Origin of the sequence: Streptomyces bauhiniae, assembly GCF_004784475.1 — a bacterium.
GTDB lineage: Bacteria > Actinomycetota > Actinomycetes > Streptomycetales > Streptomycetaceae > Streptomyces > Streptomyces seoulensis.
Map to the genome: position 1 here is coordinate 1 of NZ_SRRT01000001.1, position 113,670 is coordinate 113,670.

105 protein-coding genes, 2 rRNA genes, 2 pseudogenes and 1 riboswitch (1 of these 110 only partly in view) are annotated in these 113,670 nt (G+C 71.1%); of the genes and pseudogenes, 74 read left to right on the plus strand and 35 right to left on the minus strand.

The features are described from left to right. The 11 genes from E5083_RS00005 to E5083_RS00055 all read left to right on the plus strand — a co-directional run. Window positions 1–106 (plus strand): 23S ribosomal RNA (locus tag E5083_RS00005); the annotation flags it as partial. 87 nt (window positions 107–193) lie between these two features. Continuing rightward, window positions 194–310 (plus strand): 5S ribosomal RNA (rrf, locus tag E5083_RS00010). Between the two features lie 73 nt (window positions 311–383). Next, window positions 384–1,028, plus strand: a complete 645-nt coding sequence (locus E5083_RS00015; protein WP_135783555.1) for an HAD family hydrolase — start codon at window positions 384–386, stop codon at window positions 1,026–1,028. A gap of 92 nt (window positions 1,029–1,120) precedes the next feature. Further along, a complete protein-coding gene (locus E5083_RS00020) occupies window positions 1,121–1,879 on the plus strand; it encodes a VC0807 family protein (protein WP_135783556.1) in 759 nt (252 codons plus the stop codon). Continuing rightward, window positions 1,795–3,183 (plus strand): MFS transporter, encoded by a 1,389-nt coding sequence (locus E5083_RS00025; protein WP_279632426.1) that lies wholly within the window; start codon window positions 1,795–1,797, stop codon window positions 3,181–3,183. The genes E5083_RS00020 and E5083_RS00025 overlap by 85 nt, the downstream gene beginning before the upstream one ends. Further along, entirely contained in the window at window positions 3,134–4,306 is a 1,173-nt protein-coding gene (locus tag E5083_RS00030; protein WP_135783558.1) for an acetoin utilization protein AcuC, read from the plus strand. Before E5083_RS00025 ends, E5083_RS00030 begins: the two co-directional genes overlap by 50 nt. Window positions 4,307–4,401: 95 nt before the next feature. After that, on the plus strand, window positions 4,402–5,217 hold the full coding sequence (locus E5083_RS00035) for a phosphatase (protein ID WP_135783559.1): 816 nt from the start codon (window positions 4,402–4,404) through the stop codon (window positions 5,215–5,217). Between the two features lie 129 nt (window positions 5,218–5,346). Continuing rightward, window positions 5,347–5,559: a helix-turn-helix domain-containing protein gene (locus E5083_RS00040; RefSeq protein ID WP_051781202.1), complete on the plus strand. Its 213-nt coding sequence runs from the start codon at window positions 5,347–5,349 to the stop codon at window positions 5,557–5,559. A 133-nt stretch (window positions 5,560–5,692) separates the two neighbouring features. Beyond that, window positions 5,693–5,791, plus strand: coding sequence for a 30S ribosomal protein bS22 (locus tag E5083_RS00045; RefSeq protein ID WP_003948845.1), 99 nt, complete (start codon window positions 5,693–5,695; stop codon window positions 5,789–5,791). Window positions 5,792–5,944: 153 nt separating this feature from the next. Further along, window positions 5,945–7,006 carry an NAD-dependent epimerase/dehydratase family protein gene (locus tag E5083_RS00050; protein ID WP_135783560.1) on the plus strand — a complete coding sequence of 354 codons (1,062 nt, stop codon included), beginning with the start codon at window positions 5,945–5,947 and terminating at the stop codon, window positions 7,004–7,006. Window positions 7,007–7,020: 14 nt separating this feature from the next. Next, window positions 7,021–8,037 (plus strand): lysophospholipid acyltransferase family protein, encoded by a 1,017-nt coding sequence (locus tag E5083_RS00055; protein ID WP_135783561.1) that lies wholly within the window; start codon window positions 7,021–7,023, stop codon window positions 8,035–8,037. Between the two features lie 82 nt (window positions 8,038–8,119). Here E5083_RS00055 and E5083_RS00060 read toward each other — a convergent pair whose 3' ends face one another. The 3 genes from E5083_RS00060 to E5083_RS00070 form a co-directional block, all read right to left on the minus strand. Further along, window positions 8,120–9,367 carry a DUF5667 domain-containing protein gene (locus E5083_RS00060; protein WP_135783562.1) on the minus strand — a complete coding sequence of 416 codons (1,248 nt, stop codon included), beginning with the start codon at window positions 9,365–9,367 and terminating at the stop codon, window positions 8,120–8,122. A gap of 166 nt (window positions 9,368–9,533) precedes the next feature. Next, window positions 9,534–10,319, minus strand: coding sequence for an ECF subfamily RNA polymerase sigma factor, BldN family (locus tag E5083_RS00065; RefSeq protein ID WP_130331175.1), 786 nt, complete (start codon window positions 10,317–10,319; stop codon window positions 9,534–9,536). Window positions 10,320–10,621: 302 nt separating this feature from the next. After that, the gene (locus E5083_RS00070) at window positions 10,622–11,548 is read right to left on the minus strand and encodes an HAD family hydrolase (protein WP_135783563.1); all 927 of its coding nucleotides are present in this window, start codon (window positions 11,546–11,548) and stop codon (window positions 10,622–10,624) included. A 117-nt stretch (window positions 11,549–11,665) separates the two neighbouring features. Here E5083_RS00070 and E5083_RS00075 point away from each other — a divergent pair, with 117 nt between their 5' ends. The 9 genes and pseudogenes from E5083_RS00075 to E5083_RS00115 all read left to right on the plus strand — a co-directional run bounded on the left by E5083_RS00075 (window position 11,666) and on the right by E5083_RS00115 (window position 23,288). After that, window positions 11,666–11,947, plus strand: coding sequence for a glutaredoxin family protein (locus E5083_RS00075; protein ID WP_244317338.1), 282 nt, complete (start codon window positions 11,666–11,668; stop codon window positions 11,945–11,947). Between the two features lie 221 nt (window positions 11,948–12,168). After that, entirely contained in the window at window positions 12,169–12,927 is a 759-nt protein-coding gene (locus E5083_RS00080; RefSeq protein WP_135783565.1) for a redox-sensing transcriptional repressor Rex, read from the plus strand. After that, entirely contained in the window at window positions 12,924–14,633 is a 1,710-nt protein-coding gene (locus tag E5083_RS00085) for a glutamyl-tRNA reductase (protein WP_135783566.1), read from the plus strand. Before E5083_RS00080 ends, E5083_RS00085 begins: the two co-directional genes overlap by 4 nt. After that, entirely contained in the window at window positions 14,630–15,589 is a 960-nt protein-coding gene (hemC, locus tag E5083_RS00090; RefSeq protein ID WP_135783567.1) for a hydroxymethylbilane synthase, read from the plus strand. The genes E5083_RS00085 and hemC overlap by 4 nt, the downstream gene beginning before the upstream one ends. Further along, complete coding sequence (locus tag E5083_RS00095; RefSeq protein WP_135783568.1) at window positions 15,586–17,289, plus strand: bifunctional uroporphyrinogen-III C-methyltransferase/uroporphyrinogen-III synthase; 1,704 nt, start codon at window positions 15,586–15,588, stop codon at window positions 17,287–17,289. Before hemC ends, E5083_RS00095 begins: the two co-directional genes overlap by 4 nt. Window positions 17,290–17,411: 122 nt before the next feature. Next, window positions 17,412–18,404: a porphobilinogen synthase gene (hemB, locus tag E5083_RS00100; protein ID WP_135783569.1), complete on the plus strand. Its 993-nt coding sequence runs from the start codon at window positions 17,412–17,414 to the stop codon at window positions 18,402–18,404. Window positions 18,405–18,624: 220 nt separating this feature from the next. Continuing rightward, window positions 18,625–19,173 (plus strand): annotated as a pseudogene (locus tag E5083_RS32180) (hypothetical protein); the annotation flags it as partial. After that, window positions 19,172–22,701 (plus strand): annotated as a pseudogene (locus E5083_RS00110) (ricin-type beta-trefoil lectin domain protein); the annotation flags it as partial. The pseudogenes E5083_RS32180 and E5083_RS00110, both read left to right, overlap by 2 nt. 20 nt (window positions 22,702–22,721) lie before the next feature. Continuing rightward, window positions 22,722–23,288: a hypothetical protein gene (locus tag E5083_RS00115; RefSeq protein WP_135783572.1), complete on the plus strand. Its 567-nt coding sequence runs from the start codon at window positions 22,722–22,724 to the stop codon at window positions 23,286–23,288. Between the two features lie 158 nt (window positions 23,289–23,446). Here E5083_RS00115 and E5083_RS00120 read toward each other — a convergent pair whose 3' ends face one another. The 3 genes from E5083_RS00120 to argS form a co-directional block, all read right to left on the minus strand. Next, on the minus strand, window positions 23,447–24,625 hold the full coding sequence (locus E5083_RS00120) for a flotillin family protein (RefSeq protein WP_135783573.1): 1,179 nt from the start codon (window positions 24,623–24,625) through the stop codon (window positions 23,447–23,449). A 13-nt stretch (window positions 24,626–24,638) separates the two neighbouring features. Beyond that, window positions 24,639–24,890, minus strand: coding sequence for a hypothetical protein (locus E5083_RS00125; RefSeq protein WP_031183183.1), 252 nt, complete (start codon window positions 24,888–24,890; stop codon window positions 24,639–24,641). A gap of 159 nt (window positions 24,891–25,049) precedes the next feature. Continuing rightward, the gene (gene argS / locus E5083_RS00130; protein ID WP_135783574.1) at window positions 25,050–26,819 is read right to left on the minus strand and encodes an arginine--tRNA ligase; all 1,770 of its coding nucleotides are present in this window, start codon (window positions 26,817–26,819) and stop codon (window positions 25,050–25,052) included. Between the two features lie 206 nt (window positions 26,820–27,025). Between argS and E5083_RS00135 the strand changes: the two genes are divergently transcribed. Further along, complete coding sequence (locus E5083_RS00135; RefSeq protein ID WP_135783575.1) at window positions 27,026–28,702, plus strand: IS200/IS605 family accessory protein TnpB-related protein; 1,677 nt, start codon at window positions 27,026–27,028, stop codon at window positions 28,700–28,702. Window positions 28,703–28,758: 56 nt separating this feature from the next. Further along, on the plus strand, window positions 28,759–30,501 hold the full coding sequence (lysS, locus tag E5083_RS00140) for a lysine--tRNA ligase (RefSeq protein ID WP_135783576.1): 1,743 nt from the start codon (window positions 28,759–28,761) through the stop codon (window positions 30,499–30,501). A 64-nt stretch (window positions 30,502–30,565) separates the two neighbouring features. Here the strand turns inward: lysS and E5083_RS00145 are convergent, their stop codons facing one another. The 3 genes from E5083_RS00145 to E5083_RS00155 form a co-directional block, all read right to left on the minus strand. Then, window positions 30,566–31,798: a DUF2637 domain-containing protein gene (locus E5083_RS00145; RefSeq protein WP_135783577.1), complete on the minus strand. Its 1,233-nt coding sequence runs from the start codon at window positions 31,796–31,798 to the stop codon at window positions 30,566–30,568. A gap of 98 nt (window positions 31,799–31,896) precedes the next feature. Beyond that, window positions 31,897–32,769, minus strand: a complete 873-nt coding sequence (locus E5083_RS00150; protein WP_208753890.1) for a DUF3558 family protein — start codon at window positions 32,767–32,769, stop codon at window positions 31,897–31,899. 126 nt (window positions 32,770–32,895) lie between these two features. Next, window positions 32,896–33,714 (minus strand): DUF3558 domain-containing protein, encoded by an 819-nt coding sequence (locus E5083_RS00155; protein ID WP_135783578.1) that lies wholly within the window; start codon window positions 33,712–33,714, stop codon window positions 32,896–32,898. Window positions 33,715–33,970: 256 nt separating this feature from the next. Between E5083_RS00155 and E5083_RS00160 the strand changes: the two genes are divergently transcribed. Then, entirely contained in the window at window positions 33,971–35,164 is a 1,194-nt protein-coding gene (locus E5083_RS00160) for an RtcB family protein (protein WP_135783579.1), read from the plus strand. Between the two features lie 3 nt (window positions 35,165–35,167). On the opposite strand, the gene E5083_RS00165 is transcribed toward E5083_RS00160, so the two are convergent. The 3 genes from E5083_RS00165 to E5083_RS00175 all read right to left on the minus strand — a co-directional run bounded on the left by E5083_RS00165 (window position 35,168) and on the right by E5083_RS00175 (window position 37,277). After that, the gene (locus tag E5083_RS00165) at window positions 35,168–35,980 is read right to left on the minus strand and encodes an LAGLIDADG family homing endonuclease (protein WP_244317339.1); all 813 of its coding nucleotides are present in this window, start codon (window positions 35,978–35,980) and stop codon (window positions 35,168–35,170) included. A gap of 133 nt (window positions 35,981–36,113) precedes the next feature. After that, window positions 36,114–36,887, minus strand: a complete 774-nt coding sequence (locus tag E5083_RS00170) for an SDR family NAD(P)-dependent oxidoreductase (protein WP_135783580.1) — start codon at window positions 36,885–36,887, stop codon at window positions 36,114–36,116. Window positions 36,888–36,938: 51 nt separating this feature from the next. Then, window positions 36,939–37,277 carry a YnfA family protein gene (locus E5083_RS00175; protein WP_135783581.1) on the minus strand — a complete coding sequence of 113 codons (339 nt, stop codon included), beginning with the start codon at window positions 37,275–37,277 and terminating at the stop codon, window positions 36,939–36,941. Between the two features lie 111 nt (window positions 37,278–37,388). On the opposite strand from E5083_RS00175, the gene E5083_RS31580 reads away from it, so the two are divergent. The 4 genes from E5083_RS31580 to E5083_RS00195 all read left to right on the plus strand — a co-directional run bounded on the left by E5083_RS31580 (window position 37,389) and on the right by E5083_RS00195 (window position 40,717). Continuing rightward, window positions 37,389–37,958: a hypothetical protein gene (locus E5083_RS31580; RefSeq protein ID WP_244317340.1), complete on the plus strand. Its 570-nt coding sequence runs from the start codon at window positions 37,389–37,391 to the stop codon at window positions 37,956–37,958. Window positions 37,959–37,980: 22 nt separating this feature from the next. Continuing rightward, window positions 37,981–38,475: a MarR family winged helix-turn-helix transcriptional regulator gene (locus E5083_RS00185; protein WP_135783582.1), complete on the plus strand. Its 495-nt coding sequence runs from the start codon at window positions 37,981–37,983 to the stop codon at window positions 38,473–38,475. Window positions 38,476–38,585: 110 nt separating this feature from the next. Then, on the plus strand, window positions 38,586–39,290 hold the full coding sequence (locus E5083_RS00190) for a response regulator transcription factor (RefSeq protein ID WP_135784364.1): 705 nt from the start codon (window positions 38,586–38,588) through the stop codon (window positions 39,288–39,290). After that, a complete protein-coding gene (locus E5083_RS00195) occupies window positions 39,290–40,717 on the plus strand; it encodes a sensor histidine kinase (RefSeq protein WP_135783583.1) in 1,428 nt (475 codons plus the stop codon). Before E5083_RS00190 ends, E5083_RS00195 begins: the two co-directional genes overlap by 1 nt. Here the strand turns inward: E5083_RS00195 and E5083_RS00200 are convergent. Then, the gene (locus E5083_RS00200; protein WP_135783584.1) at window positions 40,714–41,013 is read right to left on the minus strand and encodes a hypothetical protein; all 300 of its coding nucleotides are present in this window, start codon (window positions 41,011–41,013) and stop codon (window positions 40,714–40,716) included. The genes E5083_RS00195 and E5083_RS00200 overlap by 4 nt on opposite strands. A 196-nt stretch (window positions 41,014–41,209) precedes the next feature. Continuing rightward, window positions 41,210–41,692 (minus strand): hypothetical protein, encoded by a 483-nt coding sequence (locus tag E5083_RS00205; protein ID WP_135783585.1) that lies wholly within the window; start codon window positions 41,690–41,692, stop codon window positions 41,210–41,212. Window positions 41,693–41,861: 169 nt separating this feature from the next. Here E5083_RS00205 and E5083_RS00210 point away from each other — a divergent pair, with 169 nt between their 5' ends. Beyond that, window positions 41,862–43,109: a hypothetical protein gene (locus E5083_RS00210; protein WP_135783586.1), complete on the plus strand. Its 1,248-nt coding sequence runs from the start codon at window positions 41,862–41,864 to the stop codon at window positions 43,107–43,109. A 4-nt stretch (window positions 43,110–43,113) separates the two neighbouring features. Here E5083_RS00210 and E5083_RS00215 read toward each other — a convergent pair whose 3' ends face one another. Further along, entirely contained in the window at window positions 43,114–43,851 is a 738-nt protein-coding gene (locus E5083_RS00215; RefSeq protein WP_135783587.1) for an SDR family NAD(P)-dependent oxidoreductase, read from the minus strand. Window positions 43,852–43,980: 129 nt separating this feature from the next. On the opposite strand from E5083_RS00215, the gene E5083_RS00220 reads away from it, so the two are divergent. Together E5083_RS00220 and E5083_RS00225 are read left to right on the plus strand one after the other, a co-directional pair. Then, window positions 43,981–44,583, plus strand: a complete 603-nt coding sequence (locus E5083_RS00220) for a TetR/AcrR family transcriptional regulator (RefSeq protein WP_167513423.1) — start codon at window positions 43,981–43,983, stop codon at window positions 44,581–44,583. Window positions 44,584–44,602: 19 nt separating this feature from the next. Beyond that, on the plus strand, window positions 44,603–47,863 hold the full coding sequence (locus E5083_RS00225; RefSeq protein ID WP_244317341.1) for a PDDEXK family nuclease: 3,261 nt from the start codon (window positions 44,603–44,605) through the stop codon (window positions 47,861–47,863). A 16-nt stretch (window positions 47,864–47,879) separates the two neighbouring features. Here E5083_RS00225 and E5083_RS00230 read toward each other — a convergent pair whose 3' ends face one another. After that, on the minus strand, window positions 47,880–48,317 hold the full coding sequence (locus E5083_RS00230) for a hypothetical protein (RefSeq protein WP_010353923.1): 438 nt from the start codon (window positions 48,315–48,317) through the stop codon (window positions 47,880–47,882). Window positions 48,318–48,855: 538 nt separating this feature from the next. On the opposite strand from E5083_RS00230, the gene hemL reads away from it, so the two are divergent. From hemL to E5083_RS00275, 8 genes are all read left to right on the plus strand, one after another. Further along, the gene (gene hemL / locus E5083_RS00240; protein ID WP_135783589.1) at window positions 48,856–50,172 is read left to right on the plus strand and encodes a glutamate-1-semialdehyde 2,1-aminomutase; all 1,317 of its coding nucleotides are present in this window, start codon (window positions 48,856–48,858) and stop codon (window positions 50,170–50,172) included. 50 nt (window positions 50,173–50,222) lie between these two features. Next, on the plus strand, window positions 50,223–50,879 hold the full coding sequence (locus E5083_RS00245; protein ID WP_135784367.1) for a histidine phosphatase family protein: 657 nt from the start codon (window positions 50,223–50,225) through the stop codon (window positions 50,877–50,879). 81 nt (window positions 50,880–50,960) lie between these two features. Beyond that, window positions 50,961–52,232, plus strand: a complete 1,272-nt coding sequence (locus E5083_RS00250; protein WP_135783590.1) for a polysaccharide deacetylase family protein — start codon at window positions 50,961–50,963, stop codon at window positions 52,230–52,232. 103 nt (window positions 52,233–52,335) lie between these two features. Then, window positions 52,336–52,926, plus strand: a complete 591-nt coding sequence (locus tag E5083_RS00255) for a TlpA family protein disulfide reductase (protein ID WP_167513424.1) — start codon at window positions 52,336–52,338, stop codon at window positions 52,924–52,926. A 1-nt stretch (window position 52,927) separates the two neighbouring features. Next, the gene (locus E5083_RS00260; protein ID WP_208753893.1) at window positions 52,928–53,701 is read left to right on the plus strand and encodes a cytochrome c biogenesis CcdA family protein; all 774 of its coding nucleotides are present in this window, start codon (window positions 52,928–52,930) and stop codon (window positions 53,699–53,701) included. Between the two features lie 3 nt (window positions 53,702–53,704). Beyond that, window positions 53,705–55,396 carry a cytochrome c biogenesis protein ResB gene (resB, locus tag E5083_RS00265; RefSeq protein WP_135783591.1) on the plus strand — a complete coding sequence of 564 codons (1,692 nt, stop codon included), beginning with the start codon at window positions 53,705–53,707 and terminating at the stop codon, window positions 55,394–55,396. Further along, window positions 55,393–56,493 carry a c-type cytochrome biogenesis protein CcsB gene (gene ccsB, locus E5083_RS00270; protein WP_135783592.1) on the plus strand — a complete coding sequence of 367 codons (1,101 nt, stop codon included), beginning with the start codon at window positions 55,393–55,395 and terminating at the stop codon, window positions 56,491–56,493. The genes resB and ccsB overlap by 4 nt, the downstream gene beginning before the upstream one ends. A 25-nt stretch (window positions 56,494–56,518) precedes the next feature. Further along, window positions 56,519–56,914, plus strand: a complete 396-nt coding sequence (locus E5083_RS00275) for an SRPBCC family protein (RefSeq protein WP_135783593.1) — start codon at window positions 56,519–56,521, stop codon at window positions 56,912–56,914. Here the strand turns inward: E5083_RS00275 and E5083_RS00280 are convergent. The 5 genes from E5083_RS00280 to E5083_RS00300 all read right to left on the minus strand — a co-directional run bounded on the left by E5083_RS00280 (window position 56,911) and on the right by E5083_RS00300 (window position 61,432). After that, the gene (locus tag E5083_RS00280) at window positions 56,911–57,288 is read right to left on the minus strand and encodes a MerR family transcriptional regulator (RefSeq protein WP_135783594.1); all 378 of its coding nucleotides are present in this window, start codon (window positions 57,286–57,288) and stop codon (window positions 56,911–56,913) included. The genes E5083_RS00275 and E5083_RS00280 overlap by 4 nt on opposite strands. A gap of 20 nt (window positions 57,289–57,308) precedes the next feature. Beyond that, entirely contained in the window at window positions 57,309–58,343 is a 1,035-nt protein-coding gene (locus E5083_RS00285; RefSeq protein ID WP_135783595.1) for an MDR family NADP-dependent oxidoreductase, read from the minus strand. Between the two features lie 76 nt (window positions 58,344–58,419). Further along, on the minus strand, window positions 58,420–59,814 hold the full coding sequence (locus E5083_RS00290; protein WP_135783596.1) for a condensation domain-containing protein: 1,395 nt from the start codon (window positions 59,812–59,814) through the stop codon (window positions 58,420–58,422). 150 nt (window positions 59,815–59,964) lie between these two features. Beyond that, window positions 59,965–60,423, minus strand: a complete 459-nt coding sequence (locus tag E5083_RS00295) for a nucleoside deaminase (protein ID WP_135783597.1) — start codon at window positions 60,421–60,423, stop codon at window positions 59,965–59,967. Between the two features lie 40 nt (window positions 60,424–60,463). Next, window positions 60,464–61,432, minus strand: a complete 969-nt coding sequence (locus tag E5083_RS00300) for a quinone oxidoreductase family protein (RefSeq protein ID WP_135783598.1) — start codon at window positions 61,430–61,432, stop codon at window positions 60,464–60,466. Between the two features lie 128 nt (window positions 61,433–61,560). Between E5083_RS00300 and E5083_RS00305 the strand changes: the two genes are divergently transcribed. Further along, window positions 61,561–61,884, plus strand: a complete 324-nt coding sequence (locus E5083_RS00305; protein WP_135784370.1) for an ArsR/SmtB family transcription factor — start codon at window positions 61,561–61,563, stop codon at window positions 61,882–61,884. 18 nt (window positions 61,885–61,902) lie between these two features. Here the strand turns inward: E5083_RS00305 and E5083_RS00310 are convergent, their stop codons facing one another. Beyond that, window positions 61,903–62,178 carry a PLD nuclease N-terminal domain-containing protein gene (locus tag E5083_RS00310; protein WP_135783599.1) on the minus strand — a complete coding sequence of 92 codons (276 nt, stop codon included), beginning with the start codon at window positions 62,176–62,178 and terminating at the stop codon, window positions 61,903–61,905. A 76-nt stretch (window positions 62,179–62,254) separates the two neighbouring features. Here E5083_RS00310 and E5083_RS00315 point away from each other — a divergent pair, with 76 nt between their 5' ends. The 8 genes from E5083_RS00315 to E5083_RS00350 all read left to right on the plus strand — a co-directional run bounded on the left by E5083_RS00315 (window position 62,255) and on the right by E5083_RS00350 (window position 70,273). Then, window positions 62,255–63,712, plus strand: a complete 1,458-nt coding sequence (locus tag E5083_RS00315) for a menaquinone biosynthesis decarboxylase (protein ID WP_135783600.1) — start codon at window positions 62,255–62,257, stop codon at window positions 63,710–63,712. After that, window positions 63,709–64,608 carry a menaquinone biosynthesis prenyltransferase MqnP gene (gene mqnP, locus E5083_RS00320; protein ID WP_135783601.1) on the plus strand — a complete coding sequence of 300 codons (900 nt, stop codon included), beginning with the start codon at window positions 63,709–63,711 and terminating at the stop codon, window positions 64,606–64,608. Before E5083_RS00315 ends, mqnP begins: the two co-directional genes overlap by 4 nt. 101 nt (window positions 64,609–64,709) lie before the next feature. Continuing rightward, window positions 64,710–65,360 (plus strand): UbiX family flavin prenyltransferase, encoded by a 651-nt coding sequence (locus E5083_RS00325; RefSeq protein WP_135783602.1) that lies wholly within the window; start codon window positions 64,710–64,712, stop codon window positions 65,358–65,360. A 67-nt stretch (window positions 65,361–65,427) separates the two neighbouring features. After that, window positions 65,428–65,883 (plus strand): Lrp/AsnC family transcriptional regulator, encoded by a 456-nt coding sequence (locus E5083_RS00330; protein ID WP_018543802.1) that lies wholly within the window; start codon window positions 65,428–65,430, stop codon window positions 65,881–65,883. A gap of 60 nt (window positions 65,884–65,943) precedes the next feature. Further along, the gene (gene mqnE, locus E5083_RS00335) at window positions 65,944–67,107 is read left to right on the plus strand and encodes an aminofutalosine synthase MqnE (protein ID WP_135783603.1); all 1,164 of its coding nucleotides are present in this window, start codon (window positions 65,944–65,946) and stop codon (window positions 67,105–67,107) included. 51 nt (window positions 67,108–67,158) lie between these two features. Then, window positions 67,159–67,683, plus strand: coding sequence for a GNAT family N-acetyltransferase (locus tag E5083_RS00340; protein ID WP_135783604.1), 525 nt, complete (start codon window positions 67,159–67,161; stop codon window positions 67,681–67,683). Window positions 67,684–67,777: 94 nt separating this feature from the next. Beyond that, the gene (locus E5083_RS00345; protein WP_135783605.1) at window positions 67,778–68,065 is read left to right on the plus strand and encodes a DUF4229 domain-containing protein; all 288 of its coding nucleotides are present in this window, start codon (window positions 67,778–67,780) and stop codon (window positions 68,063–68,065) included. A gap of 201 nt (window positions 68,066–68,266) precedes the next feature. Beyond that, complete coding sequence (locus tag E5083_RS00350) at window positions 68,267–70,273, plus strand: AMP-dependent synthetase/ligase (protein ID WP_135783606.1); 2,007 nt, start codon at window positions 68,267–68,269, stop codon at window positions 70,271–70,273. Here the strand turns inward: E5083_RS00350 and E5083_RS00355 are convergent. Both E5083_RS00355 and E5083_RS00360 read right to left on the minus strand, forming a co-directional pair. Continuing rightward, on the minus strand, window positions 70,260–70,922 hold the full coding sequence (locus E5083_RS00355) for a class I SAM-dependent methyltransferase (RefSeq protein ID WP_135783607.1): 663 nt from the start codon (window positions 70,920–70,922) through the stop codon (window positions 70,260–70,262). The genes E5083_RS00350 and E5083_RS00355 overlap by 14 nt on opposite strands. Window positions 70,923–71,141: 219 nt before the next feature. Beyond that, window positions 71,142–71,345 carry a cold-shock protein gene (locus E5083_RS00360; RefSeq protein ID WP_030813734.1) on the minus strand — a complete coding sequence of 68 codons (204 nt, stop codon included), beginning with the start codon at window positions 71,343–71,345 and terminating at the stop codon, window positions 71,142–71,144. A 285-nt stretch (window positions 71,346–71,630) separates the two neighbouring features. Between E5083_RS00360 and E5083_RS00365 the strand changes: the two genes are divergently transcribed. The 6 genes from E5083_RS00365 (at window position 71,631) to E5083_RS00390 (ending at window position 77,621) form a co-directional block, all read left to right on the plus strand. Next, window positions 71,631–72,479: a menaquinone biosynthetic enzyme MqnA/MqnD family protein gene (locus E5083_RS00365; RefSeq protein ID WP_135783608.1), complete on the plus strand. Its 849-nt coding sequence runs from the start codon at window positions 71,631–71,633 to the stop codon at window positions 72,477–72,479. Between the two features lie 55 nt (window positions 72,480–72,534). Next, window positions 72,535–74,100, plus strand: a complete 1,566-nt coding sequence (locus tag E5083_RS00370) for a serine/threonine-protein kinase (protein ID WP_135783609.1) — start codon at window positions 72,535–72,537, stop codon at window positions 74,098–74,100. After that, window positions 74,093–74,809 (plus strand): prepilin peptidase, encoded by a 717-nt coding sequence (locus E5083_RS00375; protein ID WP_135783610.1) that lies wholly within the window; start codon window positions 74,093–74,095, stop codon window positions 74,807–74,809. The genes E5083_RS00370 and E5083_RS00375 overlap by 8 nt, the downstream gene beginning before the upstream one ends. A 92-nt stretch (window positions 74,810–74,901) precedes the next feature. Continuing rightward, complete coding sequence (gene mqnC, locus E5083_RS00380; protein WP_135783611.1) at window positions 74,902–76,116, plus strand: cyclic dehypoxanthinyl futalosine synthase; 1,215 nt, start codon at window positions 74,902–74,904, stop codon at window positions 76,114–76,116. 7 nt (window positions 76,117–76,123) lie between these two features. Beyond that, the gene (locus E5083_RS00385; RefSeq protein ID WP_135783612.1) at window positions 76,124–76,723 is read left to right on the plus strand and encodes a hypothetical protein; all 600 of its coding nucleotides are present in this window, start codon (window positions 76,124–76,126) and stop codon (window positions 76,721–76,723) included. A 205-nt stretch (window positions 76,724–76,928) separates the two neighbouring features. Continuing rightward, window positions 76,929–77,621: a demethylmenaquinone methyltransferase gene (locus E5083_RS00390; RefSeq protein WP_031183143.1), complete on the plus strand. Its 693-nt coding sequence runs from the start codon at window positions 76,929–76,931 to the stop codon at window positions 77,619–77,621. A gap of 40 nt (window positions 77,622–77,661) precedes the next feature. Here the strand turns inward: E5083_RS00390 and E5083_RS00395 are convergent, their stop codons facing one another. Next, window positions 77,662–77,970 (minus strand): PASTA domain-containing protein, encoded by a 309-nt coding sequence (locus tag E5083_RS00395; RefSeq protein ID WP_135784371.1) that lies wholly within the window; start codon window positions 77,968–77,970, stop codon window positions 77,662–77,664. A gap of 119 nt (window positions 77,971–78,089) precedes the next feature. Then, complete coding sequence (locus E5083_RS00400) at window positions 78,090–78,596, minus strand: GNAT family N-acetyltransferase (protein WP_135783613.1); 507 nt, start codon at window positions 78,594–78,596, stop codon at window positions 78,090–78,092. Window positions 78,597–78,643: 47 nt separating this feature from the next. Between E5083_RS00400 and E5083_RS00405 the strand changes: the two genes are divergently transcribed. Continuing rightward, window positions 78,644–79,978 carry a geranylgeranyl reductase family protein gene (locus tag E5083_RS00405; RefSeq protein WP_135783614.1) on the plus strand — a complete coding sequence of 445 codons (1,335 nt, stop codon included), beginning with the start codon at window positions 78,644–78,646 and terminating at the stop codon, window positions 79,976–79,978. 13 nt (window positions 79,979–79,991) lie between these two features. Here E5083_RS00405 and def read toward each other — a convergent pair whose 3' ends face one another. Next, window positions 79,992–80,612 carry a peptide deformylase gene (gene def, locus E5083_RS00410; protein ID WP_135783615.1) on the minus strand — a complete coding sequence of 207 codons (621 nt, stop codon included), beginning with the start codon at window positions 80,610–80,612 and terminating at the stop codon, window positions 79,992–79,994. A 126-nt stretch (window positions 80,613–80,738) separates the two neighbouring features. After that, entirely contained in the window at window positions 80,739–81,563 is an 825-nt protein-coding gene (locus E5083_RS00415; RefSeq protein ID WP_135783616.1) for a C40 family peptidase, read from the minus strand. A gap of 722 nt (window positions 81,564–82,285) precedes the next feature. Between E5083_RS00415 and E5083_RS00420 the strand changes: the two genes are divergently transcribed. The 14 genes from E5083_RS00420 to nuoN are packed head-to-tail and all read left to right on the plus strand — an operon-like array spanning window position 82,286 to window position 98,250. Beyond that, window positions 82,286–82,645, plus strand: a complete 360-nt coding sequence (locus tag E5083_RS00420; RefSeq protein ID WP_030813697.1) for an NADH-quinone oxidoreductase subunit A — start codon at window positions 82,286–82,288, stop codon at window positions 82,643–82,645. A gap of 14 nt (window positions 82,646–82,659) precedes the next feature. Then, on the plus strand, window positions 82,660–83,214 hold the full coding sequence (locus E5083_RS00425; RefSeq protein ID WP_135783617.1) for a NuoB/complex I 20 kDa subunit family protein: 555 nt from the start codon (window positions 82,660–82,662) through the stop codon (window positions 83,212–83,214). Beyond that, window positions 83,211–83,954, plus strand: coding sequence for an NADH-quinone oxidoreductase subunit C (locus E5083_RS00430; protein WP_135783618.1), 744 nt, complete (start codon window positions 83,211–83,213; stop codon window positions 83,952–83,954). The genes E5083_RS00425 and E5083_RS00430 overlap by 4 nt, the downstream gene beginning before the upstream one ends. Beyond that, window positions 83,951–85,273 (plus strand): NADH-quinone oxidoreductase subunit D, encoded by a 1,323-nt coding sequence (locus E5083_RS00435; RefSeq protein ID WP_135783619.1) that lies wholly within the window; start codon window positions 83,951–83,953, stop codon window positions 85,271–85,273. The genes E5083_RS00430 and E5083_RS00435 overlap by 4 nt, the downstream gene beginning before the upstream one ends. Beyond that, the gene (gene nuoE / locus E5083_RS00440; protein ID WP_135783620.1) at window positions 85,270–86,127 is read left to right on the plus strand and encodes an NADH-quinone oxidoreductase subunit NuoE; all 858 of its coding nucleotides are present in this window, start codon (window positions 85,270–85,272) and stop codon (window positions 86,125–86,127) included. Before E5083_RS00435 ends, nuoE begins: the two co-directional genes overlap by 4 nt. Then, window positions 86,127–87,476 (plus strand): NADH-quinone oxidoreductase subunit NuoF, encoded by a 1,350-nt coding sequence (gene nuoF / locus E5083_RS00445; RefSeq protein WP_135783621.1) that lies wholly within the window; start codon window positions 86,127–86,129, stop codon window positions 87,474–87,476. Before nuoE ends, nuoF begins: the two co-directional genes overlap by 1 nt. Then, complete coding sequence (locus E5083_RS00450; RefSeq protein WP_135783622.1) at window positions 87,473–89,977, plus strand: NADH-quinone oxidoreductase subunit G; 2,505 nt, start codon at window positions 87,473–87,475, stop codon at window positions 89,975–89,977. Before nuoF ends, E5083_RS00450 begins: the two co-directional genes overlap by 4 nt. Further along, window positions 89,974–91,335 carry an NADH-quinone oxidoreductase subunit NuoH gene (gene nuoH, locus E5083_RS00455; RefSeq protein WP_135783623.1) on the plus strand — a complete coding sequence of 454 codons (1,362 nt, stop codon included), beginning with the start codon at window positions 89,974–89,976 and terminating at the stop codon, window positions 91,333–91,335. The genes E5083_RS00450 and nuoH overlap by 4 nt, the downstream gene beginning before the upstream one ends. Further along, entirely contained in the window at window positions 91,328–91,930 is a 603-nt protein-coding gene (nuoI, locus tag E5083_RS00460) for an NADH-quinone oxidoreductase subunit NuoI (RefSeq protein WP_135783624.1), read from the plus strand. The genes nuoH and nuoI overlap by 8 nt, the downstream gene beginning before the upstream one ends. Next, entirely contained in the window at window positions 91,927–92,769 is an 843-nt protein-coding gene (locus E5083_RS00465; protein WP_135783625.1) for an NADH-quinone oxidoreductase subunit J, read from the plus strand. Before nuoI ends, E5083_RS00465 begins: the two co-directional genes overlap by 4 nt. After that, a complete protein-coding gene (gene nuoK, locus E5083_RS00470; protein ID WP_030742982.1) occupies window positions 92,766–93,065 on the plus strand; it encodes an NADH-quinone oxidoreductase subunit NuoK in 300 nt (99 codons plus the stop codon). The genes E5083_RS00465 and nuoK overlap by 4 nt, the downstream gene beginning before the upstream one ends. Before the next feature lie 15 nt (window positions 93,066–93,080). Continuing rightward, window positions 93,081–95,027 (plus strand): NADH-quinone oxidoreductase subunit L, encoded by a 1,947-nt coding sequence (nuoL, locus tag E5083_RS00475; protein WP_135783626.1) that lies wholly within the window; start codon window positions 93,081–93,083, stop codon window positions 95,025–95,027. Between the two features lie 5 nt (window positions 95,028–95,032). Beyond that, window positions 95,033–96,604, plus strand: a complete 1,572-nt coding sequence (locus E5083_RS00480) for an NADH-quinone oxidoreductase subunit M (RefSeq protein WP_135783627.1) — start codon at window positions 95,033–95,035, stop codon at window positions 96,602–96,604. After that, window positions 96,601–98,250, plus strand: a complete 1,650-nt coding sequence (gene nuoN / locus E5083_RS00485) for an NADH-quinone oxidoreductase subunit NuoN (RefSeq protein ID WP_135783628.1) — start codon at window positions 96,601–96,603, stop codon at window positions 98,248–98,250. Before E5083_RS00480 ends, nuoN begins: the two co-directional genes overlap by 4 nt. 60 nt (window positions 98,251–98,310) lie before the next feature. On the opposite strand, the gene E5083_RS00490 is transcribed toward nuoN, so the two are convergent. Genes E5083_RS00490 through E5083_RS00505 form a run of 4 tightly spaced genes read right to left on the minus strand, consistent with a single transcriptional unit; the run spans window position 98,311 to window position 101,931 of the window. Next, the gene (locus E5083_RS00490; RefSeq protein WP_135783629.1) at window positions 98,311–99,159 is read right to left on the minus strand and encodes a hypothetical protein; all 849 of its coding nucleotides are present in this window, start codon (window positions 99,157–99,159) and stop codon (window positions 98,311–98,313) included. Window positions 99,160–99,172: 13 nt separating this feature from the next. Continuing rightward, window positions 99,173–100,168, minus strand: coding sequence for an SCO2521 family protein (locus E5083_RS00495; RefSeq protein ID WP_244317343.1), 996 nt, complete (start codon window positions 100,166–100,168; stop codon window positions 99,173–99,175). 1 nt (window position 100,169) lies between these two features. Next, window positions 100,170–101,117, minus strand: a complete 948-nt coding sequence (locus E5083_RS00500; RefSeq protein ID WP_135783630.1) for an SCO2522 family protein — start codon at window positions 101,115–101,117, stop codon at window positions 100,170–100,172. A gap of 22 nt (window positions 101,118–101,139) precedes the next feature. Further along, window positions 101,140–101,931, minus strand: a complete 792-nt coding sequence (locus E5083_RS00505) for an SCO2525 family SAM-dependent methyltransferase (protein ID WP_135783631.1) — start codon at window positions 101,929–101,931, stop codon at window positions 101,140–101,142. A gap of 222 nt (window positions 101,932–102,153) precedes the next feature. Here E5083_RS00505 and recQ point away from each other — a divergent pair, with 222 nt between their 5' ends. Then, window positions 102,154–104,142 (plus strand): DNA helicase RecQ, encoded by a 1,989-nt coding sequence (recQ, locus tag E5083_RS00510; RefSeq protein WP_135783632.1) that lies wholly within the window; start codon window positions 102,154–102,156, stop codon window positions 104,140–104,142. Between the two features lie 10 nt (window positions 104,143–104,152). Here recQ and E5083_RS00515 read toward each other — a convergent pair whose 3' ends face one another. Both E5083_RS00515 and fahA read right to left on the minus strand, forming a co-directional pair. After that, the gene (locus tag E5083_RS00515; protein WP_135783633.1) at window positions 104,153–105,091 is read right to left on the minus strand and encodes a M56 family metallopeptidase; all 939 of its coding nucleotides are present in this window, start codon (window positions 105,089–105,091) and stop codon (window positions 104,153–104,155) included. Window positions 105,092–105,288: 197 nt separating this feature from the next. After that, entirely contained in the window at window positions 105,289–106,506 is a 1,218-nt protein-coding gene (gene fahA / locus E5083_RS00520; RefSeq protein WP_135784372.1) for a fumarylacetoacetase, read from the minus strand. Between the two features lie 246 nt (window positions 106,507–106,752). Here fahA and E5083_RS00525 point away from each other — a divergent pair, with 246 nt between their 5' ends. From E5083_RS00525 to E5083_RS00535, 3 genes are all read left to right on the plus strand, one after another. Continuing rightward, on the plus strand, window positions 106,753–108,024 hold the full coding sequence (locus tag E5083_RS00525) for a carboxylate--amine ligase (protein WP_135783634.1): 1,272 nt from the start codon (window positions 106,753–106,755) through the stop codon (window positions 108,022–108,024). A gap of 44 nt (window positions 108,025–108,068) precedes the next feature. Then, window positions 108,069–109,271, plus strand: coding sequence for an FAD-dependent oxidoreductase (locus tag E5083_RS00530; RefSeq protein WP_135783635.1), 1,203 nt, complete (start codon window positions 108,069–108,071; stop codon window positions 109,269–109,271). A 65-nt stretch (window positions 109,272–109,336) separates the two neighbouring features. Beyond that, window positions 109,337–110,164: an HAD family hydrolase gene (locus E5083_RS00535; RefSeq protein WP_135783636.1), complete on the plus strand. Its 828-nt coding sequence runs from the start codon at window positions 109,337–109,339 to the stop codon at window positions 110,162–110,164. 94 nt (window positions 110,165–110,258) lie between these two features. Here E5083_RS00535 and E5083_RS00540 read toward each other — a convergent pair whose 3' ends face one another. Next, window positions 110,259–110,738: a transglycosylase SLT domain-containing protein gene (locus tag E5083_RS00540; RefSeq protein WP_135783637.1), complete on the minus strand. Its 480-nt coding sequence runs from the start codon at window positions 110,736–110,738 to the stop codon at window positions 110,259–110,261. Window positions 110,739–110,742: 4 nt separating this feature from the next. Then, a riboswitch (cyclic di-AMP (ydaO/yuaA leader) is annotated at window positions 110,743–110,942 on the minus strand. A 583-nt stretch (window positions 110,943–111,525) separates the two neighbouring features. Between E5083_RS00540 and E5083_RS00545 the strand changes: the two genes are divergently transcribed. Then, a complete protein-coding gene (locus tag E5083_RS00545) occupies window positions 111,526–112,536 on the plus strand; it encodes a polyprenyl synthetase family protein (protein ID WP_135783638.1) in 1,011 nt (336 codons plus the stop codon). A 227-nt stretch (window positions 112,537–112,763) separates the two neighbouring features. Continuing rightward, window positions 112,764–113,670, plus strand: the 5' portion of a protein-coding gene (locus tag E5083_RS00550; protein WP_135783639.1) for a LolA family protein. 272 nt of this gene lie beyond the right edge of the window; the window shows 907 of its 1,179 coding nt (coding positions 1–907); it begins with the start codon at window positions 112,764–112,766; the stop codon falls past the right edge of the window.

A 113,670-nucleotide genomic window follows, 5' to 3' on the forward strand; every position in this document is an offset into this window, starting at 1 on the left:
CTTGAGAGGGTAAGGCTCCCAGTAGACGACTGGGTTGATAGGCCAGATATGGAAGCCTGGTAACGGGTGGAGTTGACTGGTACTAATAGGCCGAGGGCTTGTCCTCAGTTGCTCGCGTCCACTGTGTTGGTTCTGAAACCACGAACAGCAGTCATGTGCCACACATGGCTCGGCTGAAACAGTTTCATAGTGTTTCGGTGGTCATAGCGTGAGGGAAACGCCCGGTTACATTCCGAACCCGGAAGCTAAGCCTCACAGCGCCGATGGTACTGCAGGGGGGACCCTGTGGGAGAGTAGGACGCCGCCGAACTAATTTTAAGGGAAACCCCCGCACCATACGGTGCGGGGGTTTTCTGCGTTCAGGGTCAATTAGAGTCGGGGATATGCGCTACGACCTCATCCTCTTCGACAATGACGGCGTCCTGGTGGACAGCGAACCCATCTCCAATCGCCATCTCGCCGCCTATCTGACCGAGCTGGGGCACCCGACCACGTACGACGAGTCCCTCCGGGACTACATGGGCGCCGCCATGCACCGCGTGCACGACACCGTGCTGGAGCGGACCGGGGAGAAGCTGCCCGGGGACTTCGACGACGTCTTCCACGCGAGGGTGTTCGCGGCCTTCGAGCAGGAGCTGCGGCCCGTGGCCGGCGTCGAAGGGGTGCTGGAGAAGCTGACCGCCGACGGAGTGCCGTACTGCGTGGCCTCTTCCGGGAGCCATGAGCGGATTCGGGTCGGGCACCGGGTGACCGGGCTGGACCGGTGGTTCGACGACGACCGTATCTTCAGCTCGCAGGACGTCGGCCGGGGCAAGCCCGCTCCCGATCTGTTCCTGTACGCGGCCGAGCGGATGGGAGTCGCCCCCGAGCGGTGTCTCGTCGTGGAGGACTCCCCGCTGGGCGTACAGGCGGCCGTCGCGGCCGGCATGGACGTGTACGGGTTCACCGCGATGACCCCGCCGGAGAAGCTCGCGGGGGCCACTCAACTCTTCTCCAGCATGGGCGAGTTGGCTGACCTGCTGGTGTGACCGTGGCCATCGGGCGGGCCTGACGGATGTCATGCCGACCTCTGGACGTTCGTTTCTGTCGGCGGCGCCCCCTCGGCCGCGAAGCTGAGGGCATGACGAAGAACACGGGGAACCAGGGCCAGGACAAGGAGCGCCAGGACCAGCACCGCCCGCCGAGCGCGCTGGAGAACTTCAAGCCGCTCCTCATCGACGTGGCGCTGCCGCTCGGCTCGTACTACGTCTTCAAGGAAGCCCTCGGGATGAGCACCTTCGCTGCTGTCGCCTGGAGCAGTGTCGGGCCAGCGCTGCGGACCGTGTGGAGCCTGGTGCGGAAGCGGTCGGCCAACGGGCTCGCGCTGCTCATCCTGACCGTGAACGTGGTCGGGCTGGCGCTCAGCTTCGTCTCCGGGGACCCGCGGCTGATGCTCGCCAAGGACGGGGCGGTCAGCAGCACGGTCGCCCTCGGCATCCTGGTCTCCGTGGCGCTCGGGCGGCCGATGATGACCGAGGGGATGAAGCCGTTTCTGGTGAAGGGGGACCCCGCCAAGGAGGGGGCCTGGCAGCGGCTCACGTCCGGGGCCGCGCACGGGTCTACTGACTTCCGGCGTAAGGAGCGGGCGTTCTCCCTCGTGTGGGGGGTGGCGTTGCTTCTCGAGTGCGTGGCGCGTGTGGTGGGCGCGTACACCATTCCCGTGGACACCATGGTGTGGCTCGGTGGGGTGCTGATGGCCGTGGTGATGGTGGTGACCTTCGTGGTCAGCGGCGCGGTCGCGGTCGTCCCGATGGAGTGCCTGCTGAGCGAGGAGGCCGCCGCGAAACACAGCGACCCCGCAGAGCCCACCGAGCAGGCCCAGCTCGCCACCGCGGCCTGACTCGTCCCGAAGCCGACCCCGTACCAACCGAAGATGAACACAACTCATCTTTGGCCGGATCTGTTCAGCGCACCGCCCGGGGCCCTACGCTCGCCGCCATGACTGACGTGCTGCGGCGGGGCAGGGCCTCGCTGGCGTTCGGTTTCTTCGTGCAGGGCGTCGCGTTCGCCCTGCTGGTGACGCGCATCCCGGCCATGCAGGACCGGTACGGGGTGTCCGACGGGCTGCTGCCGGTGTTCCTGGCGGCCGTGCCGATCCTGGCCGGGGTCGGGAGCGTGACGACCGAGCGGCTGGTGCGCCGGATACGGCCCAGCCGGCTGCTGCGGTGGTCCCAGCCGGTGGTGCTGCTGGCGCTGCTCGGTGTCGGTGCCGGGGATCAGGTGGCCGAACTGGCCGTGGTGCTGGGGGTGTTCGGGCTGTCCGTGGGGATGCTGGACGCCTCCATGAACATGCTCGGGGTGAGCCTCCAGCGGGCGTACGGTCGCAGCATCATGCTCAGTTTCCACGCGGCGTACAGCCTGGGCGGCATCCTCGGGGCGTCGCTCGCCTGGGTGGGCGCGCACGAGGAGTTGACGCTGTGGATGTCGTATCTCCCGGTCGTGGTGGTGCTGTTGCCGGCCGTGCTGGTGGGGAGCCGGTGGTACGTCGACGGCGAGGTGGAGCGGGAAGAAGCGGGCGAGACCAAGGGCGTCGCCTTCCGGCTGCTGTTGCCGCTGTGTCTGGTGATGACGTTCGCGTACATCGGGGACTCGACGGTCTCCAACTGGAGCGCGAAGTACGTCAAGGACGTGCTGGGCGGGTCGGAGCAGTTGGCGACCGTTCCCTACAACGTGTACATGGTGACCACGCTGGTGGGGCGGGCCGTCGGGGATCTCGGGGTGCGGCGGTTCGGGGCCGTGGCGGTGGTGCGGCTGGGGGCGCTGGTGGCGGCCGGCGGGTTCGTGGTGGTGGCGGTGGCGCCCGGGGCCTGGGTGGGGATGCTCGGGTTCACCCTGCTGGGGATCGGGCTGTGCGTGCTGGTGCCGCAGACGTTCGCTGCGGCGGGCAGATTGTTCCCCGGGGCGTCGGACGCGGCGGTGGCGCGGCTCAACATCTTCAACTACGTCGGTTTCCTGGTCGGTTCGCCGTTGGTGGGGGCGCTCGGGGAGACGTGGAGCTACCGGGGCGCGATGCTCGTACCGATGGCACTCGTGCTGGTGACGACGGTGTACGCCCGGTCGTTCGCGTCCGGGGGCGACCGATACGGTGGCGGGCATGAGCGGCCGCGCACAGTTGATGTGGGACGAGGCAGTAACGGGCTATGACTTCGGCCCGGACCATCCGATGGCTCCGGTGCGGCTGGAGCTGACCCGGAAGCTGGTGGCGGCCCTCGGCCTGGACCGGGAGCTGGAGATCGTCGCGGCCAAGCCGGCCGGGGAGTCGACGCTGCGGCTGGTGCACCGGGAGGACTACATCGATGCGGTGCGGACCGCGTCGGCGGACCCGCGCGCGGCGGACGGGTCGTACGGGCTCGGGACGGTGGACGATCCGGCGTTCGTCGGGATGCACGAGGTGTCCGCGCTGATCGCGGGGCAGTCGGTGGCGGCGGCCGAGGCGGTGTGGCGGGGGGACGCGGACCATGCGGTGAACTTCGCGGGCGGGCTGCATCACGCGATGCCGGGCGGGGCGTCCGGGTTCTGTGTGTACAACGACGCGGCGCTGGCCATCGCCCGGCTGCTGGAGCTGGGCGTGGAGCGGGTCGCCTATGTGGACGTGGACGTGCATCACGGGGACGGGGTGCAGGCGGCGTTCTGGGAGGACCCCCGGGTGCTGACGGTCTCGCTGCACGAGCATCCCCGCACCCTGTTCCCGGCGACCGGGTGGCCGCAGGAGACGGGCGCCGGTGCGGGGGAGGGGTCGGCGGTGAACGTGGCGCTGCCCGCCGGGACCGGGGACGCCGGGTGGCTGCGGGCGTTCCACGCGGTGGTGCCGGAGCTGCTGGCGGAGTTCCGGCCGCAGGTGCTGGTGTCGCAGCACGGGGCGGACACGCACTTCGAGGACCCGCTCGCGCATCTCGCGGTCTCGCTGGACGCGCAGCGGGCGGTGCAGGTGGCCTGCCATGAGCTGGCGCACACCCACGCGGACGGCAAGTGGCTGGCGCTGGGCGGCGGCGGGTACGCGGTGGTCGACGTGGTGCCGCGATCGTGGACGCATCTGGTGGGCATCGCGGCCGGGCGGGAGATCGCGCCGGAGACGGTGATCCCCGAGGGCTGGCGGCAGGAAGTGTACGCGCGGACCCGGCAGTTGGGGCCGCAGCGGATGACGGACGGCCGCTGGCCGGTGAGTTGGGCGTCCTGGGAGTCGGGGTACGACCCGGCCGACCGGCTCGACCAGGCGGTACTGGCCACCCGGCGCGCGGCGTTCCCGCTGCGGGGGCTGCTGGCCTGAGCGGGGCGGGGCGTGGCGAGTAATCGTTACGCCAACCGTGCGGTCTTTGCCCGTTCCGCCTCCGGCCGCCCGCCCGATGGGCCACGATCGCACCCGTGTTGGACACCGGTGCCCTGCGCGCGCACCTGCTCGCCGCCCATCTCGCCGGGGAGGTCGCGACCACGCGGGAGGACAGTCTCCGCAACTACCGGCTGTTCGCTGCGCGCGACCCCCGCGCGCTGATCGGGATCGATCCCGAACGGTCCTGGGGGCAGCGGGAACTGCTCGGTCTGATGGCGGAGCGGTGCGGGGTCTCGGCCGATCCGCTGCATACTTCGGGCCGGGACGTGATCGACCCGGAGCGGACGCTGGCCGCGCTGGACGCCTTCGCGCTGGCGATCGCCGGCGCGGCCCGGCGGGGGGTGCCGGTGCTGTTCGGCACCGGGCACCCGCGGCAGCTCCTGGGGTTCTACGCCGCCCTCGCGGACGCGGTGTCGGCGGCGGGATGTGAGATTCTCACCCCCGCGCAGGGTCGCTGTGTCGACATATTGACCCGGTTCGGTCTACGCACGCACCACCTCGACTACGTACGAGGGGTTGCCCTGGTGCGGGAACCGGCGAGCGGGCGCCGGGGTGGTGAGCCGGGTGCGCACAGCCATTCCCCGCTCCCGGTTCGGCTCGCGCTGGCGGCCGCGGCGGAGTCCGGCGGGCCCCTGCCCGGACTGGTCGTCGGAGATCACGGATGGGTCTGCGGCGCAGGTCAGTTGGGGTTCGAGGCGATCGGCCTGGCCGACTCCGACGACCCCGCGCCGTTCGTCGGGGAGGCGGAGGGAACGGTGTCCGTGGTCGTTCCGCTTGACGACGCCGTACGGTCTGGTCACTACCGCCCGCTCACCCGCTACGTACTCAAACGAGCGTGTCTGTCACAGTAGGCCGCCGATGGGGACACCTCTTCCCCATTCGCATCACCCGCCCCTAGTCTGGGGAGTGAGCACGCAACGACGAAGAGTCACCGGAAGGGGAAGCCGGTGGCCGTCGAGTGCGGAAGGTTCAGGTGTGTCATGGCTGGTGCAGGCGAGAGGCCGTTGAACGAGGTCCAGTTCCTCACCGTGGCGGAGGTCGCCTCGGTGATGCGAGTGTCGAAGATGACCGTGTACCGCTTGGTGCACAGTGGTCATCTGCCCGCGATCCGGGTGGGGCGGTCCTTCCGCGTCCCCGAGCAAGCGGTTCACGAGTACCTCCGGGAGAGCTACGTGGGGGTGGAAACGGCCTGACGGCGGTCCGGTAGATCCCGGAGCAAGCCCTCGATTACGACCACGGCGCTCGGGCGGGTAGGCTGACCCCTCGTAGGTCGTATGGGCCCATGGCGCCCAGCAACCGAGTCATGAGAAGTGAGCGAGGGTAGTCGTGGGCTCTGTTATCAAGAAGCGGCGTAAGCGGATGGCCAAGAAGAAGCACCGCAAGCTGCTCAAGCGCACGCGCGTTCAGCGCCGCAACAAGAAGTAAGCGGCACCGCGCGACGACGCGTTCCGTGTGGCCCCCCGTCCGACAAGGGCGGGGGGCCACCGGCATGTCCGGGTCACCCTCTGGTGACATCGACCCGATAGGTTGGCCGCACACGGGGAACGCGGACGTGGACGCGGAAGAGAGGCGCTGGTCTTGGGAAAGGTCGTGCTCGTCACCGGAGCCGCCCGGCAGCTCGGCGGCCGGTTCGTACGGCGCGTCCAGCGGGACCCGGAGGTCGACCGGGTGATCGCCCTGGACGCCGTACCGCCCGCGCACGACCTCGGCGGGGCGGAGTTCATCCAGGCCGACATCCGGCAGCCGACCGTCGCCCGCGTGCTCGCGGAGACCGGCGCCGACACGGTCGTCCACATGGACGTGACCGGCACCGCGCTCGGCGGCGGCAGCCGGGCCACGGTCAAGGAGACCAATGTCATCGGCACCATGCAACTGCTCGGGGCGTGCCAGAAGTCGCCCTCGGTCAAGCGGCTGGTGGTGAAGTCCAGCACCAACGTGTACGGCTCCGCCCCGCGCGACCCGGCCGTGTTCACCGAGACCACCCCCGCCAAGTCGCTGCCCAGCGGCGGCTTCGCCAAGGACGCCGTCGAGGTCGAGGGGTACGTACGCGGGTTCGCCCGGCGCCGCCCCGATGTCGCGGTGTGCGTGCTGCGGTTCGCCAACATCCTCGGCCCCACCCCGGACACCCCGCTCGCCTCCTACTTCGCGCTGCCCGTGCTGCCGACGGTGCTGGGCTACGACCCCCGGCTGCAGTTCGTGCACGAGGACGACGTGATCGAGGTGCTGCGGATCGCCTCGCACGAGCCGCGCCGGGGCACCCTCAACAGCGGCACCTTCAACATCGCCGGTGACGGGGTGCTGCTGCTCTCGCAAGTCTCGCGCCGGCTCGGCCGGCCCACTGTGCCGCTGTTGTTGCCCGCGGTCACCTGGGCCGGGTCGCTGGTGCGTACGCTCGGTATGACGGACTTCTCACCCGAGCAGATCCGGCTGCTCACCCACGGCCGGGTGGTCGACACCGGCCAGATGCGCGACACCCTCGGGTTCGTGCCCACGTACACGACGGCGGAGACGTTCGCGGACTTCGCGCGCGGACAGGGTCCCGGGCTGCTGCCGCCCGGGACGCTCGCGGAGGCCGTCGACCGGGTCGCCGTGCTGACCGCCGGGAGCGGCGCCCGTGTCCCGCAGCCCGGCGCCAACTGAGGAGAGCGGCAACGATGGCGGACGCCAAGGTCATTCCGTTCGACGACGACCGGTCCCGCGGGGGCGCGGGGCAGCGGCCGCAGCGCCGCCGGAGCACGGGCGGCAGGACCGGCGCGGTCCAGCCGCTGCCCACCAGAGGCGGCGCGCACGACGAGGAGCCCCCGGCCGAGGAGCGCGCCGAGGAGGCGGCCGACGCCCTGGAGCAGCGCGTCGCGCGCGGCCTCGCCTTCCTGCGCCGCCGGCTCACCGGCGACTACGAGGTCGACGACTTCGGGTACGACGAGGAGCTGACCGACCAGGTCCTGATGTCCCTGCTGCGCCCGGTGTACGAGAAGTACTTCCGGGTCGAGGTGAAGGGCATCGAGAACATCCCGGCCGAGGGCGGGGCGCTGATCGTCGCCAACCACTCCGGGACGCTGCCGCTGGACGGGCTGATGATGCAGGTCGCCGTGCACGACCGGCATCCGGCCGGCCGGCATCTGCGGCTGCTCGCGGCCGACCTGGTGTTCGTGCTGCCGGTCGTCAACGAGCTGGCCCGCAAGCTCGGTCACACCCTCGCCTGCGCCGAGGACGCCGAACGGCTGCTGGGCCAGGGCGAGCTGGTCGGAGTGATGCCGGAGGGGTTCAAGGGGATCGGCAAGCCGTTCGGGGAGCGGTACAAGCTCCAGCGGTTCGGGCGGGGCGGGTTCGTGTCCACCGCCCTGCGGCAGGGGGTGCCGATCATCCCGTGCTCGATCGTCGGCGCCGAGGAGATCTACCCGATGATCGGCAACGCCAAGACGCTGGCGCGGCTGCTGGGTTTCCCGTACTTCCCGCTGACGCCGACCTTCCCCTGGCTCGGGCCGCTCGGGGCGATCCCGCTGCCGACGAAGTGGACCATCCAGTTCGGGGAGCCGATTCCCACGGACGGGTATCCGCCGGAGGCGGCCGAGGACCCGATGCTGATGTTCAACCTCACCGACCAGGTGCGTGAGCAGATCCAGCACACGCTGTACAAGCTGCTGGTGCAGCGGCGTTCGGTGTTCTTCTGAGTTCCCGCCGAGCGATGAAGAACGGGGCGCCCCCGCTCGGATGGGGGCGCCCCGCTCTCGTACGCGCTACGGACTACGCGGGCTACTCGGCGTCCTTGCTGTCGATGCCCAGGCCGGGCAGGAGGCCCGGCAGGAGCGGCGGCAGGGTGACGTCCGGCTTGCCCGACGGGCTGGACGACTTGCCCTCGGACGGCGAACCGCCCTCGGAGCCACCGGTCTTCGGCGGGTCCAGCAGACCACCGGTGTTGCCGCCCAGCAGGCCGTCGCCGCTGTCGCCGGTGGCGGAGCCGCTCGGGGTGCCGGGGCTGCTGTCCCGGTCCTTGCCCGCCGACGGGGTGCCACCGGTGCTCGGGGAGCCGGACCGGTGGCCACTCGCGGAGCCGGACGGGGCCACGCCGGGACGCTCGCCGCTGTCACCGTCGTCGCCCTTGGTGGCGGGCGGCTTGGGGAGCAGCGACTCCAGCGGGGCGACCTCTTCGTCTATGGCGTCGAAGACCGAGGAGACCTCGTCCTTCACATCGCCGAGCTGCAGCGGGAGCCGGTCGCTCAGCGTGCTCCACACCTCGCGGTGCGAGCGGGAGAAGGAGGAGAGGGCCTGGATCGGGCCGAGGGAGTCGGGGTCCGCCTCATAGGCCGCGTGCAGCAGGCGGTGGCCCTCGGTGACGTCGTTGCGCATGCCGGAGAGGGTGCGGCGGATCTCGCCGATGGACTCGTGGTCCAACTGGCCGCTCCGGTCGCGCTCCATCAGCCTGCGGGCCTCGTTCAGCCGGGTGGAGGCGTGGTCCAGGTACGCCTGGCCGCGCTCCCCGTCGCCCTGGCTGAGGTAGTTGAGCTGGAAGTCCTCGATGCCGCGCTTCAGTCCGTACAGCGAATCGCCGGGCAGGGCCTCGGAGCTGGCGGCGGCCACTCCGCCGAAGGCACCGGCGGCCACGCCCACGCTGAGGCCGCCCGCGGTGAGCCCCTTGGCCAGCCGGGACCTCGGGCGCAGCTTGCTCAGCGGGCTCGCCCGGTGCGCGCCCCGGCCGGGAGAACGCTGCTCGGGCACCGACGCCGGAGCCGCTCCGCCCAGGGTGCCCTCCTGGAGCATGGCCTCCATCGCGGCCACCAACTGGGCCCGCTGGACGACCTTGACCTCCGGGTCGAGCTGGGGCCTGGGCAGCTCACCGAGACCTTCCGCCAGGGCCAGCAGCTCGCCCTGTCCGGATCTGTCCTCGGTGGGCGGTGATTCCGCCCGGTGTGCGTGCTCGGCCGCCGTGTCCCGGTCGGACTGCTCCTCCAGGGCCTGGGCGAAGGCGTTCGCCCGCCGGTGCGCCGATACGTTCGCAATCACTGGCGGCACCTCCTCTCGTCATGACGGTCGACTCACAGGGAGCCTGTATCCCGCACAACGAGCGGCTCGGCACTTGGGTTACGCACGAGAGGCCGCCGGATCGCAGAACCAACTCACTTTCACCAAGCGTGAGTTGGGTGTCGCTCTGCGTCGCGGGCGGGCGGTCTCAGCGGGCGTCTTCCGGGAGGAGCCGGGCGAGCGTGCGCACGGCCCGGTACTGGAGGGTCTTGATCGCGCCCTCGTTCTTGCCCATCACCCGCGCGGTCTCGGCGACCGACAGGCCCTGGAGGAAGCGGAGTGTCACGCACTCCTGCTGCTGGGGGTTGAGCCGGCGCACCGCGTCCAGCAGCGCGGCGTTGGACAGCGACTCCAGTACGGAGTCCTCGGGGGAGCGCGCGACCTCGTTGGCGTCGAGCATCTCGCCGGTGGTGACCTCCAGCCGGAAGCGGCTGGACTTGAAGTGGTCGGCGACCAGGTTGCGGGCGATCGTCACCAGCCAGGCGCCGAAGTCACGGCCCTGCCAGGTGAAGGTGCCGATCCGGCGCAGGGCGCGCAGAAAGGTCTCGCTCGTCAGGTCCTCGGCCGTGGCCTTGCCGCCGACGCGGTAGTAGATGTACCGGTACACGGTGTCGCTGTACTGGTCGTAGAGGCGGCCGAACGCGTCCGCCTCACCTGCCTGGGCGCGTTCGACCAGGTCCATCATGCGGGCGCTGTCACTGTCCGCGGCCGGCCGGCGGGCGGCGGGCGCGCCCGTGGAGCGGGCTCGTCTGCCGACGGCCGCGCCGCGTTCGGCCAGCGCGTAGCACGGACCGAGGGGCGCGGCGCCGGCGCCGGCGAAGGCGGGGACGGTGTGCGCGGTGGGGACGAGGCCGCGCAGCGTGTCTTTGACCGTTGCGACAGTTGCGCGCAGCGTAGCCAGGCCCGAGGCGTCAACCCCGACGTGTGGGTACACGGGACTCCCAGAGGCAGAGCTTCCATCACGTGCAGTACGGGACCTTTCACCCGTCGTAGCGACGGAGGGGTACCGGTTTGCGTCTGAGGAGAATAACGCTTCGTGTAGACCCTGCTACACCCAGTTGCTCAAATCGTCGATTAGGTCGCCTGTGTTAGCGATTGACGACTCTTCAGGTTGCTGAATCTGATCGCTTGTTGATCGGAACTGGGCTGATTTCTGTGAAAGCTGAGGCGTGTTCGAAGGCCGGATGCATAATTCGGGCGCGCGGGCGCCGGGGAGTCCCGTGAGTCCCGGCCGGCTCAGCGGCGGCGGCGGCTCAGAGCGATCGCCGCGGCCGTGCCGCCCGCCACCGCGCCGACCCCGGCGGCCGCCGGGATGCCGACCTTGGCGGCCTTGCGGCCGGTGCGGTAGTCCCGCAGCCGCCAGTCCTTGTCGCGGGCGTGCCGGCGCAGCTTGGTGTCCGGGTTGATCGCGTAGGGGTGGCCGACCAGGGAGAGCATCGGGATGTCGTTGTGGCTGTCGCTGTACGCGGCGCAGCGGGAGAGGTCCAGCCCCTCGGCGGCGGCCAGCGCCCGTACCGCCTCCGCCTTGGCCGGGCCGTGCAGCGGCTCGCCGACCAGGCGGCCGGTGTAGACGCCGTCGACGGACTCCGCGACCGTGCCGAGCGCGCCGGTGAGGCCGAGGCGGCGGGCGATGACCTGGGCGATCTCCACCGGGGCCGCCGTCACCAGCCAGACCTTCTGTCCCGCGTCCAGGTGGGCCTGGGCGAGGGCGCGGGTGCCGGGCCAGATGCGGTCGGCCATGTACTCGTCGTAGATCTCCTCGCCGATCGTCTCCAGCTCGGCCACGCGGTGGCCCTTGACGATGGAGAGGGCCGAGTCGCGGGCCTCCTGCATGTGCTCGGGGTCCTCGACCCCGGCCAGCCGGAACCACGCCTGCTGCCAGGCGAAGCGGGCGAGTTCGCGGGTCTCGAAGAACTTCCGCTTGTACAGACCGCGCCCGAAGTGGAACAGCGCGGCGCCCTGCATCACGGTGTTGTCGAGGTCGAAGAAGGCGGCAGCGCGAAGGTCGCCGAGCACGGGGAACTCCGGTTCCCGCTCGGCGCCCGCGGGTTCCGGGTGTTCCCGCGAGGACTTGCGGGCGGCCTCCGCGGAAGCCTCGCCTGCCAACACGCTCCGCGCCGTGGCGGAGCGCCTACGGGGGGTGAGCCATCCAAGAGCGGCCATGGCGTGAGCATAGCCAGTCCGTATCGCGGTTCCGGAGCCGAGAGGTTCGGAGTCTGTGAACTCCGGGCATACGTATCGCTCCGGACGCGGGCCGGGGCGGGGGCGCGGGGCGGGACAATGACCCGTATGAGTCCCCTCTTCCGGCGCAAGGCCGCCCCCCAGGAGCGGCTGGTCACCCTGATCCGCAAGCCCGGCTGTCATCTGTGCGACGACGCGCAGGCCGTGATCGAGAAGGTCTGCGGCGAACTCGGCGTGCCCTGGGAGGGGCGGGACATCACCGAGGACCGCGCGCTGCACGACCAGTACTGGGAGCAGATCCCGGTCGTCCTGGTCGACGGCGAGCAGCACACCTTCTGGCGGGTGGACGAGGGACGGCTGCGGCGCGCGCTGACGGCGTGACGGACGGCGCCGGAGGGGCCTCGGGGGCGCGAAACGCGGCGAGTGTGTAGTTTTGCCCCCAGGTAGGGCCCCGCAACGGGCATGCGTGACCCCGGTCACGTTGGCCGGGCAAATCGGACACCATCTTTGTGCACACGTTCACAAAGACATAGCCTTCTTGTCGACGGGGCGGTCCGGGGAAGCATGACCGCTCGCAGCCCCGCTCTACCCGCAGGAGCACCGTGGCAACTGGCCGAACTCACCGACCGGCGACCCGCAGCCGAGGGATTCCCGAGGCCACCGTCGCCCGGCTTCCGCTGTACCTCCGTGCGCTGACGGCCCTGTCGGAGCGCTCGGTCCCCACGGTCTCCTCCGAGGAACTGGCTGCGGCGGCGGGCGTCAACTCCGCCAAGCTCCGCAAGGACTTCTCCTACCTGGGCTCCTACGGCACCCGCGGTGTCGGGTACGACGTGGAGTACCTCGTCTACCAGATCTCCCGCGAGCTGGGCCTGACCCAGGACTGGCCCGTCGTCATCGTCGGTATCGGAAACCTGGGCGCGGCCCTCGCCAACTACGGCGGCTTCGCCTCGCGCGGTTTCCGGGTCGCGGCGCTGATAGACGCCGATCCCGCGCTGGCCGGCAAGCCGGTCGCGGGCATCCCGGTGCGGCACACCGACGAACTCGAGAAGATCATCGAGGACAACGGCGTCTCCATCGGCGTCATCGCCACCCCCGCCGGTGCCGCCCAGCAGGTCTGCGACCGGCTGGTGGCCGCCGGGGTGACCTCCATCCTGAATTTCGCGCCGACCGTGCTGACCGTCCCGGACGGTGTCGACGTGCGCAAGGTCGACCTCTCCATCGAGCTGCAGATCCTCGCCTTCCACGAGCAGCGCAAGGCCGGCGAGGAGACCGCGTCCGGCGACGGCGCCGTACCCGCCAAGCGCGCGAGCGCCGACGGCCAGGGACCCGACGGGGATGTGCCCGCCGTGATGCCGGCATGAGCCTTCTCGTCGTAGGGCTGAGCCACCGCAGTGCGCCGGTCAGCGTGCTGGAGCGGGCCGCGCTGAACGCGGACGCCCAGGTCAAGCTGCTCCAGGACACGGTCGCCGCCGACCCGGCCACCGAGGCCGCGGTGCTCGCCACCTGCAACCGCATCGAGCTGTACGCCGACGTCGACAAGTTCCACGCCGGTGTCGCCGAGCTGTCCACGCTGCTCGCCCAGCACAGCGGGGTGGGCCTGGAGGAGCTGACGCCGTTCCTCTACGTCCACTACGAGGACCGGGCCGTCCACCACCTGTTCTCGGTGGCCTGCGGGCTGGACTCCATGGTCGTCGGCGAGGGCCAGATCCTCGGCCAGATCAAGGACGCCCTCGCCCGCGCCCAGGACCTGCACACCGCCGGACGGCTGCTGAACGACCTCTTCCAGCAGGCCCTGCGGGTCGGCAAGCGGGCCCACTCCGAGACCGGCATCGACCGCGCCGGGCAGTCCCTGGTCACCTTCGGCCTGGAGCAGCTCGCCGCGGGCACCGACGTGCCGGGCTGGGCGCGGGGCCGTACCGCGCTGGTCATCGGCGCCGGGTCGATGTCGTCGCTGGCCGCCGCCACGCTGGCGCGGGCCGGGGTCGGCGAGATCGTCGTCGCCAACCGCACCTTCGAGCGCGCCGAGCGGCTCGCGCAGATCCTCGCCGACGCCGAGGGCGCCATCGCCCGCGCGGTCCGGATGGACGCGGTGGCGGCGGAACTTACACGTGCCGACGTGGTCGTCTCCTGTACCGGCGCGACCGGTCTGGTGCTGACGGCGGACGCCGTCGCCGAGGCGGTCGCGGGCCGTACCGGACAGCCGGCGGCCGACATGGGCGCCGAGGCTCCGGCCGGGACCACCGCGCTGCCGCCGACCGGTGTCGGCACCGACGAGAACTGCCCGCTGGACCTGGCCTCCGTCCAGGGCACGCCCGGCTTCTCCGTGCACGGCGAGGCCGCCGTCGCCGGGATGGACGCGGCCACCCTGGAACAGCACGCCGCCTGGGTCGGCGAGGGCACCTCCCTGCTGGAGCAGGGCCGCGAGCCGGGCGCGGGCGGACGCTTCACCCCCGAGGCCGACGCCGGGCTGATCGCCGCGCTCGCCGAGGCCGTCGCCACCGCGGGCCGCGTCCCCGAGTACCGCAGGCCCGAACCGGTCGCCGAGATCCCGCGCCCGGCCCCGGCCGTCTTCCTCCTCGACCTCGCCATGCCCCGCGACATCGACGCGGCCGTGCACCGGCTGGCCGGGGTGCGCCTGGTGGACATCGAGTCGCTGGCCGAGGCGTCCGCCGACGCCCCGATGGCGTCCGACGTGGACCAGGTACGGCGTATCGTCTCCGACGAGGTCGCGGCGTTCGGCGCGGCACAGCGGGCGGCGCACATCACGCCCACCGTGGTCGCGCTGCGCACCATGGCCGCCGATGTCGTCGCCGCCGAGATCGCGCGGCTCGACGGACGCCTGCCCGGCCTGGACGACCGGCTGCGCGGCGAGATCCGGCAGACCGTGCACCGCGTGGTGGACAAGCTGCTGCACGCGCCGACCGTACGGGTCAAGCAGCTCGCGGCCGAGCCCGGAGGCACCGGGTACGCGGACGCGCTGCGCACCCTGTTCGACCTCGACCCGGAGACGGTCGCCGCCGTCTCGCGGGCCGTGGACAACACAGACGAGAAGGACCGACCGGCATGACTGACAAGGCACTGCGACTGGGGACGAGGCGGAGCAAGCTCGCCATGGCCCAGTCCGGGCAGGTGGCGGACGCCGTGAGCCGGGTGACCGGCCGGCCCGTCGAGCTGGTCGAGATCACCACGTACGGCGACGTCTCCCGGGAGGCGCTGGCGCAGATCGGCGGCACCGGGGTGTTCGTCACGGCGCTGCGGGACGCGCTGGTGCGCGGCGAGGTGGACTTCGCGGTTCATTCGCTCAAGGACCTGCCGACCACGCAGCCCGCAGAACTCGCGCTGGCCGCCGTGCCGGTGCGGGAGGACCCGCGGGACGTGATCGTGGCCCGCGACGCGCTGAAGTTCACCGACCTGCCGCGCGGCGCGCGCATCGGCACCGGTTCGCCGCGCCGCATGGCCCAGCTCAACGCGTACGCGCGGACCCACGGCCTGGACATCGAGACGGTGGCGATCCGCGGCAACGTGGACACCCGCATCGGGTACGTCCACGAGGGACGGCTGGACGCCGTCGTGCTCGCGGCCGCCGGACTCAACCGGATCGGCCGGATCGACGAGGTGACCGACTTCCTGTCGGTCGACACGGTCCTGCCCGCCCCCGGCCAGGGGGCCCTGGCGATCGAGTGCGCGGCATCCGACGCGGACCTCGTCGCGGCCCTCGGCGAACTCGACGACCCGCACACGCGGGCCGCCGTCACCGCCGAGCGGTCACTGCTCGCCGCGCTGGAGGCCGGCTGCAGCGCCCCTGTGGGTGCGCTGGCCGACCTCTTCACCGACGGGCCTGTAATCAAGGAAATGCGCCTGCGCGGCGTCGTCGGCACGACCGACGGCTCGCGGATGGTGCAGCAGTCCACCACCGGTTCCGTGCCCCTGACGCACGACGGGGCGATGGCACTCGGGCGCGAACTCGCCACCGAGATGCTCGCCCAGGGCGCGGCCGGTCTGATGGGGGAGCGAGCACATTGAGCCCCACCGCCTTTCCCGCCGGTCCCGAGCACGGGCACGTCACCTTCCTGGGTGCCGGACCCGGAGATCCGGGACTGCTGACTCTGCGCGCCGTGGAGGCGCTGTCCCACGCGGACGTCCTGGTCGCCGAGCACGAGGTGCTCGACGTGATCCGGACGCACGCCCGGCAGGGCGTCTCGGTCGTGCCGACGGAGGCGGCTTCCTCCCCGGACGCGCTCCCGGGCGCACCGCAGCTCACGGTCGTTGACGGTGCGTCAACTCCCGCTGTGGCCCCGGCCGCTGCCCAGGATGCGGCTCATCTTGTCATGGAGGCCGCACGGGGCGGCAGGCGGGTGGTCCGTGCGGTCGCCGGTGATCCGGGACTGGACACCGACGCCGCCGAGGAGATGCTCGCCTGCGCCGCCGCCGGGGTGCCCTTCGAGGTGGTCCCGGGTGTCGCCGCCGCGACCGGCGTGCCCGCGTACGCCGGTGTCCCGCTGCGCGACGCGCACGGCGCCGACGTGCGGTTCGTGGACGCGCGTACCGCCTCCGGCCGGTGCTGGACGGAGGTGGGTGCCTCGGACGGCACGGTGGTCGTCTCCACCTCGCTGGACTCCGTCGCGGCCGCCGCCGCCGAGCTGGTGTCGGCGGGCCGCAAGCCGGACATCCCGCTCACCGTCACGGTCGCCGGTACGACGACCCGCCAGCGCACCTGGACGGCGACGCTGGGCACGATCGCGCAGACGCTGAAGCAGGCCAAGGTGCTGCCGTCCCCGGACGGCGGCCGCCCGGTCATAGCCGTGGTCGGCGAGCGGTCCGCCGCCGCCCGCCGCGACCAGCTCTCCTGGTTCGAGTCCAAGCCGCTGTTCGGCTGGAAGGTCCTCGTCCCGCGCACCAAGGAGCAGGCCGCCTCGCTCTCCGACCAGCTCCGCTCCTACGGCGCGGTGCCGCACGAGGTCCCGACCATCGCCGTCGAGCCGCCGCGCACCCCGCAGCAGATGGAGCGCGCGGTCAAGGGCCTGGTCACCGGCCGCTACGAGTGGATCGCGTTCACCTCGGTCAACGCGGTCAAGGCGGTCCGCGAGAAGTTCGAGGAGTACGGGCTCGACGCGCGTGCCTTCGCGGGCATCAAGGTGGCCGCGGTGGGCGAGCAGACCGCCGACGCGCTGATCGCCTTCGGTGTGAAGCCGGACCTGGTGCCGAGCGGTGAGCAGTCCGCCGCGGGCCTGCTGGAGGACTGGCCGCCCTACGACCCGGTCTTCGACCCGATCGACCGCGTCTTCCTGCCGCGCGCCGACATCGCCACCGAGACCCTGGTGGCCGGGCTGATCGAGCTGGGCTGGGAGGTGGACGACGTCACCGCGTACCGCACGGTCCGCGCGTCGCCGCCGCCGCAGGAGACCCGCGAGGCGATCAAGGGCGGCGGTTTCGACGCCGTGCTCTTCACCTCGTCCTCCACGGTCCGCAACCTGGTCGGCATCGCGGGCAAGCCGCACAACGTGACGGTCATCGCCTGCATCGGCCCCGCGACCGCCAAGACGGCCGAGGAGCACGGTCTCCGCGTGGACGTCATGGCCCCGGAGCCCTCCGTCCTCAAGCTGGCCGAGGCCCTGGCCGCGTTCGGCACGAAGCGCCGCACGGCCGCGCTGGAGGCGGGCGACCCGGTGACCCGGCCCAGCGAGCGCCGGCCGGGGGCGCGCAGGCGTCGTACGACGACCTGAGGTTCCTGAGGTGTGTGAGCGGGGCGTCCCTTCACGGGGGCGCCCCGCTCCGCTTTTCCCGGTGCTCCCGCCCGACTGCGCGTCGGTAAAGGCACGGGAGGAGCGGGCGTAGCGTAGAAGGCATGTCGAAGTACGGTTCCTTTCCCGGTGCGCGGCCGCGGCGGCTGCGGACCTCGCCCGTCATGCGTCGGATGGTCGCGGAGACGCGGCTGCATCCGGCCGACTTCATCCTTCCGGCGTTCGTCCGGGAGGGCGTGAGCGAGCCGGTGCCGATCGGGGCGATGCCCGGTGTCGTGCAGCACACCCGCGACAGCCTGAAGAAGGCCGCGCTGGAGGCCGCCGAGGCGGGCGTCTCCGGGATCATGCTCTTCGGGGTGCCGGAGGAGTCGAAGAAGGACGGGCTCGGCACGCCGGGCACCGACCCCGACGGCATCCTCCAGGTCGCCCTGCGCGACGTGCGTGCCGAGGTCGGCGACGACCTGCTGGTCATGGCCGACCTGTGCCTGGACGAGTTCACCGACCACGGCCACTGCGGGGTGCTGGACGCCGAGGGCCGCGTCGACAACGACGCCACCCTGGAGCGGTACGCCGAGATGGCGCAGGTCCAGGCCGACGCGGGCGCCCATGTGGTGGGCCCGAGCGGCATGATGGACGGCCAGATCGGCGTCGTCCGGGACGCGCTGGACCAGATCGGCCGGGAGGACGTCGCGGTCCTCGCGTACACCGCGAAGTACGCCTCCGCCTTCTTCGGGCCCTTCCGCGAGGCCGTCGGCTCGTCCCTGCAGGGCGACCGCAAGACCTACCAGCAGGACCCGGCCAACCTACGCGAGTCGCTGCGCGAGCTGGAGCTGGACCTCGCCGAGGGCGCGGACATGGTCATGGTCAAGCCGGCCGGGCCCTACCTGGACATCCTGGCGCGGGTCTCCGACGCGGTGGACGTGCCGGTCGCCGCGTACCAGGTCTCGGGCGAGTACTCGATGATCGAGGCCGCCGCCGAAAAGGGCTGGATCGACCGCGACCGGGCCATCCTGGAGTCCCTGACGGGGATCAAGCGGGCGGGGGCGCGGAACATCCTCACCTACTGGGCGACCGAGGTGGCGCAGAAGCTGCGGTAGACGGCCCGCGCGGGAACGACAGGGCCCCGGCCCCCCTCGAGGAGGGGTGGCCGGGGCCCTGTCGCGTGTCAGCCGAGGGCCTTCACCGTCCGCCAGTCGCTGGACAGCACGACCTTCACCGGGGCGCCGGTGTTGGTCCGGGTCGGGTTGTAGAGCCGCATCTGGCCGTCCGCGGTGTAGCGGACCCACAGGTCGGGGACGCCGTCCTTGTTGACATCGCGGGCCGTCCTTCTGGAGCCGTAAGCGCCTGGCCTCGATCGAGACCACGACGCAGCGCCTCACCAACACCACCGACCGCCAGTTGGTGGACAAGTACACCCTCGGGCAGAAGTTCCCGGTCCTGAAGACCGGCGTGAACACCGCGCTGTGGCTGGAGTCGGTGCAGCGCACCGGCTACGGCCGGGACGGCGGCAGTGTCGACCTCAACCCGGTGCGGTTCGAGTCCAACGCGGAGGAGATGCCGAACCGGGTCACCTGGACCGGCGACCCGCGCCCCAGCTTCGCCCGGCTGCGCGTCGGCCGCGTCATCAACGAGTACGGCGGCGAGACCGTCGTCTCCTACAGCAAGCCCACCGGGGACTGCGCCACTTCCGGCGGCCGTCCCGGGAAGTCCGACACCGCGGCGCTGAAGTCCAACAGCCGCCTGTGCTACCCCTCGTTCTGGAACCCCGACCCCGAGGTCGAGGACATCGAGTGGTTCAACAAGTACGTGGTGGACTCCATCGAGGAACTCCCCAACGTAGACGGGGCGTTCGCCACCAAGACCGCAGCCGGTGCCCACCCGGGCCACCCGCTACGAGTACGGTCTCGACTGGTCGAAGGTGATCAACCCGCAGGGGACCTCCTCCTACCGGCTCTTCACCGACGCGCTCGGCCGCGCCTCGCGGGTCGACACGTTCAACTCGGACGCGCCCGACGGCTACACGTCGATGACGTACGCGTACAACGCCGCCGGACAACTGGAGAGTGCGACCAACTCCCTCGACAAGACGCACCCGTGGACCTGGACGTACGACCACCGCGGCCGGACGAAGACGGCCACCGACCCGGACGCCGGTACGACGAGGACGTCGTACGCGACCAGTTGGGGCCTGGACCAGTCCTATACGTACGACTTCAAGTACAACGACACCGGCATGCTGGAGGACTCCACGCTGCCGAAGATCGGAGCGCTCGCCGCCGAGAAGCTCGTCGTCCGCTACAACAAGGACGGCAAGCAGCTCTCCCTCTCCGGCAAGGACTGGTACGGGGCCGAGACGGTCTACGACTCCTTCGGCCAGGTCCAGCGGTCCACCCTCGGTGCCCAGCCGTACCGGGTGTGGACGCAGAACTCCTACGACGACTCCAGCGGTGAGCTGAAGCAACAGTCGGTCTACCGCGAGGGCACGGCCGACCAGACCGTCGTTCCCGGAAACCTCGTCTCCGACCGGTTTGGACCTCCAAGGACCAGAACACCTGCACCGGTCCGAAGAACACTGACGGCTCGCTCAACGTGACCGCGGGCACGGACAAGACCGGTTACTGGCAGGAGTACGAGTACGACCTGCTCGGCAACCGCACCAAGCTGACCGAGAAGGACCTCACCGGCGCCACCGCCAAGGACGCCGTCACCACCTACGCCTACGGCAAGGCCGACGGCTCCCAGCCGCACACGCTCACCAAGGTGTCGAAGACCTACACCACGCCGCAGGGCGCGCAGGTCAAGGCCGAGGCCGAGCGTCTGTACGAGCTGACCGGCGAGACCAAGTCGATCACCTCCCTGCAGAACGGAGACAAGCAGCAGCTCTCCTGGACGTACGACGGCCAGGTCGACCGGATCACCGGTCAGGGCACGGGCGGCGAGACCCCGTACATGGGTCTGGCGGACAAGTGCCTGGACATGCAGGGCGGTTACCCGATCGCGTCGGTGCAGGTCCAGCTGTACTCCTGCAACAGCTCACCGGCCCAGAGCTGGCGGTTCACCCCCACCCTGGGGACGGCCCAGACCGACCCCGACCGGGGCTCGCTGGTCGTCGACGAAACCTGGTGCGCGCAGCCTGCCGCGAGTACGTCGGGCTCCGCCGTCCAGGTCCAGAAGTGCAACGGTTCGGCCGCGCAGGAGCTGCGGCGCAACTCCTCCGGCCAGCTGATCCACATCGCCTCGGGGCTGTGCCTGACGGTCAAGGACGCCAGCTCGGCGAACTCGACCCCGATCGTGCTGGCCGCCTGCGCCGCCGGCAAGTCCGAGCAGGTCTGGTCGGCGCAGAACGACACCCGTCACATCTACGGTCCCGACGGCTCACGGCTGCTGACCATCAAGGGCAAGCAGGCCACGCTCTACCTGGGCGAGGCCGAGGTCACCGTCGCGCGCGGCGGTGTGCTGATCCACACCCAGCGCACCTACTCGGTGCCCGGCGGCGCGGTCATGCGCTACGCCAACGGCACCGGCTCCGAGACCCTGGTCGCCCTCGCCGGTGACCATCAGGGCAGTACGTACGCCGAGATATCGCTGAGCAGCACGATGGCGGTGCGGATACGGAAGCAGGACCCGTTCGGCAACCAGCGCGGCGCGGACTCGATCGGCGCGAGGGTCCAGTCCCACTCCGGGTTCCTGGGCGCCACCCGTGACGACTCCTCCGGCTTCCAGCCGCTGGGTGCCCGTCTGTACGACCCGGTGGTCGGACGCTTCCTGTCCGCCGACCCGGTGCTCGACCTGAACGACGTGCTGCAGTCCAACGGGTACGTCTACGCCAACAACAACCCGGTGACGATGTCCGACCCGACGGGTCTGGCCATCTCGCTGAGCGCTTCCGAGCGGGCCGCGGCACTGGCCGGCGCGGGTCTCTCGGCGGCGCAGGTCGCCCAGGCGCAGTCGATGATGGGCAAGTCCCTGAGCTCGGTGATCCTCGCCGTGGCCTGGGAGACGCTGAAGGACTTCATCGGCATCAACGACGCGCTCGCCTGCTTCGGCGGCGACATGTGGTCCTGCGGCAGCCTCATCATCGGGGCGATCCCGTGGGGCAAGCTGGGGAAGATCCCGGCGGTCATGAAGGCCGTCAACCGCACCATCAAGGCGATCGAGTCCTTCAAGGTCGCCAAGAAGGCGGCCGAGATCGTCCTCAAGGCGGCGAAGGCCGCCGAGGCGGCGGCCCTACGGGCCAAGAAGGCGGCGATCGAGCGAGCGAAGAAACTCGCGATCCAACGCGCCAAGAAACGCGCGGCGGAGGCAGCGAAGAGAACCACCGACGCTGCGGTCGCCGCCACGAAGAAGACCGGCAACTCCGTCCAGAAACACGCCCAGGCGGAGGCGGCCCCCCATGTGTCGTCCCACAGCTCGCACAGCGGCGGCGGGGGCGGTGGCGGCGGCGGGGGCAAGCCGGGCGGCCAGTCCGGTGCCTCCTCGCACAGCGACGGCGGCTCCAGCGGCAGCGGTGGGTCCGGCAAGGCCGAGGAGGGCGGGACGTGCAACAGCTTCGTCCCCGGTACCAAGGTCCTGATGGCCGACGGCACCGCCAAGCCGATCGAGAAGGTCAAGGCCGGCGACAAGGTCGTCGCGACCGACCCGGAGACCGGTAAGACCCGGATCGAGACGGTCACCGCCGAGATCAAGGGCCACGGCCTGAAGCACCTCGTCAAGGTCACCGTCGACACCGACGGCGAGCGGGGCACCAAGACGGCCCAGCTCACCGCGACCGACGGCCACCCCTTCTGGGTCCCGGCCCTGCACGCCTGGACCAAGGCCACGGACCTGCACGCGGGCGAATGGCTGCGGACGAGCGCGGGGACGTACGTCCAGATCACCGCGATCGAGCGCTGGACGACGCTCTCAGCGACCGTCCACAACCTCACCGTCGGTGACGCCCACACGTACTATGTGGTGGCGGGTGCCAGTGCGGTACTTGTCCACAACTGCGGTGGCAGCGAAGCCGGTGCGCAGCAACTGGCAGATCGTGCGGAGCAGCTTCAGTCGGAGGCGGGCTGGAGTGGCACCACTGCGGTCGTGCGGGTTCGCAACCTCGAAGATCCCAACCGAGTAGAGACCTGGGTGGCGAGCAACAAGACGTATCTGCCCACGGGTTGGAAGAAGAACCAGTCGATTCAGCCGGGCGAGATCTTCGTTCAGATCGCGGGGCATGCGGAACAGTCCATCCTGGAGGCCCTGGACGGGAAATGGGACATCATCGAGGGTGGTACATCAACCGGAGTCTGTTGGGGCATATGCACGCCACTGCTGCAGCAGCAAGGTGCCACCATCGGGGGCCCCGACTACAGGAGCAGTAAGAACAATTCGTCGAAGAGGTTGTTTTGGAAGCCGTAGACATTTCACACGACACCCTCATGGACCTGCTCGGAGGAGCGGATCCTGATGTTGCGGTGGCTGCCGGAGCTCTCTGCCTCTACCGCATTGCCCCACTCCTGCCGCGGAGCGGGACGGGACTGCCGCAGTGGGAGATCGCCGAGGCGGACTGGGCTGACCTTCGCACCCTGCCTCAGCAGATCGACAGGATCGTTCGCAGTCTTCGCGAGGGGTTGAGCTCGGCCTCGGCCGAGACGGACGACGAGGCCCTGGGGGAGCTGCACGAAATGGCTTCCGAAATGATCCTCAGGTACACGGATGTCGACCCGCTGGATCAGGTCGAATGGGCCGACTGGTGCTCCACGCTGGCCCTCGACATCCATCAGCAGTTGGACGAGTTGCTGGATGACTCCGACCAGGAGGCGGGGCCGAGATTCTTCCCGGCTGGTACCGAGCCCGAACTGACCTTTCTGCAGGCGCTCGAACTCGAGGACCAGATTCGCATCCTGAAGGGGCTGTCGGAGGGATCCCGAGGCCAGCAGGCGGTCATCCGGAGAGCTGAGGACGGGCGAACTCGCGTGAGGGAGGCGCTGTCCCGACTCGTATAGCCGACGCGATCCGGCGTCGCTGAATTCGCGACAGCGGTGTGAAGCCCCGCCAGGCGTGTCCTGGCGGGGCTTCTGCATGGAGGGCGGAGGGGGGTCCGCATATCCGGTCACTGGAGATGGACCGTGGAAATCAAAGGCCCCAGGATTACCGGGGGCGGTTACTTTGCCCCACCCGCGTCCCCCTCCGCGGTGCGCGGCCCCTGGATCTCCAAGCGGCCGTTGCTCTGCTGGGGGTTGTCGGACGGCTGGGGGGTGTTCTGGCCGTTGAGGTTGTTGCGGACCGAGTCGAGGATGGTGAGGCCCTGGGCTACCAGGCCGGCGGCTATTTCGCCGAGGCCGTCGGCGCCGTTCAAGACGTTTACGTTGGCGCCCGCCAGGCCGCCTGCGGCTTCCTTGACGATCTGGGGGAGCTGGTCGATCAGCATCCGGTCCAGCGCGACCCGGTCGTGCGAGGCCGCGGCCTCCGCCTGGATCTTCATGCGCTCGGCGTCCGCGATGGCCAGCACCCGGACCCGCTCCGCCTCCGCCTCCGCGGGCTTCACGATCTCCGCGACCAGCTCCTGCTGACGCAACTTCGCCTTGCGCAGGGCCAGTTCGGTCTGCGCTGCCAGCACCTCCTGCTGGGCGTGCGCCTGTGCCAGCGGACCGGCCTGGGCGGCCTCGGCCTGGGCGCGGTCCACCTGCGCCGAGTACTCCGCCTGGACCACCGCCGTCTGCCGGGCGTACTCCGCCTGCTTGCGGGCCGCGACCTGCTCCGCCTCGGCGGCGGCCTGGTTGGCCTGGGCCTGGGCGATCTGGGCCTGCCGCCGGATGGCCGCCTTGTGCGGGGCGGACATGGCGTCGATGTACCCGGTGTTGCCGTCGTCGATCGACTGGATCTGCAGCGAGTCCACGGTCAGGCCGATCTTCGCCATCTCCGTCTTGGAGGTGTCCAGCACCTCGGCCGCGAGCTTCTGCCGCTCGGTGACGATCTCCTCGACCGTCATGGAGCCGATGATCGCGCGCAGATGGCCCGCGAAGATCCGCCCGGTCAGCACCGACATCTGCTCCTGGTCGGAGAGGAAGCGCTGACCGGCGTTGATGATGCTCTCCGGGTCGTTGCCGACCTTGAACGCGATCACGGCGCGCACATGCAGGGCGATGCCCTGCCTGGTCACACAGGTCTCGGTGACCTCGGCCTCGCACATCGACAGCGTGAGGAAGCGGACCTTGCGGAACACGGGGAGCACGAACTTCCCGTGCCCCGTCACCACCCGGAACGGCGCGCCCCCCAGTCCCCGCCTGCCACCCGAGATCAGCATCGCCTCGTCGGGAGCGGGAACGCGGTAACCGAACATACTGCTCGTCTCCTCAGTCGACGCCGGCGGACAGTCCGCCCAGCGTGTCCAATGGATCGCCCCACGCGATGACATCGACCTCTCGGAACCCCCGTGACTCGATCACGAGTACGGTCGCCCCGCGCGGCAGCGGCTCCTGCGACCAGGCGAGGAAGGTCTCGGAGCCGCCTCTGACCCGCACGAGGATCTCGCCGGGTCCGGCGGAGCCACGCGTGCCGATGAGCAGTTCCCCCGTGCAGCCGATCACGGCTTCGTCCTGGGCCATCGTCCGGCTGCCTCCCGTCGTTTCTGGTCCTCGGGTCCGACGATAGACCTGCTGTTGACGGGCGTACACCAAGGTTTTCTCTGGCTTTTGAAGGGCCGCCGGTCATGCGAAACGGCCCGGTCCGCGCGGGGGCGGGCCGGGCCGTTTCGTGTCAGTGACTCAGAGCTTGCCGGGCGTCCGGATGCCCAGCAGCGCCATGCCCTCGTGCAGGGTGCGTGCGGTCAGGTCGACCAGGAACAGGCGGTTGGCCACCTGCGCCGGGGAGTCGGCCTTCAGCACCGGGCACTGGTCGTAGAACGTGGTCAGCAGCGAGGCGAGCTGGTAGAGGTAGGCGGCCATCTTGTGCGGCTCGCGGGCCGCGGCCACCTCCAGCACCGTCTCCGCGAACTGATCCAGGTGCAGGCCCAGCGCGCGCTCCGCCGGGGCCAGCGCCAGCTCCGGGTGGGCGGCGGGGCGGGCCTCGCCGGCCTTGCGGAGGATGGACTGGATACGGGCGTACGCGTACTGGAGGTACACCGAGGTGTCGCCGTTGAGCGAGACCATCTGGTCTAGGTCGAACTTGTAGTCCCGCACGGCCGAGGTGGACAGGTCGGCGTACTTCACGGCGCCGACGCCGACGTACCGGCCGTTCTCGACGATCTCGTCCTCGGTCAGGCCCACCTTCCCGGCCTTCTCCCGGACCACGGCGGTGGCCCGCTCGACGGCCTCGTCCAGCAGGTTCTCCAGCTTGACCGTCTCGCCCTCACGGGTCTTGAACGGCTTGCCGTCCTTGCCGAGGACCGTGCCGAAGGCCAACTGGACCGCGGTCACGTCGTCGTTCAGCCAGCCCGCCCGGCGCGCGGTCTCGAAGACCATCCGGAAGTGCAGGGCCTGCCGGGCGTCCACCACGTACAGCAGGGTGGTCGCCTTGAGGTTGAAGACGCGGTCGCGGATCGCGGAGAGGTCGGTGGCCGCGTAGCCGTAGCCGCCGTCGGACTTCTGGACGATCAGCGGGACCGGGTTGCCCTCCGGGCCCTTGATGTCGTCGAAGAACACGCACAGCGCGCCCTCGGAGCGGACCGCGACGCCGGACTCCTCCAGCAGGCGGCAGGTCTCCGCGAGCATGTCGTTGTACCCGGACTCGCCGACGATGTCGGGGTCGCGGACCTCCATGTCCAGCTTGTCGAAGACGGAGAAGAAGTAGATCTTCGACTCGTCCACGAACTTCTGCCAGATGGCGAGGGTCTTCTCGTCCCCGGCCTGGAGGTCGACCACCCGGCGCCGGGCGCGGGTCTTGAACTCCTCGTCGGAGTCGAACAGCCTGCGCGCGGTCTTGTAGAGGCGGTCCAGGTTGGACATCGCCTCCTCGCCGGACACCTCGGACTCCTTGTGGTCCAGCTCGTGCGGGTGCTCGTCCAGGTACTGGATGAGCATGCCGAACTGGGTGCCCCAGTCGCCGATGTGGTGGCGCCGGACCACGTTCTCGCCGGTGAACTCCAGCAGCCGCACCATCGCGTCGCCGATGACCGCCGAGCGCAGATGGCCGACGTGCATCTCCTTGGCCACGTTCGGCTGCGCGTAGTCGATCACCGTGGTGCCGGGGTGCGCGGCGTACGGCACTCCCAGGCGGCCGGTGTCGTCCGCGTACCGGGCGGCGAGGTTCTCGGTGATCGCCTTGTCGGCGACGGTGATGTTGAGGAAGCCGGGGCCGGAGACCTCGACGTCCGCGATCACCTCGCCGGTGACGATCCCCGCGACCACCTGCGTGGCCAGCTCGCGCGGGTTGGCCTTGGCCTTCTTGGCGAGCGCGAGGATGCCGTTGGCCTGGTAGTCGGCCCGGTCACTTCGTCGCAGCAGCGGGTCCGCACCGGCGGCCTCCGGCAGAGCGGCCGAGAGCGCGGAGGCGAGATGCTGCTGGACGGAGTCGCTGAGGGACGTGACCGAGGCCATAGGTAAGGGTGCCGTTCTCCTCGTGGGAATGGATGGTCCCGGCCAGTATCCCATGGGGGGTGTCAGGCCCTGTCGGGTTATTTGTGCGCCAGGCGTTCCGGACATCTCGGGTAGGGCGCGAAAAAGTTCGTATGTCGAACGGGTGACCTTTCCGGGTGGTCGTCGTTGGAGATGACGACGGGGTGCGGAGAACTGGGAGGGGCGCCGTGGGACGGCTGCGAGAGGTGGGGGCGCCGTACGTGGTCCCCGCGCCGACCGGTGTCACCATCCGGGACCGGCTCAAGGGGCTGAGCAGCCAGGACGAGCAGGTGTTGCGGCAGGTCGGTGACCATCTCGGGGCGCTCGCCTCCCGTGACCTGAAAGTCCGCTGCATGGCTGGGCTTGCGTTCGACGGCGATGCGTGGGCGGAGCGCAAACGTGTCCTGACCGTGGAGTCGTCTTCACGGTGGGCCGGAGCGATCACCAAGGCCACGAACGATCAGTGGGCACTCGCCCGGCGAGGTCAGCTCGCTCATGTGCGGGCGCTGGAGGCGGAGGTACGTAGGGTCGCCCGGCGGTTGGCGCTGCCCTTGCGGGCGGCCGGGGACAAGCGGGCGGCAGGAGGTTACCGATCCCGGCGGGAGTGGTTCGCCAAGTCCCGGCGGCTGCGCGTGCTCGAAGACCGGCTTCGGTCGGCCCGCGCCGACTGGCGGGCCGGTGTCGTGCATGTGGTGCGAGGCGGGAGGCGTCTGTTGAACTCCCGGCAGCACCTTGCCGCGGCGGAGCTCACCGAGCAGCGGTGGCGCGAGCGGTGGGAGGCCGGTCGGAGGTTCTTGCAAGCCGACGGAGAGACGGGCAAGCGGTTCGGGAACGAGACGATCCGCGTCACCCCGGACGGTGAGGTGAGCATCAGGCTTCCCGCCCCGCTCGCCCACCTGGCCAACGCTCCGCACGGCCGGTACGTCCTGGCCGGACGGGTGACGTTTCCTCACCGGGGCGGGCAGTGGCGCGAGCGCGTGAGCGTGAACCGGGCGGTTGCCTACCGCGTCCACGAGGACGTGGACCGCGGCCGTTGGTACCTCACCGCTTCCTGGAAACTTCCGTCCGTAGGGACCGCCCCCCTGGCCGCTGTACGAGCGGACGGCCTGGTCGGGGTGGACACCAATGCCGACCACTTCGCCGCCTGGCGTCTCGACGCCCACGGCAACCCGGTGGGCCGGCCGTTCCGCTTCGGCTACGACCTCACCGGCCCCGCGGAGCATCGTGACGCCCAGCTCCGGCACGCTCTCACCCGCCTGCTCCACTGGGCGAAGCGCCATGACGTGGCCATCGCGATCGAAGATCTGGACTTCACCGCGGAGAAGACGCGGGAGAAACACGGTGGGCGGACGCGATTCCGTGCATTGATCTCGGGCATGCCGGTGGCGCAGGTGCGCTCCCGACTGGCCGCCATGGCGGCCGAAAAGGGCATCGCCGTGATCGCCGTCGACCCCGCGTACACGTCTCGGTGGGGCGCGCAGCACTGGCGGAAGCCCCTCACCGGCAAACGCGGCAGACCTACCCGACACGATGCCGCGAGCATCGCGATCGGCAGGCGCGCCCTCGGGTTCGCGATCCGACGACGGGCGGCACCGCCCCGCGACGACCGGAGTGATCGTCGCGGGCATCGGAGTGTCCAGGTCGGCCCGGGCACCCGAGGGCGTGAGGAGACCCGCCCCCGCCTTCCCGGACCGCGGACACGATCCGCAGGCGCCGGAAGCGGAGCGAAAGCGGGCGACCAGGGTGCTCATCACCGTTCGGGGCGCCCGGCCGAGCCCGGATTCCGGCAGCGGGATTCGATGGCGCTCGGTTCCAACGGGACGGTAAAGCCGTTTTTTCGCGTGCCGGGGTGTCTGGGATTATGAGAGGAGTCCGAGCGCACGAGCGACCGCCGGACTTACAACACTCCGAACCGAAGGACGTGCCGACCGTGGCCCAGAGCCCCGAGACCACCGACTGGGTCTCCCGTTTCGCGGATGACGTCATCCAGGAGTCGGAGCGTCGGGCTCCGGGCAAACCGGTCGTCGTCGCCTCCGGGCTCTCCCCGTCCGGCCCGATCCACCTGGGCAACCTGCGCGAGGTCATGACCCCGCACCTGGTCGCCGACGAGATCCGGCGGCGCGGGCACCAGGTCAGGCACCTGATCTCCTGGGACGACTACGACCGCTACCGCAAGGTCCCGGCCGGGATCGCGGGCGTGGACGAGTCCTGGGCCGAGCACATCGGCAAGCCGCTGACCTCGGTCCCGGCGCCGGAAGGTTCCGCGTACCCGAACTGGGCCGAGCACTTCAAGGCCGCGATGACCGAGGCGCTCGCCGAGCTGGGGGTGGAGTTCGACGGGATCAGCCAGACCGCGCAGTACACCTCGGGCGTCTACCGCGAGCAGATCCTGCACGCGATGAAGCACCGCGGTGACATCGACGCGATCCTCGCCCAGTACCGCACCAAGAAGGCGCCGGGGAAGAAGCCGCAGCAGAAGGCGGTCGACGAGGCCGAGCTGGAGGCCGAGGAGGGTTCCGGCGCGGCCGCCGAGGACGACGGCAGCTCCGGTTCGGCGGGCTACTTCCCGTACAAGCCGTACTGCGGCGAGTGCGGCAAGGACCTCACCACCGTCACTTCCTACGACGACGACACCACCGAGCTGGCCTACACCTGCACCGCCTGCGGGTTCGGCGAGACGGTCCGGCTGAGCGAGTTCAACCGGGGCAAGCTGGTCTGGAAGGTCGACTGGCCGATGCGCTGGGCCTACGAGGGCGTCATCTTCGAGCCCTCCGGCGTCGACCACTCCTCGCCGGGCTCCTCCTTCCAGGTCGGCGGCCAGATCGTCGGGATCTTCGACGGCGAGCAGCCCATCGGCCCGATGTACGCCTTCGTCGGCATCTCCGGCATGGCCAAGATGTCGTCCTCGCGCGGCGGTGTGCCCACCCCGGCCGACGCGCTGAAGATCATGGAGCCGCAGCTCCTGCGCTGGCTGTACGCCCGCCGCCGCCCCAACCAGTCCTTCAAGATCGCCTTCGACCAGGAGATCCAGCGGCTCTACGACGAGTGGGACAAGCTCGCCGGCAAGGTCGCCGAGGGCTCCGCGCTCCCCGGTGACGTCGCCGCGTACACCCGCGCGGTCGGCACCGCCGCCGGTGAGCTGCCGAAGACCGCGCACCCGCTGCCGTACCGCACCCTGGCCTCGGTCGCGGACATCACCGCCGGCCACCAGGACCAGGCGCTGCGCATCCTGTCCGAGCTGGACCCGGCCAACCCGATCACCGACCTCGCCGACGCCCGCCCCCGGTACGACAAGGCCGAGGCGTGGATCAACACCTACGTCCCCGCCGACCAGCGCACCGTCGTGCGCGAGGAGCCGGACGCCGAGCTGCTGAAGTCGCTGGACGACGAGGCCCGCCAGTCGCTGCGCCTGCTGGCCGACGGGCTCGCGGACAACTGGTCCCTGGACGGCCTGACCCACCTCGTCTACGGCGTCCCGAAGGTCCGCGCCGGCTTCTCCGCCGACGCCACGCCCAAGGAACTGCCGCCGGAGATCAAGACGGCCCAGCGGACGTTCTTCGCCCTGCTGTACCACCTGCTCGTCGGCCGGGACACCGGCCCGCGCCTGCCCACGCTGCTGCTGGCGGTCGGTCAGGAGCGGGTGCGGGCCCTGCTCGGGGAGTAGGCCGCGCATACGAGGAGGGGGCGCCCGGTGTCGTACCGGGCGCCCCCTCTTCGCGTAAGCGGGGTCAGGCGATGTGGTCCTCCTCCAGCTCCGCCATGTGGCGCTGCTGGAAGCGCTCCACCAGGGCCTTCAGCCGACCAGGGTCCGGTGAATTGCCGTACGTGGCCTGGATGTTGTCGCCGAGCACCAGCGGGGTCGGGTAACTGCCGTCTATCGACTGGCGGAAGACCTGGTACAGGTCCTCCTCGTCCGGCTCTGCCGGCCCCCCGCCCTCGCCCAACTCGCGGGTGCGACCCGGGCCGACGGGTATCGGGAAGCTGCCGGTCTCCTCCGGGGAGGGCTGCTGGAACTGCTCCGGGGGCTGCTCCTCGTACCAGTCCCCGTACTGCTCCTCGGGGAAGTACTGGGGGTCCGGGCCGGGGTCGAAGGCCGGGTCGTAGCCGCCGTGGTAGTCGATGTCACGCGGGGGCGTCTGGAACCAGGGGCTGTTCTCGTCCTCGGCCTGCGACTGCTCGGCGGGGGAGGGCTGCGGCGGGGCCTGGACCGGAGCCGGAGCCGGCACGGGCGCCGCCTGGAGCGCGGCCGGGGCCGGCTGGGGGAGTGCCGGTTCGGGCGCCGGGGGCAGCAGTACGGGTTCGATGCCCGCCGCCGCGAGGCCCGCCGGGGCGGTCTCCGCGAGCGGGACGCCGTAGCGCGCCAGGCGCAGTGGCATCAGGGACTCCACCGGGGCCTTGCGGCGCCAGGCGCGGCCGAAGCGGGAGCGCAGCCGGGCCTGGTAGACGAGACGTTCCTGCTCCAGCTTGATGACCTGCTCGTAGGAGCGCAGCTCCCACAGCTTCATCCGCCGCCACAGCAGGAAGGTGGGCAGCGGGGAGAGCATCCAGCGGGTGAGCCGGACGCCCTCCATGTGCTTGTCGGCGGTGATGTCCGCGATCCGGCCGACCGCGTGCCGGGCCGCCTCCACGGAGACCACGAACAGGATCGGGATCACCGCGTGCATGCCGGTGCCCAGCGGGTCCGGCCAGGCGGCGGCGCCGTTGAAGGCGATCGTCGCGGCCGTGAGCAGCCAGGCCGTCTGACGCAGCATCGGGAAGGGGATGCGCATCCAGGTCAGCAGCAGGTCGAGCGCGAGCAGGACGCAGATGCCCGCGTCGATGCCGACCGGGAACACGTACGAGAAGTTCCCGAACCCCTTCTTCAGGGCCAGCTCCCGGACGGCCGCGTACGAACCGGCGAAGCCGATACCGGCGATGACCAGCGCGCCGGTGACGACCACGCCGATCAGAACGCGGTGCATCCGAGTCAACTGCATTGGCGCGGCCACTCGTACTCCCCTCCCTTGCGTGTTGTTGCGCGCAACAGAGTGGCACAGGTGTGCGCCGAACGTGGTGTCGGTCAGCCCTTCTTGGGGGCGGCGGAGGACGCCGAGCCCTTGGGGGAGGGGGACTTGGAGGCGCCCTTGGAGGGGCTGGCCGAGGGCGAACTGCCTTCCCCGTCACGGCCGTTGGCGCTGGCCACCGCCGTGACGGCCTCCTTGGCCGCCTTCTTGGCGCCCGCCGTGAGGTCGTCCGCGTCCGGCGTCTTGTCGCCCGCGAGACCGGCGCCGTTGTAGTCGAGGGTGATCACGACGTTCTCCACGCGCGCGACCACCGTCTGCTGCTTGAAGGCGCCTTCCTTCTTCTTCAGGTCGTAGTGCACCGCGGTCGCCTCGTCGCCGGTGCCGCCGAGCGCCTCCGTCTTGACGTTCTTCGCGCCCGAGGCGGCCTTGGCGTCCTGGACCTGGCGCGTGTAGTACGCGTGCGCCTGGTCGTTGCCGCTGCCGCGCGAGGTGTCGGAGTCGAAGCGCAGCAGGGAGACGTTCAGCCAGCGGAACTGGGAGCCCTTGACGCCGTTGTTGTCCAGGCTGGTCCAGGAGCAGGAGGAGCGGTTCGCGGTCTCGTCGCTCGACCCCTTCTTGCCGTCCGTGTCCGCCTCCGGGACCAGGTCGCCCAGGGTCTTCTCGGGCAGCACCTTGCACGGCTCGGGCAGCTTGCGGAACACCGACGCCTGCACGGTGGGGGAGGGCTTCGCCGAGGGCTGCTCGGAGCCGCTGCCGCCGGACGGCTTGGCCGAGGCGCCCGCCTTGCCCGGGGCGTCGCCGGAGTCCGAGGAACAGGCCGCGGTGATCAGTACCGCGGGAACGGCTGCCGCGCACACCAGGGCACGGCTCAGACGCGTGGCACGCGGTCCACGCTGGGCACGGTCGTCTCGCTGGGCTGCTCGCTGCATGGTTCCTTCACTCGTGACGCTCGGTGTTCATGCGGGTTCCTGCGGGGCCACCGTACGCGGTACGCGCGGCTCGCGGTCGCCGGTCGAGCGCCTTCGGCGAGGGGGCCGGGGGCGGGCGAGGGGGCGTCAGCCGTCCAGCACGTCGGCCAGTTGAGAGGCCAGATCGCGTGCCCTGTCCTGCATTTCCTTGCTGTCCGGGACCGCGCCGACGGCCATCGGCTGCTCCTCGTAGTCGAGGGTGACGACCACGTTGGACGTGCGGAACACCACAGTCACCGTCCGGGGTTCGGCGGTCGAACCGGACGAGCCGAGCTGGTCGTCCAGGTACGCCTCGTCACCGAGGTCGGGCAGGACGCGGGGCTGGAGGTCGGTGGGCGCGGCGCTGCCGGCGCCGCCGGCCTCCGGGTCGGTGGAGGCGTCCGCGGAGGGGCTGCCGGAGGGGCTGTCGCTCGGGCTGGTGCTGGTGCTCGGGGAGGCCGGCGCGGAGGGGGAGGGCACGGAGAGGTCGGCGGCCTTGGCCATGCCCTGGAACAGCTTCTGCGCCTGGGTGTCGTCGCTGACCGCGCCGTCGTACGACACCACGCGCTCGAAGTCGACCGAGAGGCGGTCGGTGGCGAGGGTGGACTCCACCTTCCAACGGCAGCCCACCTTGCGGTCGGTGTCGTAGGTCAGCGCGGGCACGCCCCGGTACGCCTTGTCGCGCTGGTCGGGGTCGGTGAGCTGTTGGATGCCGGGGAGCAGGGTGCCGAGGGTGTCGTGGCCGACGGCGCCGCAGGGCTCGGGCAGGGTGCGGTACCGGCCGGGCTGGGCGGCGGCCGGGGCGGAGGCGGCGTCACCGGGGTTGGCGTCGTCGGTGGGCGTACCGCCGCCGGAGCCCGAGCTGCAGCCTGCCAGCAGGGCCGCGAGGAGGGCGGCGGTGCCGGTGATGTACGCCTTCCGCTGCACGGTCGGGCTCCTTAAGGACGGTGTGCGACCCGACGGCGGTGCCCGGTCGATGCTCCAGTGTCCCCGCTGGTTAATCGCTTGCCGCGGCGGGGCGCCTGCTGGACACAATGTGTATCGCACGCACCGCGGTGGTCGCCGGTCCCCTGTCCCATTTCACCGGCCCTGGCGCCGCTTTTGCGTTCTGCCGGTTCGGGTGACTTCCGTGAGCAATGACACCTGCCTGGCGTTTCTTTCTACTCTGGGGGATTGATCTGTCATGTCGTACGTGGAGATACCGGGCGCCCGCGTCCCGGTGCGGATGTGGACCGACCCGGCCACCGTGGAGGACGGCGCGCTGCGCCAGCTCCAGAACGTGGCCACGCTGCCCTGGATCGAGGGGCTCGCCGTGATGCCGGACGTGCACTACGGCAAGGGTGCGACGGTCGGCTCGGTCATCGCCATGCGCGACGCGGTCTGTCCGGCGGCGGTGGGCGTCGACATCGGCTGCGGCATGTCCGCGGTCAAGACCTCCCTCACCGCCAACGACCTCCCCGGCGACCTCACCCGCCTCCGCTCCCGCATCGAACAGGCCATCCCGGTCGGCCGGGGCATGCACACGACCGCCCTCGACCCGTCCCGCTTCCACGCCCTCCCGACCTCGGGGTGGGACGCGTTCTGGTCCCGCTTCGACACCGTCGCCCAGCCGGTCCACTTCCGCCGGGAACGGGCGGCACTGCAGATGGGGACGCTGGGCAGCGGCAACCACCTGATCGAATGCTGCACCGACACCGAGGGCGCGGTCTGGCTCATGCTGCACTCCGGCTCCCGCAACATCGGCAAGGAACTCGCCGAGCACCACATCGGCGTCGCCCAGAAGCTTCCGCACAACCAGGGTCTGGTCGACCGCGACCTCGCGGTGTTCGTCTCGGACACCCCGCAGATGGCCGCGTACCGGAACGACCTCTACTGGGCGCAGGAGTACGCGAAGTACAACCGCACCCTGATGATGGCGCTCCTGAAGGACGTCATCCGCAAGGAGTTCAAGAAGGCGAAGCCGGTCTTCGAGCCGGAGATCTCCTGCCACCACAACTACGTGGCGGAGGAGCGGTACGACGGTATGGACCTGCTCGTGACCCGCAAGGGCGCGATCCGGGCCGGCTCCGGTGAGTTCGGGATCATTCCGGGCTCGATGGGGACCAGTTCGTACGTCGTGAAGGGGCTCGGCAACGAGAAGTCCTTCAACTCGGCCTCGCACGGCGCCGGCCGGCGGATGAGCCGGTCCGCCGCGAAGCGCCGGTTCACTGTGCGGGACCTGGAGGCCCAGACGCGGGGCGTCGAGTGCCGCAAGGACGCGGGTGTCCTGGACGAGATCCCGGCCGCCTACAAGGACATCGACCAGGTGATGGCCCAGCAGACGGACCTCGTCGAGGTCGTCGCCAAGCTGAAGCAGTTCGTCTGCGTGAAGGGCTGACCGTCAGGCCGGCAGGGGGACTTGGCCGGTGCGGAGGCGCCAGAGGCGCAGGTGGCAGCTCTGCGTCGTCCGGCCCAGCGCTTCGGCGGCCGCCGTGGGCGAGTTGATGCTCAGCAGGACGCGGTCCTCGTCGGGGCTCCAGCGGCGCGGGGTGTACGCGGCCCGCATGCCCGCCGGCCGCGCCCACGCGGCGACGGACTGGGCAGCCGTCCGTTTGCGGTCGAGAGCCAGGCAGTCCGGGTAATACAGGGCGGCGGCCAGCCGCTGGGCCGCCTCGTTCGTCCAGAGGACGTTGTACATGCCGTCCCGCGCGTTGCGCCGGACGGTGCGCTCCACTCCCGTCGTCTCGGCGCCGTAGTCGCACACGTATGCGGCGATGGCTGTGCTGGCCGTCGTCAGGCTGAGGAACGGGTGCCCCTTCCCGGTGAAGCCGACCGATCCGTCCCCGTCGATCAGCCCCCTCACATAGTCGTGCCGGGAGAACTCGGCGCGGGGCGGAGCGATCGTCCCCGATTTCCTGCCGTACGGCAGGCCGAGCGCGTTGAGCTTCGTCCGGGCTTCGAGGGCGTACAGGGTCCAGGTGACTGAGGTGTGCGTCGCGGCGAAGTCGGTGGACCGGGTGCGCTCGGTGATGCGGCTCCGGTACGGGGTCAGTTCCACGAAGGCGCGGAGGATCGCGGCGTCGCGCAGGCCGAGTTCGACGGACAGGGCGCCCTTCGCGAGGTGCCCGTCCGCCTGTAGGAAGCCGAACATGTAGGCGTACTCGGGGGCCGTCAGGTCCATGAACCGGTGGCGGTCCTGCTCGCGGAAAGCCACAGGGGAACCTCTACTTCCTCGCGTCACGTCGATCGTTGGACGTGAGGCTAGGGCGCCAGTTCGCCTGTTGGGCGAGCGATCGAAGAGGTTCCCTCGTGTGAGTTACCCGGTCAGTCGCCTTCGAACAGGCGGCTCACAGTTCCCGGTGGACCTTGGTGTTGGATGCCTGGGCTCGGGGGCGGAGGACCATGAGGTCGATGTTGACGTGGCTGGGGCGGGTCACGGCCCAGGTGATGGAGTCGGCCACGTCGTCGGCGGTGAGGGGGGACGCCACGCCCTCGTAGACCTTGGCGGCCTTTTCCTCGTCGCCGGCGAAGCGGGTGAGGGCGAATTCGTCGGTCTTGACCATGCCGGGGGCGATCTCGAGGACGCGGACCGGCTTGCCGACGATCTCCAGGCGGAGGGTCTCGGCGAGGACGTGCTCGGCGTGCTTGGCGGCGACGTAGCCCGCGCCGCCCTCGTAGGTGGAGAGGCCGGCGGTGGAGGAGACGACGACCACCGTGCCGTCGCCGCTCGCCTCCAGCTTGGGCAGCAGGGCCTGGGTGAGGTTGAGGGTGCCGAGGACGTTCGTCTCGTACATCGTGCGCCAGTGCTCGGGGTCGGCGCTGGCCACCGGGTCCGCGCCGAGCGCGCCGCCCGCGTTGTTGACCAGGACGCCGATCGTGCGGAACGCCCCGGCGAACTCGTCCACCGCCGCCCGGTCCGTCACGTCCAGCGGGTACGCGGTCGCCGAGTGGCCCGCCTCGGTCAGCTCCTTCGCCAGCGCCTCGATACGGTCCGCCCGGCGCGCGGTCAGCACCACCCGGTACCCGGCCTCGGCGAGCCGCCGCGCGGTGGCCGCGCCGATACCGCTGCTCGCGCCCGTGACGACGGCGATACGGGACGCGGCGGAGGGGGCGCTGGCCATGGGCTGCTCCTGGGAGAGAGATCGCGGACTCGCGTCCAGCCTAGGTCAGCCTCAGCCGCCGTTCCTCGGGGCCCACATGATCACGGCCATGCCGGCCAGGCAGATCAGGGCGCCGGTGATGTCGAAGCGGTCCGGGCGGTAGCCGTCCGCGACCACGCCCCACAGGATCGACCCGGCGACGAAGATGCCGCCGTACGCCGCGAGGATGCGGCCGAAGTGGGCGTCCGGCTGGAAGGTGGCGACGAACCCGTACGCGCCCAGCGCCAGCACCCCGCCGGTCATCCACAGCCAGCCCCGGTGCTCGCGCACGCCCTGCCAGACCAGCCACGCGCCACCGATCTCGAAGAGGGCGGCGACGACGAAGAGGGCGGCGGAGCGCACGATCAGCATGGGAGAAGCCTGGCACGCGCCCCGCGTTCACCTGTTGGAGGGCGCCTGCGCCCCGGCTCGCGTGGCATACATCGGGTGGGCGGAACGGTGACGGAAACGGGAGTGGTCGGCGTGCGCGTACGGACGAGGGCATGGCTGCTGCTGGTCGGCTGCGCGGGCGGGGTGCTGTGGGCGGGGGGCCCGGCCCAGGCGACGGGCCGACCCGCCTCCGCCTCCCCGGCACCCGGCCCCGGCCGGACGGCGGCCGCACCCGGCGTCGGCTCCGCGTCCGTTCCCCCGGCGCACACCGGCCCCACCCCCCCCGCCGACCTCGCCTTCCACGGTCACGCCGTGATCGACGGTGACCGCATGGAGGTCCGGCTCACCCCCCGTGACCACGGGCCCGCCGCCGTGGCGGAGGCGAGTGTGCGGGTGCGGTGGTCGGTGGGGCCGGCCGGGGCGGTGACGGTGTCGCCGGGGTGTGCGCGGAGCGGGGAGCGGACGGTGGTGTGCGGGACCGGTGCGCTGGTCGCGGGGCAGGCGGGGGAGGAGATCCGGCTGGGGGTCCGGCTGCGGGTGCCCGCGCCGGAGGTGACCCTGGAGGTGGAGACCGCGTGGAACGGCGGGGTCACCGACCCCGACCGCAGCAACGACCGGCTGCGGGTGCTGGTCCTGCCCACCGGCGACGAGTACTCGTTCTGACCCGCGACGCGAGGAGGCCGGCATGGCCGGGAACGACAGCGCGCGGCCCCGGCTGCTCGCGGAGCTGGACGCGGTGTCCCGCCGCTACATCGCCTCGTACGCCCTGTTCAACCAGGCCGTCGCCGACCGCATCGGTCTGCACCCCACCGACCTGCAGTGCCTGAACCTGCTCACCCTGGAGCCCGAGCCGGTCACCACCGGCCATGTCGCCGCGCTGACCGGCCTCACCACCGGCTCCGCGACCCGCCTGGTGGACCGGCTGGAGCGCGCCGGGTACGTCGTACGGCGCCGGGACGCGGGCGACCGGCGCCGGGTGCTGGTCATCCCCGTACCGGAGAAGATCGCGGAGTTCCGGCAGGTGTGGGAGGAGCTGTCCGGGGACTGGTCGCGCATCTTCGGGGAGCTGGACGACACCGAACTCGCCGTGATCATCGGGCACATGCAGCGCACCGTGGAGTTCACCGGGGAGCGGATCGCCCGGCTGCGCGAGGGCCGGGACGCCGAGGGCGCGGGGTGAGAGCCGGGTAAAAAGGGCGCCCCCGGAACCCCGGGCCCCGGCCGGAGCGCCGCCGCCCTTGGCAGACTGGTGCCGTGCCCCAGACCGTGCCCCACCCCACGCCCCCCACCGTGCTCCTCGCCGAGGACGACCGCGCCATCCGCCACGCCCTGGAGCGGGCCCTGACCCTGGAGGGCTACGCGGTGACGGCGGTCGCCGACGGCGTCGAGGCGCTGGCGCAGGCCCACCGCACCCCGCCGGACGTGCTGCTGCTGGACGTGATGATGCCCGGCATCGACGGCCTCCAGGTCTGCCGGGTGCTGCGCGCCGAGGGCGACCGCACCCCGATCCTGATGCTCACCGCGCTGGTGGAGACCGCCGACCGCATCGCGGGCCTGGACGCGGGCGCCGACGACTACGTGGTCAAGCCCTTCGACGTCGAGGAGGTCTTCGCCCGCCTGCGCGCCCTGCTGCGCCGTACGAGCCCCGCCCCCGTCGGCGAGCCCGGCCCGGCGCGGGACGCGCAGCTCTCCGACCGGCAGATCGAGGGCGCGGGCATCCGCATGGACCTCCAGGCCCGCCGCGCCTGGCGCGCGGAACGCGAACTGGAGCTGACCCGCACCGAGTTCGAGCTGCTGGAGCTGCTGGTGCGCAACGCGGGCATCGTGCTCGACCACGCCACCATCTACGACCGCATCTGGGGCTACGACTTCGGCCCCGGTTCCAAGAACCTCGCCGTCTACGTCGGCTATCTGCGCCGCAAGCTGGACGCCCCCGGCGCCCCGCAGCTCATCCACACCGTGCGCGGTGTGGGGTACGTGCTGCGGGAGGAGTAGTGGGCCGCACCTGGCGGCTGCCGGGCGGGTCCCGTACCGGGCTGCGCTCGCTGCGCACCACGTTCGCCGTGTCGTTCGCGGCCGTCACCGCCGCCGTCACGATCCTGGTCGGCATCCTGTCGTACGGCTCGGCCGCGCGGCTGGTCCGGGTGGACCAGCAGTCGGTGTTCACGCAGGTCGTACGGGATGTGCGGGCCGAGGTGCGGCAGCATCCCATGACCCCGGACGACTTCTCCTCCGCCCGGCCCGGCCACGACCTGGTGCGGCCCGCCCGTACGGACGTACAGGTGCTCGGGCCGGGCGGCGAGGTCGTGGACCACGGCAGTCCCGGCCTGCCCGTCACCGCCCGCGACCGCGAGGTGGCGGGCGCGCCCGGCGCGGGGGAACTGGCCGAGCACAAGGACGTACGGGTCGGTGAGGACCTCTTCCGGGTCGCCACCGTCTCGCTCGGCCGGGGGCGGGGCGCGGTGCAGGTGGCGCAGGAGTTCAGCGACACCGAGGACCTGCTGCGCGCCCTCCAGCGGCGCACGCTGATCCTGATGGCGGCCGTGGTGGTCGGCGCGGGGCTGTTCGGCTGGTGGCTGGCCCGCCGGATCACCCGGCGGCTGGTGCTGCTGACCTCCGCCGCCGAGGACGTGGCCCGCACCCGCCGCCTGGGCATCCAGGTGCCGGTCACCGGGCCGGACGAGGTGGGGCGCCTGGGCCGCGCCTTCGACCGGATGCTGGGCCGGCTCGCCCAGTCCGAGGAGGACCAGCGGCGGCTGGTGCAGGACGCGGGCCACGAGCTGCGCACCCCGCTGACCTCGCTGCGGACGAACATCTCGCTGCTGCGCCGGATCGACGAGCTGTCGCCGGAGACGCGGGAGGACCTGGTGGCCGACCTCACGCTGGAGGCGCGGGAGCTGACGGACCTGGTCAACGAGCTGGTGGACCTCGCCGCCGGGCAGTCCGACTCCGAGCCGCCGCAGCGGGTGGACCTCGCGGACGTCGCGGAGGACGTGGTGGGGCTGGCCGGGCGCCGTACCGGGCGGCGGATCGTGCTGGCGGTGAGCGGGGACACGTACGCGGAGGGCCGTCCCCTGCTGCTCCAGCGGGCGCTGTCGAACCTGGTGGAGAACGCGGCCAAGTTCGACCGGGAGGGGACGGAGCCCATCGAGGTGCGGGTGGCCGGGGCGGCGGCGGGCACGGTCCGGGTGGAGGTCCTGGACCGGGGGCCGGGCATCGCCGAGGGCGACCTGCTGCGCATCTTCGACCGCTTCTACCGGGCGGCGGACGCGCGCTCCCAGCCCGGCTCGGGGCTCGGGCTGTCCATCGTCCGGGAGATCGCGATGTCCCACGGCGGGGCGCCGTTCGCCTACCGCAGGGAGGGCGGGGGCGCGGTGATCGGGTTCACGGTGGGCGGGGGAGGGGTCCCTTCCGAGATCTAGGGCCGCTCGTCCTCGGGGCCCCGGCGGGCCGCGGAGAGGGTCCAGGCCAGGTTGCCGACCGCCGCTCCGGCCGCGACCACGGCGACGATCACCCCGCCGGTGGTCAGGCCGTCGCTGAACAGATGCGGGCGCTGGTCGAGGCTGTGCAGGCCGAAGCCGCACAGTTCGTAGACGCCGACGGCCGCGACGGTGAGGCTGACGAAGAGCAGGGTGAGGGTGGGTTTCAGGTCCCGCACATCGACGACCGGCGTCGACGCGGTCCGCGCCGGTTCGGTCTCGGATCGTGTCTGGTGCATGTCTCCCCGATGAACTGGCTTGTGGCTGGGGGCGGTTGAGAACCTACGATACGTAGGCCCGCCCCGGTGCGGGCGTGATTGCCGTGCGGTTGCTCCCCTGGTGTGGACAACGACGGCCGGCCCCTCCGGGCGACGGCTCTGGCGTCCGGACTGGCGAGCGAGGCCGTATACGGCCCCTTCCATCATGGCCGACGGCTCAGTGCCGCAGCGCCGTCCCCACGTCGGCCCGTATGTCGCCGGACAGCTCGCGGTGGCTGCGGGCGGTGGCCCGGCCGGTCGCGCCGGCCGCGACGTCATTGACGTTCACGATCACCGTGTCCTGCAGATCGCCCTTGCTGTCACGGAAGTTGACCTGCACGGTGAAGGACTTCTGCTCGCCGGTGGTGTTCTTCGCGGACACCTCGGCCGTGGGTACCTTGTCCTTGCCGGTGGTGACCTTTCCCACCGAAACGTCCTTCTTCGCGTCCACCCCGCCCTTGACCTGGTCCAGCTTCCGCTTGGCCTCCGCCGTGGCCGAGGCCACCGTGCCGGAGGCGCGCGAGGCGAGGGAGGAGGCGGCCGAGGCGGCCTTGCTGGCCTGGCCGGAGGGGCTGTTGCCGTCCGAGCAGCCGGTCACCGCGATCCCGAGCGCCACCATCAGGGCCGTACCGACCGCCCGCCGTGTCCCGCACCCAGCCATGCCAGCCTCCCGAATCCGGATGCCCCCAGTGAAGGCGGGGTCACCGTGGTCCGCACGCCGGGTGTGGCAGGCGTGGGGCGGGCGCACCTGAACGGCCCACCGCCGCTCGCGTACGCGCGGGGCACGGGGTGTGCTGCTGCCAGGGGGATTCCGACGGAGGTGGGCCGGCATGGCGGATCGGGAGCCGGGCGACGACCTGGCCCGGCTGCGGGAGCGGGTCGACGCGCTGGAGTCCCGGCCGCGTGCCCGGCACCGGATGCGTTCTGTGTGCGCGGCCGTGCTGATCGTCCTCGGCTGCCTGCTCGCGCCCCTGGCCTTGGTCGCCACCTGGACGGCCGACCTGGCGGACGACACCGACCGGTACGTCGCCACCGTCGCGCCCCTCGCCCACGACCCGGCCGTGCAGGACGCCGCCGCCGACCGGATCACCGGGGCGCTGATGCAGTACCTGGACCTGGCCGGCCTGCTGAAGGAGGCCGCTCCTTCCGACCGGCCCCTGTTGGAGAAGGCCCTCGGCGTGCTCGGGGGCTCGCTGGACGACGCGGTGTCCGGGTTCGTCCGGGACAAGTCCCGCGAGGTCGTCGCCTCCGAGACCTTCGCCCGCTTCTGGACCGACGCCAACCGGCAGCTCCACACCACGGTCGACAAGGCGCTGACCGGCAGCGGCGGGGGAGCGGTACGGATCGAGGGCGACGCGGTGACGGTCGATCTGGCGCCGGTCATCGAGGAGGTCAAGTCCCGGCTGGTGGACGCGGGTCTGAAGCCCGCGGCGAAGATCCCGGACGTGCATACCGACTTCACGGTCCTGCGCACCGAGAAGGTCGCCGACCTCCAGTCCTGGTTCCGGCTGCTCCAACTGGCGGGCGTCTGGCTGCCGGTGATCGCCGCGCTGTTCCTCGCGGGCGGGGTCCTGCTCGCCGTACGCCGTCGCCGCGCCCTGGTCGCGGCGGCCCTCGGCTTCGCCGTCACCGCCCTGCTGCTGGGCGTCGGCCTCACCGTCTTCCGTGCCTTCTACCTGGACGCGCTGCCCGCCTCGGTCTCCCAGCCCGCCGCCGGCGCGGTCTACGACACCCTGACCCGCTTCCTGCGCACGGCGGTACGCGCGGTGATCGCCCTCGGCGTGATCCTCGCCCTCTCCGCCTGGCTCAGCGGCCCCGGCCGCCACGCCTCCGCCCTCCGCCAGATCTGGCACGCGGGCATCGGCGCGGCCCGCACCCAGACCGACCGCCTCGGCCTCCACACCGGCCCGGTGGGGCCCTTCCTCCACCGCCACCGCGTCCTGCTCGGCTGGCTGCTGGTGGCGGGGGCGGTGGTGGCGTTCGTCTTCTGGCCGCATCCGACGGGCTGGGTGGTGGTGGGGCTGGCGCTGGCGTTGCTGTTCGCGTTGGCGGTGGTGGACTTCGTGGGGGCGGGCTGACCTTTCAGACGGCGTTGCGGCCGCCGTCCACGTCGAGCGTGGCGCCGGTGATGTAGCCGGAGCGGTCGGAGGCGAGGAAGCCGACCAGTTCGGCGATCTCCTCGGGCTCCGCGACCCGGCCCAGCGGAGCGGCGGCGGCGATCTGCTCGACCACCTCCGGGTCGCCCATCGAGGTCCGTACCGGCCCCGGCGCGACGGTGTTCACCCGCACCCCGCGCCCGCCGAACTCGGCGGCCCACGCCCGGGTCAGCGCGTGCAGGGCGGCCTTGCTGGCGCTGTAGGCGGCGGCGCCGGACATGCCCAGGTCGGCGGCGATGCTGCCGATGTTGACGATCGCGCCGTTCTTGTTCTCCAGCATGGCCGGCACGAAGGCGGCGACCAGCAGGAAGGGGGCGCGCACATTGGTCGCCCAGGTGGCTTCCAGGTCCTCCCTCGGGAAGGTCTCGGTGGGCGCCCAGAGGGCGAACCCGGCGTTGTTGACGAGGATGTCGATGTCACCGGCCTCCTGCCGCAGCGCGGTGATCTGCGCGGGGTCGCCGACATCGGCGCGGACGAAGCGGGCGGTGCCGCCGGCGTCGGTGATCCGCCGTACGACGGCGGCGCCGCGTGCGTCGTCGCGGCCGACGACGATCACCTCCGCGCCGTGTGCCGCGAGGTGGCGGGCGGTTGCCGCGCCGATCCCGCTGGTGGCGCCGGTGACGAGGGCGCGCCTGCCGGTGAGTTCAGGGGTGTGCTCGGACATGCGTCTCTCCGATGCTCGCTGCGTACGTATATCTGTAGCGATCGCTAAAGCACTGGGTTCTACACTGTATCGATCGCTAAGAAAAAGCAAGCCGGAGAATAGGGGCCGACGAGGATCGGGAGGACGGACATGCCAAGGGGCCGCAAGCGGGCGTTCGACAGGGACGCGGCGCTGGACATCGCCATGCACCTCTTCTGGCGGCAGGGGTACACCGGCACGTCGATAGCCGACCTCACGGCCGCCATGGGCATCAACCCGCCGAGCCTGTACGCGACCTTCGGCAACAAGCGCGCGCTGTTCGAGGAGGCGCTGAGCCGCTACGAGAAGGAGCGCTCCCGCACGCTCACCGAGGCGATGGCCGAACCCACCGCGCGCGAGGCGGTACTGAGCTTCCTGACCGGCACCGCCGAGGCCGCGACCCTCCCCGACCGCCCGGCGGGCTGCCTCACCGTGCAGGGGGGTCTCGCCTGCGGCGGCGAGGACGGCGAGATCGTCCAACTCCTCGCCACCAGCCGCGCCCGCACCCGCCAGGCCCTCCACGACCGCCTCGCCCAGGCCGTCACCGACGGCGACCTCCCCCCGACCACCGACTGCGCCGCCCTCGCCCGCTGCGTCGTCGCCACAGCCGAGGGCCTCAACGTGGAGGCATCCGCCGGAGCCACGCACCCCGAACTCACGGCAGCGGCGGAGGTGGGGGCACGGGTGATCCCGGCGCCGGAGCCGTCCCTGTAACCGATTGGACAGTGAGAGCATGCCCGGAGCCGATGAGTGGCCGACCGATTCCACAGGTGCGGAAGAGCCCTGGAAACCGTCCGGCAACGACGCCAACCTCAGCGCCTCTCCCGAGCCCGGCAAGTCGGGGAACGTTCCGCCGGGCGAGGATCTCGACCTGCATATCGGCTGGGACCGCTTCGAAAGCCTGGTCCTCGCCCTCTTGCGTGGAGTGCTCGGTCTGAGAGGGGTGAAGTTCCGCCGCTACGGCGTCCAGGGGCAGGCGCAACACGGCATCGACCTCGCCGGACGTGAGCCGGACGGTCACTACACCGTCATCCAGTGCAAGGAATACAAGACGTTCACCGCCGGCGACCTGCGGGATGCGGTGACCGTATTCGCCACCGGTCGGCGCCCGTTCGGCGCGCACCACCTGATCATCGCCACCTCGGCCGCCACGCAGTCTACCCAGGTAGCCGAGGAACTGGCCCGGCTCCAGGATCTGCACCACGATCTCGAACTCGACCTCTGGGGGGCCGAGCAGATCAACGATCACCTGCGCACCCAGGGCGATGTGGTTGCCCGCTTCTGGACCCGTGAGACGGCGGCGACTTTCTGTACCGGTGCGCCGCAGCCCGGAGTTCCCGTGCCGCTGCCCGACCGGCAGGAGCAGGCGGAGCGAATCCTGGTGGGCCCGTTGCGGACGAACGATGTCGCACCCGTCCTCCGGCAGGCGGACAGCCTGCGATCGACGGCGCCGGAGCAGTCCGCCCGATTGTACGGCGAGCTGGCGGACCGGCTTCACGACGAGGGTTTCCGCGGACACGCGGTCACCATGCGCGGCAAGCAACTGGACGCACTAGTGGCAGCCCGGCTCGTCGATCAAGCGATTGAACTGGCGGCCCATCTGGCGGTCACGGCTCTCCACTTCGGGGACCGTGTGGAGCCCCGGATGCTCCAGCGCCGTATCGAGGGGCTGACCGCGGACGCTGTACGGTCCGGGGAACAGCCGTCGGCCGGCGCACAGCGGCATGCCCGACTGGTGAGCAGCGCTGTCAGGAGCGTCCTTCATCCCCTCGGTGTCTTCCATGCCTTGAGGGCCGCACTGGAAGCTCCCTCCGCAGAGGAGCCGGCCTACCAACCCTTGCTGGTGCTGCTGTTGGCCGAGCATCTGCTCGCCTCGGACCCGGCTCAGTTGCAGGACTTGGAGACGCTCATCGACACCGCGATCGCGCACGCCGCTGAGCAGCCGATCGCACGGGTCACCGAGGACGCCGTCATCCGGCTGCGCTTGGTGCGCGCCGAGTACGACCCCGCTGAGCGCGCCGAACTCAAGCGACTGGCACGAAGGCACCTGGTGCCCGGTCGGCATGCGGCTCTGATCAACGCGCGTGAAGCCCGGCGCTGCGCCCTGGAGGGCCGTCCCGAAGAAGCCCTCGAGGGCTGGCGGGACGCGGTCTACGACGCCATTCATGCCGAGATGACCGAAGACGCAGCCTCCTGGCTCTACGCCGTCCGGGCGGTGAACGCGCAGTACGGACCGTTGACTTCGGCGCTCGATGACGAGCATCGGCTGGCCCAGGCTCTGCGCGCGACGGGGAGGGGGCGCCTGCTGGACCGGATGCGCTCGTTCCGGGAACACGCGCTGTCGGCCAGGGTGAAGGACAAGCCGGTCGAGGCGGTTCTTTCTGCGCGTCGCTGGCTCACCGACACCGTTATCACGGGAGACTGGGCCAGTGAGTTCGAGGCACTTGAGTTCCTCGGAGACCTCTACCGCGACAGTCACGAGCCATCGCTCGCCGCTCAGTATTACCAGCGTGCTGGAACCGCCAAGAAACTGACGGAACTCGCGGGTTCCACAGGTGACCTGATGCTGCCGCTGGGCCCCCTCGCCGATGCGCCCTGGTGGGTTCTTCGTGCTCGCGGGGCGATCGTAGAGGCGCAGGCGGACCTGATCGACGACGACTCGGCCGGCACACTGCTCACCGAGTTGACTGCTCTGGCCGAGCGGGGCAGGTCGGGCGAGCTGATGGACTCGCCCTTCGGCAACCTCACCCACCAGGCCACTCGCAGCGCCTGTGTACTCGCGGGGCGAGGCACACAGGAGCAGGCCACAGCCCTTCTGCAGCTCCTGGCTCCTGACGTGCCGCGAGATCCCCAGCATTACAGGCACTCCGACGACAGCCATGCGACTGCCTGCGTCACCATAGCCAAAGCCCATCCGGGCGCTGCGATGCCGGCTCTGACCCGGCTCTTCGACCTGGCGGAGGCCGGGGCGCACAAGGCGCTTCAACTTGTGGTGGACGACGAGGTGATCAGCTTGGTGGCGGCACCTGAGGAGCGGACTGAACCCGTCATGGCATCTGTCGCCCGTGAAGCGCTGACCGAGGAGGCCATGGCCGAACTACGCGCCAGGGTGGGCCGCCTGGACGACAACGGGCTCTATCTTGCGGATGTCGCGCGATCACTCGCTGATCCAGGCCATCCGGCTGTGCTGCAGCGCGCGGAACAGGCGCGGGACAGAATCCTCCGACGTCCTGACCCTGTACCGGGCGTCGCGGAGTTCGGGACCAGGTTGGTCTCTGATTCCTACCTGGTTCGCTGTCTCGACACGGAGGTCCGTACCGCCTGTCTCGACAAGCTCATGGCCGTCGCGAGTGATGCCGGTGAGGTGGCCGCGAGCAGGCGGGATGCCCTGATCGGGGCCCGCAACCTGGTGGCCGACCTGTCTGCCGACGTCCGGTGCCGAGTATTCGACACCGCCAAGGCATTCGTACTCGGAGGGCGGGACGGGAGCTACCTGGACGACGAGGTGACCGGCACGCCGCATCCGCTCAGCGCCTTCAAGGTGTTCAACGGCTCGGCGTCGCTGAGGGGAGAAGCGCTGCTCCTGGCCTCCGTCTCGGCCACGAGCCCGGAAGCGCACGCATGGGTGCGTGACCAAGCCATCGGCCTGCTCACCAGCAAGGACAGCGGCGACCTTCATTGCGCAGCCCTCACCCTCAGCTGGCTTACCGGGGACATCGCTGCCGAAGTCGACGCCAACCTCATGGCGGCACATCACCACGCCGGGGTACGGCAGGCCAGCGCGGTGCTGTGTCTGCGCCATCCCGCTCGATACCGGGACGCCGCCATGCGTCTGGCCGAGGACGGCGAGTACCGGGTCAGGCGCACTCTGGCCGAAGCGGCAGCCCACGCAGATCCCGAAGACTCCGGAACGGCGACAACCGTTCTGGAGGTCCTCGCCCGGGACGCACGTCACAGTGTCCGCGCCGCAGTCCGTCCTCGGCCGAACGCCTAACTCCGGAGCCCTCCGCTCACGGCCACACCAAGCAATAAGGCTGATGCCCCGCCTCATGCAACCGATGGCTGAAGTCCTGCCACTCGTGCAGGAGTTGGTAGACGTTGAAGGCGTCGCGGGGGCCGCCGCGGTCGGGGACCGTGGACCAGATGAAGGCGGCGGCGCCGACTGCTTCCTCGCCTATGTCCCGGAGGGGGTCGACGACGGTCATGGGGAGCTTGACGACGGCGTAGTCGGGGTGGAGGACGACGAGTTCGAGGGGCGGGACCTTGTGCAGGGGGACGCCCTCGATGCCGGTCAGCACCATCGCGGCCATCGTCTCCGGCTTGATCTTGGTGAACATGCCGTTCATGCCCAGCTCGTCGCCGCCGAGTTCCTCGGGACGCATCGAGATGGGGACGCGGGCGGCGGTCGCGCCGTCCGGCGCACCGAAGTATTTGTACGTCACCCCCACCCGACCACCATTTCTGCTCCCCGCCCCGAGGTCGGCGGTCCGGTCGTCCCGCTGGGGCTCACTCGGTAGACCCTGTACCTGATGCGCGTCGGCCTGACGTGTCTCGGTCGCTTCCTCCGCTTCGCGCCGGTGCCTTCCCCGCCGGGCTCGCCGAGGACCCAGGTCGTCAGTCCCCTCGCCCAGTCCGCCACCGCGATGCATATCTCCACCCGAGTGCTTTTCTAGGACGCGTGGCCCCCGCCGCGCAACCCGATCATCGTGTCAGTGACCTCCCCCACGGCCGCCCGCCGAAACGTGCGGTGAAACCGAAGTCCGCAGGATCTTCCCGGTCTCAGATCACTACGTGCCGCGGAGGTGTGTGTATCAGGTGTCAGTCTCGCAGATCGTGAAAGACCGGCCTCGAAGGTCGGCCGGATCGGCACCCCAAGAGCGCCCGCCCCCGCCCGGACGGGGCACGGCGCCGCCGCCGGGCCGCTCCGCCTACCCTGAGGGGGTCACCCGCCCACCGGAGTCCGAGAAGTCGGAGAAGCCGCACGTCATGAGCGAAACGCCCTACCCCTACGACGCGCCCGCCTCGCAGGCGCTCTTCGACCGCGCCTCCGAGGTCACGCCGGGTGGCGTGAACTCGCCGGTGCGCGCCTTCCGCGCGGTCGGCGGCACGCCCCGGTTCATGGTCTCGGGCAGCGGGCCGTACCTGACCGACGCCGACGGGCGGGAGTACGTCGATCTGGTGTGCTCCTGGGGTCCGATGATCCTGGGCCACTCGCACCCCGAGGTCATCGCCGCCGTCCAGGAGGCGGTCGCCCGCGGCACCTCCTTCGGTACGCCCGGTGAGGGCGAGGTCGCGCTCGCCGAGGAGATCGTCGCCCGCGTCGAGCCGGTCGAGCAGGTCCGGCTCGTCAGCAGCGGCACCGAGGCCACCATGTCGGCGATCCGGCTGGCCCGGGGGTTCACCCAGCGGTCCAAGGTGATCAAGTTCGCCGGCTGCTACCACGGCCACGTCGACTCCCTGCTGGCCTCCGCCGGCTCCGGCCTCGCCACCTTCGCGCTGCCCGACACCCCCGGTGTCACCGGCGCGCAGGCGGGCGACACCATCGTGCTGCCGTACAACGACCTGGAGGCCGTGCAGGAGGCGTTCCACCGGCACCCCGGCGAGATCGCCTGCGTGATCACCGAGGCGTCGCCGGGCAACATGGGCGTCGTCCCGCCGGAGCCCGGTTTCAACCAGGGCCTGAAGGACGCCTGCGCCAAGAACGGCGCGCTGTACATCTCCGACGAGGTGATGACCGGCTTCCGTACGAGCCGCGCCGGCTGGTACGGCGTCGACGGCGTGAAGCCCGACCTGATGACCTTCGGCAAGGTGATGGGCGGCGGCTTCCCCGCGGCCGCGTTCGGCGGGCGCGCTGACGTCATGGCGCACCTCGCCCCGGCCGGCCCGGTGTACCAGGCGGGCACCCTCTCCGGTAACCCGGTCGCCACCGCCGCCGGTCTCGCCCAGCTCCGGCTGCTGGACGACGCGGCGTACGACAAGGTCGACGCGGTGTCCGCGCAGATCCAGTCGCTGGTCACCGAGGCGCTGACCAAGGAGGGCGTGGCCCACCGGCTGCAGCACGCCTCCAACATGTTCTCGGTGTTCTTCACCGACCGGCAGGTGCGCACCTACGAGGACGCCAAGCGGCAGGAGTCGTTCCGCTTCACCGCGTTCTTCCACTCGCTGCTGGCGAACGGCGTGTACCTGCCGCCGTCGGCCTTCGAGTCCTGGTTCGTGTCCACGGCCCACGACGAGCGGGCCATCCAGAAGATCGCCGACGCCCTCCCGGCGGCGGCCCGAGCCGCCGCGGAGGCGACCGCGTGACCACCCCCGAGAGCAACACCGGTGAGAAGGACGTCACCGTCGTCCACCTGATGCGCCACGGCGAGGTGCACAACCCCGACGGCCTGCTGTACGGGCGGCTGTCCGGCTACCACCTCTCCGAGCTGGGCCGGAAGATGGCCGAGCGGGTCGCCGAGCACCTGGCCCCGCGCGACATCACCCAGGTGATCGCCTCCCCGCTGGAGCGGGCGCAGGAGACGGCCACCCCGATCGCCAAGGCGCACGGGCTCGACCTCGGCACCGACGCCCGGCTCATCGAGGCCGACAACGTCTTCCAGGGCAAGACCTTCGGTGTCGGCGACGGCGCGCTGCGCAACCCGGACAACTGGAAGCACCTGGTCAACCCGTTCAAGCCGTCCTGGGGCGAGCCGTACGTCGACCAGGTGGTGCGGATGATGGGCGCGCTGAACGCGGCCAAGGACGCGGCGCGCGGGCACGAGGCGGTGCTGGTGAGCCATCAGCTCCCGATCTGGATCGTGCGCAGCTACGTCGAGCGCCGCCGCCTCTGGCACGACCCGCGCAAGCGGCAGTGCACCCTGGCCTCGCTGACGTCCTTCACCTACCTCGGCGACAGGATCGTGTCCGTCGGCTACAGCGAGCCCGCGATCGACCTGGTCCCGGCGCATCTGCGCGCGGGGGCCAAGCCGCAGAAGGGCTCCGAGGTGCAGGGCAAGGCTTTCGGCGCCTGAACCGGCTGATCGAGGAACCTCCCCGTTCGTCACATCATCTGACTGTGTGAATCCAGTGAGTGTGACGAATCGGGGAGCTTCATGCAGACCATCACCCGGCGGGGAATACTCGGCCTCGGCGCGGGGGCGGCGGCGGCCGGACTCGTCGGCTGCGGTACCTCCGCATCCGTGGGCGGCGGCAAGCACCCCAGCGGTTCCGGCAGTCCCTCGCCGAGCCACACCCCCGCCAAGGCCCGCCCCATCGGCGACGGCTCCACCGCCTTCACCGGCAGGCAGCCCCACCAGCCCGCCCGCCCCGAGCCGCTGGAGCCGGGTCAGACCCCGCCCCAGTTCGTGGTCTTCTCCTGGGACGGCGCCGGCGAGGTCGGCAACGGCCTCTTCCCGCGCTTCCTGGACCTGGCCAAGGAGCACGGCGCGAGCATGACCTTCTTCCTCTCCGGGCTGTATCTGCTCCCCGAGTCGAAGAAGCGTCTCTACAACCCGCCGAACAACCCCCGAGGCGCCTCCGACATCGGCTACCTCAGCGACGAGCACGTCAAGGCCACGCTGACCAACGTGCGCCGGGCCTGGCTCGAGGGCCACGAGATCGGCACCCACTTCAACGGCCACTTCTGCGGCGGCTCCGGCACGGTCGGCAACTGGACGCCCGCCCAGTGGCGCAGCGAGATCGACCAGGCGAAGAAGTTCGTCACGGAGTGGCGCACCAACACCGGCTGGACCGACCTGCCCGCGCTGCCCTTCGACTACGACAAGGAACTGGTCGGCGGCCGCACCCCCTGTCTGCTCGGCCAGGACAACCTGCTGCCCACCGCGCGCGAGCTGGGCTGGCGCTACGACGCCTCCTCGCCCGGCGGCCGCCAGATGTGGCCGGTCAAGCGCCAGGGCATCTGGGACCTGCCGCTGCAGCAGGTGCCGTTCCCCGGCCACTCCTTCGAGGTGCTGTCCATGGACTACAACATGCTGGCCAACCAGTCGGTCAACTCCACCAAGGCCCCCTCCTACAACTACCCGGGCTGGCGCAAGCAGTCGGCGCAGGCGTACATCAGCGGCTTCCGGCGCGCGTACGAGACCAACCGGGCGCCGTTCTTCATCGGCAACCACTTCGAGGAGTGGAACGGCGGGATCTACATGGACTCCGTCGAGGAGGCGTTCCAGCACATCGCGCGCGAGAAGGAGAAGGGCGCCGATGTGCGGCTGGTCTCCTTCCGGCAGTTCACCGACTGGCTGGACGTCCAGCGGCCCGAGGTGCTGGCGAAGCTGCGCACCCTGGAGGTCGGCCAGAAGCCGGCCGGAGGCTGGAAGGGTTTCCTGGCAGAGTCGGGCACCAAGAGCGCCAGTCCCGGCGCCGCGTGACGATACGTCCGTAATGCCCGGTGTAAATGCCCCCTGGCAGGCACTTTTCGGCCCGGCAGGGGGGCGGGCGAAACCGCCGGAACCGCCATGCGAAACTTTTCACATGAGTACCCGTAGCCGCGCCGCCCTGCTCGGTGCCGTGGCCGCCGCCGCGGCCCTGACCCTGTCCGCGTGCGGCAGCGGCGGGACCTCCGGCGGTGGCGGCGACACCAACTTCGTCACCGGCAACAACGGCATCGACACCGTGAAGAAGGGCGAGCGCTCCCAGGCGCCCGCCCTGTCCGGGAAGACGATCGACGGCAAGACCGTGGACATCGCGGACTACCAGGGCAAGGTCGTCGTCCTCAACGTCTGGGGCTCCTGGTGCGGGCCGTGCCGGGAGGAGGCCAAGTACTTCTCCAAGGTCTCCAAGGCGTACGCCGACAAGGGCGTGCAGTTCGTCGGGATCAACACCCGCGACAGCAGCACCACCCCGGCCCTCGCCTTCGAGAAGGCCAACGGGATCACGTACCCGAGCCTGTACGACCCGACCGGCAAGCTGCTGCTCCGCTTCCCCAAGGGCACGCTCAACCCGCAGCTCATCCCGTCCACGCTGATCCTGGACCGGGACGGGAAGCCCGCCGCGCGGGCGCTGGAGGCGCTCGACGACACGGCCCTGCTGAAGATGCTCAAGCCGGTCCTCGCGGAGAAGTGACGTGAGCGCCCTGCTGACGCTCGCCGCCGTGACGAGCCGGAACGAGACCGTGCTCAACGGCGCCCTGCTGCTCGCCCTGCCCGTCGCGGTGCTGGGCGGTCTGGTCTCCTTCTTCTCGCCCTGCGTGCTCCCGCTGGTCCCCGGCTACCTCTCCTACGTGACCGGCGTCACCGGCACCGACCTCGCCGACGCCCGGCGCGGCCGGATGACCGCCGGTGCCTCCCTCTTCGTCCTCGGCTTCACCGTGGTGTTCGTCTCCGGCGGCGCCCTGTTCGGGTACTTCGGGCAGACCCTCCAGGGCTACAAGGACGTGCTCACCCATGTCCTGGGCGTCCTGATGATCCTGCTCGGCATCTTCTTCATGGGCCTGATGCCCTGGCTGACCCAGCGCGAGTTCCGCTTCCACAAGCGCCCCGCGACCGGCCTGATCGGTGCGCCGGTGCTCGGCGCGCTCTTCGGGATCGGCTGGACGCCCTGCATCGGCCCGACCCTCGCCTCCGTCGTCGCCCTCTCCTCCCAGCAGGCGAGCGCGGGCCGGGGCGCGATACTGACCGTCGCGTACTGCCTCGGGCTCGGCGTGCCCTTCGTGCTCACCGCGATCGCCTTCCGCAAGGCGCTCGGCGCCTTCGGCTGGGTCAAACGCCACTATGTCTGGGTGATGCGCGCCGGCGGCACGATGATGATCGTGACCGGCGTGCTGCTGCTGACCGGTGCCTGGGACAGCCTGGTGCAGCAGATGCAGACCTGGTCCGACGGCTTCTCTGTGGGGATCTGAACGATGAGCGACACCGAAACCGAGCAGAGCCGGGACCAGGAGGGTCTCGGCGCGGCCGGACAGCAGCTCTCCACCGCGCCCCAGGAGGACACGAGCGTCCTGCCGGGCCTCGGCGTCATCGGCTGGGCCCGCTGGTTCTGGCGGCAGCTCACCTCCATGCGGGTCGCGCTGCTGCTGCTCCTGCTGCTCTCCCTCGGCGCGATCCCCGGCTCGCTGATCCCGCAGACGGCCGCCGACGCCAGCAAGGTCGACGCGTTCCGGGCGGCGCACACCACGCTGGCGCCGGTCTACGACAAGCTCGGGCTGTTCCACGTGTACAGCTCGGTGTGGTTCTCCGCGATCTACATCCTGCTGTTCGTCTCCCTCATCGGCTGCATCGTCCCGCGCACCTGGCAGTTCGTCGGCCAGCTCCGCGGCCGCCCGCCGGGCGCCCCCCGCCGCCTGGACCGGCTGCCGGCGTACACCACGTGGCGCACCACCGCCGACCCCGAGCAGGTACGCGCCGAGGCGCTCGCGCTGCTGAAGAAGCGCCGCTTCCGCGCGCACACCTCCGGTGACGCGGTCGCCGCCGAGAAGGGGTACCTGCGCGAGCTGGGCAACCTGGCCTTCCACATCGCGCTGATTGTGCTGCTGATCGCCTTCGCCTCCGGCCAGTTGTTCAAGTCCGACGGCACCAAGCTGGTGGTCGAGGGCGACGGCTTCTCCAACGCGCTGCCGATGTACGACGACTTCAAGTCCGGCAGCCTGTTCAGCAACGACGACCTCGTACCGTTCAGCTTCGACCTGAAGGACTTCAAGGGCACCTACGAGCTGTCCGGCCCCAACCGCGGCACCCCGCGCACCTTCGAGGCGAAGATCGACTACAGCGTGGGCGCGGACGGGAAGACCCGCCCCAAGACGGTCCAGGTCAACCAGCCGCTGAAGATCGAGGACTCCAAGGTCTACCTGGTCAGCCACGGCTACGCGCCCGTCATCACCGTCCGCGACGGCAAGGGCAAGGTGGTCTACCAGGACGCCGTGCCGCTGCTCCCGCTGGACGGCAACGTCACCTCGCAGGGCGTCATCAAGGTCATGGACGGCTACCACGACGCCAAGGGCCGGTACGACCAGCTCGGCATCCGGGCCTTCTTCCTGCCGACCTACGGCGGCGGCGCCGACGTCCTCTCCCAGTTCCCCGCGCTGCTCAACCCGGTGCTCAACCTGGAGCCGTACCACGGCGACCTCGGGGTGAACTCGGGGCTGCCGCAGAGCGTGTACCAGCTCGACAAGAAGCACATGAAGGGCTTCAAGGACGCCGACGGCAAGCAGCTCCGGGCCAACCTGAAGCCGGGGCAGACCATGAAGCTGCCCGGCGGGGCCGGCACCGTCACGTTCGAGAAGGACGTCAAGGAATGGGCCGGCTTCCAGATCGTCCAGGAGCCGGGCGGCGCCTGGGCACTGGGCGGCGCGGTCGCCGCGATCCTGGGCCTCGCCGCGTCCCTCTTCATCCAGCGCCGCCGGATCTGGGTGCGGGCCGTGCGCGGCGCCGACGGGGTCACGGTGGTCGAGATGGCCGGGCTCGGCCGCAGCGAGTCCGCCAAGGTCCCCGAGGAACTGGGCGACCTCGCCGGCACCCTGTACGACCGCGCGCCGGGCGCCCCCGACACCCACGAAGACGCATCCCACGCCGTACCTGCCGAAGGGGCTGAGCAGTGACTCTCGCCGCCGCAACCGATCTCGCCGCCGCGACCAACGAGCATCTGGCGAGCGTCAGCAACACGCTCATCTACTCCTCGATGGCCGTGTACACGCTGGCCTTCTTCGCCTACATCGCCGAGTGGCTGTTCGGCAGCCGCAGCAAGGTGGGCCGGACGGCCGCCGCGCTCACCGCCGACACCCAGCCGGCCAGGAGCGCGCCCGCCGTCACCGTGAAGCAGGCGGGCGGCACCACCGTGCTGGAGCGCCCGCAGGTCGTCGTGCGCTCCGCCGCCGGTGCCCGTGACGTGCCGGACGGCCCCGGCGCCCACGGCGGCGACGCCCAGGGCGACATGTACGGCCGGATCGCGGTCTCCCTCACCGTGCTCGCCTTCCTGGTGGAGCTGGCCGGTGTGGTGGCCCGCGCGGCCTCCGTGCAGCGCGCCCCCTGGGGCAACATGTACGAGTTCAACCTGACCTTCTCCACCGTCGCGGTCGGCGTCTACCTGGGCCTGCTCGCATGTAAGAAGAACGTCCGCTGGCTCGGCCTGTTCCTGATCACCACGGTCCTGCTGGACCTCGGCCTCGCCGTCACCGTGCTCTACACCGCCAGCGACCAGCTCGTCCCGGCGCTGCACTCGTACTGGCTGTACATCCACGTCTCCACCGCCATCTTCTGCGGCGCGGTGTTCTATGTGGGCGCGGTCGCCACGATCCTGTACCTCTTCAAGGACTCCTACGAGAACAAGCTGGAGAACGGCGGCACGCCGGGGACCTTCGCCCGCTCGGTGCTGGAGCGGCTGCCCGCCTCGGCCTCGCTGGACAAGTTCGCCTACCGGGTCAACGCGGCCGTCTTCCCGCTGTGGACGTTCACGATCATCGCGGGCGCGATCTGGGCGGGCGACGCCTGGGGCCGGTACTGGAACTGGGACCCCAAGGAGACCTGGTCCTTCATCACCTGGGTCGCCTACGCCTGCTATCTGCACGCCCGCGCCACGGCCGGCTGGAAGGGCCGCAAGGCCGCCTACCTGGCGATGATCGCCTTCGGCTGCTGGCTGTTCAACTACTACGGCGTCAACATCTTCGTCAGCGGCAAGCACTCGTACGCGGGCGTCTGAGCCTAAGGTCGTAGAGACTGGGCTCATGCACGGTTCCATCGAACAGGGCATGAGCCAGACGCACGGCAACACGCACATCCGGCACTTCCTGGTGCGGCTGCCGAAGTCCATGGAGGAGGTCTGGCCCGCGGTGGCCGAGGCCGGGGGCCTGTCCGCCTGGTGCACCCCGGTCGACGTGCTCGAACCCCGCCTGGACGGCACGGTCGCGCTGCGCGACCTGGGTGCCGGGCGGGTCACCGCCTGGGACGTGGACCGGGTCGCGGAGTACACCGTCGAGGGCGGCGGCCGGCTCCGCTTCCACCTCGAACGCGACGGCGAGCGGGGCAGCACCCTGCGCTTCACCCACGAGTACCAGGGCGAGGGCGCCTCGGAGGCGGAGTGGCGCAGCCGCTTCGAACGCCTGATCGAACAGGTGGGCTAGCGGGTCCCCTCCTCGCCCAGCCCCGCCTTGAGCGCGTCCCGCAGCCGTGTCAGGCGGGCGATCTCCGCGTCCAGCAGAGCGATCCGCCGCTCCACCACCGGCGCGCCGACCGCCCCCTCCCGCTCCGGCGTCCCGCAGGGTCGGGTGTCCTCGGCCAGCAGGGGCAGGCGGTCCGCGATGGCGGCCAGGTCCGACACGGTCAGCCCGAGCGCCAGCAGCCGCCGGATCACCCCCAGCAGGGCCAGCTCGGCGGGGCCGTACTCCCGCTGTCCCGAGCCGGTGCGGGGCGGGGGAGGGAGCAGCCCCCGCTGCTCGTAGAAGCGCAGCGCCCGCGGGGTCGTCCCCACGGCCGCCGCCGCGTCCCCGATCCTCATGCCCCACCCGCCCGTCAGTCCTACGGCAGCTCCACCACGACCGTGCCCGCATACTGCCCGGCCACCAGCCCCGCCAACGCCTCCGGAGCCCGGCCGATCCCCGCGACCCGCGTGACGGGGAACCGAATCTCCCCGGAGCGCAGCCAGCCGCCGAACCGCCCGGCCCACTCCTCCTCCACCCCCGGATGCAGCGAGCCGCGGTACCCGGTGAGCGTCACACCCCGCACGACCAGCCGGAAGCCGTCCAGCTCCACCGGGGCCGAGGCCCCCGCGCCCTGGGCCGCAAGCTGCCCCGCCAGCGCGCCGACCAGCGCGAACCGCGCCCCCACCCGCGCCGCCTCCACCGCCGCCGCGAGCTGATGGCCGCCCACGGTGTCCAGCAGGACGTCGATCCCGTCCGGCGCGGCCTCGGCCAGCCCCGCCGCGAAGGCACCGGGGTCCGTGCGCGTCCCGGCGGTGACCACCGCGTCGAAGCCAAGCTCCTCGACCAGCCGGGCGGCCTTCGCCGGGGAACCGGTGGTGCCGATCACCCGTGCCGCGCCCAGCAGCCGGGCGATCTGCCCCGCCAGCGAGCCCACCCCGCCGGCCGCGCCGGTGACCAGCACGACGTCGCCCGCGCGCACCGGCGCGGTACGGGTGAGCGCGCCGTAGGCGGTGGAGCCGGAGGAGAGCGCGGCGAGCGGGTCGGGCAGCGCGGGGTCGACCGGCGCGCACGCGGCCACCGGGACCAGGGCGTACTCGCGCCAGCCGAGCGGATGCGTCACCAGCTCGCCCGGCCGGAACGTTCCCGCCCCCGCCACGACCTCGCCCACGGCCGGACCGAACAGGGGGTCACCGGGACGCAGTCCGGGCACCGGGGTGTCGCGCGCGGCGCCGCCGATCAGGGTGCGCAGGCCGGCGAAGACCTGGAACGCCCGGTTGCGGACGAGTACATGGCCGGGCGCGGGCGTGGGGACGGGCACCTCGGCGACCGTCAGGTCACCGGGCACGGGCAGCCCGTCGGGGACGGCGGCGAGGCGTACCTCACGGGCGGTGGCGGGCGGGGCCGAGGGCATGGGCGTCTCCTGCGGGGACGGGCGGCAAGGGCCCGGCGACGCTAATCCCTGCCCCGCGCGTCAGGGGCAAGCCCGCTCAGGCCGGCGGCGTCGACATCAGGTCCCGCAGGCGCTCCACGTACAGGCCCATGTTCTTGGCGGCCACGTCCGTGTCCGGGTGGCGGCTGGCCAGCCAGAGGCCGTCGTGGACCCGGTTGACCCAGACGCAGACCTGGTCGCCGTACGACACCCGGAGCAGGGCGTGGGCGTTCTGCTCCGCCCAGCGGGCGGCGCCGGGGATGCCGCGGGTGTCGACGAAGGAGACGATCGAGTACAGGTCCGGGGACGTGGGCCGGAAGTCCGCGCCGAGCAGGCTCAGCACGCGGGCCAGCGGCATCCGGGCCAGGGTGCGGTTGGCCTGGAGCTGCGCCCGGACCGCGCGCAGGGTGGCGGTCAGGTCGGGGGCGTTCTCCAGCGGCACCTCGATGGGGGCGCCGCCGACGAACCAGCCCACCGAGTCGCTCCACTGCGACTTCACCCGGGTGTGGAACGGCACCACCGTCCGGTACACCGACTGCTCGCCCAGCTCCTGCACGATCAGCGCGGTCGCCGCCAGCAGCCCGACCAGGCTGCCCCCGTACGGCCGGCAGTACGCCTCGAACGCGGCCGCCGCCTCCGCGTCCACCAGCGGCTCGCAGATCATCCGCTGCGGCGGCAGCCGGCCGCCCGGCTCCACGCCCAGCTCCACCGGGAACGAGGGCAGCGTGCCGTCGCAGCGGCGGATGAACTCCCGCCAGCGGGCCACCGTCTCGTGCTCGCCGTCCAGCCGGTCGGCGTCCGCCCGCTCGATCTCGCAGAAGTCCACGTAACTGGCGGCCGGGGTCCGCACCACCGGCCCGCGCCCCTCGACGCCCGCCGTGTACAGCTCCTCGATCTCGGCCGGGATGCCGTGCAGCGAGTAGGCGTCCACATTGCTGTGGTCGAAGGCGAGGAAGACGGTGGCCGAGTCGTCCCGCACCACGGCCGCGTAGATCAGGTTGGGCCAGCGCAGCGCGTCCGCGACCGTGTCGAACCGGGACTGCAGATGCGCGGTCAGCGCGGCCGCGTCCGTGAACTCGCCCCCCGCCTCCCGGTGCAGGGTGACGTCCCCGGCGTCCAGGGTGAAGCGGCGCAGCTCCTCCCCGTCCGCGCCGGCCCAGCGGAAGCCGCTGCGCAGGGTCTCGTGCCGGACCGTCCAGGCCCGCAGGGACTCCTCGAGCACATCGAGGTCGACCGGGCCGGCGAGGTCGAAGGAGGTACCGAGCCAGGTCGGCACGAACAGGCCGTCCTCCCGGACGTGCCGGGCCGTGCGGATGTGCGACTCCTGGATGTAGGCGGGCGGGCGGGAGTCCTCCGGCAGGCCGTGCGCCGTGGCGACGGTCGCCGGACTCAGCGTCCACTCGACGAGCCGCCCCGGCCGGACCTCGCAGCGCTGGATGTCAGTGATTCGCACGCGTCTCCGATCGCAGAAGGGGACCCCGGTGTGGTGGGGCCCCCGTCAAGGGAATGCCGTCGCATGCGGTCCGGACATGCCCACGCGGGGCTTTTCAGCGGAACGGATGGCGGGCCGAACGCGTGACCGTGCGCGCCGTCAGCCCCCGGCTCAGTCCCCGACGACCCCGATGTCCTCGTTCCACAGTTCGGGATTCTCCGCCGCGAACTCCCGCAGCAGCGCGCCGCATTCGGGATCGTCCAGCAGCACGACCTCCACCCCGTGCGCGGCCAGCCACGCGTGCCCGCCGCTGAAGGTCCCCGCCTCCCCGACCACCACCCGCGAGATCCCGAACTGCCGCACCAGCCCGGAGCAGTACCAGCACGGGGACAGCGTGGTCACCATCGTCGTCCCCCGGTACGACCGCCGCCGCCCCGCGTCCCGGAAGGCCGCCGTCTCCGCGTGCGTCGCCGGGTCCCCGTCCTGCACCCGCCGGTTGTGCCCCCGCCCGAGCACCTCGCCGCCCGGCCCGTAGAGCGCGGCCCCGATCGGAATGCCACCCTCCGCATGCCCCGCCCGCGCCTCCGCGACGGCGGTACGCAGCCAGTCCCGCGCCAGCTCCAGATCCATGGGGGCACTGTCCCCGTACCGGTGCGGGGACCAAACGCGCCTACACCCGCAGCAGCAGCTTGCCCGTGCTCGTCCGGCTCCCCATCAACCGGTGCGCCCCGGCCGCCTCCGCCAGCGGGAACTCGGCGGTGACCGGCAAGGACAGCCCGGTCCCGGCCGCCCTGGCGAACGCCGCGTCGGCCAGGGCGCGCAGGGTGTCCGGCGCCGTGGCCGCCAGGGTGAGGATGGAGAAGCCCGCGACCGAGACGCCCCGCGGGTACAGCTCGCCGGGGCCCACGCTCCACGCGCCGGACGAGCCCGCGTCCCCGTAGGAGACCAGGCGGCCGAAGGGGGCCAGCACGGTCAGGCCCGCGCGCACCGAGTCACCGCCCACCGGGTCCAGGACCAGATCGACCCCGCGCCCGCCGGTGGCCTCCCGTACCGGGTCCTCGAAGGCGCCGACGAAGACCTCGTCGTAGCCGTGCTCCTTGGCGTACGCGGCCTTCGCCGCCGAGGAGACCACGCCGTACACCGCCCCGGCGCCGGCCGCCCGCGCCAACTGGCCGGCCGCCGTGCCGACGCCGCCCGCCGCGCCGTGGACCAGGACCGATTCGCCGGGCTGGAGGCGGCCGACGGTGTGGATCAGGGCGTAGGCCGTGGGCACCACCGCGGGCAGGGTCGCCGCCGTGCGCAGGTCGGTGCCGGCGGGGACGGCGAACACCGCCGACGCCTCGGCGACGGCCACCTCGGCGTACCCGCCGCCCGCCACGAGCGCGGCCACCTCCTGGCCGACGGCGAGCCCCTCGACACCCGCGCCGAGCGCCCGCACCCGGCCGGAGACCTCCAGGCCGGGCCGGAACGGCAATTGCGGCACCCGGTACCCCTCCGCGCGGGCCTTCAGGTCGGCGAAGTTCACCCCCGCGTACGCCACGTCGACGCTCACCTGGCCGGGGCCGGGCTCGGGCACCTCGGCCGGGACCACCTCCAGTACCTCGGGACCGCCGTACCCCTGGATCTCGATCGCGCGCATGCCAGACTCCCCGGTCGCCACCCGAAACGGGTGTTCAATGAAAGGCGAACACTCGCGACTGTATGATTCTCATCGAACACTTGGCAAGCGGAGCCGCGCGGAACGGGCGCGGCGGCGAGGAGGACGGCATGGCCGCGACCGGGCACCGGGCCGCCCCCGAGCACACCCATCCCGACGACGTGACGGTGGCGAACGCCCTGGCCGCGCTGGCCGATCCCGTGCGCGGCACCCTGGTCCGGGAGCTGGCCGGGTCCGCCGACTGGACCCGCACCTGCGGCAGCTTCGACGTCCCCGTCGGCAAGGCGGCCCTCAGTCACCACTTCACCGTGCTGCGGGCGGCCGGGCTGGTCGAGCAGCGCGACGAGGGCGCCCGGCGCGTCAACCGGCTCCGGCGCGCCGAGTTCGAGGCGCGGTTCCCCGGCCTGCTGGACCTGGTCCTCAGGGGCGACTGAGCCGAGCCGCCCGCCGGATCACTCCGTGCCCGGCTCGTCCTTCTTCAGCGAGCGCAGGAAGTCCGGGTTGTCGTCGGGGGCCACCCAGGTCGCGGCGGGACCGGCCGCCTGGCGGACCTTGCCGGTGATCAGCCAGGCCAGCGGGCCGACCAGGACCTCGCCGAAGAGCAGCACGATGAACACCCAGGCCACCTTGGGCAGGTGGCGGACCTCGTCCTCGGGGGTGTTCAGACAGTCCACGAACGCGTAGATCCACAGGGCCAGGACCAGCAGGAACGGCAGATACCTGAGCATGGTCGCGCGATCTCCTCAACGGTCTGGACGGCCCCGGTGACCGGGCCAGCGTAGCCGGTGGCCGATACTGGGACACATGGCTTACGACGATCTTCGCTCCCTGCTGCGGGCGCTGGAGCGCGAGGGAGACCTCAAGCGCATCAAGGCCGAGGTGGACCCCTACCTGGAGGTCGGTGAGATCGTCGACCGGGTGCAGAAGGCCGGCGGACCGGCGCTGCTCTTCGAGAACGTCAAGGGCTCCGCGATGCCCCTGGCGATGAACGTCTTCGGCACCGACCGCCGCCTGCTCAAGGCGCTCGGGCTCAAGTCGTACGCGGAGATCTCCGACAGGATCGGCGGGCTGCTGCGGCCCGAGCTGCCGCACGGCTTCGTCGGCGTCCGCGAGGCGTTCGGCAAGCTCGGCGCGATGGCGCACGTACCGCCGAAGAAGGTCAAGGGTGACCACGCGCCCGTCCAGGAGGTCGTCCTCACCGGTGACGACGTGGACCTGGACATGCTCCCGGCCCTGTTCACCTGGCCCCAGGACGGCGGGTCCTTCTTCAACCTCGGGCTCACCCACACCAAGGACCCCGACACCGGCGTCCGCAACCTCGGTCTGTACCGGCTCCAGCGGCACGACAAGCGCACCATCGGCATGCACTGGCAGATCCACAAGGACAGCCGGAACCACTACGCGGTCGCCGCCCGCCGGGGTGAGCGGCTGCCGGTCGCCATCGCCTTCGGCTGCCCGCCCGCCGTCACCTACGCCTCCACCGCGCCGCTGCCCGGCGACATCGACGAGTACCTGTTCGCCGGGTTCATCGCGGGCAAGCGGATCGAGATGGTCGACTGCAAGACCGTCCCGCTCCAGGTGCCGGCCAACGCCGAGGTCGTCATCGAGGGGTGGCTGGAGCCGGGCGAGATGCTGCCCGAGGGGCCGTTCGGCGACCACACCGGGTTCTACACCCCGCAGGAACCGTTCCCCGCGCTGAAGATCGACTGCGTGACGATGCGGAAGCGGCCGCTGCTGCAGTCCATCGTGGTCGGCCGGCCGCCCACCGAGGACGGGCCGCTCGGCCGGGCGACGGAGCGGTTCTTCCTGCCGCTGCTGAAGATCATCATCCCGGACATCGTGGACTACCACCTCCCCGAGGCGGGCGGCTTCCACAACTGCGCGATCGTCTCGATCGACAAGAAGTACCCGAAGCACGCGCAGAAGGTGATGTCCGCGATCTGGGGCGCGCACATGATGTCGCTGACCAAGCTGATCGTGGTCGTCGACTCCGACTGCGATGTGCACGACCTGCACGAGGTCGCCTGGCGGGCGCTGGGCAACACCGACTACGCCCGTGACCTGGTGGTCGCCGAAGGCCCCGTCGACCACCTCGACCACGCCTCCTACCAGCAGTTCTGGGGCGGCAAGGCGGGCATCGACGCGACGAAGAAGTTGCCCGAGGAGGGCTACACGAGGGACGGGGGCTGGCCGGAGATGGTCCTGTCCGACCCCGCCACGGCGGCGCTGGTGGACCGGCGCTGGAAGGAATACGGACTGTGAGTACCGCTGCCGCCGTCCCCCAGCCGGGGCGCACCAAAGCCTTCCTGCGCCTGGTGATGATCGAGCACTCGGTCTTCGCGCTGCCCTTCGCGTACATCGCCTCGCTGACCGCCATGTACCAGTGGGACAAGAACATCCACTGGGCGCGGCTGCTGCTGGTCACCATCTGCATGGTCGGCCTGCGGACCTTCGCCATGGCGGTGAACCGGATCATCGACCGCGAGATCGACGCCCGCAACCCGCGCACCGCCCACCGCGAGCTGGTCACCGGCGCGATGTCGGTACGGCACGCGTGGACCGGCGCGCTGGTCGCGTTGGTGGTCTTCCTCGGCTCGGCCGCGCTGCTGAACCCGCTGTGCCTGGCGCTGGCGCCGATCGCGGTGATCCCGATGGTGGTCTATCCGTACGGCAAGCGGTTCACCAACTTCCCGCAGGCCATCCTCGGCATCGCGCAGGCGATGGGCCCGGTCGGCGGCTGGCTGGCGATCTCCGGGACCTGGTCCTGGGACGCGGTGATCCTGGGTCTCGCGGTCGGCATCTGGATCGGCGGTTTCGACCTGATCTACGCCTGCCAGGACGTGGAGACCGACCGCGAGGTCGGCGTGAAGTCGGTCCCGGCCCGCTTCGGCATCCCGGCCGCGATCTGGGGCGCGCGCGCCTGCCACACCCTCACGATGGCCCTCTTCGCCTGGTACGCCGTCCTCACCCACGCGGGCCCGTTCTTCTGGCTGGGCCTGGTCATCGTGGGTTCGGCCTTCGTCTACGAACACCGCATCGTCCGCCCCCACGACCTGTCCCGCCTGAACCGGGCGTTCTTCCAAGTCAACGGGTTCATCGGGATCGCCCTGTTCGTGTGCGCGCTGCTCGATCTGCTCGTCCGGGGGCTGACGGTCTGACCAAGGGGGTCTGACCAAGGCACCCCCTGGGGCCCACCCGGCCTGAGCACCGTGCGGCGCGCCGGTACTCTCAAGGTGTGAACGCAGGACAAACGCAGCGCGTGCCTTGGATCGTGGGGGTTTCGGGAGCTTCCGGGACGCCGTACGCGGCGGCGGTGCTGCGGGCGCTGCTGGACGCCGGGGAGGACGTCGACCTGGTGGTCAGCCGGGCCTCGCGGCTGACGCTGCTGGACGAGACGGGGATCCCGTTCCGGGACGCCCACTGGCGCGAGGACCTCGGGGACTGGCTGGCCCGCGGCGCCGACGGCAAGCCGGACAGCTTCGCGCCGGACCTCGGCCGGGTGCGGTACTGGAACGCGGGCGACCTCGCGGCGGGACCGTCCTCGGGGTCGTACCCGGTCAAGGGCATGCTGATCGTGCCGGCGTCGACCGCGTGCGTCGCGGGGGTGGCCCTCGGCCTCTCCAAGGACCTGTTGCAGCGGGCGGCGAGCGTGACGCTGAAGGAGCGCAGGCCGCTGGTGGTGGCGGTGCGCGAGACCCCGCTGAACGGGCAGACCCTGCGCCAGCTCGTCGCGCTGGACGACGCCGGGGCGAGCGTGGTCCCCGCCTCCCCGGCCTTCTACGCGGGCGCCACCCACATCCAGGACCTGGTGGACTTCGTCGCCGGCCGGGTGCTGGACGCGGCGGGCGTGGCGCACGGCCTGTACCGGCGCTGGAAGGGCGAGCTGGGCGGCGGCGCGCGGGACGAGTAGGCGTGCAGGGCAAGTAGCGGTACCTCACATCACTACGGCGAATTTCACACCGGAAGGCTTCGATCGCATGGACGCGGTGGACAGGCAGCTCATCCAGGCCCTGAGGGAGAACGGCCGGGCCTCGTACGCGGAGCTGGGGCGCCTCGTCGGCCTGTCGGGACCCAGCGTCACCGACCGCATCAACCGGCTGGAGGCGGCCGGCGTCATCACCGGTTACCGCGCCACGGTGGACGCGGCCTCGCTGGGCCTGGGCGTCACCGCGCTGATCGGCATCTCGCTGTCCGACGCCGCCGACCACGAGGACGTGGCCCGCAGGCTGAAGGACCTCACCGAGATCGAGGACTGCTGGTTCATCGCCGGCGACGACTCCTTCATGCTCAAGGTGCGCTCCTCCGACGTGGACGGTCTGGAGAAGACGATCCGCCGGCTGAGCGGCACCAAGGGCGTCTCCCGTACCCGCACCACGATCGTGCTCTCCACCAAGTGGGAGAACCGGGTCGGGGAGCTGCCCGAAGAGGTGTGACAGCGGGTCAGGGGGGCCGGGGGAGTACGGTGGGGCAGGTTGTCGTGGAAAGGTGTGGGTATGGACGTCGGACTCAAGCGCGAGCTGGAGGACAAGGTCCGCTCCGGTGAGCGGCTGACCCGTGAGGACGGCATCGCGCTCTACGAGTCGGACGACCTGGCGTGGCTCGGCGGCCTCGCCCATGAGGTGCGCACGCGCAAGAACGGCGACGTGGTCCACTTCAACGTCAACCGTCACCTCAACATGACCAACGTGTGCACGGCGTCCTGCGCCTACTGCTCGTTCCAGCGCAAGCCGGGCGAGAAGGACGCGTACACGATGCGCATCGAGGAGGCCGTGAAGCTGGCCACGGCGATGGAGTCGGAGAACCTCACCGAGCTGCACATCGTCAACGGCCTGCACCCGAACCTGCCGTGGCGCTACTACCCGCGCTCGCTGAGGGAACTGAAGGCCGCGCTGCCGAACGTCTCGCTGAAGGCGTTCACGGCCACCGAGATCCACCACTTCGAGACGATCTCCGGGCTGAGCGCGAGCGAGATCCTGGACGAACTCATCGACGCCGGGCTGGAGTCGCTGACCGGCGGCGGCGCCGAGATCTTCGACTGGGAGGTCCGCCAGCACATCGTGGACCACCGCACGCACTGGGAGGACTGGTCCCGTATCCACCGCCTGGCGCACGAGAAGGGTCTGAAGACCCCGTGCACCATGCTGTACGGGCACATCGAGGAGCCCCGGCACCGGGTGGACCACGTGCTGCGGCTGCGCGAACTCCAGGACGAGACCGGCGGGTTCCAGGTCTTCATCCCGCTGCGCTACCAGCACGACTTCGTGGACATGAAGGACGGCAAGGTCCGCAACCGCCTCCAGGCGCGCACCCAGATGGCGACCGGCGCCGAGGCGCTGAAGACGTTCGCCGTCTCCCGGCTGCTGTTCGACAACGTGCCGCACGTGAAGGTGTTCTGGGTGATGCACGGGGTGCAGACCGCCCAGCTCGCCCTCCAGCACGGCGCGGACGACATGGACGGCTCGGTCGTCGAGTACAAGATCACGCACGACGCGGACAACTACGGCACGCCGAACAAGCTGACCCGTGAGGACCTGCTCGACCTGATCCGCGACGCGGGCTTCCGCCCGGTGGAGCGGAACACCCGGTACGAGATCATCCGCGAGTACGAGGGCCCGGACCCGCTGCGCCGGGAGACCCCGCAGGCGATGCGCGTCTGACCTTACGGACGTTGGTTGAGCCGGGGCCGAGGTAAGGATTACCTTGGCCCCGTGTCTCTTACCTTCACCCTGGACCCCGCCGTCACCCCCGAGCTGCGCGACGGCCTGCTCGACCTGTGGGCGGACGTCACCAACGCGGGCGGCGCCGTCGGCTTCGTGGCGCCCGCCACCCGCGAGGACATACGCCCCGAGCTGGTCCGCTCACTGGCCCGGCTCGCCCAGGGGCACAGCAGGCTGCTGGTCGGACACGACGACGAAGGCCGGGTCTCCGCGACCGCGTTCCTCACCTTCAACACCCACCGGCTGATGGGCCACTGGCTCTGGCTGTACACGGTGATGGTCCACCCCAAGCACCAAGGCCGCGGCTACGGCCGCGACCTGCTGGCGGCCGCCGCCGACGCCGCGCGCGGGATCGACGGCATCGACGCGATACGGCTGGGCTGCCGCAGCGGCCTGGGCCTGGAGCGCTTCTACACCTCCTGCGGCTACCGCGAGGTGGGCCGGGTACCGGACGCGATCCGGGTCGCGCCCGGCGAGTACCGCGACGACGTCACCATGCTGCTGACCCTGCGCTGAGCCCGCCCACCCCCTGCCAAGATCGGGTACGGGGCGTGCTTCACTGGACAGCGCACGCCTTTGGGGCCGAAACGACACGGAAGAGTGGATTGAGATGCTCCGCTACACGCTGATGCGCCTCGGCGTCTTCGCCGGCTGCCTCGTGGTCGCCTGGGGAGCCGTCTACTCCGGGATCTTCCCGCGCGGGTTCGGCGCCTCCAACCTCTTCTGGATCGTGCTGCTCGCCATGATCCTCTCGGCGCCCATCAGTTGGGTGGTGCTGCGCAAGGAGCGCGAGCGGGCCTCGGTCCAGGTGGCCGGCCGGGTGGAGCGGATGAAGGCCAACCTGGACGCCAACCGCAGCCAGGAGGACGCGACCGAGGCGCACAGCCAGGCTTCCTGACCTGGGCCCGGCTTCCTGACTCCGCCCGCGAAGCGGAACATCCCTCACGAAAACTCCGGGACTGCACACATCCGGCGCCGGACCACCGCCCGGTGTGCACAGGGTCACCACAGGTGCCTCGTACGATCGCCAGCCTGACGGCGGCGCACCGGTGCGACGGACGGCCGCCCTGAACGCCCCGGTGCGCGGGGCGCGTATGTCATGCAGCAAGCAGTACGCCGCTGCACGTCCCAGGAGCCGCCCGTGACCGCCCTGTACCCCAACGCCCCCGTCTCACCCGCCCCGCACGTCTCGGCCCTCGACTACGACGGCCGCCCGGTGCTGGTGGAGCCGGAGATCCGGCGCCTGGACGGGGCCGTACGGGAAGTGGCGGTGCCCCCCTTCGCGCCCCCGGTCACCCACGGCTCGCTGGCCGACCTGCCCTTCGACAACGCCGAGGCGGCGCCCGGCGCGGTGGTGCTCAGCCGGAAGAACGCCTCCGGCGAGTGGGAGGACGTGACGGCCGGGCAGTTCGCCGCCGAGGTGCTGGCGGTGGCGCGCGGGCTGGTCTCGGAGGGGCTGATGCCGGGCGAGCGGATCGCCGTCATGGCCCGCACCCGGTACGAGTGGACCCTGCTGGACTTCGCCGCCTGGGCGGCCGGCCTGGTCACCGTGCCCGTCTACCCGACCTCCTCCGTCTACCAGACCCGCTGGATACTCCAGGACTCCGGCGCCGTCGCCCTGATCACCGAGACCACCGCGCAGGGCGCCGCCATCGCGCCCGAACTGGCCCAGCTCCCCGAGCTGCGGCACGTCTGGGTCATCGACGAGGGCCATGTGGAGCTGCTCGCCGAGGCGGGCGCGGGCACACCGGACGGGGAAGTGGCCGTACGCCGGGGCATGCTGGGCCCCGACACGCTCGCCACCCTGATCTACACCTCCGGCACCACCGGCCGCCCCAAGGGCTGCGCCCTCTCGCACGGCAACTTCTTCGCCGAGGTCGACAACGCCATCGAACTCCTGCACCCGGTGTTCAAGGTGACGACCGGTGAGGAGGCGTCGGTGCTGCTGTTCCTGCCGATGTCCCACGTCTTCGGCCGCATGGTCGCCATCGCCTGCGTCCGGGCCCGGGTCCGCCTCGGCCACGCCCCCAGCCTCAAGCCCGAGCATCTGCTGCCGGACCTGGCCGCCTTCAAGCCGACCTGTCTGCTGACCATCCCGTACATGCTGGAGAAGGTGTACAACACCGCCCGCGCGAAGGCCGAGTCCAGCGGCAAGGCCGCCGCCTTCGACCGGGCCGCCGCCACCGCCGTCCGCTACGGCGAGGCGCTGGAGGCCCGCCAGACCGGCACCGGGAACGGGCCCAACGCGGCCCTGAAGGCCGGCCGTTCGTTCTACGACCCGCTCGCCTACCGCAAGCTGCGCGCCGCCATGGGCGGCAAGGTCCGCTACGCCATCTGCGGCGGCTCCCCCCTCGGCCGCCGGCTGGCCGCCTTCTTCGCGGGCGCCGGCATCGAGATCTTCGAGGGGTACGGCCTCACCGAGTCCACCGCCGCCACCACGGTCACCCCACCGCTCAGGCCCCGCCTCGGCACCGTCGGCTGGCCGCTGCCCGGCACCCGGGTCCGGATCGCGGCCGACGGCGAGATCCTGATCTCCGGCGACCATGTGCTGCGCGGCTACTGGGACCAGCAGGCGGGCGGTGTCGTCCCCGCGACCCGCGACGGCTGGCTCGCCACCGGCGACCTGGGCGAACTGGACGACGACGGCTACCTCACCATCACCGGCCGCAAGAAGGAGCTGCTGATCACGGCGGGCGGCAAGTCGGTGGCCCCGGCCCCGCTGGAGAACTGGCTGCGCCAGCACCCCCTGATCTCCCACTGCCTCCTCGTCGGCGACGGCCGCCCCTACATCGGCGCCCTCATCACCCTGGACCCGGACGGCATCAACCACTGGCGCCAGATGAACGGCAAGCACCCGGTGCCGCCGGAACTCCTCGTCGGCGACCCGGACTTGAACACCGTGCTGTGGGACGCCGTCGAGCAGGCCAACCAACTCGTCTCCCGCCCGGAGTCCATCCGCCGCTTCACCGTCCTGCCCGGCGACTTCACCGAGCACACCGGCCACCTCACCCCGTCCATGAAGCTCCGCCGCGCCCGCATCCTCCGCGACTTCGCGGACGCGGTGGAGGGCCTGTACGCGGGGTCGGGTCAGGTCACCGGGCCCTAGGGCTCACTTCGGCCAGCAGGTACGCCTGCGGGACGGGTTCCGTGGGGCCCGGCGCGCGCACCGTACGGGAGGTGACGGCGAACCCGGCCTCCTCCAGCAGCGCGGCCATGCGGTCCGGGTCGCGGCGGAGGAAGTCGAGGCTGACCGGGTGGCCCCAGGGCCGGTCGTGGCGCCGGGGTTCCTCGCCCGCCTGGAAGGCCAGCAGCAGTTGCCCGCCCGGCGCCAGCACGCGGCGGAACTCGGCGAACAGCGCGGGGAGTTGTCCGGCCGGGGTGTGGATGCTGGAGTACCAGGACACGACACCGGCGAGCTTCCCGTCGGGCAGGTCCAGCTCCAGCATGGAGCCCTGTGCGAAGCGCAGGCCGGGGTTCTCGCGGCGGGCGATCGCCAGCATGGCGGGGGAGAGGTCGAGGCCGAACACGTCGAGCCTCTCGGCGGCGAGGAACCCGGTGACCCGGCCCGGCCCGCACCCCAGGTCGGCCACCGCCGCACCCGCCCCCACCAGCTCCGCGAACACCTTCAGCAGGGCCCGGTCGAAGGGCTGGGCGAGATGCGCCCGGCGGAAATGATCGGAGTAGTCCTCGGCGATCGCGTCGTAGAACGTGCGGGTCGCGGCGAGGAAGTCGGGGGAGGCGGCGGAGTCGGTCATGAGGAGCGACCCTAGGGGTTCCGGGGACTTCCCCGCGGCCGTTCGGGTGAGAACTCGGGGACCGGAATGGCCTCGCCCCCGGTGATCAATGCGCGGTGGGCGGGACGCGGAATTCGCCCGGAATTCATGGGAACGTCACGGCGAAAAGGCAGGAGCCCCGTCGCCGGTAGGCGTGGGGCTCCTTGGGTACTGCACTCAGGTTCTGCGATCAGGCAGTGATCAGACGGGGGTGACGTTCTCCGCCTGCGGACCCTTCGGGCCCTGGGTCACGTCGAAGTTCACCTGCTGGTTCTCCTCGAGGGAGCGGAAGCCGGTGGCGTTGATCGCGGAGTAGTGAACGAAGACGTCGGGGCCGCCGCCCTCCTGGGCGATGAAGCCAAAGCCCTTTTCGGCGTTGAACCACTTAACGGTTCCGGTAGCCATAAGCCCTCCTTGGGCCCAAAAGGGTTGCCCTGCTCCAGAACCTGCAAGTGCGAACGGTGCTGCACAACTGCATTCATCTGAAAACGACGAGAGCCCGCGGTCACATGCTCCGCAGGCTCTGTACTGCAAGGGAAACCAAACTGCAACTTGCGGCGAGCCTAGCACGCGGGCACCGGAAAGCAATAGAGGTCAAGATCACGTCACCCGAATGTTTGAACCCTCTGCCGAGGGCGCACACGACGGGCCGGTCGGGGCCACGTATCGCAAGGGGTCTAGTCTCGCGATGTGGACAATTCTCGCACCCGGCCGCGCGTCGGCCACATCCAGTTCCTCAACTGCCTGCCCCTCTACTGGGGGCTCGCGAGAACCGGCACGCTCCTCGACTTCGAGCTGACCAAGGACACCCCGGAGAAGCTCAGCGAGCAGCTCGTGCGCGGTGATCTCGACATCGGCCCCATCACGCTCGTGGAATTCCTGCGCAACGCCGGTGACCTGGTCGCTTTCCCCGACATCGCGGTGGGCTGCGACGGCCCGGTGATGTCCTGCGTGATCGTCTCGCAGGTGCCCCTGGACGAGCTGGACGGCGCGCGTGTCGCCCTCGGCTCGACCTCGCGGACCTCGGTCCGCCTCGCCCAGTTGCTGCTGGCCGAGCGGTACGGGGTGCGGCCGGAGTACTACACCTGCCCGCCCGACCTGAGCCTGATGATGCAGGAGGCGGACGCCGCCGTCCTCATCGGCGACGCGGCCCTGCGCGCCAACCTGCTCGACGCACCGCGCTACGGCCTTCAGGTGCACGACCTGGGCGCGCTGTGGAAGGAGTGGACGGGCCTGCCGTTCGTCTTCGCGGTGTGGGCCGCGCGGCGCGATTACGCCGAACGCGAGCCGGAGATCACCCGCAAGGTGCACGAGGCGTTCCTCGCCTCCCGCAACGTCTCCCTGGAGGAGGTCGGCAAGGTCGCCGAGCAGGCCGCCCGCTGGGAGGCGTTCGACGAGGCCACCCTGGAGCAGTACTTCACCACCCTCGACTTCTCCTTCGGGCCCCCGCAGTTGAAGGCGGTCGCGGAGTTCGCCCGCCGCGTCGGCCCCACGACCGGCTTCCCGGCCGACGTGAAGGTGGAACTGCTCGGGGCGTAATCACTACGCTGCGAGGGCGCGGCTTTACGGGGGAGCCCGCGGGGGAGGGGTCGCCATGCAGCCGCTCGGAGCGGACGAACCGGCCGCCGTCGGCCCGTACCGGCTGCTGGGCCGGCTCGGCTCCGGCGGCATGGGCCGCGTCTACCTGGGCCGCAGCGCGGGCGGCCGGACCGTCGCGGTGAAGATCGTCCACCCGCAGTACGCGCTGGACGAGGAGTTCCGGGCCCGTTTCCGCCGCGAGGTGGCCGCCGCGCGCCGGGTGGGCGGCGCCTGGACCGCGCCCGTACTGGACGCCGACCCGGACGCCCCGGTCCCCTGGGCCGCCACGGCGTACGCGGCCGGCCCCTCCCTGGCCCAGGCCGTCACCGCCCACGGCCCGCTGCCCGCCCACACCGTACGGGCGCTGGGCGCCGGCCTCGCCGAGGCGCTGGCCACCGTGCACGCGCTGGACCTCGTCCACCGGGACGTGAAGCCGTCCAACGTGCTGCTCACCCTGGACGGCCCGCTGCTGATCGACTTCGGCATCGCCCGCGCCACCACCGGTACCGCCTCCCTCACCGCGACCGGCACCTCGGTCGGCTCGCCCGGCTACATGGCCCCCGAACAGATCCTCGGCGGCCGGGTCACCGGCGCGGCGGACGTCTTCTCCCTGGGCGCGGTCCTCGCCTACGCGGCGACCGGCACCCCGCCCTTCCCCGGCGACTCCTCGGCCGCCCTGCTGTACAAGGTGGTCCACGAGGAGCCGGAACTCGGCTCGCTGGACGGCGAGTTGCGCGAGATCGCCACCGCCTGCCTGACCAAGGACCCGGCCGGCCGCCCCGCCCCCGCCGACCTCGCCCGCCGCCTGGCCCCGCAGGGCGCCGCCGCCCTGATCACCGGCGGCTGGCTCCCCGGCCCCCTGGTCGAACAGGTCAGCCGGAGCGCGGTCCAGATCCTCAACCTGGAGGCGTCCGCCGACGCGCCCTCGGGCCCGGTGGACTTCAGCAGCCCGGCGGTACCGGGGGAGTTCGGCCCGGCACCCGTGATGACCCCGGCCCCCAAGACCGCGCCCGGCAAGGTGAGCGTCAGCCTGGCGGCGACCTTGACACCGGGGGAGCGGGGACGCGGGCGCCGGATGAGCTGCACGGTGGCCCTCGCGGTGGCGGCCGCGCTGGCGGCGGTCTCCCTGGGCGTGACGACCTGGCTGCGCCCCGACTCCGGCGACGGCAACGACACGGCGGGCAGCGCCCCGACCCACTCCGCCCCGGCCGACCGCGCCGGCGCGATCCCGGCCCGCTACCTGGGCACCTGGGAGGGCAAGGCCACCGCCCTGGACGGCGCGCTGCCCATGGGCACCTTCCGCGTCACGGTCCACCAGGCCACGGTGGGCAAGGAGCTGGGCAACCTCCGCCAGACGGACCAACTGGGCGGAATCTGCGAGGACATCCTCACCCTGAAACAGGTGAACTCCACCCGCCTGCTGGCCACGTCCACCGGCGCCAAGTCCAACCACAAGGGCTGCGACCCCGCCCCGCACGAGATCCGCCTGACCCCCACCGGAGACGACCTCACCTACACCTCCACCGCCACGGCGGAGGGCAACCCCGAGGCCCGCCTGTCCAAGGTGACCCCCGATGACTGACGTACTCCCCGTGGCGCTGGCGGCTCTGTGGGGCGCCCTGACAGGCGCCCTGCTCCCCAGAGCCGCGTACCGCTTCACGACCCCGCAGGGCACCCCATGGCGGGCAACATGCGAGGCGGATCACCCCTTGCCCGGCTGGCTGGGCACCACACCCTGCCCAAGGTGCCCCCGCAAGCCAGCACCCACCCTCCCCCTCCTCACGGCCACGATCTGCGCCCTCCTGGCCCTGGCGACGGGCCCCCGCCCGGAACTGGCGGCCTGGCTGACCCTGACCCCGGTGGCAATCCTCCTGACGACAGTGGACCTCCGCGTACACCGCCTCCCGGACCCCCTGACCCTTCCCCTCACCCCCGCGGTACTGACGCTGCTGGCCCTGGCGACGAGGCTCCCCGACCACACCGGCACCTACCGCACAGCCCTCTACGGAGCCCTGACCCTGGGCATCGCCTACCTGGCCCTCCACCTCCTCAACCCCTCCGGCATGGGCTTCGGAGACGTAAAACTGGCCCCGGCGCTCGGCGCGGCCCTCGGCTGGTACGGCTGGCCGACCCTGCTGCTCGGCACCTTCGCCACCTTCACCACAGGCGCCCTCTACGGCCTGACCCTCCTCCTCACCCGCAGAGCCACCCGCAAGTCGGCCATCCCCTTCGGCCCGTTCCTGCTGACGGGCACGCTCCTGGGCGTACTGCTGGGCGCGTACACGTCCTGAGGGAGCCCCCTCGCGGCCTGAAGTCGGGTGATCCAAGAGGCTGGCGTAGGCTGGCGAGGTCCGTCCACAACCCTTGACGAAAGGGACGCCCGGTGACCGAGAAGGCCGAACTCGCTTCTTTGGATGTCGCAGCCGTGCTGGACCGAGCCGCAGCGGGCGGACGCATCACGCCCGAGGAAGCGCTCGTCCTCTACCGCGACGCCCCCCTGCACGCGCTCGGCGCGGCCGCCGACGCCGTGCGCCGCCGCAAGTACGCGGGCACCGAGCACATCGCCACGTACATCATCGAGCGCAACATCAACTACACGAACGTGTGCGTCACGGCGTGCAAGTTCTGCGCCTTCTACGCGGCCCCCAAGGACACCAAGAAGGGCTGGACCCGCGACCTGGACGACATCCTGCGCCGCTGCGCGGAGACGGTCGAACTGGGCGGCACCCAGATCATGTTCCAGGGCGGCCACCACCCGGACTACGGGGTGGAGTACTACGAGTCGCACTTCAAGGCGATCAAGGACGCGTTCCCCCAGTTGGTCATCCACTCCCTCGGCGCGTCCGAGGTAGAGCACATGGCCAGGATCTCCAAGGTCTCGGTGGAAGAGGCCATCACCCGCATCCACCAGGCGGGCCTGGACTCCTTCGCGGGCGCCGGGGCGGAGCTGCTCCCGGCCCGCCCCCGCAAGGCGATCGCCCCGCTGAAGGAGAGCGGCGAGCGCTGGCTGGAGATCATGGAGACGGCGCACAACCTGGGCGTGGAATCCACCTCGACCATGCTCATGGGCACCGGTGAGACGAACGCGGAGCGCATCGAGCACCTGCGCATGATCCGGGACGTACAGGACCGTACGGGCGGCTTCCGGGCCTTCATCCCGTACACCTACCAGCCCGAGAACAACCACCTGAAGGGCCGCACGCAGGCGACGCTCTTCGAGTACCTGCGCATGATCGCGATCGCCCGCCTGTTCATGGACAACGTCCAGCACATCCAGGGCTCGTGGCTGACCACGGGCAAGGAGGTCGGCCAGCTCTCGCTGCACTACGGCGCGGACGACCTGGGCTCGATCATGCTGGAGGAGAACGTGGTCTCCTCGGCCGGCGCCAAGCACCGCAGCAACCGCCTGGAGATCATCGACCTGATCCGCAAGGCAGGCCGCACGCCCGCACAGCGGGCAACCACCTACGAACACCTGGTGGTCCACGACGACCCGGCGAACGACCCGGTCGACGACAGGGTGGTCTCCCACATCTCCTCAACGGCCATCGAGGGCGGCACGGCCCACCCCGAACTGAAGCTGATCGCCTCCAACTAGCCCCAACGTGCTGACACTTCACGTAGCCGAGAACTCCCCGGAGACAGCGGTACTGATCGACGGGGCAACGGTGGCAGCCGTAGCCCCGTACGAAAGGCTGACGGCAGCCGCCCCCCAGGCCAGGGTCCGCCGATGGCCCGGCATCCTCACGCCGGGCCTCCTGAACCCGTACGCCCCGGAACTCCTGGAAGCGACGTACCACCCGGACCCAAGAGAAGCGGACAAGCTGGGCACGGAGCCCATCACCGGAGAACGCGCACAAGCGATCTTCCGCACTGACCCTTCCCGCCTGGGCGCGAGCGCACGCAGGGGCGTACAACGCATGCTGGCAAACGGCACGGTGGCGGTGGCAGGCGACCTGAGAACCCGCACGGTGGCGGACGTAGTACGCAGAGCGGGCTTGGCAGTGGGCCAACGCCCACCCCGCCTGCCAGGCCCCCCATCGCTCTCCCCCCGCCCCCTGATCCTCCTGCCACCTCTGGCACGGTCGGGAGCGGCCCGCTTCGCGGTATTCGACGTGGAGTCGCGCGAGGACCTGGTGAAGCGGGGAGCGAGCACCTGCGTGGCGACGGTGATCGAGGGCCGTATCGTCCACCGCCGCCGCTGACCGAGACGGCGGGACACCCGGCGACGGCGGCGAGGGGACGTGTCGGGGGGTGTCCGCCCGCAGCGGCCGGCGAAAAGGCAAGTTCAGCGCATCGTAGAAACGCAAGTCGCCGGACCGAGGACGGATACCCCCCGGCGCGGCCCCGCCCTGAAGACGCACCGCACCCGTACCCAGCCGAACTCAACCGGCCTGCAACAATGACAGGGTGACCCGCGCTTCCTTGAACAAGCAGCCCCACGAAGTCGCCGAGATGTTCGACGACGTGGCGGAACGGTACGACCTCACGAACGACGTGCTGTCACTGGGCCAGGACCGCCGCTGGCGCAAGGAGGTGGCGAAGGCGGTGGACGCCCGCCCCGCGCAGAAGGTCCTGGACCTGGCGGCGGGCACGGCGACGTCATCGCTCCCCTTCGCGAGGGCAGGCGCCTACGTGGTCCCGTGCGACTTCTCCCTGGGCATGCTCCAGGTGGGCAAGAAGAAGCACCCGTGGCTCCCGATGACCGCGGGCGACGCGACGAGGCTCCCGTTCAAGGACGACACCTTCGACGCGGTGACGATCAGCTTCGGCCTGCGCAACGTCCAGGACACGGACGCCGCGCTGAGGGAGCTGTACCGGGTGACGAAGCCGGGCGGCAGGGTGGTGATCTGCGAGTTCTCGCACCCCACGTGGACCCCGTTCCGCACGGTGTACACGGAGTACCTGATGCGGGCGCTCCCCCCGGTGGCGAGGTCGGTGTCGTCGAACCCGGACGCGTATGTGTACCTGGCGGAATCCATCCGAGCCTGGCCGGATCAGCCGGCGCTGGCGGAGAAGCTCCAGAAGGCAGGCTGGCAGAACGTGGCCTGGCGAAACCTGACAGGCGGAGTGGTGGCCCTGCACAGGGGCTTCAAAAAGTAAGTACCCCCCGCAAGCCCCCCCGCACCCCGCGAGGGACACCTCACCGAGCGATCATCTCGAACGCATCCCCGGGCTCCCCGAGTTCCCGCTGCAACCCCCCGGAGGGCGGCGCGGGCAACCGGGGCTCCCGAACACCCCCACCCCCCTCACCCTCCCCGAAGTCGAACCACACATAGACGACGGAGTCGGGCGGAACCTCAGCCCCGGGCGCGGGAAACTGCCGTACGACGTAGTCGACGACGACCCCCGCGAACTCGGGCCGATCGGGCGCGTTGAGGAAGAGCCCGCGGGCCGAGGCAGCCGCGCGGGCGTCCACGGCCATGAGCCCGACAAACCGAGGCACCCGCACCTCGGACGTTCTGGGTGGAATTCGCACTGATGTCACCCCCAGCGGTACTGGCAGGGTAACTCCGGGGACGAGCACCCGGAAACGACATCTCTCTTTCTGTGACAATCAACTACGGAGAGTCACAACTCAAGGGAGTAGCAAAGCCCTTGCCGCTCGGACAGCGGAGTCACGAACCGCTCGGAAACCCGCATCCCCAGCCGCCGCGCAACAGCGATGGACCGCTCGTTCTCGGCGTCGACCATGGCGACAACCCGCCGAACCCCAGCGGAGCGAACCCGCTCAAGACAATCGGCCGCGGCGACAGACGCGTACCCCAGCCCCCAGTGCGCCCGCCCGAGCCGCCACCCGATCTCGATCTCCCCGGCGGGCCCCCAGGCGTGCGGCCAGGGCTGAGCCCCGGTGAACCCGACGACGTCCCCGGCGGAGTCGAGGACGGACCACAGACAGAACCCCAGCTCGGCGTCGTGCCGCCGCTGCCGGGCGGTGAGTTCCTCGTACACGGACAGCTCGGCGGCGCGCCCCCCGTGGAACCGCATGACCTCGGGATCGGCGAAGACCCGGTGCCAGGCGAAGGCGTCCTCGTCGGTGGGCACACGCAGCCGTACTACGGGGTGAGTTCGGTTCACGATGCAGCCCTTCAGCCGGTTGATCAATTCTGCTGAATAGACTGCCCATGTCCAGTGCCCGTCGGCACGAAGATTCACAACCTTGGGGAGATCCCGCCGTGACTGAGCCCCTCTCCGACAACACCGCAGACGTGATCGTCGTGGGCGCGGGGCCGGCCGGCTCCACCACGGCCTATCACCTCGCCAAGGCCGGACTCGACGTCCTGCTGCTGGAGAAGACCGAGTTCCCGAGGGAGAAGGTCTGCGGTGACGGCCTGACCCCGCGCGCGGTCAAGCAGCTCGTGGCCATGGGCATCGACATCTCCGAGGAGGCGGGCTGGCTGCGCAACAAGGGCCTGCGCATCATCGGCGGCGGCTCCCGGCTGCAGTTGGACTGGCCCGATCTCGCCTCGTACCCGAACTTCGGGCTGGTGCGGAAGCGGGACGACTTCGACGAGCAGTTGGCGAGGCAGGCGCAGAAGGCGGGCGCCCGCCTGTTCGAGCTGTGCAACGTGAGCGGCCCGATCATCGACGACCGTACGGGCCGGATCACCGGCGTGACGGCGAAGCTGGGCGACGACAAGCGCCCGGTGACCTTCCACGCACCCCTCGTCGTCGCGGCGGACGGCAACTCCACCCGCCTCTCCCTGGCGATGGGCCTGCACCGCCGCGAGGACCGCCCGATGGGCGTGGCCGTACGCACATACTTCGAATCGCCGCGTCACGACGACGACTACCTGGAGTCCTGGCTGGAGCTGTGGGACCGCCGGGGCGCCCAGGACCGCCTGCTGCCGGGCTACGGCTGGATCTTCGGCATGGGCGACGGCACGTCCAACGTGGGCCTCGGCGTGCTGAACACCTCGGACTCCTTCAAGGAACTGGACTGGCGCGAGGTGCTCAAGGCGTGGTGCGCGTCGATGCCGGAGGAGTGGGGCTACACCCCGGAGCACATGACGGGCCCGATCCGGGGCGCGGCGCTGCCGATGGCGTTCAACCGCCAGCCGCACTACACCAAGGGCCTGCTGCTGGTCGGTGACGCCGGCGGCATGGTGAACCCCTTCAACGGCGAGGGCATCGCCTACGCCATGGAGTCCGGCCAGCTCGCCGCCGACGTCATCGTCCAGGCCCACGCCCGCCCGACCCCGGCCACCCGCGAGATCGCCCTCCAGCGCTACCCCCGCGTCCTCAAGGACACCTACGGCGGCTACTACACCCTCGGCCGAGCCTTCGTAAAACTCATCGGCAACCCCAAGGTCATGCAAATCGGCGCCCAACGCGGCCTCACCCACCCCCTCCTGATGAAGTTCGTCCTCAAACTCCTCGCCAACCTGACGGACCCCACAGGCGGCGACACGATGGACCGCGTGATCAACGGCCTGACAAAGGTGGCCCCGAAGGCGTGAACCCCTGAGGGGGTCAGCTCAACAGAGTCGCCCTGGCGGCCCGGCGGGACAGCACCTCGTCTCGCCGGACCGCCGTCTGTCGCAGGGCGTCCCGTTTCTCCCGCTTGGAGAGGCGGTCGAGGTAGATGACGCCGTGGGTGTGGTCGGTTTCGTGGGCCAGGCAGCGGGCGAAGTAGCCGGTGCCTTCGATGCGGAGAGGGTTGCCGTCCTTGTCCTGGCCCCGGACGACGGCCCGTTCGGGGCGGGGGACGGACATCGTGGCGCCGGGGACGGAGAGGCAGCCCTCGGTGTCGTCGAGCAACGGGCGTCCCGCGGGGGCGGGTTGCAGGACCGGGTTGGCGATGTGGCCGACGTGGCGGATGCCGTTGTCGTCGGGGCAGTCGTAGACGAAGAGCCGGAGATCGACGCCGACCTGGTTCGCCGCGAGGCCGGCGCCCTCGGCGACGTACATCGTGCGGAACATGTCGTCGATGAGGGCCGCGAGGTCGGGCCCGAACTCCGTGACGTCCCGGCACGGCTTGTGCAGGACCTCCTCGCCGGTCTCGGTGATGCGGCGCACCGCACCCCGGCCGGCCTCCGGGGCGTACCGGGGGTAGTGGCCGGCGGGACTTCCCTGGACGAACACGCGTGGCATCGCGCTGTCTCCCTCTGCTTGGCGGCGGGCCGCCGGGCGGCGGCCCGGGCCCGAGCATGGCAGGAGACGCACGAAGGCCGCTGCCCCCCGAGGGCAGCGGCCTTTCGTGTGCGGGGTGCGGAGGGGTCAGAGGACCCGGACCGCGCCGGTGGGCTGGTCGTAGGAGAGGGGACGCTCCACGACGCCCGTGGAGGGGTTCTGGGCGCCGACGAACATGCCGTCGCCGACGTAGACGCCCACGTGGTACGCGCTGCCCGCGCTGCCCCAGTAGAGGATGTCGCCGGGCTGGAGGTTGCTCAGGGAGACCTGGGTGCCGGCCGTGGACTGGTCCTGGGAGACGCGCGGCAGGCTGATGCCGACCTGCTTGAACGCCGTCTGGACCAGGCCCGAGCAGTCGTAGGCGGACGGACCGGTGGCACCGGACACGTACGCCTTGCCGACCTGGGACTTCACGAACGACACGATGGACGCGGCCGAACCGGTCGCGCTGGACGAGCCGGTGACCGTGGAGCTGCCCGCGTCGGTGCTCGCGGACGCGGCGAGCACGGTGCGCTCGGCGTTGCGGGTGGCACGGGCGGCGGCCTCCTTACGGGCCTCCTCCTGCGCCTTCTTCTTCGCCTCGGCCTTCTGCTGCGCCTCGGCGAGGTCCGCCTTGGCCTGCTTCGCGGCGCTGGCGGCGGCCGCGTCACGCTCGGCCTGCAGCTCGTAGTTCGCGGCCGCCTGCTGGGTGGCGTCCGCGGACTGCGCGACCTGGGTGGCCACGTCGGCGGTGAGGGTGGGGAGTTCGAGCGTCTGCGTCACGGGCTCGGCCTCGGCCGCGTTCGCGTAGCCGGCCGCTCCGGCGACCGCCAGGGTGCTGAGGACGCCGCCGGCGACACCGGACCGCACGACGATGGACGACGCGCTGCGGCGGGGCTTCCGGTGGCTGCGTATGTGAGCGGTGTGGGACATGGGAACAACCGGTACCAGGGGCTCCTTCATATCTTCAACAAACGTGTGCTGCGCCACAATTGTTCAATCGGATCTCCGAAACCCGGTCGCGTCACTCTTTATTGACGCCGTAACGGACATAGCGGACGGAGATCATTGGGCCGTTGATCACGGTCTTTGATCATTACGTCCGAATTGCCCCGCGCCTACCATCGGTTGGGGTCGATGGCCAAGCCCGGCTCCGGAACGCCCGCCACCGGTGTGGCGGAGGTCACGGAACGGTCACCGGAAGAGTCGCGTCCGCGACGACCGGCCGCGCGCCGGGACTTCGTGAACGCGCGCACGCACTCCGGTCGCGTCCACACCTTGCCCCGAATCTCCCTCCAGGGTGTGAATGCCCTCCTCTAGCAGTCGCATGCGTCCAACACCAATTTGCATGCACCGGAACCCTCTTGATATTGAGGCACACCTCCCGCACACCCTCTGACGTGCACCGACGAGCAGGATTGTCACCCCTGGTGATCAACTGAACGCTTCGCGTGCGAAGATCACCCATCCTCCGGCTTCATGATCCTTCGTCAGGTGGTGGAGATCACAAAGCTTGTGCAATACCCCGTGTCGCAGATCACAGAGCGACGGGCATAAGATGCGGAGCAGTCGGGCTTGTGACCTGCTTCACAAAGAGGCGGCTGTGAGCCCGTGATCCGCCACCAGTCAATGCCGACTGAAGGGAGCGAGGAGCGGTGAACGCGTACGCGCCCATCCTCGTACTGGGAGCCCTCGGGGCAGGCTTTGCGATCTTCTCCGTGGTCATGGCCGCGCTGATCGGTCCGAAGCGCTACAACCGCGCGAAGCTCGAAGCCTACGAATGCGGCATCGAGCCGACCCCCACGCCGGCCGGCGGCGGGCGCTTCCCCATCAAGTACTACCTGACGGCGATGCTCTTCATCGTCTTCGACATCGAGATCGTCTTCCTCTACCCCTGGGCCGTCACCTTCGACGCGCTCGGGGTCTTCGGGCTCGTGGAGATGCTGCTCTTCGTGCTCACCGTCTTCGTCGCGTACGCGTACGTATGGCGGCGCGGCGGCCTGGAATGGGACTGAGGGGCCTTTAAGTCATGGGACTCGAAGAAAAGCTGCCGAGCGGCTTTCTGCTGACCACCGTCGAACAGGCCGCGGGCTGGGTGCGCAAGGCGTCCGTCTTCCCGGCCACCTTCGGACTCGCCTGCTGCGCCATCGAGATGATGACCACCGGCGCCGGACGCTACGACCTCGCCCGCTTCGGCATGGAGGTCTTCCGCGGCTCACCGCGCCAGGCCGACCTGATGATCGTCGCGGGCCGGGTCAGCCAGAAGATGGCGCCGGTGCTGCGGCAGGTCTACGACCAGATGCCCAACCCGAAGTGGGTCATCTCCATGGGCGTCTGCGCGTCCTCGGGCGGCATGTTCAACAACTACGCGATCGTCCAGGGCGTCGACCACATCGTGCCGGTCGACATCTACCTCCCCGGCTGCCCGCCCCGCCCCGAGATGCTGATGGACGCGATCCTCAAGCTCCACCAGAAGATCCAGGGCACCAAGCTCGGCGTCAACGCCGAGGAAGCCGCCCGGGAGGCCGAGGAAGCCGCGCTCCAGGCACTGCCCACGATCGAGATGAAGGGGCTGCTGCGGTGAGCGAGGACAAGGGCACGGGCGGCGTGAACCCCGAGAAGGACCTCTCCGCCTCCAACCTCCCCGGCCAGCGCGGCCAGGGCGGCGAGGAGATCCGCGTCCAGCGCGGCATGTTCGGCGCCAACAACGGCGGCGACACCTCCGGCTACGGCGGCCTGGTCCGCTCGATCCGGCTCCCCGGCGCGGCGAGCCGCCCCTACGGCGGCTGGTTCGACGAGGTCGCCGACGAACTGGAGGGCGCGCTGGAGGAGCAGGGCCTGCTCCCGGAGAACGCCATCGAGCGCACCGTCGTCGACCGCGACGAGCTGACCTTCCACATCGAGCGCGAGCACTTGCTCCGCGTCGCCCGCACCCTGCGCGACGACCCGGCGCTCCGCTTCGAGCTGTGCACCGGCGTCAGCGGGGTGCACTACCCGAGCGACAAGGGCCGCGAGCTGCACGCCGTCTACCACCTGCGCTCGATCACCCACAACCGGCTGATCCGGCTGGAGGTCAGCGCCCCCGACGCCGACCCGCGCATCCCGTCCCTGGTCGCGGTCTACCCGACCAACGACTGGCACGAGCGCGAGACGTACGACTTCTTCGGGATCGTCTTCGACGGCCACCCGGCCCTCACCCGGATCATGATGCCGGACGACTGGCAGGGCCACCCGCAGCGCAAGGACTATCCCCTCGGCGGCATCGCCGTCGAGTACAAGGGCGCCCAGATCCCGGCTCCGGACCAGCGGAGGTCGTACTCGTGAGCACTTCCCACGCGTCAGCGCGCGAGACCACCGAGGGGACCGTCTACACGGTCACCGGCGGCGACTGGGACGAGGTCGTCCAGTCCGCGGCCAAGGCGGACGACGAGCGCATCGTCGTCAACATGGGTCCGCAGCACCCGTCCACCCACGGAGTGCTCCGGCTCATCCTGGAGATCGAGGGCGAGACGGTCACCGAGGCCCGCTGCGGCATCGGCTATCTGCACACCGGCATCGAGAAGAACCTCGAGTACCGCACGTGGACGCAGGGCACCACCTTCGTCACGCGCATGGATTACCTGACGTCCTTCTTCAACGAGACCGCCTACTGTCTCGCCGTCGAGAAGCTGCTCGGCATCGAGGACCAGATCACCGAGCGCACCGACATCATCCGGGTGCTCCTGATGGAGCTGAACCGGCTCTCCTCGCACCTGGTGTGCATCGCCACCGGCGGCATGGAGCTGGGCTCCACCACGATCATGATCTACGGCTTCCGCGACCGGGAGATGATCCTCGACATCTACGAGCTGATCACCGGCCTGCGCATGAACCACGCGTACATCCGCCCCGGCGGACTCGCGCAGGACCTGCCGCCCGGCGCGGTCGACCAGATCCGCGAGTTCGTCAAGAAGATGAAGAAGAACCTCCCGGAGTACGACAAGCTCGCCACCGGGAACCCCATCTTCAAGGCCCGTATGCAGGACGTGGGCCACCTCGACCTGGCCGGCTGCATGGCGCTCGGCGCCACCGGCCCGATCCTCCGCTCCACGGGCCTGCCGCACGACCTGCGCAAGGCCCAGCCGTACTGCGGTTACGAGACCTACGACTTCGACGTGCCCACCGCCGAGACCTGCGACTCCTACGGCCGCTTCCTGATCCGGCTGGAGGAGATGCGCCAGTCGCTCCGGATCATCGAGCAGTGCCTGGACCGGCTCCAGCCCGGCCCGGTCATGGTCGCCGACAAGAAGATCGCCTGGCCCGCGCAGCTCGCGCTCGGCCCGGACGGGCTCGGCAACTCGCTGGACCACATCAAGAAGATCATGGGCACCTCCATGGAGGCCCTGATCCACCACTTCAAGCTGGTCACCGAGGGCTTCCGGGTCCCGCCGGGCCAGGCGTACGCGGCCGTCGAGTCGCCCAAGGGCGAACTCGGCGTGCACGCCGTCTCCGACGGCGGCACCCGCCCCTTCCGGGTCCACTTCCGCGACCCGTCCTTCACCAATCTCCAGGCCATGGCGGCGATGTGCGAGGGCGGCCAGGTCGCCGACGTCATCGTGGCCGTGGCGTCCATCGACCCCGTGATGGGAGGCGTCGACCGGTGACCACCTCTTCTTCCGAGCGGGGCGTCGGCCTGGGCATGCCGGAACTGCCCCCGCCCGCCTACCCGGACGACGTCCGGGCCCGGCTGGAGACGGACGCGCGCGAGATCATCGCGCGCTACCCCGACTCCCGCTCCGCCCTGCTGCCGCTGCTGCACCTCGTGCAGTCCGAGGACGGCTACGTCACCCGGACCGGCATGAAGTTCTGCGCCGACGTGCTGGAGCTGACCACCGCCGAGGTCACCGCGGTCGCCACCTTCTACTCCATGTACCGGCGCCGCCCCTCCGGCGACTACCAGGTGGGCGTCTGCACCAACACCCTGTGCGCGGTCATGGGCGGCGACGCCATCTTCGAGACCCTCCAGGAGCACCTGGGCGTCGGCAACGGCGAGACCACCGGCGACGGCAAGGTCACCCTGGAGCACATCGAGTGCAACGCGGCCTGCGACTACGCGCCGGTGGTGATGGTCAACTGGGAGTTCTTCGACAACCAGACCCCGGCCAGCGCCACTCGCCTGGTCGACGACCTGCGCGCCGGGCAGCCCGTGGAGCCCACGCGCGGCGCCCGGCTGTGCACCTTCAAGGAGACCGCCCGCATCCTGGCCGGCTTCCCCGACGAGCGCCCCGGCGCCGTCGAGGAGGGCGGCAGCGCGGGCCACGCCTCCCTGGTCGGCCTGCGGCTGGCCAAGGGCGAGGCCCAGCCCGCGCGCGTGGTCCACCCGCGCGACGCGGCCCCGCGCGAGGAGCCGGTGCACGACCCCTCGCCCACCGAGCGGCTCAGCGCCCACGACCCGGTCGACACCTCGGCCTCCGACCCGGCCCACCCGTCCGGCCCGACCGCAGAGGAGGGGGAGTGATGACCGTGGTGACCGACGTCAAGGACGACACCAGCCCCGAGAAGCTGCTCGCCCCCGTGCTCTCGGCCTTCTGGGACGAGGACCGCTCCTGGACCCTCGACGTCTACCGGCGGCACGACGGCTACGAGGGCCTGCGCAAGGCGCTCGCGATGTCCCCGGACGACCTGATCGCCTACGTCAAGGAGTCCGGCCTGCGCGGCCGGGGCGGCGCCGGCTTCCCGACCGGCATGAAGTGGCAGTTCATCCCGCAGGGCGACGGCAAGCCGCACTACCTCGTCGTCAACGCCGACGAGTCCGAGCCCGGCACCTGCAAGGACATCCCGCTCCTCTACGCCAACCCGCACAGCCTCATCGAGGGCATCGTGATCGCCTGCTACGCGATCCGCTCCTCGCACGCCTTCATCTACCTGCGCGGCGAGGTCGTCCCCGTCCTGCGCAGGCTGCACGAGGCGGTGCGCGAGGCGTACGAGGCCGGGTTCCTCGGCGAGAACGTCCTCGGCAGCGGACTCGACCTCGAACTCACCGTGCACGCGGGCGCGGGCGCGTACATCTGCGGCGAGGAGACCGCGCTGCTCGACTCGCTCGAAGGCCGCCGGGGCCAGCCGCGGCTGCGGCCCCCCTTCCCGGCCGTCGAGGGCCTGTACGCCTGCCCCACCGTGGTGAACAACGTCGAGTCGATCGCCTCGGTTCCCGCGATCATGCACCAGGGCAAGGACTGGTTCCGCTCGATGGGCAGCGAGAAGTCGCCCGGCTTCACGCTCTACTCGCTCAGCGGGCACGTCGCCAGCCCCGGCCAGTACGAGGCGCCGCTGGGCATCACCCTGCGCCAACTGCTCGACATGAGCGGCGGCATGCGCCCCGGCCACCGGCTGAAGTTCTGGACGCCGGGCGGCTCCTCCACCCCGATGTTCACCGACGAACACCTCGACGTACCCCTCGACTACGAGGGCGTCGGCGCCGCCGGCTCCATGCTCGGCACCAAGGCGCTCCAGTGCTTCGACGAGACCACCTGCGTGGTGCGGGCGGTCACCCGCTGGACCGAGTTCTACGCCCACGAGTCCTGCGGCAAGTGCACGCCCTGCCGCGAAGGGACGTACTGGCTGGTGCAGTTGCTGCGGGACATCGAGGCGGGCAAGGGGGCGATGTCCGACCTCGACAAGCTCAACGACATCGCCGACAACATCAACGGCAAGTCCTTCTGCGCCCTGGGCGACGGCGCGGCCTCGCCGATCTTCTCCTCGCTGAAGTACTTCCGCGAGGAGTACGAGCAGCACATCACGGGCCGGGGCTGCCCCTTCGACCCGGCCAAGTCGACGGCCTGGGCGGACCGCCCGGAGGTGAACGCATGACCGTGACCACGAGTGCCCCCTCAGGCGGGGGGCAGCCGGCGGTCCCGCCGGAGGACCTCGTCTCGCTGACGATCGACGGCATCGAGATCAGCGTGCCCAAGGGCACCCTGGTCATCCGGGCCGCCGAGCAGCTCGGCATCGAGATCCCGCGCTTCTGCGACCACCCCCTGCTGGACCCGGCCGGCGCCTGCCGCCAGTGCATCGTGGAGGTGGAGGGCCAGCGCAAGCCGATGGCGTCCTGCACCATCACCTGCACCGACGGCATGGTGGTGAAGACCCAGCTCACCTCGCCGGTCGCCGAGAAGGCGCAGGTCGGGGTGATGGAGCTGCTGCTCATCAACCACCCGCTGGACTGCCCGGTCTGCGACAAGGGCGGCGAGTGCCCGCTGCAGAACCAGGCCATGTCGCACGGCGCCGCCGACTCCCGCTTCGAGGGCCGCAAGCGCACCTACGCCAAGCCGGTGCCGATCTCCACCCAGGTGCTGCTCGACCGCGAGCGGTGCGTGCTGTGCGCCCGCTGCACCCGGTTCTCCAACCAGGTCGCGGGCGACCCGATGATCGAGCTGATCGAGCGGGGCGCGCTCCAGCAGGTCGGCACCGGTGAGGGCGACCCGTTCGAGTCGTACTTCTCCGGCAACACCATCCAGATCTGCCCGGTCGGCGCGCTCACCTCGGCCGCCTACCGGTTCCGCTCGCGCCCCTTCGACCTGATCTCCTCGCCGTCGGTGTGCGAGCACTGCTCGGGCGGCTGTGCCACCCGTACCGACCACCGGCGCGGCAAGGTCATGCGGCGGCTCGCCGCCAACGACCCGGAGGTCAACGAGGACTGGGTCTGCGACAAGGGCCGGTTCGCCTTCCGCTACGCCCAGTCGCGCGACCGGCTGGACACCCCGCTGGTCCGCAACGCCGAGGGCGTGCTGGAGCCCGCCTCCTGGCCGGAGGCGCTGGACGCGGCCGCGCGGGGCCTGGGCGCCGCCCGCTCCCGCGCCGGGGTGCTCACCGGGGGCCGGCTGACCGTCGAGGACGCCTACGCGTACAGCAAGTTCGCGCGGGTGGCGCTCGACACCAACGACATCGACTTCCGCGCCCGGGTGCACAGCGGCGAGGAGGCCGACTTCCTGGCCGCGCGGGTGGCCGGCCGGGGCCGCGACCTCGACGGCACCGGGGTCACGTACACCGCGCTGGAGCAGGCGCCCGCCGTGCTGCTGGTCGGGTTCGAGGCCGAGGAGGAGGCGCCCGGCGTCTTCCTGCGGCTGCGCAAGGCATGGCGCAAGCGCGGCCAGAAGGTGTACTCCCTGGCCACGCACGCCACCCGCGGCCTGACCAAGGCGGGCGGCACGCTGCTGCCGGCCGCGCCCGGCACCGAGCCCGAGTGGCTGGACGCGCTGGCCGGCGGGGTCGGCCTGGAGGACGCCGGCACCGAGGCGGCCGGGGCGCTGCGCGCCGAGGGCGCCGTGATCGTGGTCGGCGAGCGGCTCGCGGGTGTCGCGGGCGGCCTGACCGCCGCCACGCGCGCGGCGGCCGCGACCGGCGCCCGGCTGGTGTGGATTCCCCGGCGGGCGGGGGAGCGCGGCGCCGTCGAGGCGGGCGCGCTGCCCACGCTGCTGCCGGGCGGCCGCCCGGCCACCGACCCGCGCGCGCGGGAGGAGGTCGCCGCCGCCTGGGGGCTGGCCGAACTCCCCGCCCGCCATGGCCGCGACACCCAGCAGATCGTGGAGGCCGCCGCCACCGGCGAGCTGTCCGCACTCGTCGTCGCCGGGGTCGAGGTCGCCGACCTGCCCGACCCGGCACGCGCGCGCGAGGCGCTCGACAGCGTCGGCTTCCTGGTCTCGCTGGAGCTGCGGCCCAGCGAGGTCACCGAGCACGCCGACGTGGTGCTCCCGGTCGCGGCGGTGGCCGAGAAGACGGGCACCTTCCTCAACTGGGAGGGCCGGGTCCGCTTCTTCGAGGCCGCGCTCAAGCCCGACCAGATGACCCGCCGGCTCGCCCCGTCCGACGCCCGCGTCCTGCAGATGCTGGCCGACGCGATGGACGTCCACCTGGGCCTGCCGGATCTGCGCACCACCCGCGCGGAGATCGACCGGCTCGGCGGCTGGACCGGCGGCACCGCGGCCGACCCGGCGCACAGCGGGGCCGCGCTGCCCCGCCCGGCGGCCGGGGAGGCCGTGCTCGCCGGACACCGGCTCCTGCTCGACCTCGGCGTCCTCCAGCAGGGCGACGAGGCGCTGGCCGGCACCCGGCACGCCGCCCACGCGCGCGTGTCCGCGGCCACGGCCGCCGAGGCGGGCGTCAAGGACGGCGACGCGCTCGCCGTCACCGGCCCCGCCGGTACGACCGAATTCCCGCTGGAGATCACGGAGATGCCCGACCGGGTGGTCTGGCTCCCGCTGGACTCGGCCGGCCGGGGCGTCGCCTCCGACACCGGGGCCCGGCCCGGCTCCCTCGTCCGTATCGGCCCGGCGGCGCTCGCCGACGTGGCCCCCAAGGAGGTTCGAGGATGAGCCCGTTCCTCGCCGCTGAAGACCTCTCGCTGTTCGGCCGCGACCCCTGGTGGCTGGTCGTCGTCAAGGCGGTGTTCTGCTTCGCGTTCCTGATGCTGACGGTGCTGTTCTCCATCGTCTGGGAGCGCAAGGTCGTCGCCTGGATGCAACTGCGCGTCGGCCCCAACCGGCACGGCCCCTGGGGCATGCTCCAGTCGCTCGCCGACGGCGTGAAGCTGATGCTCAAGGAGGACGTCGTCGTCAAGCGCGCGGACAAGGTGATCTACGTCCTCGCGCCGGTCGTCGCCGCCATCCCGGCCTGCATGGCGATCGCGGTCATCCCGTTCGGCCCGGCCGGCAACGAGATCTCGATCTTCGGCCACCGCACCACGATGCAGCTCACCGACCTGCCGATCGCGATGCTCTACATCCTGGCCGTCGCCTCGGTCGGCATCTACGGCATCGTGCTCGCGGGCTGGAGCAGCGGCTCGACCTACCCGCTCCTGGGCGGCCTGCGCTCCTGCGCCCAGATGATCTCGTACGAGATCGCCATGGGCGCCGCGTTCGCCTCGGTGTTCCTGTACTCGGGGTCGATGTCGACCTCCGCCATCGTGGAACAGCAGCACGACCGCTGGTACATCCTGCTGCTGCCGGTCTCCTTCATCCTCTACGTGATCACGATGGTGGGCGAGACCAACCGCGCCCCCTTCGACATGCCGGAGTCCGAGGGCGACCTGGTCGGCGGCTTCAACACCGAGTACTCGTCGATCAAGTTCGCGCTGTTCATGCTCGCCGAGTACATGAACATGGTGACGGTGTCGGCGGTGACGGCCACCCTCTTCCTCGGCGGCTGGCGGGCCCCCTGGCCCATCAGCACCTTCTGGGAGGGCGCCAACCACGGCTGGTGGCCGATGCTCTGGTTCGTCATCAAGGTCCAGCTCCTGCTGTTCTTCTTCATCTGGCTGCGCGGCACGCTGCCCCGCGTCCGCTACGACCAGCTCATGAAGCTCGGCTGGAAGGTCCTGATCCCGGTCTCGGTGGTCTGGCTGATGCTGGTGGCGACCGTGCGGGTGCTGCGCAACGAGAACTACGACTTCGCCGACATCGCGCTCTACGTCGGCGGCGGGGTGCTCGCCCTGCTGCTGATCTCCTTCGTCGCCGACATGTTCCGCGACAAGGCCAAGGCGGCCGAAGAGCCGGCCCCGCAGCCCGGATTCGATCCGCTGGCGGGCGGTTTCCCCGTACCGCCGCTGCCCGGACAGCAGTTGCCCGCGGTGCCCAGGCGCCGTCCGCGCCAGGAGCGGGAGCTGATTGTCAGTGGTGGAGTGGACACTGTCAGTGACGGAACTTCGGATGGAAAGGAGGCGTCCGATGGCTGAGGAGCCCAAGGAGACCGCACCCGGTTTCCAGAACCCCGTGGCCGGCTTCGCCGTGACCTTCAAGGCCATGTTCAAGAAGCGGCTGACCGAGCAGTACCCGGAGCAGAAGAAGACCACCGCTCCCCGCTTCCACGGACGGCACCAGCTCAACCGCCATCCGGACGGCCTGGAGAAGTGCGTCGGCTGCGAGCTGTGCGCCTGGGCCTGCCCCGCCGACGCCATCTATGTGGAGGGCGCCGACAACACCGACGAGGAGCGCTACTCGCCGGGCGAGCGGTACGGCCGCGTCTACCAGATCAACTACGCCCGCTGCATCCTGTGCGGCCTGTGCATCGAGGCGTGCCCGACCCGCGCGCTCACGATGACCAACGAGTTCGAGCTGGCCGACTCCAGCCGGGCCAACCTCATCTACACCAAGGAGCAGTTGCTCGCCGGTCTGGACGAGGGCATGGTCGACTCCCCGCACTCGATCTTCCCCGGCACCGACGAACAGGACTACTACCGGGGCCTGGTGACCGAGGCCGCCCCCGGCACGGTCCGCCAAGTGGCCGTCTCCAAGGGCGAGAAGCCCGAGGACGAGGGGGTGGAGGCATGAGCACACAGCTAGCCGCTTACTCGACCTCCACCGGAGAAGCGGTCCAGTTCTGGATTCTCGGCAGCGTCGCGGTGATCGGCGCCCTGTGCACCGTGCTCATGCGGCGCGCAGTGCACAGCGCGCTCTGTCTCGCCGGGACCATGATCATCCTGGCGGTGTTCTACCTCGCCAACGGCGCCTATTTCCTGGGGATCGTGCAGATCGTCGTCTACACGGGCGCGATCATGATGCTCTTCCTCTTCGTGGTGATGCTCGTCGGCGTGACCGCCGCGGACTCGCTGAAGGAGACCATCAGGGGCCAGCGCTGGCTGGCCCTGCTCTGCGGGCTCGGCTTCGGCGTCCTGCTGCTCGGCGGCATCGCCAACGCCTCGCTCACCCAGTTCAACGGCACCGGCCAGGCCAACGCGGGCGGGAACGTGGAGGGGCTGGCGACCCTCATCTTCACCAAGTACGTCTTCGCCTTCGAGCTGACCGGCGCCCTGCTGATCACCGCCGCGATCGGCGCCATGGTGCTCACCCACCGCGAGCGCACCGAACGGGCCAAGACCCAGCGCGAGCTGGCGGCCGAGCGGGTCCGCGAGGGCAAGCACGTACCGCCGCTGCCCGCCCCCGGCGTCTACGCCCGGCACAACGCGGTGGACATCGCGGGCCTGCTGCCCGACGGCACCCCCGCCGAGCTGAGCGTCAGCCGGACGCTGCGCGAACGCGGTCAGATCCGGGATGTCTCCGCCCAGGCCCTCGGCGACCTCAAGGCGCTGGAGCAGCGCGCCGAGGACCGCCTGGAGCGCACGGAGAACGCACCGGCCACCTTCAAGCGGACGGAGGACGCGGCGCAGTGAACCCTGTCAACTACCTCTATCTCGCGGCCCTGTTGTTCACCATCGGCGCCACCGGCGTGCTGATCCGGCGGAACGCGATCGTGGTGTTCATGTGCGTGGAGCTGATGCTCAACGCCTGCAACCTCGCCTTCGTCACCTTCTCCCGGATGCACGGCAACCTCGACGGCCAGATCATCGCGTTCTTCACGATGGTCGTCGCCGCCGCGGAGGTCGTGGTGGGCCTGGCGATCATCGTGTCGCTGTTCCGCACCCGCCACTCGGCCTCGGTCGACGACGCCAGCCTGATGAAGCTGTAAGGGGTCGGAAGAATCGTGGAGAACCTGATCGCGCTGCTCATCGCGGCGCCCCTGCTCGGAGCCGTCGTGCTCCTGCTCGGCGGCCGGCGCCTGGACGCCGTCGGCCACTGGGTCGGCACCCTGCTGTCGACCGCCTCCTTCGTCATCGGCCTGGTCCTCTTCGCCGGGCTGCTCGGCAAGGACGCCGAACACCGCACCTGGACCCAGCACCTGTGGAGCTGGATCTCGGTCGGAAACTTCCAGGCCGACGTCACCCTGCGGCTCGACCAGCTCTCGGTGACGTTCGTGCTGCTGATCACCGGCGTCGGCTCGCTGATCCACCTGTACTCCGTCGGGTACATGGAGCACGACGAGCGGCGCCGCCGCTTCTTCGGCTATCTCAACCTGTTCCTCGCGGCGATGCTCCTGCTGGTCCTCGCCGACAACTACCTGCTGCTGTACGTCGGCTGGGAGGGCGTGGGCCTCGCCTCGTACCTGCTGATCGGCTTCTGGCAGCACAAGCCCAGTGCCGCGACCGCCGCGAAGAAGGCGTTCCTGGTCAACCGGGTCGGTGACGTGGGCCTGTCCATCGCGATCATGCTGATGTTCACCACCTTCGGCACCTTCGCCTTCGGCCCGGTCCTGGAGCACGCGGGCGACGCGTCCGAGGGCCGGCTCACCGCGATCGGCCTGATGCTGCTGCTCGCCGCGTGCGGCAAGTCCGCCCAGGTGCCGCTGCAGTCCTGGCTCGGGGACGCGATGGAGGGCCCGACCCCGGTCTCGGCCCTGATCCACGCGGCCACCATGGTCACGGCGGGCGTCTACCTCATCGTCCGCTCCGCCGCGATCTTCAACGGCGCCCCGGACGCGCAGCTCGTGGTTACCGTCGTCGGCGGGGTCACGCTGCTGTTCGGTGCGATCGTCGGTTGTGCCAAGGACGACATCAAGAAGGCGCTGGCCGGCTCGACCATGTCGCAGATCGGCTACATGGTCCTCGCGGCCGGCCTCGGCCCGATCGGCTACGTCTTCGCGATCATGCACCTGGTCACCCACGGCTTCTTCAAGGCGGGGCTGTTCCTCGGCGCCGGTTCGGTGATGCACGGCATGAACGACGAGGTCGACATGCGCAAGTACGGCGGCCTGCGGAAGTACATGCCGATCACCTTCATCACCTTCGGCCTCGGCTACCTCGCGATCATCGGCTTCCCGGGTCTGTCCGGCTTCTTCTCCAAGGACAAGATCATCGAGGCGGCGTTCGCCAAGGGCGGCACCGAGGGCTGGATTCTGGGCGGGGTGGCCCTGCTGGGCGCGGCGATCACCGCGTTCTACATGACGCGCGTGGTGCTGATGACGTTCTTCGGCGAGCCCCGCTGGAAGAACCAGCCGACGCGGTCCCCGGAGGCCCCGAGCGCCGAGCCCGCCGCCGAGCACCAGGGCGCGCACGGCGAGCCGCACCCGCACGAGTCTCCGCGGACGATGACGATCCCGATGATCGTGCTGGCCGTCGGCTCGGTCGCCGGCGGTGCCTTCTTCGACGTGGGCGACCGCTTCCTGCACTGGCTGGAGCCGGTCACCGGGCACGCCGAGGGCCACTCCCCGCTGAGCGCGCTCACCGTCACCGGCGCCACCATGGTCTGCCTGGTCGTCGGCGTGGGCCTGGCCTGGGCGCAGTACGGCCGCAAGCCCGTACCCGTCGTCGCCCCGCGCGGCTCCGTGCTCACCCGCGCCGCCCGGCGCGACCTCTACCAGGACGACTTCAACCATGTCGTGCTGGTGCGCGGCGGCGAGCACCTGACGCGCTCGCTGGTCTATGTCGACCACACCCTGGTCGACGGTGTCGTCAACGGCTCGGCGGCCGGTTTCGGCGGCCTGTCCGGGCGGCTGCGCCGTGTCCAGAACGGCTTCGCCCGCTCCTACGCGGTCTCGATGTTCGGCGGCGCGGCCCTCCTGGTCGCCGCGACGCTGCTGATGAGGGCGGTCTGATACCGATGTCCTTTCCTCTGCTGACAGCGACAGCGCTGCTCCCCGCGCTCGGTGCGGTGGCCACGGCCGCCGTGCCGGCCCGGCAGCGCACCGCCGCCAAGTGGCTGGCCCTGCTGGTCTCCCTGGCCACGCTCGCGCTGGCGATCGTCGTCCTGGTCCGCTTCGACCCGGACGGCGCCCGCTACCAGCTCACCGAGTCCCACTCCTGGATCAGGGACTTCGGGGTGCGCTACGAACTGGGCGTGGACGGCATCGCCGTGGCCCTGATCGGGCTGACCGCGCTGCTGATGCCGTTCATCGTGCTGGCGGGCTGGCACGACGCCGACCCCTTGGAGACGGGCAGCAGGCGGTGGCGGCCCACGCAGGGCTTCTTCGCGCTGATCCTGGCCGTCGAGGCGATGGTGATCATCTCCTTCGAGGCGACCGACGTCTTCGTCTTCTACATCTTCTTCGAAGCCATGCTGATCCCGATGTACTTCCTCATCGGCGGCTTCGGGGACCGGGCCCACAGCCAGGGCGAGGAGGCCGCGTCCACCCAGCGGTCGTACGCGGCGGTGAAGTTCCTCCTCTACAACCTGGCCGGCGGTCTGATCATGCTGGCCGCGGTGATCGGGCTGTACGTGGTCGCCGGGAGCTTCAGCCTCCAGGAGATCGTCCAGGCGCGCGCCGACGGCTCGCTGACCATGGCGACCAGCACCGAACGCTGGCTGTTCCTCGGCTTCTTCTTCGCCTTCGCGGTGAAGGCGCCGCTGTGGCCGCTGCACACCTGGCTGCCCAACGCCATGCAGGAGTCCACCGCGCCGGTCGCGGTGCTCATCACGGCGGTGGTCGACAAGGTCGGCACCTTCGCCATGCTCCGCTTCTGCCTCCAGCTCTTCCCGGAGGCGTCGAAGTGGGCCACCCCGGTGATCCTGGTGCTGGCCCTGATCAGCATCGTCTACGGGGCGCTGCTCGCGGTCGGCCAGCGGGACATCAAGCGGCTGGTGGCGTACGCGTCGATCTCGCACTTCGGCTTCATCGTGATGGGCATCTTCGCCATGACGACCCAGGGCCAGTCCGGCGCGACCCTCTACATGGTCAACCACGGCATCTCGACGGCCGCGCTGATGCTGGTCGCCGGCTTCCTGATCTCCCGGCGCGGCTCCCGGCTCATCGCGGACTACGGCGGGGTGCAGAAGGTCGCCCCGGTGCTCGCCGGCACCTTCCTGATCGGCGGCCTGGCGACCCTGTCGCTGCCCGGCCTTGCGCCGTTCGTCAGCGAGTTCCTGGTGCTGGTCGGCACGTTCAGCCGGTACCCGGTGATCGGGATCATCGCCACCGTCGGCATCGTGCTGGCCGCGCTGTACACGCTGGTGCTGTACCAGCGCACGATGACCGGCCCGGTGAAGCCCGAAGTCTCGGCGATGCCCGACCTGAGGGTGCGTGAGGTGCTGGTGGTGGCGCCGCTGATCGTTCTGCTGGTCTTCCTCGGCGTCTATCCGAAGCCGCTGACCAGCATCGTCGACCCGGCGGTCAAGCAGACCATGTCCGATGTCCAGCAGAAGGACCCCAAGCCCGCGGTGGAGGCGGCCAAGTGAGCGCAGCAGCCGTCCACAGCCTGTGGACAACGGCGGCCGATCCGATCTCGAAGATCGACGCGCCGAAGATCGAATACGGACAATTGTCGCCGACGCTGATCGTCTTCGGCGCCGCCCTCATCGGGGTGCTCGTCGAGGCGTTCGTACCGCGCCGCTCCCGCTACTACGCCCAGGTGTTCGTCTCCGCCGTCGCGCTGTGCGCCGGCTTCGCCGCGGTCGTCGCGCTCGCGGCGGGCGGGTACGGCACGACCAAGGCGCACATCGCGGCCATGGGCGCGGTCGCGGTGGACGGTCCGGCGCTGTTCCTTCAGGGCACGATCCTGCTGGCCGCGCTGGTCGGCCTGTTCACCTTCGCCGAGCGGCGCCTCGACCCGGCGGCGCACGGCAACCGGGTCGACTCCTTCGCGGCGCAGGCCGCCTCCGTACCGGGCGGTGAGGGGGAACAGGCGGCGGTGAAGGCCGGGTTCACCACCACCGAGGTGTTCCCGCTGCTGCTCTTCGCGGTGGCGGGCATGCTGGTCTTCCCCGCGGCGAACGACCTGCTGACGCTGTTCGTCGCCCTGGAGGTGCTCTCCCTCCCCCTGTACCTGCTGTGCGCGCTGGCCCGCCGCAAGCGGCTGATGTCGCAGGAGGCCGCGGTCAAGTACTTCCTGCTGGGCGCGTTCGCCTCGGCGTTCACCCTGTTCGGCATCGCCCTGCTGTACGGCTACGCGGGCTCGGTGTCCTACGCGCGCATCGCGCAGGTCGTGGACGGCACGGTCAGCGGGGTCGACCCGGCGCTCGCGGACACCATGGGCAACGACGCGCTGCTGCTGATCGGCATGGCGCTGCTGGTGATGGGCCTGCTGTTCAAGGTGGGCGCGGTGCCGTTCCACATGTGGACCCCGGACGTGTACCAGGGCGCCCCGACCCCGGTGACCGGCTTCATGGCGGCCGCGACCAAGGTGGCCGCGTTCGGCGCGCTGCTGCGGCTGCTGTACGTGGTGCTGCCGGGGCTGCGCTGGGACTGGCGGCCGGTGATGTGGGGCGTGGCGATCGTCACCATGCTGGCCGGCGCGATCGTCGCGATCACCCAGACCGACATCAAGCGGCTGCTGGCGTACTCGTCCATCGCGCACGCGGGCTTCATCCTCGCCGGTGTGATCGCGACGACGGAGGACGGGGTCTCGGCGGTCCTCTTCTACCTCGCCGGGTACTCCTTCGTGACGATCGGCGCCTTCGCCGTGGTCACCCTGGTCCGCGACGCGGGCGGCGAGGCGACGCACCTCTCCCAGTGGGCGGGCCTCGGCCGCCGCTCACCCCTGGTCGCCGCGGTCTTCGCCGTCTTCCTGCTCGCCTTCGCCGGCATCCCGCTGACCAGCGGCTTCGCGGGGAAGTTCGCGGTCTTCCGGGCGGCTGCGGAGGGCGGCGCGGCTCCCCTGGTCGTGGTCGGCGTGATCTCCTCGGCCATCGCCGCCTTCTTCTACATCCGCGTCATCGTCCTGATGTTCTTCAGCGACCCCCAGCCCAACGGCCCCACGGTCGCGGTCCCCTCCCCCCTGACCATGACCGCCATCGCGGTGGGCGTGGCGGTGACGGTGGTGCTGGGCGTGGCGCCGCAGTACTTCCTGGATCTGGCGGGGAGCGCGGGGGTGTTCGTCCGCTGAACCCTGTTCCTGGGTCCGGTCTCCTCCGAGGGGGCCGGACCCAGTTGCGTGCGGGGACCGCTACTCGCCCCTCTCCCACCAGCTCTCGAACCGTCGTACGTGCTCGTCGACGCGTTCGCCCACGGTCAGCATGGTCTGGTAGACGCGCGACGGATCGCCGTCCGCCGGGATGGTCTCGTAGCTGATGGCCCGGTCGAAGACGACGAAGTTCTTGACCGCCTCCCGCTGCTCCCAGGACTCCAGCGTGGACAGCACCAGTACCCGGATCTCGAAGCCCAGGCTCCGCTGCCAGGACCGCAGCTCCTCCACACCGGCGTCGAGGTCCGCCGGGGTGCCGAGGATGAGCAGCCGCCGTACCCGGACTCCGCGTGACACCGCCTGCTCCTGGGCGGTCACGTAGTGGCGGCCGGGGTCGGTCCCCCAGAAGTCCCGGTCGACCGAGGTGCTTGCCGCGTCGATGGACGCCCCCGCGCAGCGGGCCAGCCCCAGCAGCCAGTCGCGGTCCTCGCCCGGGTAGTCCGCGTGGTTGCCCCGCAGGTCCTCCATCAGGTTGGCCAGCCGCCGTACCTCGGCCCGGACGAACGTGTACAGCAGGTCGGGGCGGCCGGGTTCGAGTGCGGCGACGTTCCGCGCCAGGCGGGTGACCTCGCCGGAGCCCACGGGTGAGGTGTCCAGCCGGGAGATCAGCCGGGTCGTGTCGTTGAAGCCGGTGAGGCCGTCGTCCAGCCGCCGTTCGAAGTCCGCGAGCTGCTGGACGATGAGGGTCGCCCCGGCGATGAACACGGACAGGGTGATCTTCCAGATCTCGGGCTGGTCCGTGAGGTTGGTGATCAGATAGGTCATGCCGCCCAGCAGGGCGGTGACGGCGACTCTTACGACTACTTCGGATATCCGGCGCGTCCGCCGCATGGCTCCCCCGGTGTCACTGTCGACGACGATGCTGACGTGGGCGCCGGGAGGTGCGTCGCGGCCCGCCGGGGACGCCCGTGCCCGGCTGCGAGTGGAGAATCAGCAGGTCACGGACCCGCTGGGCGAGCGACTGCCACTGGCGGGTGAACCCCGGCGTCCGCTCCAGCGCCTCCCACAGCGGCAGGAGCCGGGGGTCCGGCCGGGCCGCCGGCATCCACAGGTGCAGCAGATGAGCGGCGGCCGGGCGCAGGAGTTCGTCCGGCGCGCTGCCGGGCGGGGCCTCGTCCAGCAGGGCGGTCAGGACCGTCAGCAGCCAGTCGTGCAGCGCGAGGTCCGCGCAGAAGGCGGCGATGACGGACGGCTCGATCCCGGCGGGCAGCCGCAGTTCCACCGTCCGGGGTCCGTCGCCGGCCAGGGTGAAGCGGACGGCGGGCGCGGGGGACCCGTCGGCGGGCCGCAGCGCCACCCACCGCAGCCGGGTGCGCGGGGTGGGCAGGGGCGGCCGGTGGTCGAGCAGCGGATGGCCGAGGACCTCGGTGAGCAGCCCCTCCGCGATCAGACCCAGGTCCAGTTCGTCCGGGCGGCACGCGGTGAGGAGCCCCTGGGCCACGGCCGGTTCGGGGAGCTTGCCCAGCGGTTCGACCACGCCCGGCCGCGCGAGGTAGTGCCACCACGGCCGACGGCTGCCGGGGCCCAGGAGGGGCACGCTGGTGAAGGCGCCCACCTGGACGACCCGTCCCTCGGTGACCGAGGCGCGGGAGACCACCGTGCCGACGGCGCGGATCTTGGTGCCGTCGGCGGTGGGGAGGGCGCAGTCGACGCCGGTGAGCAGGGGAGGGGACTGCGCGTGGCGGTCGGGGCGCGCGGAGAGCGTGACGGGTTCCCCGCGGCGCAGGCCCAGCAGCCGGGCGGTGTCCTCGGCGGACAGCGGCCGGGACGCGGGCAGCAGGCAGGTCCGCACCTCGCCGCAGCGGAGCACCACCGGCGCCGGGCTCGGGGCGGTCGCCATGTCAGGGGCCGGGGTAGAAGACGTAGCCGGCGCGTTCGGCGACCGAGGCGGGCAGGTCGATGCCCTCGTCGGCGGCGCGCCGCGAGGTCTGCGCGAGGGCTTCGGGGTCCACGTCGGTCTGGTCGAGGACGACCATGACGGCGTGCTCGACGGGCAGGAACCGGTACGGCAGCAGGGAGCAGGTGCGGTAGGCGGCGAAGGGCTCGGCGGCGGTGTTCACCTGGAGCAGCGCCGGGAGTTCGTCCCAGTCGCCGGGCAGGGTCCGCCCGTCCCACAGGGCGGGCCGCAGGACCGGCGAGCCGTCGTGCCGCAGCAGCCCGAGGCGGAGCAACTGCCATACGGCGGCCAGGAACGCGCAGGACCAGGTGCGCACCGGGCCCTCGTCGTCCCAGAGTTCGGTGTCCAGGAACACCGAGTGCCGCCGGGCCAGGGTCTCCTCGGGCGGCTGCCAGGTCTCGTGGCCCACCAGGCCGGTGGGGCCGCGCCTGCCGTTGGCGAGCCAGCCGGTCCGGCGGGCCGGCGGCCGTCCGCCGTTGCTGCCCGGCGGGGGCGACTCGACCAGCCGGTCCGCCACGGAGCGGGCCAGTTCGAAGCCGTCGGCCACCGCGCAGCCGGACTCCCGGACCAGGTAGTCGATGGTCAGGCCCGCACGGGCGGCCTCCGCGAGCAGCGGCGGCACCACGTCGGCGGGGGAGGAGAACCGGGAGAAGTAGTCGTCGATCAGGAAGCAGGTGCTGATCCGGGGCCGGCGTCCGGCTGTTCCCACCGCGGCGGACGCGACCGCGGCGTCCGCCCAGGGGCGGGCGAGGGCGAAGTGCTCGCGCAGCCGGTCCGGTCCGCCTTCGAAGTCCTCCAGATAGAGGTGGCCTATCTCCAGCGAGAGATGGGCCAGCGGAACGGACTGGGTGCGCGGCTCCGCCGTGGTCTCACGGAACACGTCCTCGATCACGCATCCCCCAGGTGCTCGTCGGCTAGCGGGTGTCGTCCCGGCGCCGGCCGCAGGCCAGGATCATTCCCAGGTAGCCTTCGCGCAACGCATGGCCGTCGTGCAGGCGCGTGATCGTCAGGTCGTCCGCCGCGTACGGGGCGAGGCTCGCGGCCACCGCCCGTTCGTCCACGCTGCACGAGGGAAAGAAGTGACCGCCCACGCGATAGCCCCGTGAACCCGCCATGAAGGCGGCGGCGAAGGGCGCGCCGGGGAGCAGCGACTCGACGAAGCGCCGTACACCGTCCCGGAACACGTCGGGGGAGTCCGTCATGGACTCGGCGGTGAAGAACATGGTCCCGATGCCCCAGCGCCCCTCGGGCAGCAGGAACAGGTCCCCGTGCTCGACGCGGGCGCTCGCGCCCAGGCTGCCGCGCGGATCGGTGATCTCCCGGTACGGGCCGGCGGTGTTCAGCACGTCCCAGAACGCGTCCCAGCTCTCCGGATAGCCGCCGGTGTGCCGCTCGAGCCACGCGATGTTGGCCGGGGAGAGGTCGAGCAGGGTGATCTCCGCACACCAGGGGAGCAGCATCAGGGCGGGGTACAGGTTCGGCCCGGAACCTACGTCGATGCCCGCGCGGGCGGACAGCGCGTCGTGACGCTCGAAGTGCCGACGGAAGAAATCACCACATATGCGCATGATCGACGCGTCGTCCACATGCAGTCGGCTGTAGTTCGCATCGACGTACGCCGCCGGATCGAAGGCATCCCAGAGAGGTGCTCCGACGACCTCGACGGCAGGGATCTCCGCCGCGTCACGCGTGCTTCGCTGATCCATCTTCCGAGAGTAGGGGGACCGGGGCGCCCCGGTCCGGCCCGTCCCGATCACGGCCTCTTTTCGCCGTGGGGCTGTCCGTATTTCGTCCCACGAGGATTCCGAGGGGGCAGGGTGGGGCCTGTGGAAAACTCCGGGTCTGTCCGTGGCGGCGCCTATGGTGGAGGCGGTGGTCGAGGGACGGCGCACGGGTGTGGCGATGAGTGGGACAGGTGGATCAGCGAGATGACGACGGTGACCGAGGGGCCGGGCGCGGACCGGAGTGAGGCGCTTGGCGCGCTGCACCGGGTGTTCGGGTATGACGCGTTCCGGGGGGAGCAGGAAGCGATCATCGAGCATGTGGTGGCCGGCGGGGACGCGCTGGTGCTCATGCCGACCGGTGGCGGCAAGTCGCTGTGCTATCAGATTCCGGCGCTGGTCAGGCCGGGCACCGGCGTGGTGGTCTCGCCGCTGATCGCGCTCATGCAGGACCAGGTGGACGCGCTGCGCGCGCTGGGCGTGCGGGCGGGGTTCATCAACTCCACGCAAGGTTTCGACGAGCGCCGGACGGTGGAGGCCGAGTTCCTCGCCGGTGAGCTGGACCTGCTCTACCTGGCCCCGGAGCGGCTGCGCGTGGACGCCACGCTCGACCTGCTCTCCCGCGGCAAGATCTCCGTCTTCGCGATCGACGAGGCGCACTGCGTCTCCCAGTGGGGCCACGACTTCCGCCCGGACTACCTGAACCTCTCGCTGCTCGGCGAGCGCTGGCCGGACGTGCCCCGGATCGCCCTGACCGCCACGGCCACCCGCGCCACCCACCAGGAGATCACCCAGCGGCTGAACCTCCCCGAGGCCCGCCACTTCGTCGCCAGCTTCGACCGCCCCAACATCCAGTACCGCATCGTCCCCAAGGCCGACCCCAAGAAGCAGCTCCTCGCCTTCCTCCGCGAGGAGCACGCGGGCGACGCCGGGATCGTCTACTGCCTCTCCCGCAACTCCGTCGAGCGCACCGCCGAGTTCCTCACCGCCAACGGCATCGCGGCCGTCCCGTACCACGCGGGCCTGGACGCGGCCACGCGCGCCCGGCACCAGTCCCGGTTCCTGCGCGAGGAGGGCCTGGTGGTCGTCGCCACCATCGCCTTCGGCATGGGCATCGACAAGCCCGACGTCCGCTTCGTCGCCCACCTCGACCTGCCCAAGTCCATTGAGGGCTACTACCAGGAGACCGGCCGCGCGGGCCGCGACGGACTGCCCTCCACGGCCTGGATGGCGTACGGCCTGAACGACGTCGTGCAGCAGCGCAAGCTGATCCAGTCCGGTGAGGGCGACGAGGCGTTCCGCCGCCGTGCCGCCTCCCATCTGGACGCGATGCTCGCCCTGTGCGAGACCGTCCGGTGCCGCCGGGGCCAGCTCCTCGCCTACTTCGGCCAGGACCCCGCCGAGGAGGGCTGCGGCAACTGCGACACCTGCCTCACCGCCCCGGAGACCTGGGACGGCACGGTGGCCGCGCAGAAGGTGCTCTCCACCGTGGTCCGGCTCCAGCGCGAGCGCGGCCAGAAGTTCGGCACCGTGCAGATCGTGGACATCCTGCTCGGCAAGCGCACCGCCAAGGTGATCCAGTTCGACCACGACCAGCTCTCCGTCTTCGGCATCGGCGACGACCTCGCCGAGGGCGAATGGCGGGGCGTGGTACGGCAGTTGCTCGCGCAGGGGCTCCTGGCCGTCGAGGGGGAGTACGGCACGCTGGTGCTCACCGAGACCAGCGGCGAGGTGCTGCGCCGCGAGCGCGAGGTGCCGCTGCGCAAGGAGCCCAAGCGGCCGACCACCGCCCGCGCCGCCGGCCGGGGCGAGCGCAAGGGCAAGACGGCGGCGGCCGAACTGCCCGCCGAGCTGGTCCCCGTCTTCGAGGCGCTGCGCGCCTGGCGCGCGGAGCAGGCGAAGGAGCAGGGCGTCCCGGCGTACGTCATCTTCCACGACGCCACCCTCCGCGAGATCGCCACCAGCCACCCCCGCTCGGTGGCCGAGCTGGGCACGCTGAACGGAGTCGGCGAGAAGAAGCTCGCCACGTACGGGGAGGGGGTGCTCGCGGTGCTGGAGGCCCAGTCCGCCCCGGCCGGCGCCCCGGAGGCAGCGGCACCGAAGGCCCCGGCCCCCGCGGCTGCCATCCCGGCCCCCGCCTCCGATTCCCCCGACCTCCACTGGCCCGACGGCGAGGAGGAGCCCGACTGGTCCTGACCGGCAGGGCTTATGCCAGCGCCGTCAGCCCCGGCGCGAAGGTGATCAGCAGCGGCAGCAACGGCACCAGCGCGGCGAGAGCCGTGGTCAGCGCCCGGTGCCGGCGTGGCAGCCGGGGCGGTGGCTCCAGCAGCCGGTCGACCCGTTCGCCGAGCAGCCGCCGGCTGGAGGCGCAGGACAGCACGCCCCGGTGCTGGTTCAGCTCGATCAGCGCCAGCGCGGTGGTGACGTGCCCGCAGCGCCGCGAGGCGGTGTCGTCGGCGGCCAGCTCCACCAGCCGGTGCGTCTGGTCGCAGAAGTGCGCGAAGAGCGGGATGCGCGGGAAGCCCGTGGCGAGCGCGCTGGACAGATGCAGCAGCCAGTCGTGGTGGGCGCGGGCGTGCCCCCGCTCATGGGTGAGCACCGCGTCGACCTGATGCCCGGTGAGCCGGTGCAACGCGCCGGTGGTCACCACCAGTTGGGCCGGATGGCCGGGCATCCACCAGGCGTCCGGGTACTCGTCCTCCAGCACCAGCAGCGGACCGCGCGCCGGGGGCAGCCCGCCGGGCAGGTCGGGCGCCCGCTCCCGCAGTTGCGCGCGGGCCAGCCCGCGCCGCCGTCGCGCCTCGGTCAGCTCGCGGCCCAGCATCGCCGTGGTCCAGGCGGCGCCGGAGGCCAGCAGCAGGGTGAGGGCGGTGGCCCAGGCGGGTGCGGCCGACAGGTCGTAGGCGGCGGTGACGGCGGGCGGGGCCGGGGCGAAGACATGGTCGCGGACGGTGTGGAAGACGGCCGCCGCGCCCAGGACCAGCGCGGTCAGACAGCACAGCAGCACCGTGGCGACCAGGCACTGCCACACCCACAGCGCCACCACCGGCTCCCGCTCCGGCCAGTCGGCACGGGTCAGCGCCCGGGGCGCCGGTACGGCGGCCGTCAGGGCGAGGACGGTCAGCAGGAGCAGGCAGACGGTCATGCCGGGGCTCCGGTTCCTGTCGGACGTGCCTGGTCGGAAGGGGGTACGGCCCGCCGGCGAGCAGGGCGCGGGCCGCCTGTTGCGTACGCCGTCAGTATGACGGCCCGCGCCCACCGAAGACAGGCATACGCCACACCCGCACCCCGCCGGAACCGGGCGACCGGCGCCACCCGCGCCCCCCCACCCCGGCCCCCGCCTCAGCCGCTGACGATCCGCCCCTCGACCTCGCCCAGACCGATCCGTCCCCCGTCCTTCCCCGGCGCCCAGGCCGTGAAGGTCACCACGTCCCCGTCCTCCAGGAACGCCCGCTTGCCGTCGGGGAGTTCGAGCGGATCACGCCCGTTCCAGGTCAGCTCCAGCAGCGACCCCCGCTGCCCCTCGGCGGGTCCGCTGACCGTGCCGGAGGCGTAGAGGTCGCCGGTGCGCAGGGAGGCACCGTTCACCGTGAGGTGGGCGAGCTGCTGGGCGGCGGTCCAGTACATGGTGGAGAAGGGCGGCTCGGCCACCACCTGGCCGTTGATGGCGACGGAGATCCGCAGGTCGTAGCCGCCGGGCTCGACACCGGGGGCGGAGTCGTCGAGGTAGGGCAGCAGCGGGTGGGTGCGCTCGGGCGGGGCCACCCGGGCGTCCTCCAGGGCGGCAAGCGGGGTGATCCACGCCGAGACCGAGGTGGCGAAGGACTTGCCGAGGAAGGGTCCGAGGGGCACGTACTCCCACGCCTGGATGTCCCGCGCCGACCAGTCGTTCAGCAGGCACAGCCCGAAGACGTGGTCCCGGAACCCGGTCAGCGGGACGGGGGTGCCCTGCGCGGAGGGCACGCCCACCACGAAGCCGACCTCCGCCTCGATGTCCAGCCGGATCGAGGGCCCGAAGACCGGCGCCGGGTCGGCGGGGGCCTTGCGCTGGCCGGAGGGGCGGACCACATCGGTGCCGGAGACCACGACGGTGCCCGCGCGGCCGTGGTAACCGATGGGCAGGTGCTTCCAGTTGGGGGTGAGCGGGTCGGGGGAGTCGGGGCGGAAGATCTGGCCGACGTTCCGGGCATGGTGCTCGGAGGCGTAGAAGTCGACGTAGTCGGCCACCTCGAACGGCAGGTGCAGGGTGACGTGCGCCAGCTCATGAAAAAGAGGCTCGACGGCTTCCCGGTGCGCGGGCCGCGTGACCCACTCGGTGAGCGCCGCGCGCACCTCGGCCCATACGGCGGGCCCGGCGGCCAGCAGCGGGTTGAGGTTGGGCGCGGAGAGCAGCTCCGCGTGCGGGAAGTCCAGCGCACGGGCGGCGGCGCCCGCGTCCAGGACGTGGTCGCCGAGCCGGACACCCACCCGGCGATCACTGCTGCCGTCGGGCGAGAACACGCCATAGGGAAGGTTGTGCGGACCGAAGGGGTCGCCCTCGGGAACGTCGAACGGTGGCACGGGGGGCATGGGGTGCTGCCTCACTCTCATCCGCGTCGGCCTGGGTTGATGATCCATAGCGTCGGGCCACACGTTACGGCCGGAACCGGTGTGTTGGGCAGGGTGCGGCGGCTGATGGGGGGCGGTGTCTAAAGAGTTCGCAATGTCCGAGTAGTGCTTGTCGGAGGGATGTGTTCCGGCTTAGCGTCCTTCGGGGGACACGGGCGGGGTGGGGCCGGTCCAAAGGGGGGACACGTGGGGGGACCCGTGGCCGGAAGACACTCTGGCGCGCCCGTCGAGGCGGACCGCGAAGTGCCTGGCCTGATAGTCAAGTTCGGCGGATATCCGCTGCACCACGGCGGAGTCGGCGCGATCCGCAGCCTGGGCCGGCTGGGCGTGCCGATGTACGCCATCACCGAGGACCCGTACACCCCGGCCGCCGCCTCCCGCTATCTGGAGCGGGCGTTCGTCTGGCCGACGACCGGCGCGGAGGACCCGGAGCACCTGGTGGAGGGACTGCGCCGCATCGGGCGCCGCATCGGACGGCCGACGGTCCTGATCCCGACCGACGAGGAAGCGGCCGTCCTCATCGCCGAGCACCAGGACGAGCTGTCCGGCGCCTTCCTCTTCCCGCCCGTCGACCCGGCCCTGCCGAGGCGGCTGGCCAGCAAACAGGGGCTGCACGAGCTGTGCGAGGAGCACGGCATCGCCAGCCCCACCACCGTCTTCCCGACCTCGTACGACCAGGTCGTGGCCTTCGCGGACGAGGCGCTGTTCCCGGTGGTGGCCAAGAACCGGGAGGCGTTCGTCCGGCGCAGCCGCCCCGCCGTGGGCGGCACCACCCGGATCGGCAGCCGCGCCGGCCTGCTGGCCCTCGCCCGCGACTGGGGTGACGACCCCGGCGTGATCCTCCAGGAGTACCTGCCGAGGGAGGCGGCCGAGGACTGGATCGTGCACGCCTGCTTCGACGCGGACGCCAACCCGCTCGCCGTCTTCACCGGCGTCAAGGTCCGCTCCTGGCCCCCGCACGCGGGCATGACGGCCCACGCGTACGTCGTCGACAACCCTGAACTCGCCGACCTGGCAACGAGGTTCGTGAAGCAGCTCGGCTTCGCCGGGGTCGTCGACCTCGACCTGCGCTTCGACCGCCGCGACGGCCAGTACAAGCTGCTGGACTTCAACCCCCGGATGGGCGCCCAGTTCCGGCTCTTCGAGAGCGGGTCGGGCGTGGACGTCGTACGGGCCCTGCACCTGAACCTCACCGGCCGGGCCGTCCCCGAGGGGGAGCAGCGGGCCGGGCGGCGGTTCGTCGTGGAGAACATCGACCTGCCCGCCCTACTCGCCTACCGGCGCAGCGGCTACACCACGCCGTCCGCCCCCGCGCGGGCCGAGGGCACCGAGCTGGCGTGGCTCGCGGGCGACGACCCGATGCCGTTCCTCACGATGCTCGCCCGCTTCGGCCGCCCCGGCGCGAAGCACCTGTACCAGCTCTGGCGGACCAGCCGCCGGGGCGGCGGCACCTCGCACTCCACGAAGTAGGCAAGGCCACGCACGTGGCGCACCGCGTCCTGGGGAGGGACTTCGTGATCCGACCGGTTGCAGTCATCGGGGCCGGGCCGTACGGCCTGTCCACCGCCGCCCATCTGCGGGCGCACGGCATCCCCGTACGGGTCTTCGGCGACCCCATGGTGAGCTGGCGCGCGCACATGCCCGAGGGGATGCTGCTGAAATCCACCCCGGCCGCCTCGAACCTCGACTGCCCGCAGCCCGGCCACACGCTCGCCGACTACTGCGACGCGGCGGGCGTCCGGCGCCTGGTCACCGACGAGGACATCATCCCGGCGGAGACCTTCATCGCCTACGGGGAGTGGTTCCAACAGCGCCTCGTGCCGGACCTGGAGCAGGTCCGGGTGGTGTCGGTCGAGCGGGGGCGGCCCGGCGGGTTCGAGCTGAAGCTGGACTCGGGGGAGCAGTTCGCCGCCCGCGCGGTGGTGGTCGCCACCGGGCTCTCCGGCTTCGCGCATCTGCCCGCCGAGCTGGCCGGAGCGGCCTTCGGCGGCCCCGCGCTGGTCACCCACAGCTCCCTCCACCACGACCTCGGCCGGTTCGCGGGCCAGGAGCTGCTCGTCGTCGGCGCCGGCCAGTCCGCGCTGGAGACCGCCGCACTCGCCGCCGAGGCGGGCGCGACCGTACGGGTCGTCTCGCGGGGGAGGGGAAAGGTCGCCTTCGGCGCGCCGCCCTGGAAGCAGCCGAGGTTCCGGCCCGAGTCGCCGTTCGGCCGCGCCTGGTCGCTGTGGGCGCTCAGCTACTACGCCCAGCCCTACCGCTTCCTGCCCGAGGCCGCCCGGCACCACCTGGTCCGCCGGGTGCTCGGGCCGCTCGGCGCCTGGTGGCTGCGGGAGCGCTTCGAGGGGCGGGTGCAGGTGACGGAGGTGGCGCGGGTGGTGTCCGCCGAGGCGGTGGACGGCGCGCCGGTGCTCACCGTACGCACCCACGGCGGCCGCACCGACCGGCTCACCGCCGACCACGTCATCGCGGCCACCGGCTACCGGGTCGACCTGGCCGCGCTGGACTTCCTCGGCCCCGGCCTGCGCACCGACCTCGCGGTCACCCGGGGCGCCCCGCGCCTCGGCCCCGGCTACGTCTCCTCGCTGCCCGGCCTCTACTTCACCGGCCTGCCCGCGGCCGCGTCGTACGGGCCGGTGATGCGCTTCGTGTGCGGTACGGAGTTCGCCTCCCCGAGGCTGGCGAAACACCTGGCCGCGGCACACGGCGCGCGGGGCTGAGGCGCGCGTCAACTCCGGTATCCGCGGGGTGAGTCGGGAGGACCGGTGATCCGTATTCTCTGATCATGGCCGCACCCTCCCCTCTTTCCCGTCGCTCCCGTCCCGCGCTCATCGCCACCGACCTGGACGGGACGCTGCTGCGCGGCGACGACACGGTCTCCGCCAGGTCGCTCGCCGCGCTCGCGGCGGCGGCCCGCGCCGGTGCCCGGCACCTGGTGGTGACGGGCCGCCCGGCGCCCCGCGTACGCCCCCTGCTGGCCGCGCTCGGCGGCACCGGGCTCGCGGTGTGCGCGCAGGGCGCCCAGGTGTACGACGCCGCCACCTCCGCCCTGCTGTGGTCGGTCCGGCTGGACCGGGAGCTGGCCGAGACGGCGCTCGGCAAGATCGAGGCCGAGGTCGGCCAGGTGCACGCGGCCGCCGACCAGGACGGCGTGGACGGGCTGACCCTGATCGAGTCCGGCTACCGGATGCCGCACCCGACCCTGCCCGCCGTACGGGTGGAGCGGCGCGAGCAGCTCTGGCGGGCACCGATCAGCAAGGTGCTGCTGCGCCACGACCGGCTGTCCGACGACGAACTGGCGGCCACCGCCCGCTCGGTCGTCGGCTCGCTGGCCACGGTCACCATGTCGGGACCCGGCACGGTCGAACTCCAGCCGTGCGGCATCACCAAGGCGACCGGGCTCGCGCTGGCCGCCGAGCACCTGGGCCTCGGCCGCGCGGACACGATCGCCTTCGGCGACATGCCGAACGACATCCCGATGTTCCAGTGGGCGGCCCACGGCGTCGCCATGGCCGGCGCCCACCCGGAACTCAAGGCGGTGGCCGACGAGGTGACCCTCTCCAACGAAGACGACGGGGTGGCCGTCGTCCTGGAGCGCCTGTTCGCCCCCTGAATCCGACAGAAGCCGACAGCGCCCCCGCCGCACGCGCGAGGCGTGCGACGGGGGCGTGTTGCGACGGCTGTACCGGCTTGGTACGTGTACCGGCTTAGTACGGGCCGTTGACGTTGTCGATCGAGCCGTAGCGGTGGTACGCGTAGTTGCAGGCCGCGGTGATGTTGGCGACCGGGTTGTACGGGTCGAAGGACGTGCCGGCGACGTGGTACGTCTTGAAGGTCGGGTCGATCACCTGGAGCAGGCCCTTGGACGGGGTGCCGTTGATGGCGTTGATGTCCCAGTTGTTGATGGCCAGCGGGTTGCCCGAGGACTCGCGCATCACGTTGCGGTGGATGCCGTTGTAGGTGCCCGGGATGCCCTTCTCGGCCATGATCGCCAGGGACTGGCGAATCCAGCCGTCGAGGTTGTTCGGGTACACGGCGGAGGCGGCGGGCTTGGCGGCCGGGGCGGCGGAGGCGCTGGTGGCGCCGATGAGGGGGAGCGCGAACATCGCGGCACCGGTACCGGCGACGGCGAGCGTGCGGACGAGGCGCTTGGTGCGGGCACGGCGCGGCTGAGCAGCAGCAGACATGTCGGTGTTTCCTCTCCGTCGCCTGCGAGGTGAGCTGTCGGGTTCGGGCGGGGAGGTGCCCGGCCGCGTCGTCCCCGGTGCCCGTCGGACACCGGGGACGATTTCGGCTTCACCCCGAGCCGTCCCGGCGCGACATGGGTCGCACCGGTCCGGCGGCTTACCTGGGTCCCCCGCTCCTGCCGTACGAATGAGTTCGTGAGTGGGTGTGCCAGGCGCGGCAGGATTCGGCGTTCGCCTGACAGGGCGGGAACGTATGCGACCGCACATGTCCGGAACAAGTACTGGATTCACCCAAAGCGCTAGTTGACCTTGGTCTGTCCCAAATAACCCACTTGATCCTTTGCGCCCGCCAATCCTCAACTTCCGTACCGGGCACCGCAAGAAGGGGGTGAGGGGGGGCTTTGCGGGGTACCCGCGACTGGGCGGTCCGCGTGAGCCAACTCACGGAATCGCAAAATACGCAAAATCAGACATGGGGGATTATGTGGATTTGAGCCGTCTGTGGGTATTAGGGAGTGTCGGTCCCCCGCAGGCGGAACCTCTCGGACCCTTCCGTTCGTTGGCCCGGTGTGACCCCCGGAGTGCCGGATCGTCCGACCGACTCCCCCTATACCGACCGTTGTCCACCCATCCGGTACATGCCGGACGAAATCCGATACCTCACGAGCTGGACCGGTGGGTGCGATCGGTGATCGAAAGCGGACCGGATACGCTGACTTGACTGATGGCAGCGACCTATCGACAAGCCGTGAAGTCGCCAGCAGACACCAGCAGACAGGAGAACCTCGTGACCGTCGTCGGGCCGTTCGGGCTGAGCGTGCGGGACCAGGCACTGGAAGCCGATGTCCAGGCCGGACTGGCGGCTGTCGAGGCGGGCCTGCTAGAGGCCACCAAGAGCGAGGTCCCCTTCATCACCGGGTCCGCCCAGCACCTGGTGCGGGCCGGCGGCAAGCGGTTCCGTCCGCTGCTCGTGCTGCTGTCCGCCCAGTTCGGCGACCGGCACGCCCCGCGTATCGTCCCCTCGGCCGTCGTCGTGGAGCTGACCCACCTGGCCACGCTCTACCACGACGACGTCATGGACGAGGCGGCCGTGCGGCGCGGCGTGGACAGCGCCAACACCCGCTGGGGCAACTCGGTCGCGGTGCTCACCGGTGACTTCCTCTTCGCCCGCGCCACGCAGATACTCGCCGATCTCGGCCCCGAGGCCGTCCGGGTGCAGGCCCTCGCCTTCGAGCGCCTCGTCACCGGCCAGATAATGGAGACCGCGGGTCCCCAGGACGGCCGCGACCCGGTCGAGCACTACCTCGACGTGCTCTCCGGCAAGACGGGCTCGCTGGTCGCCGTGTCCTGCCGGTTCGGCGCCATGATGTCCGGCGCCGACGAGAGCGTGGTCGACGTGCTCACCCAGTACGGCGAGCGGCTCGGCGTCGCCTTCCAGCTCGCCGACGACGTGCTGGACATCGCCTCCGACTCCGACGAGTCCGGCAAGACCCCCGGCACCGACCTGCGCGAGGGCGTGCCCACGCTGCCCGTGCTCCGGCTGCGCGAGCGCGCCGCCCGGCTCGGCGAGCCCGCCGACCTCGCCCTGTGCGAGCTGCTGGACTCCGACCTCGGCGACGACGCCCGGCTCGCCGAGGCGCTCACCGCCCTGCGCGCCCACCCCGCGCTGGACCAGGCCCGCCGCGACGCGGTCCGGTACGCGGAGGAGGCCCGCGCGGCCCTCGCCCCGCTGAAGGACTGCACCGCCAAGTCGGCCCTGATCGAACTGTGCGACGCCGTGGTGCACCGGGCCGGCTAGCGCGTACGGGCGCTCGTGCGACCCCTACGGGTCGGTGCGGGCGCCCGGTCGGTACGTCATACCGCAGGTGTACGCCGAGTTGGCTCCGTGGGCTGACGCCTGAGGACTGCCGAATTGGTGTGATGGGAACCAGGGAAACCACCACTCCTCACCGATCCGGGTGAGAATGGCGGCTCAGGTGGAACCCATAGAGCGCAGCCGCCGCCGACGACGGAGGTAAGGCAGACATGGCACCGTACGAATCCGACCACGCGACCGGCACCGGCCCCGACGAGGACCCGCGTACCGGCCGCCGCAAGGCCGCCCGGTACGTCGTGCCCGTCGCGGTGGTGGGTGTCGCGGCCGCCACCATCGGGCTGGTCCCGGCGCTCGCCGCCTCCGGCGACCCGGACCTGCCGAAGATCACCGCGCAGCAGCTCATCGAGAAGATCGCCAAGTCCGACGTCCAGCGGATGTCCGGCACCGTCAAGGTCAGCACCGACCTCGGCCTGCCCGACCTCGGCAGCCTGCAGGGCGGCATGGGCTCTGACCAGGGCGACTCCTCCGCCGACCCGCGCACCAAGCTCACCGAGCTGGCGTCCGGCACCCACACCCTGCGGGTGGCCGCCGACGGCCCCGAGAAGCAGAAGGTCTCGCTGCTGGAGCGCGACGCCGAGTACAGCCTCATCCACAACGACAAGAACGTGTGGGGCTACGACAGCGCGAGCAACGAGGTCTTCCACACCACCGACCGGCACAGCGGCGACAAGCGCGAGCACCGGCCGAGCGCCACGCCCGACGACTTCGCCGAGGAGGCCCTGAAGTCGGTCGACTCCACCACCTCGGTCACCGTCGACGGCACCGCCCGCATCGCCGGCCGGGACGCCTACCAGCTCGTGATCAAGCCCAAGCAGTCCGGCTCCACCGTCCGTGACGTCACCATCGGCGTCGACGCCAAGACCGGTCTGCCGCTGAAGTTCACCCTCACCCCGAAGAGCGGCGGCGCCCCCGTCCTCGACGCGGGCTTCACCAAGGTCTCCTTCGCCGCCCCGCCCGCCTCCACCTTCGACTTCCGCCCGCCCAAGGGCGCGAAGGTGACCGAGGAGAAGCCGGGCAAGGACGAGCACGGCCCGGACTTCGGCGAGGAGTTCGCAC

Excerpts from the sequence above, each read along its gene's own strand:
- E5083_RS00015 (WP_135783555.1), top strand. The coding sequence starts at position 384 with ATGCGCTACGACCTCATCCTCTTCGACAATGACGGCGTCCTGGTGGAC.
- E5083_RS00020 (WP_135783556.1), top strand. The coding sequence starts at position 1,121 with ATGACGAAGAACACGGGGAACCAGGGCCAGGACAAGGAGCGCCAGGAC.
- E5083_RS00030 (WP_135783558.1), top strand. The coding sequence starts at position 3,134 with ATGAGCGGCCGCGCACAGTTGATGTGGGACGAGGCAGTAACGGGCTAT.
- E5083_RS00040 (WP_051781202.1), top strand. The coding sequence starts at position 5,347 with ATGGCTGGTGCAGGCGAGAGGCCGTTGAACGAGGTCCAGTTCCTCACC.
- E5083_RS00055 (WP_135783561.1), top strand. The coding sequence starts at position 7,021 with ATGGCGGACGCCAAGGTCATTCCGTTCGACGACGACCGGTCCCGCGGG.
- E5083_RS00070 (WP_135783563.1), bottom strand. The coding sequence starts at position 11,548 with ATGGCCGCTCTTGGATGGCTCACCCCCCGTAGGCGCTCCGCCACGGCG.
- E5083_RS00075 (WP_244317338.1), top strand. The coding sequence starts at position 11,666 with ATGACCCGTATGAGTCCCCTCTTCCGGCGCAAGGCCGCCCCCCAGGAG.
- E5083_RS00085 (WP_135783566.1), top strand. The coding sequence starts at position 12,924 with ATGAGCCTTCTCGTCGTAGGGCTGAGCCACCGCAGTGCGCCGGTCAGC.
- hemC (WP_135783567.1), top strand. The coding sequence starts at position 14,630 with ATGACTGACAAGGCACTGCGACTGGGGACGAGGCGGAGCAAGCTCGCC.
- hemB (WP_135783569.1), top strand. The coding sequence starts at position 17,412 with ATGTCGAAGTACGGTTCCTTTCCCGGTGCGCGGCCGCGGCGGCTGCGG.
- E5083_RS00115 (WP_135783572.1), top strand. The coding sequence starts at position 22,722 with ATGGACCTGCTCGGAGGAGCGGATCCTGATGTTGCGGTGGCTGCCGGA.
- E5083_RS00120 (WP_135783573.1), bottom strand. The coding sequence starts at position 24,625 with ATGTTCGGTTACCGCGTTCCCGCTCCCGACGAGGCGATGCTGATCTCG.
- E5083_RS00125 (WP_031183183.1), bottom strand. The coding sequence starts at position 24,890 with ATGGCCCAGGACGAAGCCGTGATCGGCTGCACGGGGGAACTGCTCATC.
- argS (WP_135783574.1), bottom strand. The coding sequence starts at position 26,819 with ATGGCCTCGGTCACGTCCCTCAGCGACTCCGTCCAGCAGCATCTCGCC.
- E5083_RS00145 (WP_135783577.1), bottom strand. The coding sequence starts at position 31,798 with ATGCACCGCGTTCTGATCGGCGTGGTCGTCACCGGCGCGCTGGTCATC.
- E5083_RS00150 (WP_208753890.1), bottom strand. The coding sequence starts at position 32,769 with ATGCAGCGAGCAGCCCAGCGAGACGACCGTGCCCAGCGTGGACCGCGT.
- E5083_RS00160 (WP_135783579.1), top strand. The coding sequence starts at position 33,971 with ATGTCGTACGTGGAGATACCGGGCGCCCGCGTCCCGGTGCGGATGTGG.
- E5083_RS00170 (WP_135783580.1), bottom strand. The coding sequence starts at position 36,887 with ATGGCCAGCGCCCCCTCCGCCGCGTCCCGTATCGCCGTCGTCACGGGC.
- E5083_RS00175 (WP_135783581.1), bottom strand. The coding sequence starts at position 37,277 with ATGCTGATCGTGCGCTCCGCCGCCCTCTTCGTCGTCGCCGCCCTCTTC.
- E5083_RS00185 (WP_135783582.1), top strand. The coding sequence starts at position 37,981 with ATGGCCGGGAACGACAGCGCGCGGCCCCGGCTGCTCGCGGAGCTGGAC.
- E5083_RS00200 (WP_135783584.1), bottom strand. The coding sequence starts at position 41,013 with ATGCACCAGACACGATCCGAGACCGAACCGGCGCGGACCGCGTCGACG.
- E5083_RS00205 (WP_135783585.1), bottom strand. The coding sequence starts at position 41,692 with ATGGCTGGGTGCGGGACACGGCGGGCGGTCGGTACGGCCCTGATGGTG.
- E5083_RS00210 (WP_135783586.1), top strand. The coding sequence starts at position 41,862 with ATGGCGGATCGGGAGCCGGGCGACGACCTGGCCCGGCTGCGGGAGCGG.
- E5083_RS00215 (WP_135783587.1), bottom strand. The coding sequence starts at position 43,851 with ATGTCCGAGCACACCCCTGAACTCACCGGCAGGCGCGCCCTCGTCACC.
- E5083_RS00220 (WP_167513423.1), top strand. The coding sequence starts at position 43,981 with ATGCCAAGGGGCCGCAAGCGGGCGTTCGACAGGGACGCGGCGCTGGAC.
- E5083_RS00225 (WP_244317341.1), top strand. The coding sequence starts at position 44,603 with ATGCCCGGAGCCGATGAGTGGCCGACCGATTCCACAGGTGCGGAAGAG.
- hemL (WP_135783589.1), top strand. The coding sequence starts at position 48,856 with ATGAGCGAAACGCCCTACCCCTACGACGCGCCCGCCTCGCAGGCGCTC.
- E5083_RS00245 (WP_135784367.1), top strand. The coding sequence starts at position 50,223 with ATGCGCCACGGCGAGGTGCACAACCCCGACGGCCTGCTGTACGGGCGG.
- E5083_RS00250 (WP_135783590.1), top strand. The coding sequence starts at position 50,961 with ATGCAGACCATCACCCGGCGGGGAATACTCGGCCTCGGCGCGGGGGCG.
- E5083_RS00255 (WP_167513424.1), top strand. The coding sequence starts at position 52,336 with ATGAGTACCCGTAGCCGCGCCGCCCTGCTCGGTGCCGTGGCCGCCGCC.
- resB (WP_135783591.1), top strand. The coding sequence starts at position 53,705 with ATGAGCGACACCGAAACCGAGCAGAGCCGGGACCAGGAGGGTCTCGGC.
- E5083_RS00275 (WP_135783593.1), top strand. The coding sequence starts at position 56,519 with ATGCACGGTTCCATCGAACAGGGCATGAGCCAGACGCACGGCAACACG.
- E5083_RS00280 (WP_135783594.1), bottom strand. The coding sequence starts at position 57,288 with ATGAGGATCGGGGACGCGGCGGCGGCCGTGGGGACGACCCCGCGGGCG.
- E5083_RS00285 (WP_135783595.1), bottom strand. The coding sequence starts at position 58,343 with ATGCCCTCGGCCCCGCCCGCCACCGCCCGTGAGGTACGCCTCGCCGCC.
- E5083_RS00295 (WP_135783597.1), bottom strand. The coding sequence starts at position 60,423 with ATGGATCTGGAGCTGGCGCGGGACTGGCTGCGTACCGCCGTCGCGGAG.
- E5083_RS00300 (WP_135783598.1), bottom strand. The coding sequence starts at position 61,432 with ATGCGCGCGATCGAGATCCAGGGGTACGGCGGTCCCGAGGTACTGGAG.
- E5083_RS00305 (WP_135784370.1), top strand. The coding sequence starts at position 61,561 with ATGGCCGCGACCGGGCACCGGGCCGCCCCCGAGCACACCCATCCCGAC.
- E5083_RS00310 (WP_135783599.1), bottom strand. The coding sequence starts at position 62,178 with ATGCTCAGGTATCTGCCGTTCCTGCTGGTCCTGGCCCTGTGGATCTAC.
- E5083_RS00315 (WP_135783600.1), top strand. The coding sequence starts at position 62,255 with ATGGCTTACGACGATCTTCGCTCCCTGCTGCGGGCGCTGGAGCGCGAG.
- E5083_RS00330 (WP_018543802.1), top strand. The coding sequence starts at position 65,428 with ATGGACGCGGTGGACAGGCAGCTCATCCAGGCCCTGAGGGAGAACGGC.
- mqnE (WP_135783603.1), top strand. The coding sequence starts at position 65,944 with ATGGACGTCGGACTCAAGCGCGAGCTGGAGGACAAGGTCCGCTCCGGT.
- E5083_RS00345 (WP_135783605.1), top strand. The coding sequence starts at position 67,778 with ATGCTCCGCTACACGCTGATGCGCCTCGGCGTCTTCGCCGGCTGCCTC.
- E5083_RS00350 (WP_135783606.1), top strand. The coding sequence starts at position 68,267 with ATGCAGCAAGCAGTACGCCGCTGCACGTCCCAGGAGCCGCCCGTGACC.
- E5083_RS00355 (WP_135783607.1), bottom strand. The coding sequence starts at position 70,922 with ATGACCGACTCCGCCGCCTCCCCCGACTTCCTCGCCGCGACCCGCACG.
- E5083_RS00360 (WP_030813734.1), bottom strand. The coding sequence starts at position 71,345 with ATGGCTACCGGAACCGTTAAGTGGTTCAACGCCGAAAAGGGCTTTGGC.
- E5083_RS00370 (WP_135783609.1), top strand. The coding sequence starts at position 72,535 with ATGCAGCCGCTCGGAGCGGACGAACCGGCCGCCGTCGGCCCGTACCGG.
- E5083_RS00375 (WP_135783610.1), top strand. The coding sequence starts at position 74,093 with ATGACTGACGTACTCCCCGTGGCGCTGGCGGCTCTGTGGGGCGCCCTG.
- E5083_RS00405 (WP_135783614.1), top strand. The coding sequence starts at position 78,644 with ATGTCCAGTGCCCGTCGGCACGAAGATTCACAACCTTGGGGAGATCCC.
- def (WP_135783615.1), bottom strand. The coding sequence starts at position 80,612 with ATGCCACGCGTGTTCGTCCAGGGAAGTCCCGCCGGCCACTACCCCCGG.
- E5083_RS00415 (WP_135783616.1), bottom strand. The coding sequence starts at position 81,563 with ATGTCCCACACCGCTCACATACGCAGCCACCGGAAGCCCCGCCGCAGC.
- E5083_RS00425 (WP_135783617.1), top strand. The coding sequence starts at position 82,660 with ATGGGACTCGAAGAAAAGCTGCCGAGCGGCTTTCTGCTGACCACCGTC.
- nuoF (WP_135783621.1), top strand. The coding sequence starts at position 86,127 with ATGACCGTGGTGACCGACGTCAAGGACGACACCAGCCCCGAGAAGCTG.
- E5083_RS00450 (WP_135783622.1), top strand. The coding sequence starts at position 87,473 with ATGACCGTGACCACGAGTGCCCCCTCAGGCGGGGGGCAGCCGGCGGTC.
- nuoH (WP_135783623.1), top strand. The coding sequence starts at position 89,974 with ATGAGCCCGTTCCTCGCCGCTGAAGACCTCTCGCTGTTCGGCCGCGAC.
- nuoI (WP_135783624.1), top strand. The coding sequence starts at position 91,328 with ATGGCTGAGGAGCCCAAGGAGACCGCACCCGGTTTCCAGAACCCCGTG.
- E5083_RS00465 (WP_135783625.1), top strand. The coding sequence starts at position 91,927 with ATGAGCACACAGCTAGCCGCTTACTCGACCTCCACCGGAGAAGCGGTC.
- E5083_RS00480 (WP_135783627.1), top strand. The coding sequence starts at position 95,033 with ATGTCCTTTCCTCTGCTGACAGCGACAGCGCTGCTCCCCGCGCTCGGT.
- E5083_RS00490 (WP_135783629.1), bottom strand. The coding sequence starts at position 99,159 with ATGCGGCGGACGCGCCGGATATCCGAAGTAGTCGTAAGAGTCGCCGTC.
- E5083_RS00495 (WP_244317343.1), bottom strand. The coding sequence starts at position 100,168 with ATGGCGACCGCCCCGAGCCCGGCGCCGGTGGTGCTCCGCTGCGGCGAG.
- E5083_RS00505 (WP_135783631.1), bottom strand. The coding sequence starts at position 101,931 with ATGGATCAGCGAAGCACGCGTGACGCGGCGGAGATCCCTGCCGTCGAG.
- recQ (WP_135783632.1), top strand. The coding sequence starts at position 102,154 with ATGACGACGGTGACCGAGGGGCCGGGCGCGGACCGGAGTGAGGCGCTT.
- E5083_RS00515 (WP_135783633.1), bottom strand. The coding sequence starts at position 105,091 with ATGACCGTCTGCCTGCTCCTGCTGACCGTCCTCGCCCTGACGGCCGCC.
- E5083_RS00535 (WP_135783636.1), top strand. The coding sequence starts at position 109,337 with ATGGCCGCACCCTCCCCTCTTTCCCGTCGCTCCCGTCCCGCGCTCATC.
- E5083_RS00540 (WP_135783637.1), bottom strand. The coding sequence starts at position 110,738 with ATGTCTGCTGCTGCTCAGCCGCGCCGTGCCCGCACCAAGCGCCTCGTC.